The 82,210-nt window shown below is 60.4% G+C and carries 90 protein-coding genes and 3 pseudogenes; 49 read left to right on the top strand and 44 right to left on the bottom strand.

Going from position 1 to position 82,210, the window contains the following annotated elements:
* Positions 1-94, top strand: a pseudogene (locus ACFWW4_RS18075) (IS5/IS1182 family transposase); the annotation flags it as partial.
* Positions 95-164: 70 nt separating this feature from the next.
* On the opposite strand, the pseudogene ACFWW4_RS18070 reads toward ACFWW4_RS18075, so the two are convergent.
* Positions 165-430 (bottom strand): annotated as a pseudogene (locus tag ACFWW4_RS18070) (phage integrase N-terminal SAM-like domain-containing protein); the annotation flags it as partial.
* A 190-nt stretch (positions 431-620) separates the two neighbouring features.
* Complete coding sequence (locus tag ACFWW4_RS18065; RefSeq protein ID WP_411892136.1) at positions 621-1,967, bottom strand: amidase; 1,347 nt, start codon at positions 1,965-1,967, stop codon at positions 621-623.
* A 44-nt stretch (positions 1,968-2,011) separates the two neighbouring features.
* Here ACFWW4_RS18065 and ACFWW4_RS18060 point away from each other — a divergent pair, with 44 nt between their 5' ends.
* From ACFWW4_RS18060 to ACFWW4_RS18050, 3 genes are all read left to right on the top strand, one after another.
* The gene (locus ACFWW4_RS18060; RefSeq protein WP_411892135.1) at positions 2,012-3,259 is read left to right on the top strand and encodes a UbiH/UbiF/VisC/COQ6 family ubiquinone biosynthesis hydroxylase; all 1,248 of its coding nucleotides are present in this window, start codon (positions 2,012-2,014) and stop codon (positions 3,257-3,259) included.
* A gap of 118 nt (positions 3,260-3,377) precedes the next feature.
* Positions 3,378-4,403, top strand: a complete 1,026-nt coding sequence (locus tag ACFWW4_RS18055; protein ID WP_411892134.1) for a serine hydrolase domain-containing protein — start codon at positions 3,378-3,380, stop codon at positions 4,401-4,403.
* Between the two features lie 185 nt (positions 4,404-4,588).
* Complete coding sequence (locus ACFWW4_RS18050) at positions 4,589-5,026, top strand: hypothetical protein (RefSeq protein WP_411892133.1); 438 nt, start codon at positions 4,589-4,591, stop codon at positions 5,024-5,026.
* Here the strand turns inward: ACFWW4_RS18050 and ACFWW4_RS18045 are convergent.
* Genes ACFWW4_RS18045 through ACFWW4_RS18035 form a run of 3 tightly spaced genes read right to left on the bottom strand, consistent with a single transcriptional unit; the run spans position 5,014 to position 6,773 of the window.
* On the bottom strand, positions 5,014-5,193 hold the full coding sequence (locus tag ACFWW4_RS18045; RefSeq protein WP_411892132.1) for a Trm112 family protein: 180 nt from the start codon (positions 5,191-5,193) through the stop codon (positions 5,014-5,016). The two genes, ACFWW4_RS18050 and ACFWW4_RS18045, sit on opposite strands and share 13 nt — an antisense overlap.
* On the bottom strand, positions 5,190-5,831 hold the full coding sequence (locus tag ACFWW4_RS18040) for an LON peptidase substrate-binding domain-containing protein (protein WP_411892139.1): 642 nt from the start codon (positions 5,829-5,831) through the stop codon (positions 5,190-5,192). The genes ACFWW4_RS18045 and ACFWW4_RS18040 overlap by 4 nt, the downstream gene beginning before the upstream one ends.
* A gap of 27 nt (positions 5,832-5,858) precedes the next feature.
* Positions 5,859-6,773: a tetratricopeptide repeat protein gene (locus ACFWW4_RS18035; RefSeq protein WP_411892131.1), complete on the bottom strand. Its 915-nt coding sequence runs from the start codon at positions 6,771-6,773 to the stop codon at positions 5,859-5,861.
* A 104-nt stretch (positions 6,774-6,877) separates the two neighbouring features.
* On the opposite strand from ACFWW4_RS18035, the gene ACFWW4_RS18030 reads away from it, so the two are divergent.
* Positions 6,878-7,297: an NUDIX hydrolase gene (locus tag ACFWW4_RS18030; RefSeq protein ID WP_411892130.1), complete on the top strand. Its 420-nt coding sequence runs from the start codon at positions 6,878-6,880 to the stop codon at positions 7,295-7,297.
* Between the two features lie 22 nt (positions 7,298-7,319).
* On the opposite strand, the gene ACFWW4_RS18025 is transcribed toward ACFWW4_RS18030, so the two are convergent.
* Positions 7,320-8,033, bottom strand: coding sequence for a phosphodiester glycosidase family protein (locus tag ACFWW4_RS18025; RefSeq protein ID WP_411892129.1), 714 nt, complete (start codon positions 8,031-8,033; stop codon positions 7,320-7,322).
* Complete coding sequence (gene rbfA, locus ACFWW4_RS18020) at positions 8,033-8,428, bottom strand: 30S ribosome-binding factor RbfA (RefSeq protein ID WP_393932267.1); 396 nt, start codon at positions 8,426-8,428, stop codon at positions 8,033-8,035. Before rbfA ends, ACFWW4_RS18025 begins: the two co-directional genes overlap by 1 nt.
* A 98-nt stretch (positions 8,429-8,526) precedes the next feature.
* Between rbfA and dapB the strand changes: the two genes are divergently transcribed.
* The 3 genes from dapB (at position 8,527) to ACFWW4_RS18005 (ending at position 10,446) form a co-directional block, all read left to right on the top strand.
* Entirely contained in the window at positions 8,527-9,336 is an 810-nt protein-coding gene (dapB, locus tag ACFWW4_RS18015; protein WP_411892128.1) for a 4-hydroxy-tetrahydrodipicolinate reductase, read from the top strand.
* A 70-nt stretch (positions 9,337-9,406) separates the two neighbouring features.
* Entirely contained in the window at positions 9,407-9,766 is a 360-nt protein-coding gene (locus ACFWW4_RS18010) for a dihydrodipicolinate reductase (RefSeq protein WP_393932263.1), read from the top strand.
* A 38-nt stretch (positions 9,767-9,804) separates the two neighbouring features.
* Positions 9,805-10,446: a hypothetical protein gene (locus ACFWW4_RS18005; RefSeq protein ID WP_411892127.1), complete on the top strand. Its 642-nt coding sequence runs from the start codon at positions 9,805-9,807 to the stop codon at positions 10,444-10,446.
* A 357-nt stretch (positions 10,447-10,803) separates the two neighbouring features.
* Here ACFWW4_RS18005 and ACFWW4_RS18000 read toward each other — a convergent pair whose 3' ends face one another.
* On the bottom strand, positions 10,804-11,559 hold the full coding sequence (locus ACFWW4_RS18000) for a GNAT family N-acetyltransferase (protein WP_411892126.1): 756 nt from the start codon (positions 11,557-11,559) through the stop codon (positions 10,804-10,806).
* 284 nt (positions 11,560-11,843) lie between these two features.
* Here ACFWW4_RS18000 and ACFWW4_RS17995 point away from each other — a divergent pair, with 284 nt between their 5' ends.
* On the top strand, positions 11,844-12,146 hold the full coding sequence (locus ACFWW4_RS17995; RefSeq protein WP_411892138.1) for a YjhX family toxin: 303 nt from the start codon (positions 11,844-11,846) through the stop codon (positions 12,144-12,146).
* A gap of 13 nt (positions 12,147-12,159) precedes the next feature.
* On the top strand, positions 12,160-12,624 hold the full coding sequence (locus ACFWW4_RS17990) for a GNAT family N-acetyltransferase (protein WP_411892125.1): 465 nt from the start codon (positions 12,160-12,162) through the stop codon (positions 12,622-12,624).
* Positions 12,625-12,763: 139 nt separating this feature from the next.
* Here the strand turns inward: ACFWW4_RS17990 and ACFWW4_RS17985 are convergent, their stop codons facing one another.
* The gene (locus ACFWW4_RS17985) at positions 12,764-13,027 is read right to left on the bottom strand and encodes a hypothetical protein (protein ID WP_393932253.1); all 264 of its coding nucleotides are present in this window, start codon (positions 13,025-13,027) and stop codon (positions 12,764-12,766) included.
* Between the two features lie 27 nt (positions 13,028-13,054).
* Entirely contained in the window at positions 13,055-13,231 is a 177-nt protein-coding gene (locus ACFWW4_RS17980; RefSeq protein ID WP_411892124.1) for a DUF1674 domain-containing protein, read from the bottom strand.
* A 70-nt stretch (positions 13,232-13,301) separates the two neighbouring features.
* Between ACFWW4_RS17980 and ACFWW4_RS17975 the strand changes: the two genes are divergently transcribed.
* The 7 genes from ACFWW4_RS17975 to ACFWW4_RS17945 all read left to right on the top strand — a co-directional run bounded on the left by ACFWW4_RS17975 (position 13,302) and on the right by ACFWW4_RS17945 (position 21,993).
* The gene (locus tag ACFWW4_RS17975; protein WP_411892123.1) at positions 13,302-14,570 is read left to right on the top strand and encodes an RsmB/NOP family class I SAM-dependent RNA methyltransferase; all 1,269 of its coding nucleotides are present in this window, start codon (positions 13,302-13,304) and stop codon (positions 14,568-14,570) included.
* A 100-nt stretch (positions 14,571-14,670) separates the two neighbouring features.
* Positions 14,671-16,377: a heparinase II/III family protein gene (locus ACFWW4_RS17970; RefSeq protein WP_411892137.1), complete on the top strand. Its 1,707-nt coding sequence runs from the start codon at positions 14,671-14,673 to the stop codon at positions 16,375-16,377.
* Positions 16,378-16,392: 15 nt separating this feature from the next.
* The gene (purH, locus tag ACFWW4_RS17965; protein ID WP_411892122.1) at positions 16,393-17,982 is read left to right on the top strand and encodes a bifunctional phosphoribosylaminoimidazolecarboxamide formyltransferase/IMP cyclohydrolase; all 1,590 of its coding nucleotides are present in this window, start codon (positions 16,393-16,395) and stop codon (positions 17,980-17,982) included.
* Between the two features lie 10 nt (positions 17,983-17,992).
* On the top strand, positions 17,993-18,481 hold the full coding sequence (gene lspA / locus ACFWW4_RS17960) for a signal peptidase II (RefSeq protein ID WP_411892121.1): 489 nt from the start codon (positions 17,993-17,995) through the stop codon (positions 18,479-18,481).
* Between the two features lie 54 nt (positions 18,482-18,535).
* Entirely contained in the window at positions 18,536-19,273 is a 738-nt protein-coding gene (locus ACFWW4_RS17955; RefSeq protein WP_411892120.1) for a DUF3035 domain-containing protein, read from the top strand.
* 84 nt (positions 19,274-19,357) lie between these two features.
* Positions 19,358-20,689, top strand: coding sequence for a M16 family metallopeptidase (locus ACFWW4_RS17950; protein WP_411892119.1), 1,332 nt, complete (start codon positions 19,358-19,360; stop codon positions 20,687-20,689).
* Positions 20,689-21,993 (top strand): M16 family metallopeptidase, encoded by a 1,305-nt coding sequence (locus ACFWW4_RS17945; RefSeq protein WP_411892118.1) that lies wholly within the window; start codon positions 20,689-20,691, stop codon positions 21,991-21,993. Before ACFWW4_RS17950 ends, ACFWW4_RS17945 begins: the two co-directional genes overlap by 1 nt.
* Positions 21,994-22,096: 103 nt before the next feature.
* On the opposite strand, the gene ACFWW4_RS17940 is transcribed toward ACFWW4_RS17945, so the two are convergent.
* The 3 genes from ACFWW4_RS17940 to ACFWW4_RS17930 form a co-directional block, all read right to left on the bottom strand.
* Positions 22,097-23,101 (bottom strand): NAD-dependent epimerase/dehydratase family protein, encoded by a 1,005-nt coding sequence (locus tag ACFWW4_RS17940; protein WP_411892117.1) that lies wholly within the window; start codon positions 23,099-23,101, stop codon positions 22,097-22,099.
* 72 nt (positions 23,102-23,173) lie between these two features.
* Positions 23,174-23,656 carry an SRPBCC domain-containing protein gene (locus ACFWW4_RS17935; RefSeq protein ID WP_411892116.1) on the bottom strand — a complete coding sequence of 161 codons (483 nt, stop codon included), beginning with the start codon at positions 23,654-23,656 and terminating at the stop codon, positions 23,174-23,176.
* Positions 23,653-23,976: an ArsR/SmtB family transcription factor gene (locus tag ACFWW4_RS17930; RefSeq protein ID WP_411892115.1), complete on the bottom strand. Its 324-nt coding sequence runs from the start codon at positions 23,974-23,976 to the stop codon at positions 23,653-23,655. The genes ACFWW4_RS17935 and ACFWW4_RS17930 overlap by 4 nt, the downstream gene beginning before the upstream one ends.
* A gap of 117 nt (positions 23,977-24,093) precedes the next feature.
* Here ACFWW4_RS17930 and mutL point away from each other — a divergent pair, with 117 nt between their 5' ends.
* The 7 genes from mutL (at position 24,094) to ACFWW4_RS17895 (ending at position 31,588) form a co-directional block, all read left to right on the top strand.
* Entirely contained in the window at positions 24,094-25,905 is a 1,812-nt protein-coding gene (gene mutL, locus ACFWW4_RS17925) for a DNA mismatch repair endonuclease MutL (RefSeq protein ID WP_411892114.1), read from the top strand.
* Positions 25,902-27,140 carry a DNA recombination protein RmuC gene (locus ACFWW4_RS17920; RefSeq protein WP_411892113.1) on the top strand — a complete coding sequence of 413 codons (1,239 nt, stop codon included), beginning with the start codon at positions 25,902-25,904 and terminating at the stop codon, positions 27,138-27,140. Before mutL ends, ACFWW4_RS17920 begins: the two co-directional genes overlap by 4 nt.
* A 60-nt stretch (positions 27,141-27,200) precedes the next feature.
* Positions 27,201-27,746 carry a hypothetical protein gene (locus ACFWW4_RS17915; RefSeq protein WP_411892112.1) on the top strand — a complete coding sequence of 182 codons (546 nt, stop codon included), beginning with the start codon at positions 27,201-27,203 and terminating at the stop codon, positions 27,744-27,746.
* Between the two features lie 99 nt (positions 27,747-27,845).
* Positions 27,846-28,706, top strand: coding sequence for a 3-mercaptopyruvate sulfurtransferase (gene sseA / locus ACFWW4_RS17910; RefSeq protein WP_411892111.1), 861 nt, complete (start codon positions 27,846-27,848; stop codon positions 28,704-28,706).
* Complete coding sequence (locus ACFWW4_RS17905; RefSeq protein WP_411892110.1) at positions 28,706-29,890, top strand: aromatic amino acid transaminase; 1,185 nt, start codon at positions 28,706-28,708, stop codon at positions 29,888-29,890. The genes sseA and ACFWW4_RS17905 overlap by 1 nt, the downstream gene beginning before the upstream one ends.
* Positions 29,891-29,954: 64 nt before the next feature.
* Positions 29,955-30,512 carry a hypothetical protein gene (locus ACFWW4_RS17900; RefSeq protein ID WP_393932223.1) on the top strand — a complete coding sequence of 186 codons (558 nt, stop codon included), beginning with the start codon at positions 29,955-29,957 and terminating at the stop codon, positions 30,510-30,512.
* A 119-nt stretch (positions 30,513-30,631) separates the two neighbouring features.
* Positions 30,632-31,588 (top strand): L-malyl-CoA/beta-methylmalyl-CoA lyase, encoded by a 957-nt coding sequence (locus ACFWW4_RS17895; RefSeq protein ID WP_411892109.1) that lies wholly within the window; start codon positions 30,632-30,634, stop codon positions 31,586-31,588.
* Between the two features lie 11 nt (positions 31,589-31,599).
* Here the strand turns inward: ACFWW4_RS17895 and ACFWW4_RS17890 are convergent, their stop codons facing one another.
* Positions 31,600-32,223 carry a hypothetical protein gene (locus ACFWW4_RS17890; protein WP_411892108.1) on the bottom strand — a complete coding sequence of 208 codons (624 nt, stop codon included), beginning with the start codon at positions 32,221-32,223 and terminating at the stop codon, positions 31,600-31,602.
* Positions 32,224-32,374: 151 nt separating this feature from the next.
* Here ACFWW4_RS17890 and ACFWW4_RS17885 point away from each other — a divergent pair, with 151 nt between their 5' ends.
* The 3 genes from ACFWW4_RS17885 to ACFWW4_RS17875 all read left to right on the top strand — a co-directional run bounded on the left by ACFWW4_RS17885 (position 32,375) and on the right by ACFWW4_RS17875 (position 36,815).
* Positions 32,375-33,337, top strand: a complete 963-nt coding sequence (locus tag ACFWW4_RS17885) for an acetyl-CoA carboxylase carboxyltransferase subunit alpha (RefSeq protein WP_411892107.1) — start codon at positions 32,375-32,377, stop codon at positions 33,335-33,337.
* Between the two features lie 165 nt (positions 33,338-33,502).
* The gene (locus ACFWW4_RS17880) at positions 33,503-36,034 is read left to right on the top strand and encodes a putative bifunctional diguanylate cyclase/phosphodiesterase (RefSeq protein WP_411892106.1); all 2,532 of its coding nucleotides are present in this window, start codon (positions 33,503-33,505) and stop codon (positions 36,032-36,034) included.
* A gap of 61 nt (positions 36,035-36,095) precedes the next feature.
* On the top strand, positions 36,096-36,815 hold the full coding sequence (locus tag ACFWW4_RS17875; RefSeq protein ID WP_411892105.1) for a M50 family metallopeptidase: 720 nt from the start codon (positions 36,096-36,098) through the stop codon (positions 36,813-36,815).
* Positions 36,816-36,821: 6 nt separating this feature from the next.
* Here ACFWW4_RS17875 and ACFWW4_RS17870 read toward each other — a convergent pair whose 3' ends face one another.
* From ACFWW4_RS17870 to ACFWW4_RS17855, 4 genes are read right to left on the bottom strand one after another with little or no spacing between them, the layout of a single operon-like run.
* Positions 36,822-37,448 carry a pyridoxamine 5'-phosphate oxidase family protein gene (locus ACFWW4_RS17870; protein WP_411892104.1) on the bottom strand — a complete coding sequence of 209 codons (627 nt, stop codon included), beginning with the start codon at positions 37,446-37,448 and terminating at the stop codon, positions 36,822-36,824.
* The gene (locus tag ACFWW4_RS17865; RefSeq protein ID WP_393932209.1) at positions 37,420-38,151 is read right to left on the bottom strand and encodes a lysophospholipid acyltransferase family protein; all 732 of its coding nucleotides are present in this window, start codon (positions 38,149-38,151) and stop codon (positions 37,420-37,422) included. The genes ACFWW4_RS17870 and ACFWW4_RS17865 overlap by 29 nt, the downstream gene beginning before the upstream one ends.
* A complete protein-coding gene (locus ACFWW4_RS17860) occupies positions 38,148-39,047 on the bottom strand; it encodes a cell division protein FtsX (protein WP_411892103.1) in 900 nt (299 codons plus the stop codon). Before ACFWW4_RS17860 ends, ACFWW4_RS17865 begins: the two co-directional genes overlap by 4 nt.
* Positions 39,044-39,718 carry a cell division ATP-binding protein FtsE gene (locus tag ACFWW4_RS17855; RefSeq protein WP_411892102.1) on the bottom strand — a complete coding sequence of 225 codons (675 nt, stop codon included), beginning with the start codon at positions 39,716-39,718 and terminating at the stop codon, positions 39,044-39,046. Before ACFWW4_RS17855 ends, ACFWW4_RS17860 begins: the two co-directional genes overlap by 4 nt.
* Positions 39,719-39,885: 167 nt before the next feature.
* On the opposite strand from ACFWW4_RS17855, the gene ACFWW4_RS17850 reads away from it, so the two are divergent.
* Positions 39,886-40,716 carry a zinc-ribbon domain-containing protein gene (locus ACFWW4_RS17850; RefSeq protein ID WP_411892101.1) on the top strand — a complete coding sequence of 277 codons (831 nt, stop codon included), beginning with the start codon at positions 39,886-39,888 and terminating at the stop codon, positions 40,714-40,716.
* Here ACFWW4_RS17850 and ACFWW4_RS17845 read toward each other — a convergent pair whose 3' ends face one another.
* The 6 genes from ACFWW4_RS17845 to argH all read right to left on the bottom strand — a co-directional run bounded on the left by ACFWW4_RS17845 (position 40,717) and on the right by argH (position 47,857).
* Positions 40,717-43,350, bottom strand: coding sequence for a DUF4175 domain-containing protein (locus ACFWW4_RS17845; RefSeq protein WP_411892100.1), 2,634 nt, complete (start codon positions 43,348-43,350; stop codon positions 40,717-40,719).
* 43 nt (positions 43,351-43,393) lie between these two features.
* Positions 43,394-44,662 carry a diaminopimelate decarboxylase gene (gene lysA / locus ACFWW4_RS17840; protein WP_411892099.1) on the bottom strand — a complete coding sequence of 423 codons (1,269 nt, stop codon included), beginning with the start codon at positions 44,660-44,662 and terminating at the stop codon, positions 43,394-43,396.
* Between the two features lie 70 nt (positions 44,663-44,732).
* The gene (locus tag ACFWW4_RS17835) at positions 44,733-45,935 is read right to left on the bottom strand and encodes a sugar-transfer associated ATP-grasp domain-containing protein (RefSeq protein WP_411892098.1); all 1,203 of its coding nucleotides are present in this window, start codon (positions 45,933-45,935) and stop codon (positions 44,733-44,735) included.
* A gap of 28 nt (positions 45,936-45,963) precedes the next feature.
* Entirely contained in the window at positions 45,964-46,299 is a 336-nt protein-coding gene (locus tag ACFWW4_RS17830) for a DUF2834 domain-containing protein (protein ID WP_411892097.1), read from the bottom strand.
* Complete coding sequence (locus ACFWW4_RS17825) at positions 46,299-46,472, bottom strand: hypothetical protein (protein ID WP_393932195.1); 174 nt, start codon at positions 46,470-46,472, stop codon at positions 46,299-46,301. Before ACFWW4_RS17825 ends, ACFWW4_RS17830 begins: the two co-directional genes overlap by 1 nt.
* Positions 46,469-47,857, bottom strand: coding sequence for an argininosuccinate lyase (argH, locus tag ACFWW4_RS17820; protein ID WP_411892096.1), 1,389 nt, complete (start codon positions 47,855-47,857; stop codon positions 46,469-46,471). The genes ACFWW4_RS17825 and argH overlap by 4 nt, the downstream gene beginning before the upstream one ends.
* 14 nt (positions 47,858-47,871) lie before the next feature.
* Between argH and ACFWW4_RS17815 the strand changes: the two genes are divergently transcribed.
* From ACFWW4_RS17815 to ACFWW4_RS17805, 3 genes are read left to right on the top strand one after another with little or no spacing between them, the layout of a single operon-like run.
* On the top strand, positions 47,872-48,420 hold the full coding sequence (locus tag ACFWW4_RS17815; protein ID WP_411892095.1) for a TlpA family protein disulfide reductase: 549 nt from the start codon (positions 47,872-47,874) through the stop codon (positions 48,418-48,420).
* Between the two features lie 36 nt (positions 48,421-48,456).
* Positions 48,457-49,089, top strand: a complete 633-nt coding sequence (locus ACFWW4_RS17810; protein WP_411892094.1) for a glutathione S-transferase family protein — start codon at positions 48,457-48,459, stop codon at positions 49,087-49,089.
* A complete protein-coding gene (locus ACFWW4_RS17805) occupies positions 49,086-49,463 on the top strand; it encodes a nuclear transport factor 2 family protein (protein WP_411892093.1) in 378 nt (125 codons plus the stop codon). The genes ACFWW4_RS17810 and ACFWW4_RS17805 overlap by 4 nt, the downstream gene beginning before the upstream one ends.
* 39 nt (positions 49,464-49,502) lie before the next feature.
* On the opposite strand, the gene ACFWW4_RS17800 is transcribed toward ACFWW4_RS17805, so the two are convergent.
* Entirely contained in the window at positions 49,503-50,072 is a 570-nt protein-coding gene (locus ACFWW4_RS17800; RefSeq protein WP_393932185.1) for a YqgE/AlgH family protein, read from the bottom strand.
* A gap of 117 nt (positions 50,073-50,189) precedes the next feature.
* Between ACFWW4_RS17800 and ACFWW4_RS17795 the strand changes: the two genes are divergently transcribed.
* A complete protein-coding gene (locus ACFWW4_RS17795; RefSeq protein ID WP_411892092.1) occupies positions 50,190-50,978 on the top strand; it encodes a protein-disulfide reductase DsbD domain-containing protein in 789 nt (262 codons plus the stop codon).
* A 10-nt stretch (positions 50,979-50,988) separates the two neighbouring features.
* Here ACFWW4_RS17795 and ACFWW4_RS17790 read toward each other — a convergent pair whose 3' ends face one another.
* From ACFWW4_RS17790 to ACFWW4_RS17765, 6 genes are all read right to left on the bottom strand, one after another.
* Entirely contained in the window at positions 50,989-54,381 is a 3,393-nt protein-coding gene (locus ACFWW4_RS17790; RefSeq protein WP_411892091.1) for an efflux RND transporter permease subunit, read from the bottom strand.
* Entirely contained in the window at positions 54,381-55,835 is a 1,455-nt protein-coding gene (locus tag ACFWW4_RS17785; protein ID WP_411892090.1) for an efflux RND transporter periplasmic adaptor subunit, read from the bottom strand. The genes ACFWW4_RS17790 and ACFWW4_RS17785 overlap by 1 nt, the downstream gene beginning before the upstream one ends.
* A 72-nt stretch (positions 55,836-55,907) precedes the next feature.
* Complete coding sequence (gene moaB / locus ACFWW4_RS17780; RefSeq protein ID WP_411892089.1) at positions 55,908-56,450, bottom strand: molybdenum cofactor biosynthesis protein B; 543 nt, start codon at positions 56,448-56,450, stop codon at positions 55,908-55,910.
* Positions 56,447-57,070, bottom strand: a complete 624-nt coding sequence (locus ACFWW4_RS17775) for a LysE family translocator (RefSeq protein ID WP_411892088.1) — start codon at positions 57,068-57,070, stop codon at positions 56,447-56,449. The genes moaB and ACFWW4_RS17775 overlap by 4 nt, the downstream gene beginning before the upstream one ends.
* 21 nt (positions 57,071-57,091) lie before the next feature.
* A complete protein-coding gene (locus tag ACFWW4_RS17770; protein ID WP_411892087.1) occupies positions 57,092-57,685 on the bottom strand; it encodes a metallophosphoesterase family protein in 594 nt (197 codons plus the stop codon).
* Positions 57,682-58,464, bottom strand: coding sequence for a uracil-DNA glycosylase (locus ACFWW4_RS17765; RefSeq protein ID WP_411892086.1), 783 nt, complete (start codon positions 58,462-58,464; stop codon positions 57,682-57,684). The genes ACFWW4_RS17770 and ACFWW4_RS17765 overlap by 4 nt, the downstream gene beginning before the upstream one ends.
* Positions 58,465-58,567: 103 nt before the next feature.
* Here ACFWW4_RS17765 and ACFWW4_RS17760 point away from each other — a divergent pair, with 103 nt between their 5' ends.
* From ACFWW4_RS17760 to plsY, 7 genes are all read left to right on the top strand, one after another.
* Positions 58,568-59,518, top strand: coding sequence for an aspartate carbamoyltransferase catalytic subunit (locus tag ACFWW4_RS17760; RefSeq protein ID WP_411892085.1), 951 nt, complete (start codon positions 58,568-58,570; stop codon positions 59,516-59,518).
* Positions 59,515-60,120, top strand: a complete 606-nt coding sequence (locus tag ACFWW4_RS17755) for a hypothetical protein (RefSeq protein WP_411892084.1) — start codon at positions 59,515-59,517, stop codon at positions 60,118-60,120. Before ACFWW4_RS17760 ends, ACFWW4_RS17755 begins: the two co-directional genes overlap by 4 nt.
* Positions 60,117-60,689: a hypothetical protein gene (locus ACFWW4_RS17750; protein ID WP_411892083.1), complete on the top strand. Its 573-nt coding sequence runs from the start codon at positions 60,117-60,119 to the stop codon at positions 60,687-60,689. The genes ACFWW4_RS17755 and ACFWW4_RS17750 overlap by 4 nt, the downstream gene beginning before the upstream one ends.
* Positions 60,686-61,210, top strand: coding sequence for a hypothetical protein (locus tag ACFWW4_RS17745; RefSeq protein ID WP_411892082.1), 525 nt, complete (start codon positions 60,686-60,688; stop codon positions 61,208-61,210). The genes ACFWW4_RS17750 and ACFWW4_RS17745 overlap by 4 nt, the downstream gene beginning before the upstream one ends.
* Entirely contained in the window at positions 61,207-61,743 is a 537-nt protein-coding gene (locus tag ACFWW4_RS17740; RefSeq protein ID WP_411892081.1) for an aspartate carbamoyltransferase catalytic subunit, read from the top strand. Before ACFWW4_RS17745 ends, ACFWW4_RS17740 begins: the two co-directional genes overlap by 4 nt.
* A 92-nt stretch (positions 61,744-61,835) precedes the next feature.
* Positions 61,836-63,119: a dihydroorotase gene (gene pyrC / locus ACFWW4_RS17735; protein WP_411892080.1), complete on the top strand. Its 1,284-nt coding sequence runs from the start codon at positions 61,836-61,838 to the stop codon at positions 63,117-63,119.
* Positions 63,120-63,743 (top strand): glycerol-3-phosphate 1-O-acyltransferase PlsY, encoded by a 624-nt coding sequence (gene plsY / locus ACFWW4_RS17730; protein ID WP_411892079.1) that lies wholly within the window; start codon positions 63,120-63,122, stop codon positions 63,741-63,743. It begins immediately after the preceding gene.
* Between the two features lie 28 nt (positions 63,744-63,771).
* Here the strand turns inward: plsY and ACFWW4_RS17725 are convergent, their stop codons facing one another.
* A complete protein-coding gene (locus ACFWW4_RS17725) occupies positions 63,772-64,047 on the bottom strand; it encodes a hypothetical protein (RefSeq protein WP_393932157.1) in 276 nt (91 codons plus the stop codon).
* A gap of 197 nt (positions 64,048-64,244) precedes the next feature.
* Between ACFWW4_RS17725 and ACFWW4_RS17720 the strand changes: the two genes are divergently transcribed.
* Positions 64,245-64,685: a hypothetical protein gene (locus ACFWW4_RS17720; protein WP_411892078.1), complete on the top strand. Its 441-nt coding sequence runs from the start codon at positions 64,245-64,247 to the stop codon at positions 64,683-64,685.
* 14 nt (positions 64,686-64,699) lie between these two features.
* Positions 64,700-65,041, top strand: a complete 342-nt coding sequence (locus ACFWW4_RS17715) for a hypothetical protein (RefSeq protein WP_411892077.1) — start codon at positions 64,700-64,702, stop codon at positions 65,039-65,041.
* Between the two features lie 11 nt (positions 65,042-65,052).
* Here ACFWW4_RS17715 and ACFWW4_RS17710 read toward each other — a convergent pair whose 3' ends face one another.
* Genes ACFWW4_RS17710 through ACFWW4_RS17685 form a run of 6 tightly spaced genes read right to left on the bottom strand, consistent with a single transcriptional unit; the run spans position 65,053 to position 70,101 of the window.
* On the bottom strand, positions 65,053-66,423 hold the full coding sequence (locus tag ACFWW4_RS17710) for a glutamate--cysteine ligase (RefSeq protein WP_411892076.1): 1,371 nt from the start codon (positions 66,421-66,423) through the stop codon (positions 65,053-65,055).
* A gap of 59 nt (positions 66,424-66,482) precedes the next feature.
* Positions 66,483-67,001 carry a hypothetical protein gene (locus ACFWW4_RS17705; protein ID WP_411892075.1) on the bottom strand — a complete coding sequence of 173 codons (519 nt, stop codon included), beginning with the start codon at positions 66,999-67,001 and terminating at the stop codon, positions 66,483-66,485.
* The gene (locus ACFWW4_RS17700) at positions 66,994-67,833 is read right to left on the bottom strand and encodes a GNAT family N-acetyltransferase (RefSeq protein WP_411892074.1); all 840 of its coding nucleotides are present in this window, start codon (positions 67,831-67,833) and stop codon (positions 66,994-66,996) included. The genes ACFWW4_RS17705 and ACFWW4_RS17700 overlap by 8 nt, the downstream gene beginning before the upstream one ends.
* Positions 67,830-68,669, bottom strand: coding sequence for a GNAT family N-acetyltransferase (locus tag ACFWW4_RS17695; protein ID WP_411892073.1), 840 nt, complete (start codon positions 68,667-68,669; stop codon positions 67,830-67,832). Before ACFWW4_RS17695 ends, ACFWW4_RS17700 begins: the two co-directional genes overlap by 4 nt.
* Positions 68,666-69,382 carry a hypothetical protein gene (locus tag ACFWW4_RS17690; protein WP_411892072.1) on the bottom strand — a complete coding sequence of 239 codons (717 nt, stop codon included), beginning with the start codon at positions 69,380-69,382 and terminating at the stop codon, positions 68,666-68,668. The genes ACFWW4_RS17695 and ACFWW4_RS17690 overlap by 4 nt, the downstream gene beginning before the upstream one ends.
* On the bottom strand, positions 69,379-70,101 hold the full coding sequence (locus tag ACFWW4_RS17685) for a 16S rRNA (uracil(1498)-N(3))-methyltransferase (protein ID WP_411892071.1): 723 nt from the start codon (positions 70,099-70,101) through the stop codon (positions 69,379-69,381). The genes ACFWW4_RS17690 and ACFWW4_RS17685 overlap by 4 nt, the downstream gene beginning before the upstream one ends.
* Before the next feature lie 12 nt (positions 70,102-70,113).
* Between ACFWW4_RS17685 and ubiA the strand changes: the two genes are divergently transcribed.
* Genes ubiA through ACFWW4_RS17670 form a run of 3 tightly spaced genes read left to right on the top strand, consistent with a single transcriptional unit; the run spans position 70,114 to position 73,375 of the window.
* Positions 70,114-71,079 carry a 4-hydroxybenzoate octaprenyltransferase gene (gene ubiA, locus ACFWW4_RS17680; RefSeq protein ID WP_411892070.1) on the top strand — a complete coding sequence of 322 codons (966 nt, stop codon included), beginning with the start codon at positions 70,114-70,116 and terminating at the stop codon, positions 71,077-71,079.
* Between the two features lie 56 nt (positions 71,080-71,135).
* Positions 71,136-73,034, top strand: a complete 1,899-nt coding sequence (locus ACFWW4_RS17675) for an OmpA family protein (RefSeq protein WP_411892069.1) — start codon at positions 71,136-71,138, stop codon at positions 73,032-73,034.
* 14 nt (positions 73,035-73,048) lie between these two features.
* A complete protein-coding gene (locus tag ACFWW4_RS17670) occupies positions 73,049-73,375 on the top strand; it encodes a hypothetical protein (RefSeq protein ID WP_393932135.1) in 327 nt (108 codons plus the stop codon).
* Positions 73,376-73,459: 84 nt separating this feature from the next.
* On the opposite strand, the gene ACFWW4_RS17665 is transcribed toward ACFWW4_RS17670, so the two are convergent.
* Positions 73,460-73,735 (bottom strand): hypothetical protein, encoded by a 276-nt coding sequence (locus tag ACFWW4_RS17665; protein WP_393932132.1) that lies wholly within the window; start codon positions 73,733-73,735, stop codon positions 73,460-73,462.
* Positions 73,736-73,953: 218 nt separating this feature from the next.
* Positions 73,954-74,220: a hypothetical protein gene (locus ACFWW4_RS17660; RefSeq protein WP_393932130.1), complete on the bottom strand. Its 267-nt coding sequence runs from the start codon at positions 74,218-74,220 to the stop codon at positions 73,954-73,956.
* Between the two features lie 357 nt (positions 74,221-74,577).
* Between ACFWW4_RS17660 and ACFWW4_RS17655 the strand changes: the two genes are divergently transcribed.
* From ACFWW4_RS17655 to ACFWW4_RS17645, 3 genes are all read left to right on the top strand, one after another.
* Positions 74,578-75,600 (top strand): aspartate-semialdehyde dehydrogenase, encoded by a 1,023-nt coding sequence (locus tag ACFWW4_RS17655; protein WP_411892068.1) that lies wholly within the window; start codon positions 74,578-74,580, stop codon positions 75,598-75,600.
* Between the two features lie 143 nt (positions 75,601-75,743).
* Entirely contained in the window at positions 75,744-76,013 is a 270-nt protein-coding gene (locus ACFWW4_RS17650; protein ID WP_393932126.1) for a hypothetical protein, read from the top strand.
* A gap of 132 nt (positions 76,014-76,145) precedes the next feature.
* Complete coding sequence (locus ACFWW4_RS17645) at positions 76,146-77,810, top strand: DUF4139 domain-containing protein (RefSeq protein ID WP_411892067.1); 1,665 nt, start codon at positions 76,146-76,148, stop codon at positions 77,808-77,810.
* Positions 77,811-77,873: 63 nt separating this feature from the next.
* Here ACFWW4_RS17645 and ACFWW4_RS17640 read toward each other — a convergent pair whose 3' ends face one another.
* The 4 genes from ACFWW4_RS17640 to ACFWW4_RS17625 all read right to left on the bottom strand — a co-directional run bounded on the left by ACFWW4_RS17640 (position 77,874) and on the right by ACFWW4_RS17625 (position 81,009).
* Positions 77,874-78,182, bottom strand: a complete 309-nt coding sequence (locus ACFWW4_RS17640) for a P-II family nitrogen regulator (protein WP_393932121.1) — start codon at positions 78,180-78,182, stop codon at positions 77,874-77,876.
* Position 78,183: 1 nt separating this feature from the next.
* Positions 78,184-79,161 carry a sodium-dependent bicarbonate transport family permease gene (locus ACFWW4_RS17635; RefSeq protein ID WP_411892066.1) on the bottom strand — a complete coding sequence of 326 codons (978 nt, stop codon included), beginning with the start codon at positions 79,159-79,161 and terminating at the stop codon, positions 78,184-78,186.
* Between the two features lie 104 nt (positions 79,162-79,265).
* Positions 79,266-80,372: a serine hydrolase domain-containing protein gene (locus tag ACFWW4_RS17630; protein WP_411892065.1), complete on the bottom strand. Its 1,107-nt coding sequence runs from the start codon at positions 80,370-80,372 to the stop codon at positions 79,266-79,268.
* Positions 80,362-81,009 (bottom strand): carbonic anhydrase, encoded by a 648-nt coding sequence (locus ACFWW4_RS17625; protein ID WP_411892064.1) that lies wholly within the window; start codon positions 81,007-81,009, stop codon positions 80,362-80,364. The genes ACFWW4_RS17630 and ACFWW4_RS17625 overlap by 11 nt, the downstream gene beginning before the upstream one ends.
* Positions 81,010-81,122: 113 nt before the next feature.
* Here ACFWW4_RS17625 and ACFWW4_RS17620 point away from each other — a divergent pair, with 113 nt between their 5' ends.
* Together ACFWW4_RS17620 and ACFWW4_RS17615 are read left to right on the top strand one after the other, a co-directional pair.
* On the top strand, positions 81,123-81,539 hold the full coding sequence (locus ACFWW4_RS17620; RefSeq protein ID WP_411892063.1) for a hypothetical protein: 417 nt from the start codon (positions 81,123-81,125) through the stop codon (positions 81,537-81,539).
* Positions 81,540-81,601: 62 nt separating this feature from the next.
* Positions 81,602-82,210 (top strand): annotated as a pseudogene (locus tag ACFWW4_RS17615) (leucyl aminopeptidase family protein); the annotation flags it as partial.

Genomic DNA, 82,210 nt, shown 5'->3' with positions numbered 1-82,210 from the left:
CCTGCCGAGCGTCGAATGGCTGCTTGGGGATCGCGGCTATGATACAGATTGGTTCAGAGAATACTTGCAAGACAGGGGTACTCGGATATGTGTCCGGACGCCGTGATCTTATGCACCGTATTCCGCGAGAGCGCGTCGCTGTAGTTGCTCGTCCGCATGCCCGCCTCCTCCCGTCCGCAGGTCACGCCAAAGAAGAAGCGCAATAAGACGATCCTGACGTTGAAAATACTGGTCGATACTCCAATATCTGTCATGTGCAACTGGTAGGCGCGTAGCTTGGCCGGCGTCGCCGTATCGGGTGAGCGCCCGATGAAATCAGCAAAATACCTGACGCTCTGATATGGCCTTGCCGGGTCTTCGCACCCATCAAACGAATGCGCATATCTTTGATCATCCGTCCCCGCAGTGGCGTTGTTTTATCCTCTTTCATGAAACTCTCCCGTCAGCAGATTGAGAAAACCCAATCATCAGACAGGTCAATAAGAGCGCAAAATACGCAACTTCAGGATCAGCTCAATACTTCAGCCACAAGCGCCATTGCTGCGGCAGCGGCTTCGTCCTTCCGCCCAGAATCCAACGTTATCTGGCGTTCAACAAGAGGCTAACAGTCAGGTCCCAGGTCAGCCCTGTGACCCGTGTTCAGCAAGCACCTGCTCTGCCGCCGCGCAAAGCCGTAGCAGCCCCGCCTCACCTCCTGCCGGGGCGTTGAACATGATCCCGCATGATGGCACGCCGGTGGGCAGCGTGATTGCACAGGTCCCCATCAGGTTCGCGACCCGTGTATTGCGCAGCGCCAGTAGGTTTTCGGTTTTGTAATAGGCGTCTTCGGCCAGCAGCCGGTCGGCATTGGGAGGCAGGATGGGCGCCGTTGGCATGATCACCGCATCAAAACCCGTCGTCGCAGCCGCATATTGTTTGCGGATGTCATGGACGAGGTTCCATCCGGCCACGTAGTCCGCCGCCCGCACATCCCGCCCGCCCCGCACCCGTTCGAGGATTTGCGGGAACATCTTTTCCGGATGCGCCTCAACCCGATCCCGCCACCAGCCATAGCTGTCACCGGCGAAAAGCGCCCCGGCCACGTCAAAGGCCTGTGTCAGCGCCGGAAATGCCCGTCGGCTGACGGTGGCGCCGGCGTCCTGCAATTCCGCAACAGCCTTGTCGAACGCGGCCTTGGGTTCATGCCTCACATCATCAGAGACGATGGTTTCGAGTAGCATCAGGCGCGCGCCGGACAGCGTGTGCCCGGCCAGATCGGCGGCTTTCGTGCCTTCCAAGGCAGCCAGCAGCAGGTTCGCATCCTCGACGGACCGGCAAAGCGGGCCGATGGTGTCGAAGGTCAGACAAAGCGGCACCACCCCATCCAGCGACAGCCGCCCGTGGGTCGTTTTCAGCCCCACCAGATCGTTCCACGCCGACGGAATGCGGACAGATCCGCCCGTGTCCGACCCGATCCCGGCCGCTGCCAGCCCGAACGCCACAGATGCGGCCGCCCCCGATGACGATCCGCCCGGCACTGCGTCGGGATCGTTGATGCACGGGGGCGTCGCTGTGATCGGGTTCAGGCCGAGCCCCGAAAACGCGATTTCGGACATATGGGTCTTGCCCAGGCAGACCAGCCCGGCGGCTGTTGCCGTCTGCAGCACATAGGCGTCCGTTTCGGGCACGCGGCCCGCCATCAGGGTGGTTCCCGCCTCAGTCGCCACCCCGGCGGTGTCAAACAGGTCCTTCCATGAGACCGGCACCCCGTCGAGCGGACCGCGCCGGAACCCGGATTTGGCACGCGCGGCGGCAGCAGCTGCTTCGGCCCGGGCCCTGTCATGGGTCACGCGCGCATAGATGCGGTCGCGGTGTTCATGGGCGTCGATAGCATCCAGATAAACTTCGGTCAGCGCGACCGGGTCAATCGCCCCAGCCGCAATTCCGCGCCCCAGATCAGCCGCGCGCATCCATCGCCAGTCCTGCATCGTCGTCTCCCTAATTTTGGCCGACGGTAGCGGCCATCAGGCGCATGGACAATCCCGGACGGGTGCGCATAGTGCGGCGCATGAAGACGGATATCATCATCGTGGGTGGCGGGCTGAATGGTCCTGCCCTTGCACTGGCCGCAGCGCAGGCGGGTTTTGCGGTGACCATCATCGACGCCCTGCCTGTAGACCGGCGCAAGAAGCCGGATTTTGACGGACGGAGTTATGCGCTCGCCCTCGCATCCACACGTCTGCTGCGGGGTATCGGGATCTGGGATATGATCAGCGATCACGCGCAGCCGATGCTGGAGATCAAGGTGACCGACGGGCGCGCCGGCGAAGGCCCCTCCCCTTGGATGATGCATTTCGATCATGCCGAGATCGAGGAAGGTCCGATGGGCTACATGGTCGAGGACCGGTTCCTGCGCCGTGCCTTTCTTGATGCCATGAAGGCGGACAAGCGGATCACCCATCTGGCGCCTGAAACTGTGGTCGCGCAGGAAGTTGATGGCCCTCGCGTGACCGTCACGCTGGCCTCAGGCAATACCGTGACCGGCGCTGTGTTGATCGGCTCTGACGGGCGCAGCAGCGGGACGGCGGAACGCGCCGGGATCAAGCGAACCGGCTGGGGTTACGGGCAGACGGCCGTAGTTTGCGCGGTGGCTCACGAGAAACCCCACGGTGGCATTGCCCATCAATTCTTCATGCCGGGTGGGCCGCTGGCCATTCTGCCGCTGACCGATAATCGCAGTTCCATTGTTTGGAGCGAGACGGACGCGCGCGCGGCGGAGCTGGCGGCGATGAATGATGCGGATTTTCTGGACGCCTTGCGCCCCGCGTTTGGCAGTTTTCTGGGGCAGATCAGCCTGACAGGGGCGCGGTTCACCTACCCGCTGGGGCTGACGTTGGCCAACAGTTTTATCGCAGATCGGTTGGCGCTGGTCGGCGATGCCGCCCATGGCGTGCATCCGATTGCGGGGCAAGGGCTGAATGCGGGGCTGCGCGATGTGGCGGCCCTGACAGAGGTGCTGGCCGAGGCGCGCGCACGCGGCGAGGATATTGGCAGCCCGGTGGTGCTACAGCGTTACCAACAATGGCGGCGCTTCGATACGGCCACACTTGCGATTGCGACGGACACGTTCAACCGGTTGTTTTCCAATGATAACCCCCTGCTACGGGCCGCCCGCGATATCGGCATGGGGCTGGTCAACGCCGCCCCCGGCCTGCGGCGCGGCTTTATCCGCGAGGCAGCGGGGCTGACAGGGGATTTGCCGAAACTAATGCGGGGGTGATGGGCGACTGGTTCGCGAAATGGTGCGGTCGCATTTTCGGCATCTGATCATGTCCGCTTTGCGCTTGTTTTGGTCATCGTGACACATCAGATTAGACAAACCCCGACGGAGAACCGCTATGAAATCCCTCATTCTGTTTGTCTCGGCAATTGTATTTGTTAGCCCGGCGCTGGCCGAAACAGCGACGCGCGAGATCTTGGCTGCTGCGATGGCTTCTGACCATCCAGTTATTGTCGCCGCACGCGACAGCGCTGGCACAATAGACGTCGAAAGCGGGATTGACGTCAAAGTCGCAGGCGCCGACGAGATCGTGGACATTGGATCGATTACCAAGACTGTGACGGCCATCGCAGTCATACATCTTATCGAAGATATGGGCATGACGACCCAGACGACGCTTTCTCAGCTTTTGCCGAATGTGCCTCGGGACAAGGCTGAGATAACCCTTCATCAACTGCTGACCCACACCTCTGGTATCATCGAGTCGACAGGCGATGACGAAGAAAAACTGTCACGTTCCGCATTCCTTGAACGCGTATTTGAAGCGCCATTGGATGCCGAACCTGGTGCAGTTCATTCCTATTCAAACGCTGGATATTCCATACTCGCAGCCATCATCGAGCTACAAAGTGGTCTGGATTATGAGGGCTACCTCATTGAGCGCGTGATCCCGAAGGGTTTAGATCCCATCGGCTATGGGCAGGCGTATGATCAAGATCGGTCCATAATCAGCAAGAGACTCTGGTTGACCGGGTATCAGCGCCTTCACGTCGCTGAAGCAAGCTGGGGTGGCTCTGCGCCGGGGTGGAATCTTGTAGGAAACGGGGGGCTTGTAACGACAGCCGAAGGCTTCTTGTCGTTCTGGGCGGCATTCCTTGATGGAGAAATCGTAGGCGAAGACTACGTGGCTGCAGCGCTGGTTCCTCACGTCGATGAGGGTGAAGGTGACACATTCTATGGGTACGGTCTTGTGGTCGAACCGCTTGATGATGGCGGTCTACTTTTCTGGCATAATGGTGGCAATGACATCTTCTCGGCTGAATGGCGTCACCATACCTCGTCGGGAACCACCTTCTTTTCAGCAGGAACGGGCGAGTCCGCTTTTGAGGCAATGGCAAGTATTGTGAAAAACATCCGCTCCTGAGAACAAAGCGGCGCTCGCATTGTGAACCGATCAGAGCCAGTTTTCCTAGAACCGGTCATTCCCGCGTTGCGCAGCATCGACAAAGATGGGCTCACTGCCGATATTCCCCCAAAACACCCGGTACACCCACGCTGGTTGCCGAAATCCACATGCCGATGGTACGTTTCGACCGGTGGAGGGGTCTTATGTGGCATGTTATCGGTAATTTAATCGCTGCCCCGATCTTTGCGGCGATTGGAGCCATCGGGGCGATCCCGCTGGTCATGTATTGGGCGGTCACCAGAGACAGAACCGATGCGGAGATAGTTCAGGCCCTTCTTGTCGTCGCCGCTGTCGTTTTTCTGGCCGTACTTTTTACACCGAAATCAAAGGCCGGGCTGTTTCGCGGCCTGTTCCTGTCCGGCCTCTTGCTGGTGGCGGGTGGGTCCCTTGTGCTGGCAGGGATCTGGGGAGGGTTCCAATCGAGCTACGCAGAGGCCCAAGGTATGGAAAAGTTGGGCTCGGTCATTTTTGGCAGCGCGTTGAGCAGCGTCCCGATTATTGCGCTCGCCATCGGCCTTATCTTTGTCTTGCTGAGCCTGCGCCGCCGCAAGTCGGTTCCGGCAACTGATCAATCCAGTTGACGCGCCTCATCCATCAGCATCACTGGGATCCCGTTGCGGATGGGAAAGGCGACGTTGCCGGGTTTTGAGATCAGTTCCTGCTTTTCAGCGTCATAGCTGAGGGTCGCCTGCGTCATCGGGCAGACCAAAGCTTCGAGCATTTTGGGGTCGAAAGCTGTTTCGCTCATTGCATGACTTCCTCACCATTGCCGCCGCGCAGGGCAAATTCGATCAGGGTGGTCAGCGTCTCGCGCCGCGTGGCGAGCGATGGGGCCTCCAGCAGGGCCTGCTTGTCTTCGGGATCAAACGGGCAGAGCATGGAGAGCGAATTGATCAGCAATTCATCCTCAGCATCGCCGAGACTGTCCCAATCGGTGGACAGGCCCCGATCCTCAAAAAACCGGTTGAGCGCGTCCATAAAGGCGGGTCGGTCAAAATGCGGGTCCTTTTCGACGGCTCCCAAATCGCGTTCGAACCCTTGCCAGTTGACCTTGCACCGACGGTAGGGTGTGAACCCTTCGACCTCTTCCACGATCCGGAAGCGGGACGCGCCGGACAGGGTGATCATGTAGCGCCCATCCTCGGTTTCGGAGAACGCTGTCAGCTTGCCCGCGCAGCCGATGCTGTGCAGCTTGCCGGACGCCCCCGGCGCATCATAGGGCTGCACCATGCCGATCAACCGGTTCGAGGTTTTCAGCACATCATCCAGCATCGCCAGATAGCGCGGTTCAAACAGATGCAGCGGCAGCCGCGAGCGCGGCAAAAGCAGCGCGCCCGGCAGAGGGAACACCGGAATGGTGTCTGGCAGATCAGTGGATGATATCATGATCATCGATCTAGCCCGCCATGGCGATCAGGCAAATATCAGTGACGACAGTTTTCTGCGACCGTTCAGCACCAGCGGATCCTTGGGATCATGGGCATCGAAAATGGTGAAAAGCTGGGTTTTTGCGGCCCCGTCGTTCCATTCCCGATCACGCCGGAACAGTTCCAGCAGTTCACCCACCGCCTCTTCGGCCTTGCCATTGGCGTGCAGGGCAATCGCCAGATCAAACCGGGCCTGATGGTTGTCCGGCTCGGCCTCGACCGTGGCTTGCAATTCGGCTACGGGGCCAGCATGCGCCGCCTCACGCGCCAGTGTGATCTGGGCGTGCACTGCTTCCAGCAGCGGATCGGTTGAAATTTCGGCTGGTGCGCCATTCAGGATTGCCTCGGCCTGATCGACGTCGTCCAGCGCCAGATAGGACCGGACCAAACCGGCATAGGCGGCGGCGTTGTTCGGTTCTTCCTGCAGGATCGCGGCAAAGGTTTCGGCGGCGTCCGTGGCCGCCCCTTCGTCCAGCATCTGATTGGCGGCTTCGATTGCCGCACTCAGCCCTTCGGCTTCGGTATCACCGCCGAGGGCTGCGATTTTTTCGACAAAGGCGCCGATCTCGGACGGGGGCAGCGCGCCCTGAAAACCGTCGACGGGACGCCCCTGGTAAAACGCATAGACGGTGGGGATCGACTGCACCTGCAATTGGCCCGCATAGATCTGGTTGGCGTCCACGTCGATCTTGACCATCTTGACCCGGCCACCGGCCTTTTGCACGGCCGCCTCAAGCGCGGGGCCAAGTGTTTTGCACGGGCCGCACCACTGCGCCCAGAAATCCACGATGACGGGCACGGTCTGCGATGCCTCGATCACGTCGGTTGCAAAGGTGCCATCTGTTCCATCAATGACCAGATCAGCGGCGGGGGTGGATTGGGTTTCGCCAAGTTCCAGCATTGTCATCTCCTCTTTGAGCTTGGCCCCTATATGTGCGCAACAGGGGCCGACGCCAAGGGGTATTCGGGCTTTACCGTCGCCGCAGGGGCCCCTAGCCTCCAGCCATGAGCAAGACACTCCCCACCCGACCCGTGCTTGGCGCGATTGCCGTTGTGTTTCACGAAGGGCGTGTCCTGTTGGTCCGCCGCAAGAAAGAGCCGGACGCCGGTAAATGGGGTTTTGCGGGCGGTCATGTGGAACGGGGTGAAACGGCACTGGCCGCAGCGGCGCGAGAATTACACGAGGAAACGGGCGTGGTGGCGACGCCGGAACGATATCTGACAAACCTTGATATCATCACGCGGGACGGGGACGGCGTGGTCGCGCATCACTTTCTTCTGGTGGCGGTCTTGTGTCGCTATGAACGCGGCACACCTGTGCCGTCAGATGATGTCAGCCATGCGGAATGGGTTGAGATTGCGAGGGTCGCCGCGTTGGACCGTAGCGAACATGTCGAGGAGATGATCGACCTGGCCACGACGTAAGATGGGTTTTAACCCATCGCCCCTATTCGATCACACCCACAATCGGTCCCAGCTGAAACCCGATATCGGACCGGCCCAGCGCGGGCGCATGGAGCCGCGACACCTTGCCATCGAAGTAGAGCGCGTTGGGGAGTTGCAGGTAATCCCGAAAGAAGCTGCCAAATTCGTGGAACGTCACCGGGTCGTTTGAAATTGCAAAGATGGCCGTCTTGCCATCCGCTGTTGTGCCCACCCCGTTGCGCACAAAGCGCGATGTGCCGTCCGGCAGAAACCGGGGGTGCAGCGACCCGTCAATCACCAGCATCGGCCCGGATTGCGTCGCATCCCGGCACACAGGCGCCTGGTCAACATAGGCCAGTGTTTCGTAAACGCGGGCGCTGCCTTCGTTGATGCAAAGCACACCATTGGGCAGTAGCCCAAAATTGCCCGGCCCGGCATTGGTGATGACCCGCATCTTTTCAACGCCGTTTTCGATGTAATGCCCAACCGGCGCGCGGTCATCGTGGTACATGCCAGCGTTCATCGCAAAGGTCAGCGTTTCGACATCCAGCGAGGCCTCGATCGCACTGAAGCTGCCGAGCACATTGCCATCATCATCGGTATGAAACAGCCGCAGCGCATCAGTGTTCAGGTTAACGGTGCAGGTGGTGTAGCTTTTGCCGTCGTAATCCACATCCGCGCAGGTGACGGCAGCAGCGGGCGATGCCCAAAGCAGTACAACGAAAAGCCAGCGCATCAGTCGTCGAGGTCCTGCCTTACATGATCCTCCGCCAGAAGGGCGCGGGTGGCATCCATCTGGTCAAAGGTCCCGTCGATCTCAAAGCGCAATTCGGGCGCGAATTTCATCGTGCCGCCCTTGACCACAAGATGTCTGATCTCGTGGCGGTTGCGGCGCAATGCCTCCAGCGCCTCCTCTTTCCCCTGCCCGCCCAGAGGCAGCACAAAGGCCGTCGCGATGCGCAGGTCCGGGGTCATCCGCACCTCGCCCACGGTGATGGACATGCGCGCCAGATCGTCGTCATGCACGTCGCCGCGCTGCAACACCTCTGACAGGATACGGCGGAACTGTTCGCCCACACGCAGCATGCGCTGCGTCGGGGCCTTGCCGTCACGGTTTGAATTCTTTGCCATGCCTTCCATTTACGCGCCGTTGGCCCTGATGCCAAGCAAGGCTTTGCGCGCGGGGCAAACCCCCGCTAAGAACGTCGCGGAAGTGAAAGGACAGTCCCATGACAGATTTACCCGGCATCGTGATCACTGGCGGATCAGGCAGAATGGGGCAGATGCTGATCAAATCGGTGCTGGCATCCGACAAATGCAGGCTGGTTGGCGTGCTGGAACGGCCGGGGCACGGTTGGATCGGGCAGGATGTCGGCACCATGATGGGCGGTCAGCCTGCGGGCCTGCATGTGACCGATGACGCGGTTGAGGTCTTTGCCAAGGCGCAGGCGGTGATTGATTTTACCTCGCCCGCCGCAAGCGTCGATTTTGCAGGGCTCGCCGCGCAGGCGCGTGCGGTGCATGTGATCGGCACAACTGGCCTGACCGAGGCCGATTTGAAAGCCATCAACGCTGCCGCCCGTCACGCGGTAATCGTGCGGGCCGGGAATATGTCTCTTGGGGTCAACTTACTGGTGCAATTGACAAAAAAGGTGGCCGCCGCATTGGACGAGGATTTCGATATCGAGGTGATCGAGGCGCATCATCACCACAAGGTCGACGCCCCGTCCGGCACTGCCCTGATGCTGGGTGAGGCTGCCGCCGAAGGCCGTGGCGTCGCCCTGAAGGACGTGCGCGACAGCGGGCGCGATGGCATCACTGGCGCCCGCAGACGTGGCGATATCGGGTTCACCGCAATCCGCGCGGGCGACATCGTGGGCGAACATGACGTGCTGTTTGCCGCCCCCGGCGAAAGGATCGTGCTGCGGCATATGGCAACCGACAGGTCCATCTTTGCGCGCGGGGCGTTGAAGGCTGCATTATGGGGGCAAGACAAGGCGCCGGGTGAGTATGACATGATGGATGTGCTGGGCCTTTAGCCGCTCACGGATTGAACCAAAACGGGGGTTGGCGCGTATATAAGGTAATCTTGGACAACGGAGGTGCCCTATGAAACGGCTCGTTCTTGCTCTTACCCTTGCGCTTTCGGCGGCCCCTGCGGCAGCCGACAGCTATGTGCCCGTCGCCGATCAAACGACGTTTCTGTCGTTGGTCGATGGGAAACTGCTGCGAAACCGCCTGTATGGCGTGCGCCTTAACGTTTTGAATAATGGGCAGATTCAGGGATCTGCGATCGGCTGGGATATCGTCGGGACCTGGTCCTGGCAGGATGGCTATTTCTGCCGTGAACTGGCCTGGGGCGGTGACCCGATCCCGTATAACTGCCAATTGGTCGAGGTGCGCGGCGACAGCATTCGCTTTACTGTCGATCAGGGCGCAGGCGATTCCGCCTCTTTCCGCATTCAATAATTCGCGCATCCTGAAAAACCTGTGATAAGCTGCGACTTATGTGGCGGCTTGTCTTTATGTTCCTGCCCATGGCGGCGCAGGCCTGCGACCGACCGGTTTGCGAGGTCGGGGCAGAGACTGTTGCGTTTGCCCGTATCGTCACCTTTGACGATCAGGCAAGCGGCTACGGCCCGGGCCGACCTGCGCCGGATGTGATCCGCATGGATGGCGTGTCATTTGGTGAACATTTCGCTGGGCAAACGCTTGACCGGGTGGATGATTTCGACCGGGTGACCGGGCGGGCGCTGGAGCCGCTGACAATCAGGCCCGGCGTAACATCCCAGAATCTCACGATAATCAGGTTGGCTGATACCAATGTACTGAGCGGCTATGGCCCCACCGGATACCCCAATCATTCCGCCACCGGCGAAGGGGCGATTGCGGTGATGTTCGATGAGGGTCAGCCTGGTATCGGTTTCGATCTGCGCGGCGGTGAGGGTGGCTATGCGACAGTGGTTTTCCTTAACCGTGGGGGCGAGGTGATTGACACGCATTTGGTCGGACCGCTGGCCGAAATCTCCTATGCGTTCCGGCGGCAAGGCGATCAGCGCGACATCGCAGGTGTGGTGATCACCAACGAAGACCCTGATGGGATCGCGCTGGATCAGGTGGCGTTCGAGGCGTTCGAGCAGCTTAGCTGAGCAACGTTCGGTGGGGTGCGCGCGGTGCCCGATGCGCGTTTTCACGAATCATGGTTAATTCGCAGGTTTTGCGGCGTTTTGCGCGGTCGGCATCGCGTCGGACTTGCGTCGGCAAAACGTCGGACCCCTGACGGACAATTGCGTCAGTAACGGACCGCGCGGTGCAAAAGTGAAGGCGGCGTTAACCTTTGATGCGGTTTCGGGCGGCGGGTGGATGGGCCCGTGATGTCCGTTGCCATCGTCGCAGAACGAAGCCGCGCATCTGGTACGACAGGGGCCGCTTTGGTTCCTGATTGGAATGTCCGGTATGGGCCACGGCATGCGATGTTCAGCGCGGCGAACGAAGCAGACACTGGATCAATCCGGGATACTAATCTCAACAAGCCGATGCTCGGAAACGAAGCCTGCCTTCTCCAGTGCGGCCTTCGATGCAAGATTGGTTTCAGCGCATCCACAAATCGGCCTCTTCCCCTCACTTTCCAGAAGGTTCGCGAGATCAGAGACAATCAGACTGGCGAACCCTCTATTGCGCTGATCAGGTCGTGTGACCATTCCGATATCGAAAACGTCGCCTGAGCCGTCAATCGGTATCATGACCCCGCTTCCGACCATTTGCCCTTCGTTGAACGCGATCCAAAGGCCACCTGACCGAAAGATTTGCGCGACTTCATCCTTGCTGTCATAGAAATCGCGTCCGGTCTTCCATGCATCGGGCAGATCGATCGCCCTCGCCCTTTCCAAGTGGAAAGTATCACTTTTGGTCAGAATAACCGGGTTGCGTTTGCGAAATAGAAATCCGGTTTCAACAAAAGCCCAACCGAGTTTTTGGGCGGCATTAATCAGCACACGATCAAATGACTTGCAAAGAACCTTCCTGAAAGGTCGCTGCCGGATAAGGTTGGACAGGTGGAGGTGCGCTTTGGTGCTGTCCAATGCGTAGAACTCTACAAGAGTGTCTCCATGAAAGATGGCATATCCATTGCCGGGAGAGTCCCAGACTTCACCTGTCCTGACGAGTTCCTCAAGGAACCACTCCTGCGGCTCTGGCAGGGATGCCAGGTACTGGCTCCGCAGTGAAATGGGCAAGTTCGCAACTCGCAAAAAAGTGCTCATTTGCAATCGTAGCGTCTACGGGTTGGCACCTGCAACATGTCGGTAATGGGTTCACACCAGACATTGGGCAGGACTGCACCTTTCTGTTGATGTCTGCTTGCCCGGATAAAACCGACCTTGTTGGTTGTTCGATTAAAGCCCGCTTGCTGAAACGCGCACCAATCGCTACACGGTTCCCAGGTTGGCGCTGGTGCCGACCAATGGAGATTTTATGTCTACGATTGCGGCCCGCCGCTAAGGTCCTTTAACCTGGACCAGCTTGAATCAAAAGACTTCCGAGCGTGATGCCGGAAGCCTTTGCGGCTGACATAAAGTCTAGAGACAATCCATTGAATATCTCAAAACACGAACAGCGTGTTTTGCACGTTCTGGCGCAGGGTGGAGCGATCCACTTTGAGCGCATGAAGAACGGCAAAGTGCGCGACGTTTCCTGCTTCACGCGCGAAGGCCATCTGCTGGCCGATTGCTCGCTAGAGCTTTTCGATCGCCTGAAGAAACGGCGATTCATCAAATCCGTGAACGGACGACCCTACCGCGCCACAAGGCTCGGCATCCGTTCCGTGAACCCTCAATACGACAACCGATAAGGACACTAAGATCATGACAAATCCGATCATCAAACCCACAACGTCAGATGACGTCGCAGGGCTCATGGCCGTGCTTAATGGAACCGAGCTTTTCCCTAGCGATATGCTCCCCGACATGCTGGCGCCCGCCTTGGCAGGTGAGACAGAGGCCTTCTGGCTTACCTGCCACCATGGCGGCCAAGCGGTTGGCCTGTGCTACACGGTTCCAGAAGAGTTAGCGGACGGAACCTGGAACATGCTCGCCCTTGCAGTGCGTCCTGACTTGCAAGGCAATGGTCTTGGTGCTGCACTTGTCAGCGCGGCGGAACAGCACCTGAAAGACAATGGGCAGCGCGTTTTGATCGTAGAGACGTCCGGCACCGAAGGCTTCGCACTCACGCGCAAGTTCTATGCCCAAATTGGCTATGAGGAAGAGGCGCGCATCCGCGATTTCTGGGCTGACGGAGATGACAAGGTAATCTTCCGAAAGGCTCTCTGACGAAAGTGCCCTCCGCCATCTCATCGGCGGAGGGCATCCTATTGCCGCCGTTCGTCCACTCTGCAGTTCTTGTCACTTTGGGCTCGGACCGGACATCGCGCCTGATATTGTCCTTTACGGCCGCCGTCGCGGCCCTGCCCTAGCTTGCCGCCTCTGCGATCACTTCGTCGAAGAATGTGCAGACGGTGCTGATATCCGCCCCGCTTTGGATGGCTGTCATCAGCTCTTCGATTTCGCCTGATAGCACCTGCACGCGGTCGGGGTCTTTGGCGCCGATGGTTTGCAGTGCGACGCTGACTTCGCCTGATTTGGTCTGGATCGCCTCAGGCGTGCAGGCGTTCTGGGCCTGGGCTGTGGTGGCCAGACCAAGGGTCGCGGCGCAGATGATGGCAAGGTATTTCATGCTCGTGTTCCTTTTCTTGACCGGCCCTCAGAAATCGATGGCCAGTCCCTTTTTTTCCCAGTCACCATAGCGTACCGGTTCCGGTCCGTCACGCCCACCCAGTTCGGGGGGCAGTTTTTCCGTGTCGGCCTTTTTGCGCCGTTCCTCGGCCTCGGCAAGCGCACGCTGTGCGGCGGCGGGCAGTTTGCTGGTGTCGTCACTCATGGGGCCGTATCCTTGTGGGTGCCATGGCTTTGATATACCCCGCGCGCATACGCCTTCAAGGGACATGTTCATGCGTCAAACCGGTCTGCCTGCCCGCCGTGCCGCCCATCACCTGCTGATGCAGATCACCGGCGAGGGCCGTTTGATGGCCGAATTGGTGGCTGCCGGGGCGCTGGCCGAACTGCCGCCGGAGGATCGCGCCCGTGCCCAGCGTCTGGCGTCCGATGCCTTGCGCGGGCTGGACCGGGCGGATCGGATGTTGAAGCCCTATTTGAAGAAAGCGCCCCCGCCCCATGTGATGAATGCGTTGCGTTTGGGTGTGATCGAGCTGTGTTCAGGCGAGGCCGCGCATGGTGTCGTCAACGCCTATGTGGAGATCGTGGCCCGCAACAAGCGCACCCAGTCGATGAAGGGTCTGGCCAATGCGGTGCTGCGCAAGGTGGCCGATGAAGGGCCGGATGGGTGGGCCGCGCGTCCGGTGCCGCTGACGCCAGGCTGGTTGCGCCAACCGCTGGTGGCGGCCTGGGGCCGCGAGGCTGTGACTGCAATGGAGGCGGCACATTTCGCCGGTGCCCCGCTTGATCTGACCGCGAAGGACGACCCGCAAGCCGTGGCCGATGCCACAGGGGGAGCGGTGTTGCGGACAGGGTCAGTGCGGCTTTCGGGGGGCCACCAGGTCTCAACCCTGCCCGGTTATGACAGCGGGGACTGGTGGGTGCAGGATGCTGCCGCGGCGATCCCTGTGAAACTGCTGGGGGATGTGGCCGGTCTAACCGTGCTTGACCTTTGCGCCGCACCGGGCGGCAAGACATTGCAGCTGGCAGCGGGCGGTGCCGACGTAATGGCCGTCGATCTGTCAGAGCGTCGGATGGCGCGGGTGGCGAAAAACCTGGCCCGTGTCGGGCTGGCCGCGAAGACGGTTATCGCCGATGCGTTTGCGTTTGATCAGGGCGGTTTTGATGCGGTTCTGCTGGATGCCCCCTGTTCGGCGACGGGGACGATTCGTCGCCATCCTGATTTGCCTTATGCCAAGGACGGGTCGGAATTCGGTGCGCTGATTGATCAGCAGGAGCGCCTGATCGATCATGCCCTGACCTTGTTGAAACCCGGCGGGCGGCTGGTGTTTTGCACCTGTTCGCTGCTGCCCGACGAAGGCGAGGTGCAGGTGGAAGATGCGCTGACCCGTCATCCCGGCCTGACGGTTGCGCCTATTGAGGTGCAGGGCGTCGAACCGGAATGGAGAACCGAAGAGGGCGGATTGCGCCTGCGTCCCGACTATTGGACCGATCTGGGCGGTATGGACGGGTTTTATATGGCGGTTCTGACAAAGCCTGCGTGACAGGTCCGTTAACCTTTCCTATGGTTTGCGCAAAAGCGCGACGCGAGGCAGCAGGACTTTGGCACAATCCACCACATGGCGTGCCCGCCGGATCAGTTTCATGCACCGTGTGCATGCCAGGCGGGCGGCCCGCACCGCCCCTGCCACTGCGTTTGTCTCGGCCCCCGAACCGCGCACCATCGGCAGTGTGGCCCGTGGCCGCCAACTGATTGCGGGCAATTTCCTGTTTTCGGGGTTGTTGGTCGAAGGCCCGCAAATGTCGATCTGGGATATTGCCAGCCCGGCTGACGCCGTCGCGGCAGAGGTGCAGGGCTGCGCCTGGCTGGATGATCTGGCCGCTGTCGGCACGGATCGCGCCCGCAAGAAGGCACAGACCTGGGTGTTTGACTGGATCGCCCGCTATGGCAAGGGCACGGGCCCCGGCTGGACCCCTGATCTGGTCGGTCGCCGCCTGATCCGCTGGATCAATCACGGGTTTTTCCTACTGCACAAGCAGGACAAGGATGCCAGCGACCAGTTTTTCCGCAGTCTGGGTCAACAACTGGTGTTCCTGTCCCGCCGCTGGTCGGTCACCCCGCCCGGTCTATCCCGGTTCGAGGCGCTGGCGGGCACAATCTATGCCGGGTTGTCGCTTGAAGGGATGGGGCCGCATGTGGACCGCGCGGTGGCAGCCCTTGCCGCGGATTGCGCCGAACAGATCGATCCTGACGGGGCCATTGCAAGCCGCAACCCAGAGGAATTGCTGGAAATCCTCAGCCTGTTGAACTGGACCTTGCAGGCCTTGTCCGAAACTGGTCGCCGTGTCCCTCCCGCAATGCTGGAGGCGGTTGAACGCATCGCCCCGACATTGCGCGCCTTGCGTCATGCCGATGGCGGCTTGGCCCGGTTCCATGGTGGCGGGCGCGGTCTGGATGGCCGTCTGGACGAGGCATTGGCCGCGTCCGGTATCAAGACCCTGCCCGAACCGGGGCTGCATATGGGATATCTGCGCATGACCGGCGGGCGCAGCACGGTCATCGTGGATGCCGCCCCGCCGCCGACCGGCCCGGCATCTGCCAATGCCCATGCCAGCACGCTGGCGTTTGAACTGACATCGGGCCGCCGCCCCTTGATCGTCAATTGCGGATCGGGGGCCCGGTTTGGCGATGAATGGCGCCGCGCCAGCCGCGCCACACCCAGCCACGCCACGCTGGGGATTGAGGGCGTGTCTTCGTCACATCTGGCGCGTGGGTCGAAACTTGGCACGGTCGAGGAATACCTGTCTGACGTGCCGGGTGACGTGCGCTGCAAACCCGCTGACGCCGATGGGTCGCGCCAGCATGAATTGTCCCATGACGGTTATCGCGCGTCCCACGGTCTGACCCATGCCCGCCTGCTGGACCTGTCTGTTGATGGCCGCACGCTGGAGGGCGAAGACCTGCTGGTCGCGCTGAACCCGGAGGATGAGGCGCTGTTCGACGCGGCACTTGATACGACCAGCCTACAGGGTATCGCGTTTTCGATCCGGTTTCATCTGGACCCGGATGTGCAGGCCAGCCTTGATATGGGCGACCGGGCCGTGGCCCTGACCCTGAAATCGGGGGAAACCTGGGTGTTTCGGCATGATGGTGCCGCCGCATTGTCCCTTGCCCCGTCGGTTTATCTGCAAAATGGCCGTCTGAAGCCCCGTGCGACACAACAGGTGGTTTTATCCGGGCGCGCGATGGCCTATGCGACGCGCATCCGCTGGTCGCTGGCCAAGACGCAGGACACCCCCGATGTTGTCCGCGATCTGGTGCAGGCCGATCCGGTGGACCTGACTGACTAAGCCTTTGGGGATGACATGACCGACCTTGCACCACTGCGCCGCGCGCTGCTTTCTGTATCTGACAAGACCGGGCTGGTTGATCTGGCCCGCGCGTTGGCTGACCGGGGGGTGGAACTGCTGTCGACCGGCGGGTCGGCGCAAGCGATCCGCGATGCGGGGCTGGAGGTGCGCGATGTGGCTGATGTCACAGGCTTCCCCGAGATGATGGATGGCCGGGTCAAGACGCTGCATCCAGTGGTCCATGGCGGGTTGCTGGCCCGCCGCGATCTGGACAGCCATGTGGATGCGATGGTCGAACACAATATCGGTCCGATCGATTTGCTGGTGGTGAATCTGTACCCGTTTGAGGAAACCGTCGCGAAGGGCGCCGATTTCGCCACCTGTATTGAGAATATCGACATTGGCGGCCCTGCGATGATCCGGTCTGCCGCCAAGAACCATGTCTTTGTCACGGTCGTCACGGATGTCGCGGATTATGAGGCTGTATTGGCCGAACTGGACGCAAATGACGGGCAGACTTCGCTGGCGCTGCGCGAGCGGTTAGCGCAGACCGCCTATGCCCGCACCGCTGCCTATGACACAGCCGTCAGCACCTGGATGGCCGGTGCGATTGGTGAGGAGACGCCGCGCCGCCGGTCCTTTGCCGGGACGTTCAAACAGACCATGCGGTATGGTGAAAACAGCCATCAAAAGGCCGCGTTTTATACGGACGGCACCAACCGCCCCGGTGTGGCGACGGCAGTGCAGCATCAGGGCAAAGAATTGTCCTACAACAACATCAACGACACCGATGCCGCGTTTGAACTGGTGGCGGAGTTTGACTCGGCTGACGGCCCTGCCGTGGCGATCATCAAACATGCGAACCCTTGTGGGGTGGCGCGCGGTGCAACGCTGGTTGAGGCCTATCGGAATGCCTTTGACTGCGACCGCACCAGCGCCTTTGGCGGGATTGTCGCGCTGAACCAGTCTTTGGATGAAGAGACGGCCAAGGCGATTGTCGAGATTTTTACCGAGGTCGTGATTGCCCCCGGCGCGTCCGATGCCGCTAAGGCGGTATTTGCCGCCAAGAAGAACCTGCGATTGCTGACGACCGACGGACTGCCTGATCCGAAGGCCCCAATCACCACCTATCGTCAGGTGGCCGGTGGCATGTTGGTGCAGGACAAGGATACTGGCTATGTGGGCATGGATGATCTGAAGGTGGTGACGAAGGTTGCCCCGACCGATGCGCAGATGACCGACCTGCTGTTTGCATGGAAGGTGGCGAAACATGTGAAATCCAACGCGATTGTCTATGTGAAGGACAAGGCGACGGTGGGTGTGGGGGCCGGGCAGATGTCGCGGCTTGATTCAGCCCTGATCGCGGCGAAGAAGGCAGAGCGTATGGCAGAGGCGATGAGCCTGCCCCAGCCGCTGACTATCGGGTCGGCCGTGGCGTCGGATGCGTTTTTCCCTTTTGCCGATGGGCTGATGGAAGCCGCCGCCGCCGGGGCGACTTGTGTGATTCAGCCCGGCGGGTCGATGCGCGATGATGAGGTGATTGCGGCAGCCGATGAGGCCGGGATAGCCATGGTGTTTACCGGCATGCGGCATTTCCGGCACTAGGGGGCAGATGATGCGTATCGTATTCTGGACCGGCTTCTGGGTCTTTCTGTTGGATCAGGCCAGTAAGTTTTTTGTCGTCCACTGGCTGGGCCTGATCAACGACCCGGACGGGGTGATCGAAGTTTGGCCGCCATTCCTGGAATTCCGCATGGCCTGGAACCGCGGCGTCAATTTCGGCCTGTTTGCCGATTTCGATATGCGCTGGGTGCTGATTGCAGTGGCGCTGATCATCTCGGCCTGTGTGATCTGGTGGCTGAACCGGACGGGCGGGTCGAAATGGGTTTATATCTCGGCCGGGTTTTTGATTGGCGGGGCCTTGGGCAATGTGATTGACCGCATCCTCTACGGCGCTGTTGCGGATTTTCTGAACATGTCCTGTTGCGGGATCAACAACCCTTATGCGTTCAACGTCGCCGATATTGCGATTTTTATCGGCGCAATCGGGCTGGCGTTTCTGGCCGATGACGGCAAGGCGAAATCGGGAAAGAAGAAGGCGTGACCTCCTCCCGCCCATCAGCTAAACAGACGCCACGAGTTTGAAGGAACCCATTTCATGCGCGCGATCATGCTTTCCGTTCTGGCCCTTGCCCTGATGACTGCCTGTGGCAACACGGATCGCCCGTTGCGCGATCTACGGTCGTCTGGCGGCGGTCCTGATGAATTTGCGGTGATCCCGCAGCGCCCGCTGGTGATCCCCCAGACGCTGACCCTGCCGGAGCCGACGCCCGGCGGCACCAATCTGGCCGACCCGAACCCGAATGCCGATGCGATTGCCGCCCTTGGTGGCAATGCCGCGGCCCAGCGCGCGGGCGGTGTGCCTGCAGGTGATGCGGCTCTTGTGGCGCAGGCCAGCCGTTATGGTGTTGATCCGGCGGTACGCGCCCAGTTGGCGGCCGAGGACGAGGCATTCCGCCAGCGCCGCAGCCGGACCAATGTATTCAACCCCTTGGGCCGCGATCGTTATTTCCCGGCCTATGCGCGGCAGGCGCTGGATGCCCGCGCCGAACTTTCCCGCCTACGCGGTCTGGGCATCGCGGTGCCGACACCTGTAATTGCGCAGCCGCAACCAGAAGCCCGGACACCGGTTGCACCGCAGCAGACCGGAACGACCGAAGCCGAGGCAGAGCCAGGGCTGTTGCAGCGCACGTTGAACCCGGTGATCGAGCGTATCTTGGGGCGTGATGGGCCCGCGCAGGATGCAAGCAGTCCGCAGAACTGCGTCTTTACAACCGCTGGCCCGGGCAATGAATTGCGCCGTGTCTGCACACCGGTAGAGCCTGACGCCGAATAACCCCACCTCACATCCGCGTAGGGTCTCTTGAACACCGGCCCATCCGGCGTAGTTACGTGGGCAGGACGAACAAAAGGGATGCCCATGACACGCTTGATTGCCGCTTTGGCCTTTGTGATGACCGCGTTCAGCGCGCAGGCCGCCGAGGTGACCGCCTTTACCCTTGATAACGGCATGGAGGTTGTGGTGATCGAGGATCATCGCGCCCCTGCCGTGACGCATATGGTCTGGTACCGGGTTGGATCCGCCGATGAACCGGTTGGCGCGTCCGGCGTCGCCCATTTTCTGGAACATCTGCTGTTCAAGGCGACCGATGTTCTGGAATCAGGCGAGTTTTCCGCCACTGTTGCTGCCAATGGCGGCAGCGACAATGCGTTTACCAGCTATGATTACACCGCCTATTTCCAGCGCATCGCCGCCGACCGGCTGGAACTGATGATGCAGATGGAAAGCAACCGGATGAATAATCTACGCATCACGGCAGATGATATCGAGACTGAGCGGAATGTAGTGCTGGAGGAACGCAATCAGCGCACCGAAAATAACCCCAACGCCCTTGCCCGCGAGCAATTCCGAGCGGCCCTTTATCAGAACCACCGTTATGGCGTGCCCATCATCGGATGGAAACACGAGATGGAGCAGTTGGATCTGCAGGACGCGCTGGATTTCTATGACCTGTATTACTCGCCCAATAACGCCATTCTCGTAGTCGCTGGCGATGTGCAGCCTGATGAGGTCCGGGCGCTGGCCGAGCAATATTACGGTGTGATCCCGGCAGAGGATCAGTTGCCCGAGCGTGTCCGTCCCGAAGAACCCCCGCAGCGGGCCGAGCGCCGGATCACCTATGTCGATCCGCGTGTCAGTCAGCCTTATATTACCCGCAGCTATCTGGCCCCGGAACGTGACCCCGGTGCGCAGGAAGAGGCCGCAGCGCTTGTCTATCTGGCGGAGTTGTTGGGGGGCTCATCATTCACGTCTGATCTGGGCCGTGCCCTGCAGTTCGATACCCAAACGGCGATCTATACCAACGCCTCTTACAATGGCGACTGGCTGGATGACGCCACATTTTCGGTGACGGTGGTCCCGACTGCAGGCGTGTCTCTGTCAGAGGCCGAGGCGGCCATGGACGATGTCATTGCTGCCTTCATGGAGAACGATATTGATGCCGCCCGGATGGACAGTATCCGCACGCAGCTGCGCGCGTCCGAGGTTTATGCGTTGGATGACGTGGGCAGTCTGGCCCGCCGCTATGGCGCGGCCCTGACCCAAAGCCTGACCATCGAAGACGTGCAGGCCTGGCCGGATATCCTGCAATCTGTGACCGAAGACCAGATCAAGGCGGCCGCCGCCAAAGTGTTCAACCGCGATCAGGCGGTCACCGGCTGGGTCATTGGAAATGAAGAGGAGGCACGCTGATGCTGCGTATTCTGTTGGCATTGTGCCTGTTTGCCACCACCGTACAGGCCGAGATTAACATCGAAGAGGTCACATCCCCCGGCGGGATCAATGCCTGGGTAGTTGAGGAACCGAGCATTCCGTTCGTGTCGATTGAAATCCGATTCCGGGGCAGCGCATCGCTGGACCTGCCGGGCAAGCGGGGTGCGACCAACCTGATGACCGGCCTGATTGAGGAAGGATCGGGCGAGATGACCGCGCAGGAATTCCAGACCGCGCGGGAGGCATTGGCGGCCCGGTTCAGTTTCCGCGCCTTTGACGACACGCTGTCGATTTCGGCCAGTGTTCTGACCGAAAACCGGGACGAGGCGCTGGCGCTGCTGCGGCAGGCCCTGACCGATCCGACATTCGAGCAGGATGCGCTGGACCGGGTGCGCGCGCAGGTCTTGTCGGGCATCGCGAGTGCCGAAAAGGATCCCAATGATATTGCTGGCATGGCGTTTGATGCCGCCGCCTTTGGCGATCATCCCTATGGCAGCAGCATTGATGGTACGGTCGAAACCGTCAACGCCCTGACCCGCGAGGATATGTTCGAAGCGCACCGCAACGCCCTGACCCGCGACCGCGTGTTCGTGTCGGTGGTGGGCGATATCACCGCCGATCAGGTTGGCCCGATGCTGGATGATCTGCTGGGCGATCTGCCTGCAGAGGGTCCGCCCCTGCCCGGCGATGTCGCCTTTGGATTGGATGGCGGGATCACGGTGGTTGAATTCGATACCCCGCAATCTGTCGCCTATTTTGGGCATGCCGGAATTAAGCGTGACGATCCGGATTTCTTTGCCGCCTATATCATGAACCAGGTGCTGGGTGCCGGTGGGTTTGAATCCCGCTTGATGACGGAGGTGCGCGAAAAGCGCGGCCTGACCTATGGTATCCGCAGTTATCTGGTGCCGAAGTTTCATTCTGAAATGGTGTTCGGGTCGGTTGCATCCTCCAACGCGACGATTGCAGAGGCTATTGAAGTGATCCGTGCGGAATGGGCGCGTATGGCCGAAGAGGGCCTGACACCGGAAGAGTTGGAGACCGCCAAGACCTATCTGACGGGCGAGTATCCGCTGCGCTTTGACGGCAATAGCGAAATTGCCAAGATCATGGTGGGGATGCAGATGATCGGGCTGCCGCCGGATTATGTGATCAACCGCAATGATTATATCGAGGCGGTGACGCTGGAAGATGTGAACCGGGTGGCGGCGGAATTGCTGAAGCCCGAGGAGCTGCATTTTGTGGTGGTGGGCAAACCGGTGGGGCTGGATAGTACCAATTGAGGCTGACGTCGAGGTCCCGGGTCAGGCCCGGGACGGCGTTGCATTGTGGCGGCACGGTCGCCTGAGGAATAACTCGCCCCGGATCTGATCCGGGGCCTCATGATCAAGGCTCTAACGCCTTCAGCACCATCTGTTCGGCCTCTGCCGACATCCCGCATTTGAGGGGGGTGTCCCGCTGGGCGTGGTCCCATTGCAGCGTTCTCTGGATCGTCTCGCGAAGCGGTCGGCAGGTCAGACCGGCGGCCCGTGCGCTGCCCGTGCTGACATTCAGCATATGCCTGGCCGTTGGTTTATCCGGAACGATCAGGGGCAGGTCGGCCCATGGTGCGAGTCCCGCATCGGTGAAGGTTTTGAGTGGTGTCCATTTCAGGTCCGGCTTGCCTTTGGTTTCAGCGATGATTGCGTCCAGCATCGCCTGAAACGTGATGGGTTTGCCGGTCAGGTTGAAGGTGCCACCCTTGCCGCGTTCGGCCAGATGCAGCATGAATTGCGCGGCGTCTTCGACGTCGATCAGTTGAATGGGTCGCTTTGGTGGGTCCGGCACCGGCAGCGCCCCGCCCCTGTCGCAGCGCCTGATCCACCATGTGAAACGGTCGGTGTAGTCGCCGGGCCCGACGATCAGCCCCAGCCGGATCAGCGTGGCCTTGTCGCCAAATCCGGCGATGGCTGCGTCTTCGCAGGATCGTTTGAGCGGGCCATAGGCCGCGCCGTAAGGTTCTGCTGTTCCACGCAACGCGGGGTCCACATCTGCGGCCTCTTCGCGCTGCTCGCTGGTCGCCGCCGATGCTGACGCTATTTCGTCCAAGCCCGGTTCCGACAGGTCGTCATAGACCGAGATGGAGGAGACAAAGACATGGTGCACGTTGCCGACCGCATGGGCCAGGGTGCTGACCATGTCGGGCGCGTAGCCGCAGGTGTCGATCACCGCGTCGAATTGGCCTTGCAGATCGGGCAGTTCCTGCGTGCGGTCCGCGATGAGCGTGGCGGCACCGTCCGCGACGCCCTTGCCGCTGCGCGTCATGACGGTGACATCATGCCCTGCCGTGATTGCAGCCCGCGCGGTTGCCCCGCCCAGAAACCCGGTGCCACCGACGATCAGAATACGCATCTTCGCCTCCCTTTATGTAAGTTATCACTTACATAAAGGGAGGCCAGAGTTCAAGCGGGAGGGTTCGGGGGGCTATCCGGCATCAACCGCCAACAGCAATGGATCAATGCGGGCATAGCTGGCTTCCATGCCATCCTCCATCCCGGTTTCCAGCATGGCAGCGCGCGTCTCGGCATCGGGCAGGGTCATGCGCAAGGTCAGCAGCGTGCCGGACCCATCGGGGGCGAAGGTTGTTTCGATGTGGTTGTCCGGCGTGGGGTCGGGCAGGTGCATCCGTTCGACATGGACAATCCGCTTGCCGGGATCGAGTACCTGATATTCACCGGTCAGGGAAAACCCGCCATCACCGCCATCGGACCAGGCAAAGCGTATTTTGCCGCCCGGCTTGGGGTCTGACTGGCAATCCGTCACGACCCAACCGTCGGGCCCCAGCATCCACTGTCGCAACAGTTCCGGTTCCACATGCGCGCGATAGACATCCGCCGGGCTGGCCGCGAAACGGCGGGTGACGATCACATGCTGGTCGCCTTCGGTTGTGAGGGTCAGTCTGGTCATGTCGCGTCTCCTTTCGGTAGGTTGGCAAGCACCTGATCCAACCGGTCGTAATTGGCGGCATAGGTCCGGCGCATCATATTCGCCCAAGCCTCGATCTGTTCGAGACCGTCTGGGGCAAGGCGGCACGGACGTTTGGTTCCGTCGATCCGTCGCGTGATCAGCCCGGCCTCTTGCAGGATTTTCAGATGCCGCGAGATGGCGGGCTGGGACATATCGAAGGGTGCAGTAAGTTCGTTCACCGTCTTTTCGCCTGTCGCAAGCGCGCTCAGAAGTGCAAGGCGTGTCGGGTCGGCGAGGGCTGCGAATTTGTCGGGTGTCATATGTATAACGATTCCTTTATATAACTGATATATTATCTAAGGATATTGATCAAGGCGTGCTGTGGTGGCCCGACAAACCCTCTCGCAGAATCGCCGCACCATGCTATAAGTTGTGGCATGGCTATTGCAGACCCCCAGATACAGCCGCGCCCGGTGATCCGGCAGCTGGATGACGCCGCAATCAACCGGATTGCGGCGGGTGAGGTGCTGGAGCGTCCAGCCTCTGCCGTGAAGGAACTGGTCGAGAATGCGATTGATGCAGGGGCGACGCGCATTGAGGTGGTGATCGCGGATGGAGGCAAGACGCTGATCCGTGTCACCGATGATGGTTGCGGGATGGCGGCGGCTGATCTGCCGCTGGCCCTGTCGCGCCATGCCACGTCAAAGATTGACGGGTCGGACCTGCTGAACATCAATTCTTTCGGGTTCCGGGGCGAGGCGTTGCCGTCGCTCGGCGCTGTCGGTCGACTGACGATCACCAGCCGTGTGCCGGGGGATGGGGCGCATAGCATTGCCGTGTCCGGCGGCCGGATGAGCGATGTGCGCCCTGCGGCCCTGACCAGTGGCACGGTGGTTGAGCTGCGCGATATGTTCTACGCCACCCCCGCCCGGCTGAAATTCCTGCGCACGGACCGGGCCGAGGCGCAGGCGGTCGGTGATGTGGTCAAACGTCTGGCGATGGCAGAGCCGTTTGTGACGTTCATTTTGCGCGATGCATCGGGTGGCGATCAGCGCACGATCTTTCGGGCTGACGCCGAAACCGGTGATCTGTTCGATGCGCTGCATGGGCGGTTGCGGTCGGTGCTGGGCCGCGATTTTGCGGAGAATGCGCTGCCGATTGATGCGGAGCGCGATGGGTTTCACCTGACCGGCTATGCCGCCCTGCCCACCTATTCGCGCGGGGCGGCGGTGGCGCAGTTTCTGTTCGTGAACGGTCGTCCCGTGCGCGACAAGATGCTGCTGGGCGCGTTGCGTGCCGCCTATATGGATGTGCTGTCGCGTGACCGGCATCCGGTGGCGGCCTTGTTCGTGGATTGCGATCCAACGCTGGTGGATGTGAATGTGCATCCGGCGAAATCAGAGGTCCGGTTCCGCGATCCCGGTACAGTGCGCGGGCTGATCGTGTCGGGGCTGCGTCATGCGCTGGCAGAGGCGGGGCACCGAGCATCCACCACGGTCGCCAATGCCACGCTGGGCGCGATTACGCCCGAGCCCGCAAGCCCGCGCGTCTATCAGATGGACCGCCCCAGTTTCAGCGCCCGGTCGATGACGTTTCAGGCGCAGGCCCCCGGATTTCATGAGGCGCCATCGGCGCGGATCGAACCTGTGGTGGAGGATGAACCGGATCATCTACCATTGGGTGCCGCCCGCGCGCAGGTGCACGAAAACTACATCATCGCGCAGACCGAAACCGGCATTGTCATTGTCGACCAGCATGCGGCGCATGAGCGGCTGGTTTACGAGAAGCTGAAGGCCCAGATGGCAGAAAACGGCGTCGCGGCACAGGCCCTGCTGATCCCCGAGATTGTAGAGATGACGGAAAGCGAGGCCGCGCAACTGCTGGAGATTGCCGATGATCTGGCGCGGCTGGGTCTGATGCTGGAACCCTTTGGGGGCGGCGCGATTGCGGTACGCGAAACACCGGCCATTCTGGGCGAAGTGAATGCCGAAGCGATGCTGCGCGATATTCTGGACGAATTGGCCGATCAGGGGGACAGCGCATCGGTGCAGGCCCGGATCGAGGCGATCCTCAGCCGGGTCGCCTGTCATGGCTCCATCCGGTCGGGTCGCCGGATGCAGGGGGCCGAGATGAACGCGCTGCTGCGCGAGATGGAGGCGACGCCGCTATCGGGCCAGTGCAACCACGGGCGGCCCACCTATGTGGAACTGAAACTGGCCGATATCGAGCGGCTGTTCGGGCGCACATGATCCAGATTGGCGACCAGACCTACGCCTTTGACGACCCGCTGGTGATCGGGGGGCTGATTGGCGCGGCCATCGTTCTGCTGTTCCTGATCCTGCTGATCATCACGGTCCGCCGCGCGGGTAAATCAACGCAGGCGGTTGAATATGTGGCCGGGCAAGTGGGGCGGCTGACACAGGATATCGGCGTGCTGAACCAAGGGCAGCATACGCTGGCAGGCAGTATCAAGACGGTCAGTGAACAAACCGCCAGCGGGCAGGCGCAGGTCTTGCAGAATATGGAACAACGGCTGGCCGAGGTGCGCCAGCAGATGACGGATCAGCTGCACGAAAGCCAGCGGCGGTCGACCCTCGCGCTGACCGAAATGCAGGAACGGATGAAGGAAAGCCTGACAGGGTCTTCCGAAAAGACGACCAAAAGCCTGACCGAGTTGCAGGAGCGGCTGGCGACCATCGACAAGGCCCAGACTAATATCGAGAAACTGTCAGGCGACGTGCTGTCGCTGCAGGATATCCTGTCAAACAAGCAGCGGCGGGGGATGTTCGGGGAAATCCAACTGACCGATATCGTGTCCAAGGCGCTGCCTGCGGACAGCTATGCATTGCAGGCGACCCTGTCCAATAACCGGCGGGCGGATTGCCTTGTGCATCTGCCCAACCCGCCGGGGCCGATTGTGATCGACGCCAAGTTCCCGTTCGAGGCTTATGAAAGCTATGCCGCTGCCGATACGCCGCAATTGCAGCAGGTGGCCCTGCGTGATCTGGGCAATGCAGTGCGCAAGCACATCAAGGATATCAGCGAACGCTATATCATCGAGGGCGAGACGGCGGATGGCGCGATCATGTTCCTGCCGTCAGAGGCGGTCTATGCCGAGTTGCACGCCCGCCTGCCAGAGGTGGTGCGCGCCGGTTTTGACGCGCGTGTGTGGATCGTATCGCCGACGACCTGCATGGCCACCCTGAACACGATGCGGGCGATCCTGAAGGATGCGCGGATGCGCGAACAGGCCGGTGAGATCCGCAAGGCGCTGCGTCTGTTGCACCGCGATGTGGAGATCATCGGCGAAAAGGCCGGCAAGCTGGAAATACATCTGCGGCAGGCCGGTGATGATGTGTCCGGCGTGCTGACCGCCGCGACACGGGCCGGCAAACGGGCGGACCGGCTGGACAATTTCGATTTCGAGGAACTGGCGCCAGAGCCTGAGGATAAAGTGGTGCCGCTGGTACCAACGAAGCCCTAGGCAAAGTTGAAAAAATCGTCATTTTTTGTTAGGCTCGCCGCATTTGATAAAGCGATTTGAATGATGTGTGAAGCCTATCGCCGCCTCTTGCGCACCCCCATGGCCATTTTTCGCGAGATAAACCCCAACCGGACCAACAACCCCGCTATCTGCCCTGAAACGGCGGATGTGCTGGGGGATTTTCTGGACTCTGACGATGTGCGGCCAATCCGCACCCGATCAAATTCAGCGACATTCCATATCTCCGCCAGCGGGCGCTGGCAACCGGTGTCCTATGGCCGGATTGGGCGTGATCTGACCAATTGCAGCCATGACGTGATCGAAAGCACCCGTCACGGTGAGCAGCGCTATCCCAACCACTATTTCATTGTCTTTCGCGTCGATAACCGGATCCATATCGCCGATGCCTTTACCCATGAACTGATGGACAGCATGGATGATTATGCCCGCGCCGCCGAATTTGACCCGGCCGACATGCGCGACCCGGAAAAATGGACATTTCGTAGGATGGCAGGCCGCCGCTATGACGTCACTATCCGCGATCCGCTGGCCGGGCTGGAAGATATGGGTGATGATCCGATCGCCGGTGCCGAAGCCGGGCTTTGACGCCGTTCTCGGTGGCTCTATCCTGTCCTTCTGATCTTGCCACGCCAGCTTGTGCGGGATACCCATGCACCCAATCGCACCAAGGGGATTGCAAGGCCGATGTCTGCTGCTGATGATCCAAAAACGCTTGTCGGGACCGATTGGCTGGCGGCCCACCTCAAGGACCCTGATCTGCGGATCTTTGATGCGTCCTGGTATCTGCCAGACATGCAGCGCGACCCCAAGGCCGAGTATGAAAAGGCGCATATCCCCGGTGCCCGTTTCTTTGATATCGATGAAATCAGCGACCTGCGGTCCGAGCTACCCCATATGGCCCCCCCAGTAGAGAAATTCATGTCGCGCATGCGGGCGATGGGTGTCGGCGACGGGCATCAGGTGGTGGTCTATGACGGGATGGGCCTGTTTTCAGCCGCCCGTGTCTGGTGGCTGTTCCGCCTGATGGGACAGACCAATATCGCCGTGCTGGATGGCGGCCTGCCCAAATGGATCGCCGATGGCCACAAGACGACCACCGTTCCCCCTACAATCCGCGACCGCCACATGACCGTGCAGCGCCGGGATGATCTGGTCCGTGATGTGACCGAAGTGGCCCGCGCCGCCAAGCTGGGCGATCATGAGATTATCGATGCCCGTTCGCCCGCCCGGTTCAGGGGCGAGGCTGATGAACCCCGCGAGGGGATGCGCAAGGGTCATATCCCCGGATCGAAGAATGTGCATTATCAGGATTTGCTGAACGCGGATGGCACGATGAAGCCACCCACCGCCTTGCGCACCGTATTCATGGATGCGGGTGTTGATCTGCGCAAACCCGCCATTACCACATGCGGGTCGGGCGTGACTGCCGCGATCCTCGCCCTTGCGCTGGAACGGATCGGCAAGACCGATTATTCGCTTTACGACGGCTCATGGTCCGAATGGGGCATGTATGCCGACCTTCCTATTGCTACCGGAGCCGCCTGATGCTGGAACACCTGCAACCGCTACCCGCCGACAAGATCCTCGCCCTTGTGGCCGCGTTTCGCGAAGACCCGCGCGACGACAAGATCGACCTTGGCGTCGGTGTCTACAAGGACGCGTCGGGCAACACGCCGGTCATGCGCGCGGTGAAAGAGGCAGAGCGCCGTATTCTGGCCGACCAGACGACCAAGGCCTATACCGGTCTGGCTGGTGATCCGGCCTATGGCGCGGCGATGCGTGATCTGGTGCTGGCTGACAGCGTGGCTTCAGAACGGGTTGCCGCAGTCGCCACCCCTGGCGGGACAGGTGCGATCCGGCAGGCGCTGGAACTGATCAGGATGGCCGCCCCCGATGCCACCGTCTGGTTGTCCAATCCCACATGGCCAAACCATCCGTCAATCATCAAGTATCTCGGCATGAAGATGGCCGAATATACCTATTTCGACAGCGCCACCCGCGAAGTGGATTTCGCTGGCATGATGGCCGACCTCGATCAGATTGCCGCCGGTGACGTGGTGCTGCTGCATGGCTGTTGTCATAACCCCACCGGGGCGAACCTGACCGCTGATCAGATGGCACAGGTGATCACGCTGATGCAGAACAAAGGGGCCGTTCCCCTGATCGACATCGCATACCAGGGCTTTGGCGACGGGTTGGATGAGGATGCCAAGATCACGCGCCAGATTGCATCCGCGTTTGACAATTGTCTGATTGCGGCCAGCTGTTCCAAGAATTTTGGCATCTATCGCGAGCGCACCGGCATTCTGATGGCCGTGGCAAAGGACAGTGCCCAGCAGGGATTGGCCCAACAGACATTGGCCTATCTGAACCGCCAGAGTTATTCCTTTCCTCCTGATCACGGGGCGCGGGTGGTCACAACCATTCTGAATGATCCTGAGCTGCGTGCCGATTGGGAGGCCGAGTTGGAGGAAACCCGCATGGGCATGCTGGTTCTGCGCCAGCAATTGGCGGACGAGTTGAAGCGACTGACCAATTCGGACCGGTTTGATTTTCTGGCCCATCACCGTGGCATGTTCAGCCGGTTGGGCACGACCCCCGAACTGGTTGAGAAACTGCGGGCGGAGCATGGCATTTATATGGTGGGCGACAGCCGGATGAATATCGCGGGGCTGAATGCGCAGACCGTGCCCATCCTTGCCAAGGCAATTGTTGCCGTTGGCGTGTGAAAACGTATCTCGACAGGTCCCTGCCGCGCCCTTAGGTTTCCCGCAAAGGTTGAGAGGTAGAGACATGAATTTGGGTGACGCAATCCATGAAACCTCGATGCGGCACTGGACCGTGACAGGTGGCAATCGCATCGTCAAAGTCGTCAGCCCCACGGCAGATTTGGGGCTGCAGCAATACGGAACCGCCATGGGCTACGTCACACAGGAAAAATACCTGTTTGGCAAAAATTCGCGCGAGATCGAAAAGCTGCTTGGTGTGCGCCCGAATGAATTTGCGGTCATGTGCCATGTCTATGCATTGGCCCGCGTGCCAACACCGGATGAGGTCGAATTCAAGTTTTCAACCGCCTTCCCCGATGGCAAAGTCTTTGAGGCGGAACAGCACGATCAGATGATGACGGCCCGCGAAGATTTTGCTGCCGGTACAAACTTGTATGACCGCTCCATGACACCGGTTGCCCAGTATTATCCGCCGGGCTCAAACATGGTCCCACAATGGAAACTGGTCAAAGCCGTACCACTTGGCGGGCGCATTGCAACGGTCACGCCGCAATTCGCCTATCCACGTGCGAACGGATCGATCAAACCCTACACACCCCATAATCGGGGTGAGATCAAATAGGCATTGCTGCAATGCAGCTATGATTTTCTGCGGACGCTAAATCTGACTTGCGCCTGATGGCGCAATAATCTAATCCCCAATACGATTGATCGCGCAACTTTCGTACTCAAGGATAAGAGATGTCATTCCGCCTGCAACCTACACCCCCTGCCCGTCCGAACCGCTGCCAGTTGTTTGGCCCCGGATCGAACACCAAGCTGTTCGCGAAAATGGCGGCCAGTGCGGCGGATGTCATCAACCTTGATCTTGAGGACAGCGTGTCCCCGTCAGACAAGGACACGGCCCGCGCGAATGTCATTCAGGCGATCAATGAGGTGGACTGGAACACCAAATATCTGAGCGTGCGCATCAATGGGCTGGATACCCCCTACTGGTATCGCGATGTGGTGGAAGTGCTGGAACAGGCAGGCGACCGGCTGGATCAGATCATGATCCCCAAGGTGGGCTGCGCGGCCGATGTCTATGCGGTCGATGCGCTGGTGACGGCCATTGAAACGGCGAAGGGTCGGAAGAAACCGATCAGCTTTGAGGTCATCATCGAATCCGCCGCCGGCATCGCCCATGTGGAAGAGATTGCCGCCAGTTCACCCCGCATGGCGGCAATGAGCCTTGGGGCGGCGGATTTCGCCGCCTCCATGGGCATGCAAACCACGGGCATCGGCGGCACGCAAGAGCAGTATTACATGCTGCATGGTGAGACCCGGCACTATTCCGACCCGTGGCACTGGGCACAGACGGCCATCGTGGCGGCCTGCCGGACGCATGGTGTGTTGCCGGTGGACGGCCCGTTTGGTGATTTCAGCGATGATGAAGGCTATCGCGCGCAGGCCCGCCGTTCGGCGACGCTTGGGATGGTGGGTAAATGGGCGATCCACCCCAAGCAGATCGCCTTGGCCAATGAGGTGTTCACCCCATCAGACGAAGCGGTTGCCGAGGCCCGCGAAATTCTGGCCGCCATGGAAGAGGCAAAGGCACGGGGCGAGGGCGCCACGGTCTACAAAGGCCGCCTGGTGGATATTGCATCCATCAAGCAGGCCGAAGTGATTGTGCGCCAGTCCGAGATGATCGCGGGCTGACGCGAAGGGCCTTATTGACCAGCTAGGGTCAGACGCCCCGCATCGTAAGCCTGTCGGCAATCGGTCGCATCGCGCATGATGTCTGCCTGCAGGAGCGGCGTTGCTGTCATCCCCGGCCCGGCAAAGCGCATGTCATCGCATTCGCCGTCGTTGGACCAATCGCCACTGTCGTTGCCAAAGTCGATCGTTCCATCCTCGGCCACGCCAAGCAACCGCAATTGACCGGCATTGTAGGCATTCCGGCAATCGGTGGCATCTGCCAGCACGTCCTCTTGCAAAAGCGGCGTTGATGTCAGCCCGGGACCCGTAAACCGGCCATCATCACACTCTCCGTCATTGGCCCACTCGCTGCTATCGTTACCAAAGTTGATGCCGTCAACCTTCACCGGCTTACCACCGGCATCGGCCAGTCTCAGCTGTCCGGCCTCAAATGCTGTCCGGCAGTCGGTGGCATCGCGGCGGATATCGGAATCCAATAGGGGCGTGCTGGTCATTCCTGGGCCGCGAAACCGGGGATCATCGCATTCCCCGTCATTGGCCCATTCACTGCTGTCATCGCCAAAATCAATGGCCTGTGCCATGGCCGGCCCTGCCAGCAGACATGCAACAACACCGACAAATCCCAATATACGCATATGATTTTCCTATGTTTCAATCTGCCCCCGTCGCAGGTCTTGCCCCGGCTGGCCGTCGTTGTAAACGGCTGAAACGGATTTCCAACCGCCGTTGCCAAGCTACAACCGTTACGCCATATATCATCGAGTTCATCCAGAAGGTCCCTGATCCATGACCCAATACCTCGAGTTCGAAAAACCGCTGGCCGAGATTGAAGGCAAGGCAGAAGAGTTGCGCGCCATGGCCCGCGAGAACGCCGAGATGGACGTGGAAAAAGAGGCTGCGGCCCTCGACAAGAAAGCCAAGGATCTGCTGCGCAGTCTTTATGCGGACCTCAGCCCATGGCGCAAATGCCTTGTCGCCCGCCATCCGCAGCGCCCGCATTGCAAGGACTACATCGACGCCCTGTTCACCGAATATACCCCGCTGGCCGGCGATCGGAACTTTGCCGATGACCACGCGGTGATGGGGGGCCTTGCCCGGTTCGACGGCAAGCCCGTCATGGTGATCGGCCATGAAAAAGGCAATGATACCAAATCCCGGATCGAGCGGAATTTCGGCATGGCCCGCCCCGAAGGCTATCGCAAGGCCATTCGCCTGATGGGCCTGGCGGACCGGTTCGGTCTGCCTGTCATCACCCTTGTCGACACCCCCGGCGCCTATCCCGGCAAAGGGGCCGAGGAACGCGGCCAGTCAGAGGCGATTGCCCGGTCCACCGAAAAATGTCTTGATCTGAAGGTTCCGGTCATCAGCGTGGTTATCGGTGAAGGTGGATCAGGCGGCGCTGTCGCCTTTGCCACCGCCAACCGTGTCGCCATGCTGGAACATTCGATCTATTCGGTGATTAGTCCCGAGGGCTGCGCCTCGATCCTGTGGAAGGATGCCGAAAAGATGCGCGAAGCGGCAGAGGCCCTGCGCCTGACATCCAAGGACCTGAGCGAGCTGGGTGTCTGTGACGTGGTGATCAAGGAGCCGCTGGGTGGCGCCCATCGCAATGTGGATGCGGCCATTGAAGAGGTTGGCAAGGCGATCGGAAAAATGCTGGCCGATCTTGATGGTCAGTCTGCCGATCAGGTCCGCATGGATCGGCGCCAAAAATACCTGCATCTGGGCGAAAAGGGTCTGGCCGCTTAGGTTTAGACAGTCCGGAACATCGTTTATTAACGCCCGATTGCTATCAGACTTCCGAACCATGGTCTGACATGATCGGAGACAACGATGACATGCCGCATTTACAGCTGGGCGATTTGCGGTCGCGATCAGAGCGGTCGTCGGGTCACGGCCTGACCAGCCTACCGGATGAAAGCATTCTGGTCATATCGATTTTTCGTCCGTCACTGGACCATCCGCCGCATTGTTGTGACGATCCCTGCAGTGGGCATTCTGGTCGTGATGCTGATGGTCCTGTTGGGCCTGAACATGGCCGAAAGGCGGCTTGCCGCCTTGCAAGAGACAGTCAAGACATCCCTGAATTACCAACATACCGCGCTGCAATTGCCGGTTCTGGTTGAGGAAATCCACGGCACACTTCACGAGCTGGAAGAGACGCTGGAAGACGGGGCCGACCCGGCCGAAATCGCAGAACTTCGTCAGGACATTCTATATACCTATAACCGGATCAACACCTTGCGGCAAAAACTGGACCCGCGAGTCCGGAAGCTTGATCTGGAGTACCGGATGGATGCGTTGGATCGCGTCGTCAATGAAGCCCAAACCAATGATATCGACTTCACGATCCATGCCGATCTGCAGGTCGAAAGCAGTGATCATGAACTGGACGCAACGGCCACCCTGTTCGCCGCAATGGCGGCCCAGACCCGGATCCTCGCGCTGCGTGATCTGGCGGCGGTCGAACAGGGGAGTGTCCGCCTGATCTGGACATTTTTCCTGGCTGTTGGCGTGGTCGGGTCGCTTTTGTCGCTGGGCGCATTGTGGGCGGCGCGGCTGATCTCGCGCCCCATCCTGGCCATCGCACATACGGTCGAGGCGTTGGAAAGTGGCAATCTTGATGCGGATATCCCCGCCACGTTGCGACAGGATGAAATCGGCAAGGTGGCGCGCGCGATGGAGTCGTTCAAGTCCAGCCTGCAACGAAACAGGCGCCTTGAGTCAGAGCGTGACGATCTGAACCGCAATCTTGAACGCAAGGTGGCGGCGCGCACATCGGAGCTGGCCATCGAACGCGAGCGGCTGGCCCAGACCCAAAGGGAGGCAGAGCAGCAGCGGCGCGAAATGGCCACGCAGTTGAGGGCAGAGTTCGGTCGGGTGATCAACGCCGCCCGCGCCGGCGATTTCAAGCAGCGCGTCGGGGCGCATTTCGCCGACGACAACCTGCAAGCGCTGGCTGATGACATTAACCGCTTTGTGACCCGTGTTGATGACAGCGTTGGTGCCATCAGCAAAGCGATGCATGATCTGGCAAATGGCGAGTTTGCCTCCACAAAGGATCATGAATTTACCGGCGCGTTTGCAGACATCATGACACAGGTTCGCGAGACGGCCGCGCAGATCCGCGATCAATCAGGTCAGCTGACCCATATCGCCTTGCATGACGCGCTGACCGAATTGCCCAATCGCCGTTTTCTGGAGGATCGGCTGACCGCCTATACCAAGCTCTTGGCCTTTGGCGACATGCCATTGGCGGTGCTGCATATCGATCTGGATCGGTTCAAGGAAATCAATGATACGATGGGCCACGCGGCGGGCGATCAGGTGCTGAAACGCGCGGCGGCAGTGCTGACCGACCTGTCCGGAAATGACGATTTTATTGCCCGGGTGGGCGGGGATGAATTCATCATGCTGTGCCCCATGCTGGATTGTGCACCCCTTGAAAGACAACGGATCGAGAGGCTGGGTGACGGCATTGTCAGCGCGCTGGCGGAGCCAATAATGATCGAAGATGAGGAGGCCCGTTTTGGGGCCAGCGTTGGGATTGCCTTCAGCACCTCCGAAACGCAGGACCTGTCCAGCCTGGTGGTGGACGCCGATATCGCGCTTTATCAGGCGAAAGAGGCGGGGCGCAATCAGGCCCAGGTTTTTTCGGCAAGCATCGCCACCGCGCTGTCGCAACGCCGGTCCTTGCGCGACGATCTGCTGGCGGCAGTCGAACGGGACGAATTCGTACCCTTCTTTCAACCCAAATACGATGCCAACACTCTTGAAATGACCGGCGTTGAGGCGCTGGCGCGCTGGCAACATCCGACCAAGGGCCTGCTGACCCCTGACCAGTTTCTGGCAGCCGCCAATGACGTGAAGATCGTCCATGACATTGATCAGCAGGTTCTTTGGAAGGCGACCTGTGTTCTCAACGATCTTTGGGACAATCACGGGCTGCGCATTCCCGAACTGTCGGTCAATATCAGTCAACAGCGGTTATTCGACCCGATGCTACTGCGCAGCCTGGATGGGCTAATTGGCGATTTTCGGGTGTCGTTTGAATTGTTGGAATCAATCTTTTTCGACGAGCAGGGCGACAAGTTTCACTGGATGCTGGACCAGTTGCGCGAACGGGGTATCGGCGTGCAGATTGATGATTTTGGCAGCGGGCGTGCCTCAATCTCGGCCTTGATGAATATCGGGCCAGAGCGACTCAAGATCGACCGTCATCTGGTGCAACCGATCCTTGAACGCGAAGCGAATGCGCAACTGATCAAGGGCATTGTGGATATTGCCCGGTCGATGGATATCGGCGTCACGGCTGAGGGTGTGGAAACCATGCAGCATGCCGATCTGCTGCGCGATCTGGGATGCGACACGCTGCAAGGCTACGCCTTTGCCAGGCCGATGTCCGCCGAGGCACTGAAAGAATTCGGCCTGCGCAAGGCAAGTTAGCACTGGCAAAACCTGTCTGTTTAGGGCCATCTGGTGGCAGAAACCGCATCCGGACAGACACTTGCAACTGATCAAAGGACATTGGCAGCTGATCGTGCTGACAGGCATCGTTTTTGCCCTGTGGAACACCCCCGTGATGATCCCGCTGAAGATTTTGGTCGTGTTCCTGCATGAATTGTCCCATGCGGTGACCGTTGTCCTGACCGGGGGCCAGGTTGAAAGCCTGACAATCTCGACCAATCAGGGGGGCATGGTGACCGCACGTGGCGGCAGCCGGTTTCTGTCACTGTCATCGGGCTATCTGGGGTCACTGATCATCGGGGTCGCTTTGCTGGTGGCCGCACTGCGGACCAAGGCGGACCGCATCATCATGGCGGTCTGCGGTGGGGTGACCCTGTTGGTCACGGCCCTCTATATCCGCGACGGTTTTGCGTTGATATTTGGCATTGGCACAGGTGCCGCGATGCTGGCGATGTCGCGGTTTCTGGGACACGGGATCAACGATCTGGTGTTGCGGGTTATCGGGCTGAGCAGCATGTTCTACGTCCCCTACGATATATTCAGCGATACGATCGCCCGGTCCGAATTGCGGTCTGACGCGCGTATGCTGGCCGAGGAATTCGGCGGCGCGACCGTGATGTGGGGCGGGATCTGGCTCGTAATCAGCCTGGCCGTTATCGGCTGCTGCCTGCGCTATGGGTTGGGGCCGGACAGCAACCTGCATTGGCGCAAGCCACCGGTTGAGGCCCCCGTGCGTCGGCCTGTACGCCGCACACGTTGACCCGGACTACCACATTGTTTTGACCGCACGCGCGGCCCATTCGGCATCATAGGCCGCACCGTCAAAGTCGTTTTTCTGTTCTTCCAGCAATGCGCCGATGCTGGGCAGATCCGCGCTTTCGTCGCCAGAAGCCCAGATACGGGCGCGCATCAACGCCCGCGCACATTGGCTGTAAACCTCGGCCACGGTGATGACGATGACGCTGCGTGGCTGCCGCCCCTTTTGATCGAACCGGCTCAGCAGATCGGGGGCGACTGACACCAGGGCGGTTCCGTTGACCCGGATGACGTTGTGCGAGCCGGGCACGATGAACATCAGACTGATCCGCCCGTCGGCCACGATATTGCGCAGCGTGTCGATGCGGTTGTTGCCGCGCCAGTCCGGCAGCAGCAGCGTCTTGGCATCCAGCGCCTGCACCACCGGGCCATCATCGCCACGCGGGCTGCCATCGGTGCCGTCAGGGCCGACGGTTGACACCACGCATAGCCGTGACGCCATGATCCATTTGGCATATAGCGGGGTCAGCCGGTCGGCGACCTTGATCAGTGACGCCTCTGCCGGGGTGCCATAGATCGACTCGAGCGTGGCGATATCGGTGATCGTATCAGTCACTGCGAAACCCTGCCTCCGCATTCAGCCTGTCTGACGCGGTTTCGATGTCAGTTTCAAGCCGAGCCATGAATTCATCCACCTCCAGCCCCGGTTCGATCCGCGGCAGAAACTCGAACACGGCCGTGCCCGGTTTGCGGTAGACCCCACGCTTGGGCCAGAACACGCCCACATTGGTGGCGACAGGCACACAAGGTTGCCCCAGTTCACGATAAAGCACCCCGGTCCCGATCTTGTAGGCCCGTTTCTCCCCCGGCGGCGTGCGTGTGCCTTGCGGATAGATGATCAACTGTCCCGGCAGGGCGCGCCCGGCCCGTACATCGGCCAGCATTTTTTTGACCGCCTGCCCCCGCTTGCCCCGATCCACGGGGATGCAACCGATGCGCAGACCGAACTGCCCGATAATGGGTGCGTATTTCAGGATGGATTTCATGATGAATTTGCCGCGCGGGATCGCCCCGTAGATCATCAGCACATCAAGGAATGACTGGTGCTTAGCCGCAACCATCACCTCGTCCGTGGGTGGGTCTCCCCGGATCTCGGTTTTCAGCCCCATAATCCAGGAGGCGGTCCAGCGGATCCACCGGCAATAGGCGTGACAGCCCGCGATGGCCCCCCGCCGCGATACAATCGCCGCCGGAAGATAGATCAGACCGATCACCAGCATGGCCAGATACATCTGCCCGTTAAAGATCAGCGACCGCAGCCATTGAATTGCATAGCTCATGTCTGTTCCTTCAGCCTTGCCAGTGCCGCCGCGCGGGTGGCGACGAATGCCACGATAGCCGCAAGCAGCGGAATGACCAGAGGCCAGAGCCACCCCGCCCCTTCGAAACCGATATTGGCAAGGAACCCGCCAGTGCCGTCACCACCCGGCAAAAGCTGGAGCACTGCAACGCCAAGCACGACGCCAACCATGGCCCCGACCCCGGTGCGCAGCGTAAAGCGGCGCACAAAGGCGCGGGCGATATAGATATCGCGCGCGCCGACCAGCCGCAGCACCCGGATCACCTGCGCGTTCGCCGCCAGAGATGCTTGCGCGGCGAGAGCGATCATCGCGGCCATGGCGGCCCCGATCAGCCCGATCACCAGCCAGCCGATCAGCCGCAGCCGCGATGCCGCTGCAATGAGCGGCGCACGCCAGCGTCCGTGATCATCCAGTGTCGCCTGCGGCAGTTCGGCGGTCAGCCGGGCGCGCAGGCCGGCATCATCATAGCTGTCATCATCGGCGATCACCTCGATCAGGCGGGGTACGGGGAGTGTCTCAAGCGCCAGATCAGGCCCGAACCACGGTGACAGCAGCGCCTGCTGTTCCGCATCCGTCAGCGCGCGGGCATCTGCGATACCGGGCGTGGTAGACAGGATGTTGAGCGCAAGTTCGATATCGGCGCCGGGTGCGTCTGCGGGCAGGCGCAAGGTGGCGGCCTGCGCCAGTTCGTTCGCCCAGCGATCCGCCACGCGCCCCGCCGTCAGCGACAAGGCCAGTGCAAACACCGCCAGAAACGCCATCGCACCGGCAACAAAAACGGTCAGGCGCGCCGTAATGCCGGTGGGTGGTACGGCACGGTCGGCTTGCGGATCACCGACGATCAGGTCCAGCGCACCTTTCAATGGCCCGATCACAGCTCTGACCCCGCTTGCTGCAACTCACCGTCTTTCAGCCGCAAGACCCGCGCACTGATTTCAGCCTTCATGGACCGGATCATGGTCAGATCATGGGTGGCGATCAGGATGGTCTTGCCCATTCGGTTCAGTTCGACCAGCAGGGTCATGAGGCGCTGCGACATCTCCCAATCGACATTGCCGGTGGGTTCATCGGCGATGATCAGATCGGGTGACATGATCACCGCGCGGGCCAGTGCGGCCCGCTGGCGTTCACCCCCGGACAGTTCCGGCGGCAACTGGTTGGCCTGCGCCTGCAGCCCGACCCAGGCCAGCAATTCTGGCAGATTGCCCGCCGCCTCTGACGCGCGATCAGCGACCGTCAGGGGCAAGGCAATGTTTTCGGCAATCGACAGGTGATCGAGAAACTGACAATCCTGATGGACCACACCGATGCGTCGGCGGGTCATTGCCACCGCGTCCCGGTCCAGCGTCGCCGCATCCCGCCCGAACAGCAGAACCTGACCCGATTGGGCGCGCAGATCAGCATAGCACAGCCGTAGCAGCGTGGTCTTGCCCGCCCCGGACGGCCCTGTCAGAAAGTGGAACGATCCCGGCGCAAGCTCCAGTGACAACTGGGAAAAAAGCGGATTGCCCCCATAGCCGCAGGACACATTTTGCAGTTCAATCACGGCCTATACCCTTTGATCACGCTGCCGTTCTGCCCAAATCTGCAACAGGTTTCAATCATCCCCCGCCGAGCGGGCACGCAAATCCTTTGCGTTTGCCGCGCTGATTGTTAGATTGTGGTTTAACAAAACAATAAGAACTGTTGGTTGACGGGCAGAAGGATAACGAGATGCGGCTGATTTGCCCTAAATGTGATGCGCAGTATGACATCGCGGATGATGTCATTCCCGAGGGCGGACGGGACGTGCAATGTTCCAGTTGCTCTCATACCTGGTTTCAGATGGACAAGCCCAAGATCGCCGGCCGTCCGCTGACCCAGGCCCCGAAGCCGCGCCCGATGACTGGACCAACAGGGCCGGCGGTCAGCGACGGCCCCCGACACAAGCCTGTCGAAGACATGCCGCGAAAGCCATTGGATTCGTCCATTGCCGATATCCTGCGCGAAGAAGCCGCCCGCGAAAAAGAGGTGCAGGCAACCGAAGAGGCGCAGCCGCATCCCAATGAACGAACCGGTCAGACCGCCCGCGAGCGGGCCGAACAGACTCGCCAGCGCATTTCCCGGATCGCCACTGGCGACGAAATCAGCCCTGCCGCCGTCGCCGCCGCATCAACCGGGGCGGTGCATGGGGCAAATGTGCGCACCATGCCCGGCATTGATGAGATCAACGCGACCCTGCAGGCCCGCGCCCAGGCCAGCGACACATCCGGCCTGACCGAAGAAGAACATGTCGAAGTCGTCAAGCGGCGGGGGTTCCGCCGCGGATTCTTTATGGTGCTGTTATTGATGGCGATCCTGATCACGCCTTATTTCTTTGCTGATCAGATCACCGAAAACCTGCCCCAGACGCAGGATATCATGAACAGCTATGTCGCAACGGTGGATCAGTTGCGTTTATGGCTGAATGATCAGATTCAGGCACTGCAGAGTATGGTCGAGGATATGATGGCCCCGGATGAGGCAGCGCCAGCCGTCGAAGGCGACGCACCCGCGACCGAATAATCAGAACTGATCCAGCAAGCGCCGCAGGTAATCCCGTTCGACCTCTGGCCTATCCTGTTCGGCTGACCGGCGGCGGATTTCACCCAAAAGCTCTTCGGCCCTGCGGTTGATTTCCTCGCGGCCCAGCATCTCCTGATCGGTGCCCAACTGGCCGGTATTGCCCATTTCGCGGCCCAGCGGGTCGCGCTGGCCGGGCACGGGCCGCCCTGATGCCTCGCCCTGTTCGGACCCTTGCCCCGGTTCGGCGGTCTGGTTTTCGGCAAGCGCCTGCCCCAGTTGACGCATCCCGTTGCGCAATGCGTCCATGGCTTCGGCCTGCCTGTCGATCGCTTCGGCTAGGTCGCCCTCGCGCAGGGCGTCCTCTGCCCCTTCCATCGCGCCTTCGGCGCGCTCCAGCGACCGGCGGGCAATATCGCCTGCTTCACCGTCAAGGCTGGGCAGGCCGTTGCGTTGGCGTTCCAGCTCGTCGCGCAAGGCGCGTTGACGGTCGGCAAGGCTGCGTTCATCGCCTTCACCGCCGCGCCCATTATCACCCTGCTGGCCACTTTGCCCGTCACGGCCGACGCCCTGCCCCTGCCCCTGTCTGCCATCCTGACCGGGCTGCTGCCCGTTCTGGCCTTGCTGACCGGGCTGGTTCTGGCCGGGCTGTTGCCCTTGCTGGCCCTGTTGCCCTTGCTGACCGGGTTGCTGCGGTTGACCGGGCTGGCCCTGCTGACCGGGGTTGAACTGTTCCTGCAAGTCGCGGAACGCATCGTCTGACAGGTCTTCCTGATCGCGCAGGGTTTCTGCAAGGTCCTGCATTGATTGCTGGCCCGGGGTCTGCGGCCCGTCGCCACCTTCGCCGCGCGTCACGCGCATGTTTTCCATCATCTCGTTGAGCTGTTCCATCAGCTCTTGCGCTTCGGCCATCCGGCCTTCCTGCATCAGTTCCTCGATCCGATCCATCAGCGCCTGCAGCTCGTCCATGGACATTTCGGTGCTGTTGCCGGCCATGTCGCGCTGATCGGTGCCGTCCTCGCCCGGCTCCGCCTCTTCGGCGAGCATGCGCATGTAGTCGTTCGTGGCCTCGCGCAATTCCTGCATCAGTTCGGCGATTTCCTCGTCAGACGCACCGTTGCGCATCGCTTCGGCCAGTCGTTCCTGTGCCCGTTCCAGACGCGCGCGGGCATCGGCCAGACGCCCGTCCTCAAGTTGGATGGCAAGATCCCAGAGGGCCTGCACAATCTCGGCCTGCCCTTCGTCATTCATGCCGAATTCAGCCATGTTATCCAGCCGCCGGATGATCGTGCGCAGCCGCAGATAGGTGGTTTCGTTGGAAAACAGACCTTCGGGTCTGTGCGACATGGCGCGCAGGATCTGGTTGATGCGTGGAGCATTCGCCTTGGACCACATCAAGTCGCGCCGCTGTTCGATGACCGCTTTGGCGAAGGGTTGGAAAAACCGCCGACCGGGCAGGATCAGCTGTTCGGACGGGGTCTGCGCGGTTTGGTCGGACGCATCCGTCACCGCAAGCTGCATGGTCACGGGCAGATTGGCCAATGGATGCTCGCTGAGGTTCTCGATCAGGAATTCCTCGAAATCAGAGCGGTCGCCGGTAAAGGGCATCGGCAGGTCGAGCACCAGCGGTTCCATCGGATCAGGGTCGATCATCAGCCCATGGGCTCGGTCCACCGACGCGAGATCGAGTGTGATGGTCGCTGTCCCGGATTCGACCCCGTAGTCATCTGTCGCGGTAAAGGGTTGCGACAGCTCGCCCCCTGCATCCGCTTCAATCGGGCCAGTCAGTTCGACGGTCGGGGGCTGGTCGGCGATAGCGGTCACTGTCCAGCTAACCCCATTGGGCCCTTCAACAGACAGGCTGCCCGATTGGGTGATTTCAAAGCTTTGTTGCGCCTCGGACGCCGCCCCCACCTCGCCCACGCGGCCTGATACTGTTTCGGCCACGGTCAGCGCGCCAACCTCACCATAAAGGCGCAGGGTCACCTGGCTGCCCTCAGGCACACGCAACGGGCCTTCAGGGACATCGTTAAGGTAGATGGACGGCTTGCCAGTATAAGCAGGCGGTTCGACCCAGCCTTCCCAGACCGGACCGCTGGCCAATGTCGGTTCGCCGCCAGTGACGATTTCGCCAACCGACCCGACCCGCCAGAGCGACCCAAACAGCAACGCGGTGACAAAGAAGAGCAATGCGATAAATCGCAAACCGTAAGGGTCACGGTCCGAAACCCGTAAATCCGGCTCCACAGCGCGGGCGGATTTGGTCCGTTCCGCCATGCGGGCCACATGGGCGCGCCACACGGCCTCTGACGCGGCATCGCCGCTGCCAATGGCCTGCGTGTCGGCAATAGCCGCAATTGGGCGGCCTGGCATGGCCGCATCGACCCGTTCAACCGCCTCGACGCGCGAAGGCACACGGAACCGGCGCGCCCCCCAGATCAGGGCGGCCAGAAGCGCCAGCACGGACACGACCGCAGAGCCCCAGAAGACCTCAAGCGGCAGATCATCCTGCCAACCCATCATCAAAGGGGCCATAATCAGAAACGCAACAGTCCAGAGCGGCCAGAACGCCCGCACCACCTGCTCGGCGATCATGCCTGCCCGCGTCACTGCCACCGGCAGGCGCAAATGGCGCATCTGGTCAGGTTGGTCCTTCAGCGGGCCTCTCCTTCGGTTCTGGCTAGGTCAGCCATGGCGGCAGTGTATCGCGCGCGATCATGTCTTCATAGGTAGGGCGTGCGCGAATAACTGCAAATTGATCCCCGTCCACAAGCACCTCTGGGATCAGCGGGCGCGAGTTGTATTCAGACGACATAACCGCACCATACGCCCCTGCAGACCGAAAAGCGATCAGGTCGTCGGCCTGCACCGGCGGCATTTCGCGTGCTTTTGCAAATGTGTCGCCGCTTTCGCAGACAGGGCCGACGATATCGTATTTGGCGGGTTCTGTGCCCGGGGCCGGTTCGATCACCGGCACGATATCATGCCAGGCTTCGTACATGGCAGGGCGGATCAGATCATTCATCGCGCCGTCGATGATCAAAAATTCCCGGTCTTCGCCGGATTTCACATAGATCACCTTTGACACCATCAGCCCGGCATTGCCGGAAATCAGCCGCCCCGGCTCAATCTCGATCTCGCAATCCAGATGGCCGACGGTGCGCTGGATCAACGCGCCGTAGTCGGTGGGCAGCGGCGGTGCGATGTTCGAGCGGGCATAGGGAATGCCAAGGCCCCCACCCAGATCAAGACGGCTGATCTCGTGCCCGTCAGCGCGCAACTGTTCAGTCAATTCGGCGACCTTTTTATATGCGGCTTCGAACGGTTCCAGTTCGGTCAGTTGCGATCCGATATGCACATCGATCCCGATCACCTTCAGCCCCGGCAGTTTGGCGGCCATTGCGTAAACCTCGCGGGCGCGGCTGATCGGGATGCCGAACTTGTTTTCGGACTTGCCGGTGGCGATCTTGGCGTGGGTTTTTGCATCCACATCCGGGTTCACCCGTACGGTGATCGGGGCGACCATGCCCAGCGATTGCGCGACCTGATCAAGCACGATCATCTCAGGCTCGCTTTCCACGTTGAACTGGCGGATGCCGCCCTGCAACGCGGTGCGCATTTCATCCGCCGTCTTGCCGACCCCGGAAAACACAATGCGGTCGCCGGGTACACCGGCGGCACGGGCGCGCATGTATTCGCCAACCGACACCACATCCATGCCAGCGCCGGCATTGGCCAGCACCTTGATCACCGCCTGATTGGACAGCGATTTCATCGCGTAGCAGACCAGATGGTCGGCCCAATCCAGCGCCTCGTCAAACAGCTTGAAATGCCGGGTCAGGGTAGCGGTGGAATAGACATAAAACGGCGTGCCCACGGCCGCCGCAATGTCAGCGACGGGCACGTCTTCGGCATAAAGCGTGCCGTCACGATAGAGAAAATGATCCAAGGGTGATGACCTTCAACGATAAACCACCCCGGGACATAGCAGATCGGGATCAAAGACCAAGCCTGATCACTCAGGTTTTGGTATGCCGTTTCAGAAACTCTTGTTGCGCCACGGCCTGCGCCTTGATCCGTTCTTCCTTGTGGAATCTGATCCGGTCGAACACAGGAACGAAATCAGGGTTGTTGACACCTCGACCAGTCGCAATCTGATACAGTGTGTGAAACGGATTGAGGTTACCTTCGATGATAACAGGGCCGTCCTGACTGATACCCACATCCCATCCAATAACGCCAAGATCGGGAAATACATCGTGGGTCGCGGTCACTAGCTGACAGACTGCATCCCAGTGCGGCAACTGAAAACCCACAATCGGCTGTTCAGAGACGGGGTGGGTTGTCACCTCTTCGGATTTCAGGCCGATACCGCGCCGACATTCAGTCACCTGCCCGGTGTGGGCATCAACATGCGCCAGCATACTGCCATCCTGCCAGAAATTGTCTGACATCGCTGCCGGAGAGGGTATCTTCCATAAAGCATAAAGAACCTGCGCATCTGATCCGTCACGAAACGTTACCATACGCAAGGAACCAACCGATTGGCCCACAAGCGTGGACATGTCCTGATGCTGCACGACGGCATCTTGAAACATGTAGCCCTCTGGATAATCTTTGAAAATCTCCTCGGCCAATGAGGCTACATCGTGGCTTTGATCATTGCCAAACGATATCTGATCGGTCGCCTCGTCAAAACTCGCAAACCATGCGGATCCAACGCTTTTCGAACCCTCATTTGGCTTGCCAAAAACAGGATACTTTGCACCGGTTCGAAGAAACTCGGCCACTTCAGCGGCCGAGGACAGAGTTTTGATCTTTCCAAAACCAGGGCCATGGCTCACGACAGCCTGCAGTTGCGTGATGGACAGACCAAGACCGTTCATCAGTGCGGCAAAAAGCGCTTTTTGTTCAATGATGGCACCGTCAATCTGCCCCTGCTGGCTTGACAGTGATTGGTTCAAAACGCGGTTGCTGTCAGCACCGATGAATTCCAGGCGGTCCGATGCTGTCAATTCGGGGCGATATAGCTGATATTCGTAATACTCGATCGAACGCATTTTTGTCTTTTTGGGACCGAACATGCGTTTGATCTGATGCCCGAACTGTTTGAACGGGCTCACACCATAAGTCTTTGCAACTGCAATCAGCGCCTCTGCCGCCACCGGCTTCTTCGAAGGGGGCGCGCCTAACAAAGCTTTCTTGGCAGACGTATCGGTCATCAAATTAATTTCCCTAAATTTTGAAGCATTATACGCCCACCCGATGCGGATCACGGATCACGACAATCCGGCCGCGCAGGTAGAGGTAAAGCGGCAGACCGCAACTGACCCCAATACAGAATGTGGCCGGTATGGCGATCAGGCTCAGGTAATTCTTGTTCTTGAAGGCTTCGGTGATGATCCACAGGGTCAGCGCCACTGCAGCAATCGTCAGATCCCAGACCAGCCCGCTGGTGGCGGCATTGGCGTGCCAGGCATCGACCATGGCCATCAGGTTCCAGCCGTTTTCCTGAAACCAGCTGATGAAGTAATACATCGGGTGGATCGTGCCCCAGATCGCGAGCAACAGAAAAACCGCGCGCATCAGAAGCCCACCCCGACAGAGACGGTGCCATTGCTGGCGCCCACGGTCGTGCTGGTGCTGACCCCGCCCGATCCGATACCAACACCGACACTGGCATTGGGGGTAAAGGGGGCCCCATCGGCCCCGCATCCGGCCAGACCAATCAGGCCCAAAATCAACGCGATACGTTTCATTTCAAAGCTTCCTTCCAATGGGCCACCCGGGCGCGGACCTCCGACGGGGCCGTTCCCCCATAGCTTGTGCGGGACGCGACAGAGTTTTCAACCCCCAGCACATCAAACACATCCGCCCTGATGCCATCATGCACGGTTTGCATATCCTCCAGCGTCAGATCGGGCAGGTCACAGCCTTTGCCTTCTGCCATCGCGACCAGCGAACCGGTGACGTGATGCGCATCCCGAAACGGTAGCCCAAGTTCGCGGACCAGCCAATCGGCAAGGTCCGTTGCCGTCGAAAATCCGCTGGCGGCGGCGGCTTTCAGGTTGGCGCGGTTGGCGGTCATGTCGGCCACCATCCCTGTCATCGCGACCAATGCCAGCATCAGGTTGTCGGCGGCATCGAATGTCTGTTCCTTGTCTTCCTGCATGTCCTTGGAATAGGTCAGCGGCAGTCCCTTCATCACGGTCATCAGGGCGACATTGGCACCAAAAATGCGCCCGATCTTGGCGCGGATCAGCTCCGCCGCGTCTGGGTTGCGTTTTTGCGGCATGATGGACGACCCCGTGGACCATTTGTCGGACATCTTCACGAACCGGAACTGGGCAGAGGACCAGATCACCAGCTCTTCGGCCAGCCGCGACAGGTGCATCGCGCAGATGCTGGCGCTGGCCAGGAATTCCAACGCGAAGTCGCGGTCCGCCACCGCATCCAGAGAATTAGCCATGGGCGCGTCGAACCCTAGCGCCTGCGCGGTCATGTCCCGATCAATCGGAAATGAGGTGCCCGCCAGTGCTGCGCAGCCCAGGGGCGATACATTCATCCGTTTGCGCGCATCGGCAAAGCGCGACCGGTCACGCGCGAACATTTCCACATAGGCCAGCATGTGATGGCCCCATGTCACCGGCTGGGCTGTCTGCAAATGGGTGAAACCGGGCATGACCCAATCCGCGCCCGCCTCTGCCTGCCCCAGCAGCGACTTTTGCAAAGCCGCTAGCGCCTCATCTGCCTGATCGCACTGATCGCGAACCCAAAGCCGGAAATCGACCGCCACCTGATCATTGCGCGACCGGGCCGTGTGCAAACGGCCCGCCGGTTCGCCGATCAGTTCTTTCAGCCGCGCCTCTACATTCATGTGGATGTCTTCGAGCGCCGTGGAAAACGCAAAATCCCCGGTTTCAATCTCTGACAAAACGGTGAGCAGACCTTCCCGGATCGCCTTTGCATCGTTATCGCTAATGATGCCTGTGGCGGCCAACATGGCGGCATGGGCGCGTGAACCTGCGATGTCCTGCGGTGCCAGGCGTCGGTCATACCCGATCGAGGCGTTGATTGCCTCCATAATCGCGTCTGGTCCGGCGGCAAAACGCCCGCCCCACATTGTGTTCGCGGATTTGGTCATAAAGGATACGTCTCATGCGGAAGTTACTGTCAGCCCTGCTTTATACGGCCATCGCAGCCGTTGCAAACGCAGGCCACGCCGATGATATCGCCGCATTGCGCGAAGGTGATATGCGCAAGCTGATCGTACACAGCGCACCGGTTGCGGGGTCTGACGTGCCTTTCACAGCCGAGGATGGCAGCGAAATGACCTTGGCCGCCTATGAAGGCAAATATGTGGTTCTGAACTTCTGGGCCACGTGGTGCGCTCCCTGCCGCAAGGAAATGCCGATGTTGTCGGCCATGCAGGCGCAGCTGGGGGGTGACACGTTCGAAGTGGTCACGATAGCGACAGGTCGGAACCCGCGCCCCGCGATGGAACGGTTCTTTGCCGAAATCGAGGTGGACAATCTGCCGCTGCATACGGATGCACGGCAATCGCTGGCCCGCAGTCTTGGTGTTCTGGGCCTGCCGGTGACGCTGATCCTGAACCCCGAAGGTCAGGAAATTGCTCGGCTTCAGGGGGATGCTGATTGGTCGAGTGACAGCGCATATGCGATTATCGAGGCGCTTCTGGACGACTGAACTGGCATTCCCCGTCCCGATGCCTAACTTGGATGCATGGCCAAGAACACATTGCATCTTTATTATCGCCCAGGGGCCTGCTCTCTCGCCCCGCATATCCTGCTTGAACATATCGGCGCGGACTACATCCTGACCGAAGCACCACGCGATGACGGCTACCGGGCGATCAACCCGACCGGCGCGGTTCCTGCACTAGACCTTGGGGATAGGGATATTCTGACCCAATGCGACGCCATTCTGCATTTCATTTGCGCCACCCATGACCGATCTGACCTGACTGGTGGCGATGATGTCCGCCAACAGGCCGAAGTGATGAAATGGTGCGCCTTCCTGACGGGTGACTTTCACCCGGCCTTCTTTCCGGTTTTCGTACCGAAACGTTACAGCACCGATCAGAGCGCTGACGCACAACGGCATTTGAAAGCCGCTGGATTGGAGCTTGTGAAGAACGGGCTCGGCCTGATCGACACACATCTGTCAGGCCTCAATACCTTTGTCGGAAACGGACTGACGGTTGTGGATTTCTATGCCGTGCCAATGTTGCGATGGGCGGCACACAGCCTGCCAGATGGGCTGGCCCCGTGGCCTGCCACAGATGCCTTTTATCAGCAGCTTTGTGACCATCCGGCGGTCAGATCAGCCATGCAGGCCCAGGGGATTGCGCCTTGATCAACGAACCTTCCGCATTGACCCAACAGGTGGAAAAGATGGAGGCCATAATAGGCCGGGGCGACTGGAACGCCGCGCGCGATCTTTTCACGCCCGATGTTCAATATCAGGTTGGCCATCGCGCCCCTGTCACGGGCGTCGACGGTATCCGCAACTATATGGACTGGCAGACGCAGCACGTGCGTTGGGACGGGCACACGATCCATATGATGTTCAGCCGCGATGACACCGCGATTTTCGAAGTCACATCGCATTTCACGCGTCTTGCGGATGGCGCATCGCTGGATGTGCCGTGCACGGATATCTATCGGTTCAAAGGCAACAAGATCGCCGATTGGCGTGTTTATTCAGACACAAGCGCCTTTGGCGCCTGAACGTCATCGGTATTATTGAGCCAAGCCGATCTTTCGGCTTCAGGCCCGGCCCGCTGTCGCTGACAGCAATAGCGGATCGATCCCCAGCACTTTCAGCGCGGCGGTCCATTTATGTTCGTTGGCCCTGCCAAAGACGATGTCGTCGCGTGGATCGCAGGTGAGCCAGCCGTTCTGGGCAATCTCGGATTCCAGTTGGCCCGGTCCCCAACCGGCATAGCCCAGCGCCAGCATCGACGCTTTGGGGCCCTTGCCCTTCCCGATATCCTCCAGCACGTCCATGGTCGCGGTCATGCCGATCCGGTCGTCGACCTGCAGCGTGCCAATCTCGGACCGGTAATCGATGCTGTGCAAAACAAAGCCGCGCGCATGATCCACAGGCCCACCAAAATGGACCCGGATATCACGCACGCCCGGTGCCCGGTCGATGCCCAGCTGATCCAGAAGATCGCCAAACTGGATGTCCACCTGCGGCTTGTTCACGATCAACCCCATGCCGCCATCATCGGAATGGGCGCACATGTAAATCACACTCTGGGCAAAGCGGGGATCACCCATATCCGGCATCGCGATCAGCAGTTTCCCGGCAAGATTCGTTGATTCCGTTTTCATGTTAACTAAAATGAGCCTCCCCTTTGGCTGACGCAAGAGGCAACCTGATAAGGCCTCTCCCAAACGTGACTTCCCATTACATCGCCAATGCTTAAGTAAGCTTTCATGCGCAAAAAGATGCTGATATCCCTGTTTTTCCTTGCTTTGCCCGTCGCTGCGGTTGCAGGGCCTTTTGATGATCTCGCTACGGTTGAGGTGCTGCCAGGTTGGCGTGCGGCCAATGGTGACCATATCGCCGGGCTGCGCATCACCCTTGAAGAAGGCTGGAAAACCTATTGGCGCGCACCGGGCGATGCGGGCATCCCGCCGCAGTTTTCATTTGCCGGTTCTAACAACATCACCAGCGTGACACCGCATTGGCCGGTGCCACAGATATTTGACCAGAACGGGATGCGGTCCATCGGATATACCGACAGTGTTGTCGTGCCGATCACCGTGGCCAGCGCCGATACCGATGCCCCGATCCAGATCAGCGGCGACCTGCATATCGGCGTGTGCGAAGATATCTGCATTCCTGTCAGCCTCAGCTTCAATGCCATGCTGCCCGTCACCGGCAGCCGCGATACATCCATCGCCGCCGCATTGATCGACCGCCCGCTGAACCGGGACGAGGCCAACGTGGGCGCAGTTACCTGCGCCATCGCCCCGATCAGTGACGGGCTGCGCGTGACCACGGCGATTGATTTGCCTGCCACGGGCACGTCAGAGGTTGTCGTGATCGAAACCGCCGATCCGCTGGTCTGGGTGTCGGAGGCGGACGTGGCCCGCACCGGCGACCGGCTGCTGGCGACCGTGGATATGGTTCATACCAGCGGCGTTGCCTTTGCGCTGGACCGGTCGGCGATACGGATCACTGTGCTGGGCAGCCAGAACGCTGTCGATATTCGCGGCTGCAGCGCAGGTTAGGGTCAGCACCCTAGGCCCGGCGGCGTAAGCCCATAGTCAGCGCCGCGCTGACATAGATCGCCAGCAGGATCACCGCCAGTCCCGCCACGAAAACCCCGAATGCCGGGACGAACCCACCATTGAGCATCGGCAACAGGTCGGCGGCTGGTCCCCATGCCGCCCCGGTGACCAGCACCGGTGCAACCGTCACAGCAAACAGCGCCAGCGCCAGTGCAGCCCCCAGCCCCGCCGGTGCCCACATGCCAAAATGCCGCCCGCGCAGGGCCCGCTTGGCCGATTGCACCTGTTTGCGGATGTCCTGCTGCATCGCCATCAGCGATGGCACCACCAGCAGCACAAGGAACATGCCCGCCCCCAGACCAAAGACCAGCGTGATCACCGTGGGTTTCAGGAACTCGGCCTGATTGGACCCTTCGTAAAGCAGCGGCATCAGGCCCAGCACGGTCGTCAGCGTGGTCAGCATCACCGGACGCAGCCTGTCTGCGGTCCCGTCGATGATTGCGGGCACCAGCCCCCGATCCTGCGCGTATTCATCTACGGTCGTGACCAGCACGATACTGTCATTGATGATGATTCCCACCATCCCGATCATGCCGACAACCGTGAACATGCTCAGCGGGACATCCCAGACATAGTGACCATAGATGGTCCCGATCAGACCAAAGGGGATGATCGCCATCACCACCACGGGCCGGGTCCAGCTGCTGAAAATCCACGCCAAGGTCAGGTAGATGCCAAGCAGAACAAGGATCAGGCCAGTGCGCGCATCGGCCAGGAACCTGTCCTCTTGCTCACTCAGCCCGGCCAATTGGGTTTCGATGCCGAAATTCGTCTCGATCCGGGGCAGGATGTCATCATTGATGATCTGCTGGATTTCCGTCGCCCGGTCCGCGTTTTCATCATCCAGATCCCCTTGGACCGAGATCAGTTGGATCCCGTTTTCACGCCGTACGGTCGAAAACCCTGTCCGGCTTTGCACAGTGACCACATCGGCGAGTGGCACATAGAACCCTTCGCCAGTGCGGATCTGGGTCCGGTCCAAGAAATCCGCCGATAATTCACCGTCCGGCAGTTCCACCCGGATCGTGGCGGAGCGTGCGCCATCCGGATAGGTCGCGGCCTCGATCCCGCCCAGGCGGTCGCGCAGCACGCGGCCCAGACCGTCAATACTCAGCCCCAACGCCTGACCCTGCGGGGTCAGTTCGAGGATCAATTCTTCCTTGTCGTAGGCCAGCGTATCCTCAAGCCCCGAAATTTCGGAGAACTGCAGCAATTCGGTTTTCAGCGCCTCGGCGGCGGCTTTCAGCGTTTCGCTGTCAGCCCCGAACATCTGTATATCAAGGCTGTCACCACCCGGCCCCGACCCCCAACTGCGAAAGCTCACGGTTTCGGCCAGCGGGTGCTGGCGGATGCTGTCCTGCAATTCGCTGACAAAAGCAAAGCTGGTATAGGGGCGGCTGTCTGCATCAATCAGTTCAATCGTGATCGACCCCAACTGATCAGCATCCTTGGTTTCAGACCCGGCAATCGCGCGGCCTGAATTGCCGCCGACCTCGGCCACCACGAATTTCAGCGGGTTCAACCCGTGCTGATCCTGATATTGCGCACCCAGCGCCTCGGTCGCGCGCTGCATCTCGCGCATCATTTCCAGCGTATCCTGCCGGGTGGCACCGGGCAGCATGGCGAAATTGCCGGTCACCTGCGATTGTTCGGGCGCGTTGAAAAAGCGCCAGTTCACGTCGCCTTTGATGAAAAGGGCCACCTGACTGGCCAGCGCCACAAGCGCGAAGGCAAAGACCGGATAACGCGCCCAGATCACGAACCCCATGAAGGGTCGGAACAGCGTGTCGCGGAACCAGTCAAAGCCGCGGTTCACTGTGCGCGAGGGCCAATCATACCAGTGATCCTTGGCCGAATGCAGCATGGAATGCGCCAGATGGTTGGGCAGGATAATAAAGCATTCCACAAGACTGGCGGTCAGAACCACGATGACGGTGAACGGGATATCGGCGATCAGGTCGCCAAACCGCCCGCCGATGATCACCAGACCGAAAAACGCGATGATCGTCGTCGTCGTTGCCGAAAAGACCGGGCTGAACATCCGCTTTGCCGCGTTTTCAGCCGCGACCGTGGGATGTTCGCCCAATTGCCTGACCCGGAAATCGGCATGTTCACCCACCACAATCGCGTCATCCACCACGATCCCCAGCGTGATGATCAGCGCAAAAAGCGAGATCATGTTGATCGTGATTCCCACAGCATACATCAACGCAATCGCCGCCAGCATCGCCACCGGAATGCCGGCGGCCACCCAAAATGCCGTACGCGCGTTCAGGAACAAAAACAGCAGGGCGACGACCAGCATCAGACCGGTCAGCCCATTATCCAGCAGGATATCCAGACGCCCGGTGATGAATTCGGCCCGGCCATTGGTCAGGGCGATCGACACGCCCGCAGGCAGGGATGCGGTCAGTTGATCTGCGACCTCCTCTACCGTTTCCTGCATGCCGATGGCGTCGCCCTGGGCGGATCGCAGCACCCTGATCTTGATCGCCGGGTCCTCACCCACGAAATAGGCGCGTTCGCGGTCAACCCCCTCGACCCGTACGGTCGCCACATCGGCAATGGTCAGTTTAGACCCATCGGGGTTCGACCGCAGCACAATCGCGCCGATATCATCCGCCGTCCGCTTGGCCACCCCGGTGCGCACCCGCGCGTTGGATGACACATCACCCGCCGGATCGGCCTCGGCCTCTTCCGCGATGCGGGCGGCGATGTCGGACATGCCGATATCATGTTCGATCAGCGACAGCGACGGGACTTCGACAATGGTCGATGGGGCCGCAACCCCTTGAATGATGACACGGGTGACCCCTTCGGCAAAGAGCCGTGTCGACATTTCATCGGCAAAACGACCCAGTTGATCCACGCTGACCGGGCCGGTGATCACCACATCGGTGACCCGGTCAGACCAGCCGCCGCGCCGCACGCCGGGGTCCTCGGCATCTTCGGGCAGGTTGGTGGTGCCGTCCACGGCCAGTTGCACATCCTCCGCCGCGCGGTCGATGTCATAGCCCGGTTCAAACTCCAGCCTGATGCGCGCTTGCCCTTCCGTTGAGGTGGCCGAGGACGAGGTGACCCCTTCGACCCCCAGCAAAACAGGTTCCAGCACCTGCACGATGGCGGCGTCCACATCTTCGGCCCCGGCGCCCTGCCAAGTGACAGAAACGGTCAGATCATCAACCACCACATCAGGAAAGAACTGCGCCCGCATGTTGGGAAAGGCGAAAAGCCCCGCCGTGATCATCAAGACCAGCAGCAGGTTCGCCGCCGTCTTGTGTCGCGTGAAATAGGACAGGATGCCGCCCGCGCTCGCCGTCAGTTTGTCGCCCCCGGTTGCCATCAGCTGCCCATCCGGCTTTCAAGCCGGGCGACCGTTTCGGATGACACCTGTTCCTGCTCCAACTGGCCGATGATGCGCGCCTTGACCTCTTCGGGCATCCGACCTTCGGTGACGAATGCGATCAGCTTGGCGCGCCGGTCGGCCTCCAGCGTGATCATTTCCGGCTCTGCCGCTGCCTCTGCCCCGCCGGGGCGGATCGGGCGTACCTTGATCCCTGCGCCCAACAAGGGCGAGCGTTCGGCGACAATCGTTTGCCCCTGCAGGTCGCCGACAGCGATGATCACGTCGTCGCCCTGACGGCGCAACAGGCGGACCTGACCAGCTTGCAGCCGGTTGTCGGCATCCACGATCAATACGGTCTCATCCGGGGCCACGGCGGTGGATGGCACCAGTGCGACATTATCAAGCGGTGGTTCATCAATGCTGACCGTCACAAAATCACCGGGGCGAAACCCCGGCGCGGCGTCGAGCCGGGCAAACAGCAGACGGCCCGTCTGGCCCGCCCCAACAGCGGCCCCTTCGCGGGTGATTTGGCCGGTCGCGGCCAAGTTCACTCCGGAGACATCAAGTGCGACGCTGACAGGTGCGTTGATCAGGGTGCCGTTGCCATCCAACAGCCGGGCATATTGCGAGGTTGAGACGCGGAACGCGACCTCCAACCGGGTCGGATCGACCAGTTGGGCAAAGCGTTCATTGGCCGTGACCCGGCCACCGGGGCTGATGGTGACATCCGCCAGCGTGCCATCAAAGGCCGCGCGCACCTCCGTATCGGTCACGTCGCGTTCAGCCTCTGCCACGCTGATACGCTCACGGGCAAGCCGTGTCGTGGCCTGATCAATACGCGCCTCGGCAGATGCAACCGCCTGCCTGCGTGTCAGCACCGCCGCCTGCGCGGTTGATGCCGCCAATTCAGCGGTTTCGACTGCGGCCGCCGTGCCAACGCCCCGTTCCTGCAAATCGCGCGCCCGCGTCAGCGCCTGATCGCGCAGCGTGGCCTGCGCGCGGGCCGCGGTCAGTTCATCCTGTTCCAGCAGCAGCGAGCGTTCGGCATCGCGCAGCTCTGCCTCGGCATCCTGCAGATCGGCGCGGACACGGTCCAACGCGCCCTCAGCCTCAACCGGGTCGATGCGCAGCAACAACTGGCCTTGGGTGACGGTGCCACCTTCAACCAGTGCTTCGCTGGCCTCTAGCACTGTGCCACCCGTCGCACTGCGCAGATCAAGCGTGCGCTGGCTGCGCAATTCGCCGAAAACGGTCAGTTCCGGGGTGATGGTCTGCGCTTCAAGCGTCACGACGTTGACCGCAAATTCGCGCTCGCGCTGGGGAAAGCTGCGAGGTTCTTCGTTCATCCGCGCAGTGACGGCATCGCGCACCATATTGCCCGCCCAGGCGATCAGCACCAAAGTGACCGCCAGTAGAAAAACGCCCATCAGGCTGCGACGCAGGAAACGCATATCAGAGGTCCTTGTTTGAGCCTTTAAACCTAGGCCCGGCGATATCTACGTCCAGTTATACGCAGATCGTCGTCACTTCCGGCGCAAATGTTCGTCAAGACGTGGCATGATTTCAACAAAATTGCAGGGTCGGTGGCGAAAATCGAGCTGTTTGAGAAGGATTTCGTCCCACGCATCCTTGCACGCGCCAGGGCTGCCGGGCAGCGCAAACAGATAGGTCCCTTGCGCCACACCTGCGGTGGCCCGGCTTTGCACGGCACTGGTCCCGATCTTTTGCATACTGACGATGGTGAAAACCGTGCCAAAGGCATCAATTTCCTTTTCATAGACATCACGATGGGCCTCGACCGTCACATCGCGCCCGGTCAACCCAGTCCCCCCGGTCGAAATCACCACATCGACACCATCATCGGCGCACCACGCCCGCAACTGCCCTGCAATCTGATCTCGTTCATCGGCGATGATCTTGCGATCCGCCAATTGGTGACCGGCAGCTTCGATCCGGTCCACGAGCGTCTGACCGGATTTGTCATCCGCCAATTGGCGCGTATCGCTGACGGTCAGCACAGCAATGCGGACCGGCAGGAATTCCTTGCTTTCATCAATGCGACTCATGTGCGGCTGTCCCAGGCCAGTTTGCCGGCCAGCCCCATGAAGATCGACGCACAGACATAACGCAAGACCCGTTCGATCCGCATATCACGCACCATGGCGCGGCCGATCCCGCCAGCGAAATACCCGACCGCGCCATTGACCACGAAACCACCAATCGCCAAGGCCGCCCCGAAGATCATGAATTGCAACAGGACCTGCCCGCGCGCCGGGTCCACGAATTGCGGAATGAAGGCCAGCACAAACAGGATCACCTTGGGGTTCGACAGGTTGACGATCAGCCCGTCCCGAAACGCCCGCGATGGCCGGACCGCCGGTGCGTCGCGCCCTGTCAGCGGCGTGCGCAAACTGTGGATTGCCAGCCAGACAAGATAGGCCACACCGACCCAGCGGATCACACCGAAAAGCCAGGGCATCGCCGCGACGACGGCGCCCAGACCCAGCCCGGCAAGGGTCACGGTGATCAGCCCGCCCACCGATATCCCGGCAGAGGCGGCGATGGCTGGTGCAGCCCCGCCTCGCATACCCTGCGCCAGGCAGAACATCATATCCGCCCCGGGCGTCAGGTTCAGCGCAAGCGCGGCAGGCAGGAAAGCCAGCAGAACAAGCGGATCAACAAGCATCACACGCACTCCAATTCGGGGTCATCCTTCAAACCAGTTCACGGTCGGGCCAAGGTTATGCACCTTGGTCCGCCCAATCGTTCCACTTTGCCCCCAGCTGTCATGGATATGGCCGCAGAACACGTATTTCGGCGACAGGCGCACGATGGCATCGCGCAAGGCGGTGGACCCCACTGACATCCCCGCCGAGGTCTGATCGACCACGCCTTTGGGCGGCGAATGACTGATGATGATATCGGCATGTTCACACTGCTTCAGCATCACTTCAGCCTGCGCCTCGGTCATATCGCAGGACCATGATCCGAAAGGGGTCACCGGGATACCATAACCGATCCCGAAAATATCCAACCCATCCACATGCGCCGATTGGCCATGCAGAACATCAATGTCCGGCCCGGCGGCCGCCCGCAGTTCTTCTGCACTTTCCGCATTGCCGGGCACGGCGACAAAGGGGCATTTGATCCCATCCAGCAGCGCCATGGCCTGATCCAAACCCTCGCGGTGATTGCAGAAATCGCCGGCGCCAATGACCATATCGGCACCCGCGCTCGCCTCCACAATGGCAGCCGCCCTGTTGCGGGCCAGATGCAGATCGGAAAAGGCCAGTATCTTCATCCCCGCAGCCTCGCGTTCAGATCCAGAAGCTCCGACCAGGCCTCGCGCTTGGCGATCGGGTTGCGCAGCAGGTAGGCGGGGTGAAACATGGGTAGGGTGGGGATTTTCCCCACCTGCGTCCAGGTCCCCCGCATCCGCGTGATCCCGGTGCGTCCCAGAAGCGCCTGACAGGGCGTGTTGCCCATCAGGACCAGCACATCAGGATCGGCCAGCGCGATATGGCGCTCCAGAAACGGCAGCATCATCGCAATCTCGGCCTTGTCAGGCGTCCGGTTGGACGGCGGGCGCCACGGCAATACGTTGGTGATATAGACCGCACGCGCGACATCATCATGCCCACGCCCGAGATTGACCGCATCCAGCATCCGATCCAAGAGCTGCCCGGCCCGCCCGACAAAGGGCTTACCGGCGCGATCCTCCTCTCGTCCCGGGGCTTCGCCCACGATCATCACGCGGGCGGCGGGCTGACCGTCACAAAAAACAAAACTGCGCGCACCCTTTTTCAGTTCGCAATGCTCGAACGCCTCCATCGCGGTGGCAAGTGCTGGCAAATCAGCGGCACCCGCCGCAGCAGCACGGGCGATGGCGACGGCGTTTACGTCCTCGGCCACCGGCACAGGCGGCGGCGCGACAGGTTGCGCGGCTTCCTTCGGCTTCGGCTTGACCGCCTCAAGCGCATAACGATCCACCGGCGCATCCTGAATGGCATCAGTAACACCCAGTTCCACCTGCCATTCCAACGCCGCGCGGTCCGCCCAGTATGATTGTCCCGAATCCATGCGTCAGAGGTTACGCCGGATCGGCGGGGATGTGCAGTGGGTCCGGCATTGATAGAGGCCCCCCGCCTGCCTATAAGTCGGCCAAACCGTTGGAGAGCAGCAAATGACATTCCGCGCCAAGCATCTTCTGGGCATTGAGCCGCTGCATCCCACTGAAATCACGACCCTTCTCGACCTCGCCGACAGCTATGCCGACCATAACCGCAAGGGGATCGCCCATCGCGATGTGCTGGCGGGGCTGACCCAGATCAACATGTTCTTTGAAAATTCCACCCGGACGCAGGCCAGTTTTGAACTGGCGGGCAAACGGCTGGGCGCGGATGTGATGAATATGGGGATGCAGGCCTCATCCATCAAAAAAGGCGAAACGCTGATCGACACGGCGCTGACGCTGAACGCGATGCGGCCGGATTTGCTGGTCGTGCGGCATCCGCATTCCGGGGCCGTCGATCTGCTGGCGCAAAAGGTGAACTGCGCTGTGCTGAACGCTGGTGACGGACGGCACGAACACCCCACGCAGGCGCTCTTGGATGCGTTGACGATCCGGCGGGCCAAGGGGCGGCTGCATCGGCTGTCCATCGCGATCTGTGGGGATATCGCCCATTCCCGCGTGGCCCGGTCCAACATCATGCTGCTTGGCAAGATGGAAAACCGGATCCGGCTGATCGGACCGCCAACCCTGATGCCATCGGGCATCGCCGATTTCGGGGTGGAGGTGTTCGAGAACATGACCGAGGGTCTGAAAGACGTCGATGTCGTCATGATGCTGCGTTTGCAGAAGGAACGGATGGATGGCGGCTTCATCCCATCCGAACGCGAATATTTCCATCGCTACGGGCTGGACGCGGCCAAGCTGCGCTGTGCCAAACCTGACGCCATCGTCATGCATCCGGGGCCGATGAACCGGGGCGTTGAAATCGACGGAAATATCGCCGACGACATCAACCGGTCGGTCATTCAGGAACAGGTTGAGATGGGGGTCGCGGTGCGGATGGCAGCAATGGAACTGCTGGCACAAAACCTGCGGGCGGCGCGGCAAGAGGTCATGGCGTGAGCCGAAACATCCCCTACCGGCAGGGCGAGGTCACCTTGTGGGAAGGCAGACCGGCGCAGGGCTTTCGCTATTCCGGTTTGCACTTTGTCTTTACATTCGTGGGCGGGTTCATGTTGCTGATGATCGCCCCGCTGGTGTTTATGGATGTGACACTGCCGGAACCAATCTGGGCCCGCGTCATCATCGGGGTCATGGTGGTCCATCTTCTGGCACTTATCGTCATGTTTCTTTTTGGCGTACCCTATCTGGACATCCAGCATCGGGCCGCGACCCAATACAAACTGACCAACAAGCGGGCGATGATCATCGACAGCTCGCCCATCAACAGCATTTTTGTCTATGAGCTTCAGCCCGGTCTGCGCGTTGACCATGTGGCCAAGTCAGACAGTGTCCTGCTGAGCTTCAAGAACAAAACAAAACGAACGATCATGCCCATCGAAACCGACCACCGTTTCACCAAGCTCGGGCGGTATTTTCTATTCTTCAATCAGTTGCTGAACACCGCGGGTTTCCGCTTCATTACAGGTTCGGAAGATGTGGCCAAACAGGTCAAAGATGCGATCAAAGACCGACATGCTAAGAAACAGGAAACCGCCGCATGATCAGCCGGCTCTTTCAGCCCCCCAAACACGACCGGTGGGATGATTATTTCGAACCGGGCGAGGTGTTGTTGTGGCATGGCCAGCCCGCTCCGGGGATCAAGAACCCTCTGGGTACGTTGTTCCTGTCCATCTTTGGCGTTCCGTTTTTTGCGGGCGGCGTGGCTGCCGCGACGAGTGCTGTCGCATCGCTGACCAGCGGCGGCGTGGGGATCATTATGGGGCTAGGCTTGTTGGCCTTTTCTGTCCCGTTTCTGTGCGTCGGGGCGGGCATGACCATTGGCAGTTGGCTCGCCGCAATCTATGGCCATCGGTTCACCCGCTACGCGCTCAGCAATAAACGCGCCTATGTGGCCAATTCGTTCTTTCGGCATAGCCTGCAATCCTATCTGATCAGGCCCGATGACATCATTACCCTGATCCAGGGGCGCCATGATGACGTGAAACTCAAGACAGTGCATGAACGTGACAGCGATGGCGACAAGAGCACGAAATCCATCGGCTTTGACGGGATCACCGATGGGCGCGAGGTTTACGCAATGATCCGCAAAATTCAGGCAGAGGCATCATGACGATCCATATCCCCGAAAATGACTTTGGCCAGATCCGCGTGTTTGCAACCGACGGCCCCTTGCCCAAACCCGTTCTGGACAAAACGCCAGACGGGTTGCGCCAACTACTGGGCACCGATGCGCTGGACCCGACCTTTATCGATATCGTCAAGGTCGATGATCTCGGCCCGATGGTGCTGAGCGACTATATCACCCAGGGCTATGACATGCCGACCGCCGATCATGACCTTGCGGCCGTGAACGGGATTGAGGGGTTTGCCATCCTGATCCTGTCCAGCGCCGCCCGCGGTCAGGCGGTCATCTTGCAGCCCGCCAACGGTGTCCGGCATATCACCACCTATGTGCCCGACGCCCGGCTGACCCCGGTCGAACCACTGACTGCCAAATCCGCCGAAGGCATCATTGCGGACCCACCGGCCAAGCCCGCCAAATCCGACGCCCGGATCGGCGGCATGATCGCCATGTATGCCCTGATCGCGATGTTCCTGCTGGTCGGGCTGATGATCTGGGTGGCGGGGTGACCGATCCGTCGGACATGGATGGAGACGATTGGGCAGGCATCCTCGAGCCGGATGAAAAAATCATATGGCAGGGGCGTCCCGACGAGCGCTTTGTCTGGGAACGGCGGATGTTGCGGCCGGGGCTGTTCGGGGTCGGCTTTGCCGCGTTCGCCACGATCTGGCTTGGTCTGGCCGTATTGGCTGGGGCAGGGATCGAATTTTGGGGTCTTGGGCTGTTATTCATCGCGGTCGGGTTGTGGATCACAGTTCATGCGCTGTTTCAACCAACTTTCCTCCGACGCCGGACTTGGTACACCTTGACTAACAGGCGCGCCTTCGTCGCAACGGACCTGCCGGTCTTCGGCCGCAGCCTGACATCCTATCCGATCAACAGGGGCGTGCGCATCGACCGGTCCGACCCCGATCGGCCCAGCGTCATTTTCGGCGCGAAAACGACCGACAACGATGATGGTGCCAGGGTCGAACCTATCGGGTTTGAACGGATCATCGAAGCACAGCATGTGTTCCAGTTGATGCAGGGTATCGAAAAGTAAATGATATGCGGCATGACAGACCGCTCTGCCTTGTCCTGCCGGTCATTTGCCGCCTACAAGCGTGAAACACAAAAACCGCGCAGGACAACCCCATGACCGCCACCTTTTTCGCCAATGCGCGCCTGATCGATCCGGTTGCGTTGACTGACGGACCGGGCGGAATACTGGTCAGCGATGGTCAGATCGTGGCGATCCATGAAGCTGACATGCCGTCCCCAAAAGACGCCAACGTGATTGATTGCGATGGTATGTGCCTTGCCCCCGGCATTGTCGATATCGGGGTGAAGGTTTCCGAGCCGGGCGAGCGGCACAAGGAATCGTTCCGCTCTGCCGGGCAGGCCGCGGCGGCTGGCGGGATCACCACCATAGTCACCCGCCCTGACACATTGCCAGCCATCGACACGCCCGAAACGCTGGAGTTTGTGGAACGCCGCGCTCAGGCCGACGCGCCGGTCCATGTTCTGCCCATGGCCGCCCTGACCAAGGGGCGTGAAGGCCGCGAAATGACCGAGATCGGGTTCCTGCAAGATGCAGGCGCCGTTGCTTTTACCGATTGCGATCGGGTGGTCACCAACACCAAGGTCTTCAGCCGCGCCCTGACCTATGCAAGCAGTCTTGACGCGCTTGTCATTGCCCATGTGCAGGAACCGATTTTGTCCGATGGGGCGGCTGTGACATCGGGCAAATTCGCCTCCCTGCGCGGGTTGCCCGGCGTGTCGCCCATGGCCGAACGCATGGCGCTGGACCGCGATATCAGCCTGCTGGAAATGACCGGGGCGCGCTATCACGCCGACCAGATCACAACCGCCCGCGCCCTGCCCGCGCTGGAACGGGCCAAGCGTAACGGACTGAACATCACTGCCGGGGTCGGCATCCACCACCTGACCTTGAACGAGCTGGACGTGGCCGATTACCGGACATTCTTTAAGCTCAAACCGCCCTTGCGCAGCGAAGATGACCGGCTGGCAGTGGTGCAGGCCGTCGCCGACGGGCTGATCGACATCATCAGCTCCATGCACACCCCGCAGGATGAAGAAAGCAAGCGCCTGCCGTTTGAAGAGGCCGCCAGCGGGGCTGTCGCCCTTGAAACGCTGCTGCCTGCGGCCTTGCGCCTTTACCACGCGGACATGATCGACCTGCCGCGCCTGTTCCGGGCGCTATCGCTGAACCCGTCACGAATTTTGCGGCGTAACAGCGGGCGTCTGCTGCCCGGAGCACCCGCCGATCTGGTGCTGTTTGACCCCGATGCGCCATTCCAGCTGGATCGGACGCAACTTTTGTCGAAATCCAAGAATACACCGTTCGACGGGGCCAAGCTGCAGGGCAAGGTACTGGGCACGTGGGTGGACGGCCAACGAATATGGGAGGGCGCGTAGATGCCACCGATCGAAACTGCGACCAGTGTCCTGATCCTGTGGGGGGTGATCGGCTATCTTTTGGGGTCGATCCCCAGTGGCATGATCCTGGCACGGGTGATGAAGCTTGGTAACCTGCGCGAGATCGGGTCAGGCAATATCGGGGCCACCAACGTGCTGCGCACGGGGAACAAGACAGCCGCCGCCCTGACACTCCTTTTCGATGCGGCCAAAGGGGCCATTGCCGTCTTTCTGGCCGGCACGCTCGCCGCGCTGGATGCCGCACAGCTGGCGGGGTTGATGGCATTTATCGGGCACTGTTTTCCGGTCTGGCTCAGATTCAAGGGCGGCAAAGGGGTTGCCACCTATCTGGGGATTATCGGGGTGCTGGCGTGGCCGATGTTGCTGGCCGGCTGCGCGATCTGGCTGATCGTCGCGGCCGTGTTCCGCTACTCCTCAGCGGCCGCATTAGTGATGGCAGGCTGGTTGCCTGTTGTCATGATGTTGACCGGCTACGGGTACATGGCATTTCTCAGCATGGCGCTTGGCCTTCTGATCTATGCCCGGCACTGGAGTAATATCCAGCGGATGAAGGCCGGGACGGAAACCAAGATCGGTGCGAAAAAGACCCCGGAGGCGCCTTAAGGCACGGCACCCCCGGCAGCCATACCTGCTACTTTGCCGCCATCTGTTCAACGGCATCGGCGGTGCGTTTCGTGTTGTGGTAAATACCCAAGCCCAGATACATGAACCCGGCGATCATCACGACATATAGCACGCCAACAACCAGAATGCCGATACCCGGCACAACACCGCTGATCGTGCTGCCATCCGCTTGCGGCATACCGGTGACCATCACCCCGATGCCCCCCACAACAACACCCAGCAAAAGAAGAATCACAAATAAACCAATGAGCGCCTCAAGCGCCCGAATAAAGAAATCACGCATAATCTTGTTCCTTTAAGTTGATTGCGTGGGCATGTGTTAGCAGGCAAGTCCCGTGAACGCACCGCCGGAAAACCAGACTTGAGAGCCGGTATTGACTGATTGGCGTCTATCTCGACTTGACTATGTCGTACATACTGTTATTTCTGTTTATACAGAAAGAAACGATATACACATAGAGTGATGCAATCGAACGACTGATGACCAAAGCAATCGACCAAACAATCACTGCTGCTCTTGCTGGTCCGCCACGCTATGCCGTTGACCCCATCGCCTTTGTCGGCGCGCTGATCCTGGCCCCGGTCGTCGCTACGCTTCTGAGTTTCTGGACGATCATCGGCCTCGCCGCCCTTTTGATAGGTGCCATCCCATATCTCCTCATCGGCACCCCGCTGCTTCTCTGGGCCGTCGGCCGCGTCCCGCCTTGCTTTGGCACCTACGCGACGCTCGGCTTTTGTGCCAACCTAGTGCCCTTCGGGGTCTTCGCCCTGATGACCATGTTGGATCTTGGCCCGCGCGAGATGGCGCCGGGAATGATGTTCATCTTCGGGTTCGGCATGATCTTTGGCGCGCTTTGGGCCGGGACCTTTGGATGGCTTTACGCCCGGTTCCACCGCAACTTCCGTATTCTTCAAACCTGACGAAAGGACATCCCATGTTCACCTATTTCATCCTTTATTTCGGGCTGGCCGCCTGCGCGCTGGTTGCCCTCGCTGTCATGATCTTTCGCATTGGGGCCGCGCTGACCGATTGCCCGATCACCGGGCGGGCCGCACGGGCCGGGGCGCTCACCATCGTATCAGGCTTTGCGGCCATCGGATCAGGCGGGATCATCCTGATCGCGGCCTTTGCAATGGTCCTTGTGCCCGGTTTGACCTTGGCAGGGCTGATGGGCGCGCTTGGTTTGTCGCTCCTCTGCCTCGGGCTGGGGTTCACACAGGCCGTGGCATCACTGCGCGATGTGATCGCGCAAGCCGCGGCAGCGGTGAAATCCTAAGGTCACAGACATCAATAACTGTATTCGGCGTAAATCCGTTTCAGGTCGCCATCCCAATCGCCATTGTAATGGGCCAGCAACTCGTCCGCAGGTGTCTGGCCCGTTTCAACAGTTTCCTTCAGCGCATTCAGGAAATGGGTTTCGTCCCCGACAAGGCCACCGGCCCCCGGACGTGCACGGGCCTTCAAACCAGCCTCTGAAATCGCGACAACCTCACGGGCCAGATCATGCATGTCGATGCCGTCTACCTTGGCCTGCAACCCATCAACTGACGCGGCCACACGCAGCGCCTCGCGCTGTTCGGCGGACCAGCCTTTGCAAAGGTCCCACGCAGCATCGAGCGCCGCCTGGTCATACATCAGACCCACCCACAACGCCGGCAAGGCACAGAGCCTGCGCCACGGGCCTCCATCGGCGCCGCGCATTTCGATGAACTGCTTGATCCGCGCTTCGGGGAACACGGTAGTCAGGTGATCGGCCCAATCGGACAACAGGGGCTTTTCCCCCGGCAGCGCAGGCAATTCACCCTTCAGGAAATCGCGGAACGACATGCCCAGCGCGTCGATATATTTGCCGTCGCGGTAGACGAAATACATCGGCACATCCAACACCCATTCCACCCAGCGTTCAAAGCCCATCCCATCCTCGAACACCCAGGGCAGCGTGCCGGTACGGGCATCATCCAGTGACCGCCAGATGCGCGAGCGCCAGGATTTATGACCGTTGGGCTGGCCTTCGAAGAATGGGGAATTGGCGAACAGGGCCGTCGCCACGGGCTGCAAGGCCAGTGCGACGCGCAGTTTTTGCACCATGTCGGCCTCTGACCCGAAATCAAGGTTGACCTGCACGGTGCAGGTCCGGCGCATCATCTGGGTGCCATGGGTGCCGACCTTTTGCATATAGGCATCCATCAGCTTGTACCGGCCCTTGGGCATCAGGGGCATTTCTTCGTGGGTCCATTCCGGCGCCGCACCCAGCCCGATGAATTTGACCCCAATATGGTCGGCCACGGCCTTTACCTCGGCCAGGTGGTGGTTCACCTCGTCACAGGTCTGGTGGATATTTTCCAGCGGTGCGCCCGACAATTCCAGCTGCCCGCCCGGTTCAAGGCTGACATTGGCGCCATCCTTGGTCAGTCCGATGATATGTTCGCCCTCATGCACCGGGGACCAGTCGAACCGGTCACGCAACCCTTCCAGCACGGCCTTGATCGACCGCTGGCCGTCATAAGGCAGCGGGCGCAGCGAATCCTGACAATAGCCGAATTTCTCGTGCTCGGTGCCGATGCGCCATTGGTCCTTGGGCTTGCAGCCTTTGGACAGAAACTCCACCAACTGATCGTAATGCTCGATCGGGCCGCCACCGGACTGAGGGATTGACATGAAGGGTGCTCCGTCTCGCGAAAATCAGGTCTTCAGGCTGACCTGAACCAACCGGGGCGTCAATGCAAGAGCGGACGGGTCCGCGACCACACCGTCACCCGCACATCAGGTGTGTGCGACAGCACGTCCAGCACGGTGCCGGTCTGGATATCGGGCAAGGCGGCAAAGACATCAAACAGATCCTCTGCCCCGGCGGCGTTGACCGGGATGGAAATGCGCTGACCGCCCATGCCGGTCAGGATCCAGCTGGGGGTGGGAAATGTCGTCGGGTCCAGTTCCAGCAGGTTCACGTCCTCCATATCCATCACCCCGCCATCCAAAGGGCCGAAATAGGCCAGCCTGCGTTCGCGGATCTGGACCACGCCCGGCCCTTCGCCATCCTGCGCAAAGCGGACCCGCTGCACCGCCGCCCAGCCCCAGGCCAGCCCCACAATGATCGCGACACCGCCCAGCCACCGGACAATCCCGATCCCTTGCCACAGCCACCAAAGCCCCAGCAGACATAGGCCCCCCGCGATCAGCACCTCGCGCCAGCGCCAGACAAAGGCGCGTAATTCAGGGCGGATGAAATCAGCCATGGATCACCTGCGGCTCCGCGTAATCAAGAATGGCGAACGACCCGCAGCGGCGGAACCCGATCGCCTCATAGGCCCGCGCCGCCGCCGCATTCGCCGCTGATAATACCGCGTCCCTGACCCCGTTTTCGCGCACCTCGGCGAGATGCAGCGCGACCGCCAGCCGCGCATAGCCCCGGCCCCGCAAATCAGGCGGCGTGTAGACCCCGCCCACCTGCACAACATGAGGTAGAACCGCATTAAAGCCGGTCATCGCCACCGGCGCCTGTCCTTTGACCAATATCCGATGCGTATCCAGTTCCAGATAATGGGTCACATCCGCCATCGCCCGATCCATTGCATCGTCCGGGTCATAGCCCATCGCCTCTTCACAGAAGGCCGCGCGCCAGCGGGTCGCGTTTTCGAGCGACGCGTCGTGCAGGCTGAGCAGCCTGAACCCCTGCGCATCCGGCACGATCAGATCGGTCAGCGACAGGGCATAATGCGGCTCAATCTCATCCAGATCGCCCCGCGCCGTCAGCCCCAACGCGGCGCGGCAAGCTGCGACCTGATCAGCCGACCCAATGATGCTGCGCACCGGTTGGCCCGTCAGCACCACAGCCACCTCGCCCCATGGCCCCGTCGGACAGATGGGAAACACCCGCCCTTCATCCGACACGCCCAGCACATCGGTTACCTCTCCCGCTGCCCAGCGCAGCCAGAACCGCATCGCGCGTGGATGGCCGCCTGCCATACCGTGCCGCGCGAGATTGGACAGCGGAAACATCGCCTCAGCGAAATGTCTGTGCAAAAACGCCTCGATCATCGGGCGATCCGCCTCGGTAGCAGCAATCATGGGACTACCCGCCGCTGCGGGCCGTCAAACAGCAACAGCGTCCAGTCCCCGATCCGTTCAAACCCGATGGCGCGATAGGCGCGCGCAGCCATGTCACTGGCGGAAAACAGGGTTGCGCGGGTCACGCCCCGCGTTGCGGCCTCAACCAGATGCAGCGCCAGCGCCCGTCGTGCATAGCCACGACCACGCAGATCAGGCGGCGTATAGACACCACCAATCTGCACGATATCCGGCAATTGCGCATTGAACCCGGTCATGGCCAGCGGCGTCTGCTCCTCCATCAACACCCGATGACTGTCGCGGGCAACGTAATTGGCATAACTGCTTTCCACCATCTGCCCGGCCTCTCCAACAGGGGTGTTCAGCGCAGTCAACTGATAGTCCAGCATCCAGCCCTTAATCACATCAGGCGGGGCATCCTGCAGCGGGCGCAACAGGCCGGGACCATCCGGCAGGGTCATCCGGTCCAGTTCCAACAGAAAATGCGGCTCATCATGATCCAGCGTGCGGGGGGCATCGGCAAAGCCCTGCGCCTCGACCCCGCGCACCTGATCCGTTGGACCAATGATCCCCATCAGGGGGCGATCCTCCATCGCTGCCACGGCTGCAGCATAATCAGCTGAAGGCAGAAACGGCATCGCCATCCCGTTGTCGCACAAGGTCATCACATCGGTGATGCGGCTATCGCGACGGGCGATCCAGCAGGTCACCGCATAGTCACTATCCCCCGCCATCCCGTAATGGGCCAGATTATTCAGGGGAAACATGGCAAACGGGGCATGGGGCGCCAAAAACGCCTCGATCTCTGGACGATCAGCTTCGGTAGCACGGATCATCGGAAACGCTCCGCATCTATGGGGTGCCAGCCGGTGTCCGGTTCCCGATCAGGGCGGTCATCGTAGGGCGCACGGACAAATTGCGGCTCCATCTCCGCAAAATCCCGGATCAGCGACAACTCCATCCCCTCGCGCCGATAAAGCCGCCCACCTTGGGTTTCGTAGCGATCCATCGCGGAAGATCGAACCGGCACATCGCGCCCGAGTAACCTGTCACGGACATCACTCGGCAGCGGGGCGGGTTTGCCATTCAGCAACCGCAACCCGGTGCGGCAATCCTTGGTCACTTTGCCAGCGACCACCTTCCGTAACCCATCGGCACGCCCACGAATGTCGCGAAGCGGCGCATCGCCGTTCAGACGGTAAAGACCGTTGCCCAGAAACGATCCACCACCAAGCCAACTGTATTCATGCGGAAAAAGGGCCAGGGCGGTAAACCAGGGCGGGCGGCTGATCACGGTGTAATTTGCGGTCGCCTCCGTCTCCGGATAGGCGTCTCTCACCGCATAGATGAAATGTCGGCCGTCAGGCGACAGATCACAAACTTCCGGCTGCACGGATTTCTTCAGCCATTGGCCTTCAATGAATGTGTCTGTCGCCCGATCCCAGGCGATCAGATTATAGAGCTGCCTGCCAGCCCTTCGCAGGATCAGCGCGCTGTCATTCTCTGTCGCAAAGAACAGGTGAAGCTGGATGACAGGCGGCGTGCTCATCCCCAATCCCCCAGCGCCTGTTGCCAGACCGTCAGCGCAGCGACCGCAGCAGTATCTGCACGCAAGACGCGCGGGCCAAGGCTGATGGGATGCGCAATGGGCAGGCTGCGCAGCCGGTCACGCTCGGCGTCTGAAAACCCGCCTTCCGGGCCGATCAGGATGGCCCAAGGACCAGGTATCGCGGGCAAGGTAACCGCGTCCCCGATCAGAAGTTCATCACAGAACATCAACCGGCGACCCTTTGGCCAGTCGGCCAGCACACGGTCCAGCTTTGCCAGCCCATCCACTGGCGGCACAAAGGTGCCCCCGCATTGCTCGGCGGCTTCAACCGCATGGGCCTGAAGCTTGTCCTGCCGGATACGGTCGGCATTCTGGGTGAACGCAGTCTGCACGGGCATGATCCGCGCCGCCCCCATCTCCACCGCTTTTTCCACGATAAAGGCCGTGCGCTCCTTGCGGATCGGGGCAAAGAGCAACCACAGGTCTGGGGGCATCTGCAATGCCTGCGTCTGTGCGCGGCAAACCAGCACCCCGCCCTTCTTGCCGGCCTCGGCAACCTCGGCATCCCACTCGCCATCCTTACCGTTGATCAGCGACAAAACCGCACCAACAGGCAACCGCATCACCCCGAAAAGGTAATGCGCCTGATCCCGCGACAGTGGAACCGATTGCCCTTCCCCCAGCGGGTGATCTACAAAAAGCCGAACCTTGGATGCCATGAGGCGGACCATATGACCGAGAACGCCCAGACACCAGAGCCCGCAGGGACCGTTACCGATGCCGTCAAGGGCAACTGGGTGGACCGGTTGGCACCAGCTTTTGCACGGCCCTATCTGCGGCTCAGCCGGGCGGACCGGCCCATCGGGACATGGCTGCTTTATCTGCCTTGCCTTTGGGGGTTGTCGCTGGCCATTCTGGCCACCAACAGCGCCAGCAATCATGACCTGTGGACTGTGGTCGGCTGTGGGATCGGCGCGTTCCTGATGCGCGGGGCGGGCTGCACCTGGAACGATATCACCGACCGGAACATCGATGGACAGGTCGAACGGACACGATCACGCCCGATCCCCTCTGGTCAGGCCAGCGTGCGCGCGGCCCTCATCTGGATGATCGCGCAGGCGGTGATCGCCTTTTTCATTCTGATCACGTTCTACCAAACCGCCATCTGGCTGGGGGTCATCGCTCTCGCCCCCGTGGCGATCTATCCTTTTGCCAAGCGGTTCACATGGTGGCCACAAATCTTTCTGGGGCTCGCCTTCAACTGGGGGGCCCTGCTCGCCTGGGCGGCGCATACCAATAATGTGGGGCCAGCGCCGCTGGTTCTCTATATGGCGGGTATCGCCTGGACCCTGTTCTATGACACGATCTATGCCCATCAGGATACCGAAGATGACGCCCTGATCGGGGTGCGGTCTACGGCCCGGCTTTTTGGGGAGGATACACGCAAATGGCTGCGGCTGTTCCTGACAATCACCGTCATCCTGTTCGGGGCGGCCGTTGTGATGGCCTGCCACGAAAGGTCGATCCTGTCACTGGTGATTGCCATCGGTGGACCATGGGCCATGGGCTGGCATCTGACATGGCAGTTGCAGCGTTTCGATGCCGACGACAATGACGGGTTACTCCGGCTTTTTCGGTCAAACAGAAACGCCGGGCTGATCCCCCTGCCATTTTTCGCTATCGCCTTTCTGGTATGATTGAACACCGGCCCGGACGGGCCTATGCAGTCAGCACCTGAATCATACGGACTTCCATGCGACTTTCCGCTCTTCTTCTTCGTCTGTTCGTCTTTGCGCTGGCCGGTGTCGGCGCATTCTTTGCGGCACGCACAACCGTGACAGTGGTCGAGGAACGGTCAGTGATCGCCGTACAGGATAGCCTTTTGGATAAGGGATATGAATGGGCCACGGTGCTGGGCGATGGATTGCAGGTCATCCTCGAAGGGCAGGCCCCGACAGAGGCGGTGCGGTTCCGTGCAATCTCCGCCGCCAGCGAAATGGTCGATGCCAGCCGGGTGATCGACAACCTGTCCGTCGCCGATTCGGAGATCCTCGCTCCCCCGGAGTTCGCCATCGAAATCTTGCGCAATGACAGCGGCGTGTCGCTGATCGGGCTGATCCCCGCCGACACTGACCGCGATGCGCTGGCCGACCGGATCACCGACATCGCCGATGGGCAGCCCGTCACAGATCTGCTTGAAGTCGGCGATTACCCAACGCCGCCCACATGGCGCGCCGCACTCAATTATTCCTTGCGGGCGCTTGAGATGCTGCCGCGCTCCAAAATTTCGGTAAATGCAGACCGGGTGGCGGTGAATGCGATCTCTGACAGCCCGGAAGAAAAGCGGCAGTTGGAAACGGCGCTGGCCCGCAATACGCCAGAAGGCGTGCGTCTGGCCGTCAGCATCAGCGCGCCGCGACCCGTGATTTCCCCCTTCACCACGCGCTTTACCATTGACGATGCCGGTCCGCATTTCGACGCCTGCGCTGCCGATACCGAGGAGGCGCTGGCGACCATCCTCAAGGCCGCATCAGAGGCGGGTTTCAACCAACGGGCCAATTGCACGCTGGCCTTGGGCGCCCCGTCGCGCACCTGGGGCGAAGCGGTTGCGATGTCCATCAGCGCCATTGGTGAACTGGGCGGCGGCACCGTCACGATAGCGGACACCGACGTAACACTGATCGCGCCGCTGGGCACCGGCCCGGGTACATTCGACGATGTGGTAGGCGAGCTTGAAAACGCCCTGCCAGAGGTTTTTGCCCTGACCGCCGAATTGCCAGTGGCCGCCGTGGTCACGGCCGAAGGGCCCCCGCAATTCACCGCCACGCTCAGCCCCGAGGGTCAGGTGCAGTTGCGCGGGCGGATTCCCGACGACGTGACCAACACCGTGGCCGAAAACTTTGCATCCGCCAAATTCGGGCAGCGCCAGATCACGATGGGCACCCGGGTTGTTGACGGGCTGCCTGCGGGCTGGTCAGTCCGGGTTCTTGCCGGAATCGAGGCGCTGTCGGAACTGTCCAACGGGGCGGTCATCGTCCAGCCCGACACGGTACAGGTCAGAGGCAATACAGGGAATGAAGATGCCAGCGCGGCGATATCGCGGCTGCTGATCGAAAAGCTGGGGCAAGGGGCGATCTTTGAAATTGATGTCACTTACGTCGAACAGCTTGATCCCATCGCCGGGCTGCCCACGCCCGAGGAATGTATCGACCAGATCAAGATCGTGACCGAAAACCGCAAGATCACCTTTGATCCCAGCTCGGCCGATATCTCGGCCTCGGCCCTTGCGGTGGTGGATGACATCGCCGAAATCCTCAAACGCTGCGGCGATCTGCGCATCCGGGTCGCTGGCTATACCGACAGTCAGGGGCGCGAGGAAATGAACCTCAACCTGTCGCAACAGCGGGCTGAATCGGTCCTGACAGCGCTGCGCGCGCGGCGGGTTCCGGTCAGCACCTTCGACGCCATCGGATTTGGTGAGGCTGACCCCATCGCCGATAACGACACCGAAGAAGGCCGCGAGGCGAATCGACGGATCGAATTCAGCCTGATCATCCCGGAATCGACCGCCGAGGAAACCAGCATACTGGACGAGATTGCAAGCGAGACGCCGGTGCCCGAAAATGGCACCGACGAAACCGACGGCGAATAGACAAGGGCAAGACGTTGAACAGAACCGAATTCATCCTCGCGACCGCCATCATCCTTTTCGTGGCTTTTGCCCTGGGCTGGTTTGCCAGTTGGCTGGTCAACCGCTTCACCCGCGTGACCAAGGCCGAAATCGGCGAACTGGACAAGATGGCGCAGGCCCTGCACGAGGCCGAAGAAACCCGTGATCAGGCGATCACCTATTTGCAGCAACGCGAGGCCGAGATGACCAACCAGCTGTCCCAGACGGAGGCAGAGTTGCGCGCCGCCATGGACGGGCTGCGTGAAGCACGGCACGAAACCGAAGAACTGCGCGCCTATATCGAACGGCAGAACGCAGGTTAGGCCTGACGCCCTTCAAACGCAGTTGAACGATCAGCAATCCATCATCGGTCGTCTGCTGGGGCGGACATAGCGGCTCTGGCCGCTCTAGCTGTTGAGGTCTTCGATCACAATCGGCCCGGCGGCAATGCAATCCGCCCCTTCGCATGTCAGCCTGTCGGCAGGCAACCGCATTTCGGTACCGCTGATCGTGATGATATAGGTGTTATCCTCGAACCCGACGAATTCGCCGTGGAAACGGACAGTCTGATCCAGCGATGTCAGGGTGATTTCGCCCGCTGACAATGCAGCAGGGGCCAGCGCCAGACCAATCATCAGTGACGTGCGGGCGATGCGGCCAAAGGCAGTAAGGGGGTTCTTCATGGCAGGGTATCCTTTTCTTTGGGCCACCCTGTCCGTCAGTTTCACGGCATTTTTGCGGCAAATCAGCCAGCAAATACATCTTTAATTGGGTTTTTTTGTCCTGCCGAAAACCACCGATTCCTGCACGGCAACAAACGCCATTGCGATGGCTTAGTTGTTCGCCTGCGGAAACGATTATCGGCCCTCCATGCGCTGCAAGGCCGATACGTCAGGGATGATCAGCCGCTGGCATCCGCCGTCGCAACAGGCTCGAAATTCAAACAATTCGCACCCGCGCAGTTCATTTTCGCAGCCGATACGCGCATCTCGATACCGTTAATGGTGATGACGTAGGTGTCGACCTCGAAACCGACATACTGACCGACCAACCGCACCGTGTTGTCGGGTGATGTCAGGATGATTTCATTGGCCTTGGCGGTCATTGGCAACAGCGCCAAACCTGCAACTGCCGCCATCCGCGACAAAGAAGCGATACTCGTTAACATAAACTGGTTCCTTACTAGATGACCGCATCGGGCCAAACACTGATACTTTTACACAAGTATGAACTATTGGCTGTGATTTTCAGCACAAAAGCTAACTTAAGGTTAACATGACCAGCGCACGCTGCGTTAAACCGGCGAAATTGGCGCGAGGGTCCGACGTTTTGCCGACGTAAATCCGACGCGATGCCGACCGGCCTTTCTGACCAGAACCCCAGTGTTAACTGATGATTCGCCAAATACGGCGAAAACCCGGTGTTGCGTGCGTTCGCAGCCCCCCACCGAACGTTGCGCGCCGCCCCCTTTCACTTGCCCGCGTTGCGCGGTAATAGGCCCCACTTGCAACCAAGGAGCCAGCCAATGGGCTATCGAATCGTCGTCGCAGGTGCCACGGGCAATGTGGGCCGCGAAATGCTGAATATCCTTCACGAACGGGCCTTCCCCGTTGATGAAATCGTCGCACTTGCCAGCCGTAAATCGCTGGGCAGCGAGGTTAGCTTTGGCGATAAAACCCTGAAGACCCTGGACCTTGATACGTTTGACTTCACCGGCTGGGATATCGCGCTCTTCGCCATCGGATCGGACGCGACCAAGACTTATGCGCCCAAGGCAGCCAAAGCCGGTTGCGTCGTCATCGATAACTCATCGCTGTATCGCTATGACACCGACGTGCCGCTGATCGTGCCAGAGGTGAACGCCGACGCGATCCACGGCTATGCCAAGAAAAACATCATCGCCAACCCCAATTGTTCGACCGCGCAGATGGTTGTGGCGCTCAAGCCGCTGCATGACCGCGCCCGGATTAAGCGTGTAGTGGTAAGCACTTACCAATCCGTGTCCGGCGCCGGCAAAGGCGGTATTGATGAGCTGTGGGACCAGACAAAATCAATCTACAACCCCACCGACGACAAGCCCCCGCGCCAGTTCACCAAGCAAATCGCCTTCAACGTGATCCCGCATATCGACAAGTTCATGGATAGCGGTGAGACCAAGGAAGAATGGAAAATGGTCGCCGAGACGAAAAAGATCGTCGATCCCTCGATTAAGGTCACAGCAACCTGTGTACGTGTACCAGTTTTCGTGGGGCATTCCGAGGCTGTGAATATCGAGTTCGAGGATTTCCTGGACGAGGATGAAGCCCGCGACATCCTGCGCGAGGCCCCCGGCGTGATGGTCATCGACAAACGCGAGGATGGTGGCTACGTCACCCCCGTCGAATGCGTGGGCGACTTTGCGACCTTCATCAGCCGGATCCGTCAGGACAGCACAATCGACAACGGGCTGAACCTGTGGTGTGTGTCCGACAACCTGCGCAAGGGTGCGGCGCTGAATGCGGTGCAAATTGCCGAGACCCTTGGACGGGAATGCCTGAAAAAAGGCTAGCCTAACCCTTTGATTTTATTGCGGGGCGTCCAGCGGACGCCCCTTTTTGTTTCGATCTGTCAGCTTTCGTGAAGCCAGTCCGCGACGGAAACAGCAAAGCCCACCGTTCAATCCGCATATCCCAAAACAGAGGAGTCACGGATATGAAAACGACAACGGTTCTGCTCTGCGCGGCAGTTACAATCGCCCTGCCCGCAACGACCTTTGCCGACGGTCACCGCAATCTTGATCGGATCGAAGACCGGATTGACCGCATCGAAAGCCGCCGCGACGAACGGGTTGATCTGGGCCCGCGCGACGTCATCGAGGATCGTATCGACCGGGCCGAAAGCGTGCTTGACCGCGCCGGTATCGAAAACACACCGCGCATCGACCGGCACGAGCGGCGCAGCTGGTGGCGGCGCTGGCACTAACAGATTAAGGCCCTGCGAATGCTGCAGGGCCTGACAACCACTACTCTGAAAAAAAAGCATTGCGACCAAGGATTGGCACCTGCGTCCCGTCAAAGCTATATCAATGACGAGCGACATTTGCAGGAGAACCCAATGTTTCGCCCTTTCCTTACCACCAGCCTGATCGCGCTGACCGCGCCCGCCTTCGCCGACACTTTCACCGCCGAGGCACGTGTCGATACGGTAACCATCTATCCCGGCGTGGCCACGATCATGCGTCAGATCACGCTAGATCTGCCCGCGGGACGGCACGAGATTATTGTGCCCGATCTGCCTGAAAACCTGAATGCTCAAGGCTTGCGGCTCGCCACACCTGATGGCGTTCAGGTCGGTGCCGTGAACCTCGCCTATGATCGGCTGCCGGTCACCCCCGACCAGACGTCGCCCCAGATCGTGGCCGCCAAGGAAGAGGTCGAGCGGCTGGAAGATATCCTTCGCCAACGTGATGTTTCCATTGCTGAAATTCGGTTGCGCGTGAAAGCGGCAGAGGAACAGGTGGCGTTTCTGCAAAGCCTGTCGCAGGCCAGCGCGGGCGAAACCCTGACCGCCTCTGCCATCGCCGACATTCAGGCGCTGGCCCAGATGGTCGGCACCGAAACACTGCGCGTCCGGCAGGAGGCTTTTGCCGCCGAGGAAGAGGCCAAGGCGGCGGAGCGCGCCCGGGAAGATGATGTCGAGGCGCTCGACGATGCCCGGCGCGCATTGGCCGCTCTGATGGCCCCGGAAAGTGACGGGTCCGTCCTGACCTTTACATTGGACGCGGCAGAGGCGGGTGAAGTCACCGTCGATATCAGTACCTTGGAAGGCTACGCGAACTGGTCGCCGGTCTATGACGTGAGGCTGACCACTGGCGACGCGCCGCAACTGGATATCGACCGGTCGGTCGTCGTCAGCCAGCAGACAGGGCAGGATTGGCTGGATGTAAAGCTTGTGCTGTCGACTGCGCGCCCCGGTGAGCAGATTGCCCCCGGCGGGGTCTGGGCGCCGTTGCGCCGGATTATCTCGGAGGAAGAGTTGGAGCGCGACCGGCGCGACGTCTTTCTGATGGACGAAGCCCCGATGATGTCGCGGTCGGTGGGTGCCGTCGCAGCCGCCCCGATGGAAATGGCCGAGCAGGAATTCAAGGCGACGGCGAATTTCAGCGGGGCATCAGTGACTTACACCTACCCGGGCACGGTCGATATCCGGAATGGGGTCGAGGATCTGCGCCTGCCGCTAGATCAGTTGAACCTGGAAGCTGAGGTCTGGGCCGAGGCTGTGCCAAGCCGCGACAGCATCGCGTATCGGATGGCCGAATTCACCAACACCACGCCAGAGCTGTTGCTGCCAGGACAGGCCCTGCTCTTTGCCGATGGCACCATGATCGGGTTCAGCCAGTTGCCACTTCTGGCCGCAGGGGCTGAGACGGAGATGGGATTTGGCCCGCTTGACGGCATCGTGCTGACCCGGGCCACGCCCAACAAGAGCGAAGGCGAAAGGGGCGTCTTTTCCAGCGCAAACCAGCTCACAGAACAGGCGATCATGAGTGTCGAAAACCTGACCGGGCAGGATTGGGATGTGCTGTTGCGCGACGCGATCCCCTATTCCGAACAGGACGATCTGGAAGTGACATATGAGGCCAGCCCACGTGTGACTCGGACCAATCCCGAAGGGCAGCGCGGCATTCTGGAATGGGACATGACAGTGCCCGCTGGCGAAAAGCAGGAGGTCACACTGGACTATACGCTGACCTGGCCCAACGGCTATGTGCTGCAATAATCGCCGGCAGACACCACAGCGTAAGATGGGTTTAAACCCATCTTACCGGCGGTTCTGTTCCGCCTAAAACCGTTCGGCGCGCAAGACCTGCGCGTCGGTGATGCTGACCACGCCGATATGTTTTTCGACAACAGCAAAGGCCGCCTCCAGCAGACCGTCCAGCCGCTCGGGCTTGATCAGGCAGACCACTGCCACCATACCCGATTGCCCCACTTGCCCTGCCCGGCTCCATTGTCCGGATCGCCCTGATCCGCCGCGCACCGGCAGGATGGTGTAGCCGGTCACCCCGGCCTCCGTCAGGGCTTTGGTCAACCGGCGTTCCAAAGGCGCCTCAATCACGATTTCGACCCGTTTTGCGGTATGCGTTTCCATATCAGCCTCCGGTCACGATTTGGGCGATGGCCAGGTAAAGCGGGATGCCCAGCGTCAGGTTAAACGGGAAGGTCACCCCAAGCGAGAGGGTGAGGTAGATCGACGGGTTCGCCTCTGGCAATGCGACCCGCATGGCCGCAGGCACCGCGATATAGCTGGCCGAGGCTGACAGCACCATCAACAGTACAGTCCCGCCCAGCGACAAGCCGATCAGCACGCCCAGCGTCAACCCGATTGTGGCACTGATCAGCGGCATCAGAATGGCAAAGCTGACAGCGCCCAGCCCCAAAACGCCTCGCGACTGCCGCAGCCCTCGGCCCGCGATTAATCCCATATCCAGCAGGAACAGGCATAGTACGCCTTTAAAAGGCGCCACAATGAAGGAACTGATTTCTTCCAGCCCTTTTTCGCCCGTGACCGCCCCAATAAAGAACGCCCCGACCAGCAACACGATGGAGCCGTTCAGCAAGAGTTCCCGAATCAATCCCGGCTCCATCTTTCCGCCGCCACCACCGCGCGCCACCAGCCAAAGTGCCGACAGGATTGCAGGCGCCTCCATCGCGGCGGCCACCGCGACCATGTATCCTTCGGCCTCGATCAGCCGCCCTTCCAGAACAGAGGTGCCCGCCACGAAAGTGACAATGCTGATTGATCCGTAATGAGCCGCAACCGCCGCTGCATCGATACGTGACAGACCAGTCATCAACTTGAGCAGTGCAAACGCAATGAGCGGCAGACCAAAAGACAGCCCCAGACCTGCAATAATCGTCAGAATCAGCGTCGTATCAACCCCATGCGCGCTGACCGCCGCGCCCCCCTTGAAGCCGATGGCGAACAGCAGATAGATCGACATGCCCTTCGCCACGGCCTCGGGGATGGTCAGGTCGGACCGGGCCAGTGCCGCTGCCAATCCCAGCGCAAAGCTGAGGATGATCGGCGAGATCAGGTTCGCCCCGGCCAGTGAGAGTATCTCGTTCATCGCCCGCTCCCGTTCAGGTTTCGTGCTTCATGATTGAACCTCCGTTCAATGACAAGAGACAGCAGCAAAGGCAACGTCAACGCGGTATGGCGACAGGGGCGGGCCTAATCCTCGAAAAGCTCGTAAAGCGTGGAATGCAGCAACTGCTGATGCGCGCCGAACCGGACGACGATACTGTTCTGGTCAGGAAGGATATAGAGGACCTGCCCGCCATGCCCCAGGAAGTACGCAAACGGCCCCTGCGTTCGCGCTTCTGCACGGTCCAGCACATCATGCCGCACATGCAAACCATAGACACCTTGTGCCCTTTCGGTGGTGGGAAGCGGCGGCATTATGAATTCCTGCCACATCGCAGACGGCAAGAAAGGCTGATCCGCAGTCCCATTATCCATCAAAAACCGGCCAACATGCATCCAGTCCAGCGGACGCGCGTAAAGGCAGCAATAGGCGGATACCCCGCTGCCATCCGGATATTGCCGCCAATGCGCACCGGCGGCACCCGCTGGCTTCCAGATCATCTCGGACAGCAGCTGTTCCAACGGTAGATCATAGACCCGTTCCAGCAACCGACCAAGAATGGCGGTATTGGCGCTTTGGTAGCTGAAGTGTCCACGCCGCCCCTCATCGACCTGAAGCTGCACCAGGCTGTCATCAACACCATAGGCGTGGATACGGGCAAGTGGCCCAAAAGGTGAAAATCCGGCGTCTTCGACCGGCTTGTCCCAGTCACCCTCGGGCGCCAGCCCACTGGTCATCAGCAGGGCTTCTTTCACGGTAATGTCGGGCGCATCGGGCCCCAGAATGGTGCGTACAGGCGTATCAAGGCTGGCGATCTTTCCGTCCGCGACGCCACGCAGAACCAGCGCACCCACGAGCCCCTTGACCAGTGAATAGGAGTTGAGGCGCGTTTCACGATCGAGTCCAGCGCCATAGGCCTCGACCGTCAGTCGGCCTGCATTTTCCACTAGCAAGGCGCGCCCGTCACTTTGCGCAAAACGTATTTGCGCGGCACGGGGCGGGGCCGTTCCGGCTGGTGGCTGGGTGGGGTCGCTGACCCCAGCAACAAGAGCGTGACGACCGGGTGCAGGCCACACCGGTTGCGGAAATCCTTCTGGAACCAATACGAAGAATTGCGGCGCGAACGCCCAGATCAGCGCCACCACGACCAGTAGAAACGCGATTGACCGGCGCAGCCACCGCCTAAACCGCAATAAAACCGCCAGTCGTCGGATCGTAGCCCTCAAGCCCGCCTTCGCCGATCTCGTTCCAGAGCCCATGCAGCGTCAGCATGTCATTCTCGACAGCCTCTTTCACGAAAGGGAAAGTCATCAGGTTGCCCAGCGATATGACGACCGATGCCTTTTCCAGCGCCCGTTTGCGGATCTCGTCATCGCCGTCGGGCAAGCCGTCAAAGCCCGGCCGCAGGATTTCCATCCAGCGCCCGACGAAACTGGTTGGTTCTTCAAGCGCCGGGGCATTTCCCGAACACATGTCATAGCAGCCCTCGACCCCGCCACAGCCAGAATGGCCCAGCACGATCAGATGACTGATCTTGAGCGCGTTGATCGCGTATTCGACGGCGGCAGAGGTGCCGTGATGATGCCCGTCCGGATTATAGGGCGGCACCAGATTGGCGATGTTTCGGTGGATAAAGAACTCGCCCTGATCGGCCCCGAAGATCGAGGTGACATGGACCCGGCTGTCGCAACAGGAAATCACCATGGCTCTCGGATGCTGGCCGTCCTCTGCCAAATGGCGATAGAAGCTCTTATTTTCGGCGTAGGTCGTGGCCTTCCAACCCTTGTACCGGGTCACAAGATAGGCTGGCAGCGGACGCGCGTGTTTCATATTCTTTGTCCCTCGCGATGTTGCCCGTAGATACGTTGCATTTTCATGGATTTCGAGAGATTTTTCTTTTGGCTCTCAACCTTCTGGGAACCTTGATGACCTAAATCGGTCGTATGACAAATATTACACATCTCCAGCCCTACGCGGCCGAACCCGATCAAGGCATTATCGTTCTGCGGTGCCCGGATCAGATGCATTTCGATCCCGCGCCGTTGAACCGGCTTTATGAGGAAAAGGCGGCATATGAGGCAGAGGAGGTTGTGTGCCGCGTGCTGGAAGATATCGCCATGCGGCTTGATGCCCTGCAAAATGCGCTGGCGGACAGCGATTTTGGCAAAATGGTCAAACCGGCCAATCGTGTCGCCCTGATTGCCGACCAGATTGGCCTGACAGAGGTGTCAATTGCTGCCAGTCACGTCTCGACCTGTCTGAAACAACGCGACGGTGTCGCGCTGGAGGCGACGATGGCCCGTCTGGAACGCAGCTTTGACGTGGCCGTTTCAGAGGTGTGGAACTTCCGCGAGATGTAGGACCTTGCAGGCGGGGGCAAGGCGGGTAGTCTGTCGGCAAAGTACACTTGACAGGACCGCTGATGCCCTTCGCCTTTGCCGACACATCCAACGACGCCATTCCCCTGCATGTGATCGGATCCGATGATCTGGATCGGCAACTGGCAGACCTGCCGCCTATGGCCAGCGCCTGGGCCAAGGCGCAAGAGTTCAAGGGCACATTAGGTCAGGTCCTTTGCGTGCCCGATCAGACGGGCCAGGTTGAATTGGCGCTGGTGGGATATGGCACAGTGGAAAAGCGTGCGCGCGGCCGCTTCCACATGGCAACTGCAGCAACCAAACTGCCCAAAGGCATCTACAGGATTGCAGGCGGTCTGGATCAACCCGATCTGGAAGAGGCAGCATTGGCCTGGCTTCTGGCTGGCTACAGCTTTGACACCTATCGCAAACCCAAAGGAGAGATTGCCAAACTCGTCGCGCCGGATGGCATTGATGCCGCACGGCTTGAAATCATTGCGGCGGGCGAGGCGCTGACCCGCGACCTGATCAACACGCCCGCCTCTGACATGGGCCCGGACGAGCTAGAATACGCAGCCAGCGCGCTGGCCGCGGATCATGATGCAACGCTCAATGTCATTACGGGCGATGATCTGATCTCGTCCAACTTTCCGATGATTCACACAGTCGGGCGC

Origin of the sequence: Yoonia sp. SDW83-1, from assembly GCF_046762885.1 — a bacterium.
Lineage (GTDB): Bacteria > Pseudomonadota > Alphaproteobacteria > Rhodobacterales > Rhodobacteraceae > Yoonia.
The sequence above is the reverse complement of the archived record's forward strand: the minus strand, read 5'-3'. Positions and strand labels throughout refer to the sequence as shown.

Coding starts and splice junctions, on each gene's coding strand:
- ACFWW4_RS17985 (WP_393932253.1), bottom strand. CDS start 13,027: ATGAAATACCTTGCCATCATCTGCGCCGCGACCCTTGGTCTGGCCACC.
- ACFWW4_RS17765 (WP_411892086.1), bottom strand. CDS start 58,464: ATGGATTCGGGACAATCATACTGGGCGGACCGCGCGGCGTTGGAATGG.
- ACFWW4_RS17825 (WP_393932195.1), bottom strand. CDS start 46,472: ATGAAACGTATCGCGTTGATTTTGGGCCTGATTGGTCTGGCCGGATGC.
- ACFWW4_RS17745 (WP_411892082.1), top strand. CDS start 60,686: ATGACGATCCATATCCCCGAAAATGACTTTGGCCAGATCCGCGTGTTT.
- ACFWW4_RS17640 (WP_393932121.1), bottom strand. CDS start 78,182: ATGGAAACGCATACCGCAAAACGGGTCGAAATCGTGATTGAGGCGCCT.
- ACFWW4_RS17620 (WP_411892063.1), top strand. CDS start 81,123: ATGACAAATATTACACATCTCCAGCCCTACGCGGCCGAACCCGATCAA.
- ACFWW4_RS17955 (WP_411892120.1), top strand. CDS start 18,536: ATGCGCGCGATCATGCTTTCCGTTCTGGCCCTTGCCCTGATGACTGCC.
- ACFWW4_RS17930 (WP_411892115.1), bottom strand. CDS start 23,976: ATGACACCCGACAAATTCGCAGCCCTCGCCGACCCGACACGCCTTGCA.
- ACFWW4_RS17945 (WP_411892118.1), top strand. CDS start 20,689: ATGCTGCGTATTCTGTTGGCATTGTGCCTGTTTGCCACCACCGTACAG.
- ACFWW4_RS17995 (WP_411892138.1), top strand. CDS start 11,844: ATGCCGGAAGCCTTTGCGGCTGACATAAAGTCTAGAGACAATCCATTG.
- ACFWW4_RS17940 (WP_411892117.1), bottom strand. CDS start 23,101: ATGCGTATTCTGATCGTCGGTGGCACCGGGTTTCTGGGCGGGGCAACC.
- ACFWW4_RS17990 (WP_411892125.1), top strand. CDS start 12,160: ATGACAAATCCGATCATCAAACCCACAACGTCAGATGACGTCGCAGGG.
- ACFWW4_RS17685 (WP_411892071.1), bottom strand. CDS start 70,101: ATGGCATCCAAGGTTCGGCTTTTTGTAGATCACCCGCTGGGGGAAGGG.
- ACFWW4_RS18050 (WP_411892133.1), top strand. CDS start 4,589: ATGTGGCATGTTATCGGTAATTTAATCGCTGCCCCGATCTTTGCGGCG.
- ACFWW4_RS18025 (WP_411892129.1), bottom strand. CDS start 8,033: ATGCGCTGGCTTTTCGTTGTACTGCTTTGGGCATCGCCCGCTGCTGCC.
- ACFWW4_RS17850 (WP_411892101.1), top strand. CDS start 39,886: ATGCGGCTGATTTGCCCTAAATGTGATGCGCAGTATGACATCGCGGAT.
- ACFWW4_RS17795 (WP_411892092.1), top strand. CDS start 50,190: ATGCTGATATCCCTGTTTTTCCTTGCTTTGCCCGTCGCTGCGGTTGCA.
- ACFWW4_RS17770 (WP_411892087.1), bottom strand. CDS start 57,685: ATGAAGATACTGGCCTTTTCCGATCTGCATCTGGCCCGCAACAGGGCG.
- ACFWW4_RS17870 (WP_411892104.1), bottom strand. CDS start 37,448: ATGCGGAGGCAGGGTTTCGCAGTGACTGATACGATCACCGATATCGCC.
- ACFWW4_RS17710 (WP_411892076.1), bottom strand. CDS start 66,423: ATGTCAATCCCTCAGTCCGGTGGCGGCCCGATCGAGCATTACGATCAG.
- purH (WP_411892122.1), top strand. CDS start 16,393: ATGACCGACCTTGCACCACTGCGCCGCGCGCTGCTTTCTGTATCTGAC.
- ACFWW4_RS17800 (WP_393932185.1), bottom strand. CDS start 50,072: ATGAAAACGGAATCAACGAATCTTGCCGGGAAACTGCTGATCGCGATG.
- dapB (WP_411892128.1), top strand. CDS start 8,527: ATGACAGATTTACCCGGCATCGTGATCACTGGCGGATCAGGCAGAATG.
- mutL (WP_411892114.1), top strand. CDS start 24,094: ATGGCTATTGCAGACCCCCAGATACAGCCGCGCCCGGTGATCCGGCAG.
- ACFWW4_RS17700 (WP_411892074.1), bottom strand. CDS start 67,833: ATGATTGCTGCTACCGAGGCGGATCGCCCGATGATCGAGGCGTTTTTG.
- ACFWW4_RS17950 (WP_411892119.1), top strand. CDS start 19,358: ATGACACGCTTGATTGCCGCTTTGGCCTTTGTGATGACCGCGTTCAGC.
- ACFWW4_RS17660 (WP_393932130.1), bottom strand. CDS start 74,220: ATGTTAACGAGTATCGCTTCTTTGTCGCGGATGGCGGCAGTTGCAGGT.
- ACFWW4_RS17810 (WP_411892094.1), top strand. CDS start 48,457: ATGGCCAAGAACACATTGCATCTTTATTATCGCCCAGGGGCCTGCTCT.
- ACFWW4_RS17720 (WP_411892078.1), top strand. CDS start 64,245: ATGACCAAAGCAATCGACCAAACAATCACTGCTGCTCTTGCTGGTCCG.
- ACFWW4_RS17635 (WP_411892066.1), bottom strand. CDS start 79,161: ATGAACGAGATACTCTCACTGGCCGGGGCGAACCTGATCTCGCCGATC.
- ACFWW4_RS17715 (WP_411892077.1), top strand. CDS start 64,700: ATGTTCACCTATTTCATCCTTTATTTCGGGCTGGCCGCCTGCGCGCTG.
- ACFWW4_RS17935 (WP_411892116.1), bottom strand. CDS start 23,656: ATGACCAGACTGACCCTCACAACCGAAGGCGACCAGCATGTGATCGTC.
- ACFWW4_RS17775 (WP_411892088.1), bottom strand. CDS start 57,070: ATGCTTGTTGATCCGCTTGTTCTGCTGGCTTTCCTGCCTGCCGCGCTT.
- ACFWW4_RS18060 (WP_411892135.1), top strand. CDS start 2,012: ATGGACAATCCCGGACGGGTGCGCATAGTGCGGCGCATGAAGACGGAT.
- ACFWW4_RS17920 (WP_411892113.1), top strand. CDS start 25,902: ATGATCCAGATTGGCGACCAGACCTACGCCTTTGACGACCCGCTGGTG.
- ACFWW4_RS17845 (WP_411892100.1), bottom strand. CDS start 43,350: ATGCGCCATTTGCGCCTGCCGGTGGCAGTGACGCGGGCAGGCATGATC.
- ACFWW4_RS17980 (WP_411892124.1), bottom strand. CDS start 13,231: ATGAGTGACGACACCAGCAAACTGCCCGCCGCCGCACAGCGTGCGCTT.
- ACFWW4_RS17895 (WP_411892109.1), top strand. CDS start 30,632: ATGTCATTCCGCCTGCAACCTACACCCCCTGCCCGTCCGAACCGCTGC.
- sseA (WP_411892111.1), top strand. CDS start 27,846: ATGTCTGCTGCTGATGATCCAAAAACGCTTGTCGGGACCGATTGGCTG.
- ACFWW4_RS18000 (WP_411892126.1), bottom strand. CDS start 11,559: ATGAGCACTTTTTTGCGAGTTGCGAACTTGCCCATTTCACTGCGGAGC.
- ACFWW4_RS17975 (WP_411892123.1), top strand. CDS start 13,302: ATGCGTCAAACCGGTCTGCCTGCCCGCCGTGCCGCCCATCACCTGCTG.
- ACFWW4_RS18005 (WP_411892127.1), top strand. CDS start 9,805: ATGTGGCGGCTTGTCTTTATGTTCCTGCCCATGGCGGCGCAGGCCTGC.
- ACFWW4_RS17815 (WP_411892095.1), top strand. CDS start 47,872: ATGCGGAAGTTACTGTCAGCCCTGCTTTATACGGCCATCGCAGCCGTT.
- ACFWW4_RS18040 (WP_411892139.1), bottom strand. CDS start 5,831: ATGATATCATCCACTGATCTGCCAGACACCATTCCGGTGTTCCCTCTG.
- argH (WP_411892096.1), bottom strand. CDS start 47,857: ATGACCAAATCCGCGAACACAATGTGGGGCGGGCGTTTTGCCGCCGGA.
- ACFWW4_RS18030 (WP_411892130.1), top strand. CDS start 6,878: ATGAGCAAGACACTCCCCACCCGACCCGTGCTTGGCGCGATTGCCGTT.
- ACFWW4_RS17890 (WP_411892108.1), bottom strand. CDS start 32,223: ATGCGTATATTGGGATTTGTCGGTGTTGTTGCATGTCTGCTGGCAGGG.
- ACFWW4_RS17880 (WP_411892106.1), top strand. CDS start 33,503: ATGAAAGCATTCTGGTCATATCGATTTTTCGTCCGTCACTGGACCATC.
- ACFWW4_RS17690 (WP_411892072.1), bottom strand. CDS start 69,382: ATGAGCACGCCGCCTGTCATCCAGCTTCACCTGTTCTTTGCGACAGAG.
- moaB (WP_411892089.1), bottom strand. CDS start 56,450: ATGAGTCGCATTGATGAAAGCAAGGAATTCCTGCCGGTCCGCATTGCT.
- ACFWW4_RS17645 (WP_411892067.1), top strand. CDS start 76,146: ATGTTTCGCCCTTTCCTTACCACCAGCCTGATCGCGCTGACCGCGCCC.
- ACFWW4_RS17830 (WP_411892097.1), bottom strand. CDS start 46,299: ATGCGCGCGGTTTTTCTGTTGCTCGCGATCTGGGGCACGATCCACCCG.
- ACFWW4_RS18065 (WP_411892136.1), bottom strand. CDS start 1,967: ATGCAGGACTGGCGATGGATGCGCGCGGCTGATCTGGGGCGCGGAATT.
- ACFWW4_RS17655 (WP_411892068.1), top strand. CDS start 74,578: ATGGGCTATCGAATCGTCGTCGCAGGTGCCACGGGCAATGTGGGCCGC.
- ACFWW4_RS17835 (WP_411892098.1), bottom strand. CDS start 45,935: ATGACCGATACGTCTGCCAAGAAAGCTTTGTTAGGCGCGCCCCCTTCG.
- ACFWW4_RS17905 (WP_411892110.1), top strand. CDS start 28,706: ATGCTGGAACACCTGCAACCGCTACCCGCCGACAAGATCCTCGCCCTT.
- plsY (WP_411892079.1), top strand. CDS start 63,120: ATGCCACCGATCGAAACTGCGACCAGTGTCCTGATCCTGTGGGGGGTG.
- ACFWW4_RS18055 (WP_411892134.1), top strand. CDS start 3,378: ATGAAATCCCTCATTCTGTTTGTCTCGGCAATTGTATTTGTTAGCCCG.
- ACFWW4_RS17750 (WP_411892083.1), top strand. CDS start 60,117: ATGATCAGCCGGCTCTTTCAGCCCCCCAAACACGACCGGTGGGATGAT.
- ACFWW4_RS18045 (WP_411892132.1), bottom strand. CDS start 5,193: ATGAGCGAAACAGCTTTCGACCCCAAAATGCTCGAAGCTTTGGTCTGC.
- ACFWW4_RS17865 (WP_393932209.1), bottom strand. CDS start 38,151: ATGAGCTATGCAATTCAATGGCTGCGGTCGCTGATCTTTAACGGGCAG.
- ACFWW4_RS17705 (WP_411892075.1), bottom strand. CDS start 67,001: ATGGCTGATTTCATCCGCCCTGAATTACGCGCCTTTGTCTGGCGCTGG.
- ACFWW4_RS17650 (WP_393932126.1), top strand. CDS start 75,744: ATGAAAACGACAACGGTTCTGCTCTGCGCGGCAGTTACAATCGCCCTG.
- ACFWW4_RS17625 (WP_411892064.1), bottom strand. CDS start 81,009: ATGAAACACGCGCGTCCGCTGCCAGCCTATCTTGTGACCCGGTACAAG.
- ACFWW4_RS18010 (WP_393932263.1), top strand. CDS start 9,407: ATGAAACGGCTCGTTCTTGCTCTTACCCTTGCGCTTTCGGCGGCCCCT.
- ACFWW4_RS17665 (WP_393932132.1), bottom strand. CDS start 73,735: ATGAAGAACCCCCTTACTGCCTTTGGCCGCATCGCCCGCACGTCACTG.
- ubiA (WP_411892070.1), top strand. CDS start 70,114: ATGACCGAGAACGCCCAGACACCAGAGCCCGCAGGGACCGTTACCGAT.
- ACFWW4_RS17725 (WP_393932157.1), bottom strand. CDS start 64,047: ATGCGTGATTTCTTTATTCGGGCGCTTGAGGCGCTCATTGGTTTATTT.
- ACFWW4_RS17885 (WP_411892107.1), top strand. CDS start 32,375: ATGACCCAATACCTCGAGTTCGAAAAACCGCTGGCCGAGATTGAAGGC.
- ACFWW4_RS17695 (WP_411892073.1), bottom strand. CDS start 68,669: ATGATCCGTGCTACCGAAGCTGATCGTCCAGAGATCGAGGCGTTTTTG.
- pyrC (WP_411892080.1), top strand. CDS start 61,836: ATGACCGCCACCTTTTTCGCCAATGCGCGCCTGATCGATCCGGTTGCG.
- ACFWW4_RS17970 (WP_411892137.1), top strand. CDS start 14,671: ATGCACCGTGTGCATGCCAGGCGGGCGGCCCGCACCGCCCCTGCCACT.
- lspA (WP_411892121.1), top strand. CDS start 17,993: ATGCGTATCGTATTCTGGACCGGCTTCTGGGTCTTTCTGTTGGATCAG.
- ACFWW4_RS17915 (WP_411892112.1), top strand. CDS start 27,201: ATGATGTGTGAAGCCTATCGCCGCCTCTTGCGCACCCCCATGGCCATT.
- ACFWW4_RS17760 (WP_411892085.1), top strand. CDS start 58,568: ATGACATTCCGCGCCAAGCATCTTCTGGGCATTGAGCCGCTGCATCCC.
- rbfA (WP_393932267.1), bottom strand. CDS start 8,428: ATGGCAAAGAATTCAAACCGTGACGGCAAGGCCCCGACGCAGCGCATG.
- ACFWW4_RS17675 (WP_411892069.1), top strand. CDS start 71,136: ATGCGACTTTCCGCTCTTCTTCTTCGTCTGTTCGTCTTTGCGCTGGCC.
- ACFWW4_RS17785 (WP_411892090.1), bottom strand. CDS start 55,835: ATGCGTTTCCTGCGTCGCAGCCTGATGGGCGTTTTTCTACTGGCGGTC.
- ACFWW4_RS18035 (WP_411892131.1), bottom strand. CDS start 6,773: ATGCTGGAACTTGGCGAAACCCAATCCACCCCCGCCGCTGATCTGGTC.
- ACFWW4_RS17900 (WP_393932223.1), top strand. CDS start 29,955: ATGAATTTGGGTGACGCAATCCATGAAACCTCGATGCGGCACTGGACC.
- ACFWW4_RS17790 (WP_411892091.1), bottom strand. CDS start 54,381: ATGGCAACCGGGGGCGACAAACTGACGGCGAGCGCGGGCGGCATCCTG.